Below are 115343 nucleotides of genomic sequence, written 5' to 3'. Positions count from 1 at the left end.
TTGTTTTAGGAGGCGATGAAACTCTGAGAGCAATGCAGGAAGAAGAGATGAGACGAGGAAGCAATCCTATATACAAACCTATACAAGAGCTGAACCTCTTAGGATAGAAGATATAGAAGATAAAGATTTAAATCTTCCATGAGTAAATATCTCAATGGAACCCCCCGTAGCTCAGCGGTAGAGCGCCCGGCTGTAGTGAGGGGGCTTGGACACCGGGTGGTCAGGGGTTCGAATCCCCTCGGGGGGATGATATTCCCCCTTATACTATTCTATATATTAAGGAAGTCATAGCGTATAACAGATGACTCTCTTAAAAGAAGAGAGAGAAGCTTCAGTTATAAAATTTATTTTTAGAATAATTTTATATCCTTAATTGAGGTGTTAAGATATGGATCCAAGGAATGTAGTCGTTGAAGAGATAGAGGTTCAACCTGTCGAAAATCATGTTGTTGAGCTTGTCGAGAGAAAAGGCTTAGGCCATCCAGATTATATAGCTGATGCAGCCTCAGAGATATCTAGTATAGCGCTTTCTAGATATTATAAGGAGAGATATGGAGTGATACTTCATCATAATCTTGATAAGACCCTCGTAGTCGGAGGTCAGGCTAATCCTAGATTTGGTGGTGGAGAAGTTATACAGCCCATATATATTCTAGTCTCGGGAAGAGCAACAGCACTGGTGTATAGGCAGGGTTCTTCAGAGCCTGAGAGAATTCCTATTGGTACGATAGTGGTTAGCGCTGTAAAAGATTGGATTAGAAGAAACTTCAGATTTTTAGATCCTGATAAGCATGTGATCGTAGATTATAAAATAGGCCAGGGGAGCAGAGATCTCAAAGGCTTATTCGAAGAGGGTTTGAATAAGATTCCTCTGGCTAATGATACAAGTTTTGGAGTAGGCTATGCTCCTATGAGCAGGCTTGAGAGAACTGTTCTAATGATCGAGAGATATCTAAACTCAAGAGATTTCAAAAGTAGATATCCTGAGGTGGGTGAGGATGTGAAGGTTATGGGGTTAAGAATCGGTGAGAAAGCTAAGATCACGATAGCCTGTTCAATGATCTCACATCTAGTACCTGATCTCAGTCACTATCTCTCAGTTAAAGAAGAGGTTAGAGAGAGAGTTCTAGATTATGTGGTTAAGAATGTAGATTTCAGCGATATAGAGATCTATATTAATACGGCAGATATTCCTGAGAGAGGTATTGTGTATCTTACAGTCACAGGAACATCTGCAGAGCATGGAGATGATGGGATGACTGGTAGAGGTAATAGAGCTAATGGTCTTATAACTCCTATGAGATTTATGAGTCTAGAAGCTACAGCAGGTAAGAATCCTGTATCTCATGTAGGTAAGATCTATAATGTTCTGGCTTTCCTAATCGCTGATAGGATACATAGAGAGGTTAAAGGGCTTAAAGAGGTTTATGTAGAACTTCTAAGTCAGATTGGCAGACCCATAGATCAGCCTCTCGCAGCCAATGTTAAGGTTATACCAGAGAAGAAAGGTTATATAACTATAGATATGAAAAGAGAAATAGAAAGTATAGTGGATCAAGAGCTCTCTACAATAACTAAGCTAACAGAGCTATTTATACAAGAGAAGCTACCTCTATTCTAGTATTCCTAGCTCATCATCTAATGAAGAGCTTAGGTTTTATATTCTCTTTCTCTGGCTCTCATAATCTTATACTCATCTAGTAATCTAGCTAGTTCGTCTTCAGATCTTATAATTCTACTAGGTAGCATCTTACGGACTCTCTCATATAATTCTAAGATTCTCTCGAAAGAATCTCTTCTAATTATAAGTTTATCGCCTATCCGTAGAATTACATCTTCTGCAGGTATGTTTACACATATCACGTGATACGTCTCATCTCCTAGAGATTGAGATTCGCACTTATGCGTGGATATGATTAATACCGAATTTTTCCCTGAAACTTCATAAACTTCTCTTATCAACTCGCTTGATATATCGAAATCTAGAAGACCTATTCTAATACTTCTATCCCTATATCTAATCAGAGGAAGTTCCTTGAAACTGTTTAACAGATCTCTAGGTTCTCTATAGATTTTTAAAGCTATATATGCTCCTTCTACTGCTTCTAGAATTAGATTCTTCAGTTTCGATATATCTCCTTTTAAACCTTCTATAACTTCCTCTAGATCTCTCACACTATTTAAACAGATCTTAAGTCTATCACTTAGCATAGAAACCTCTCTATCTCTCATCACGTCACTCCTAAGATCTCTTTTTATACTCTCAAGTTCTGACTGAAGACTTAGAGAGTATCTGTTGAGCTCAGAGATCTTTTCTTTTAATCTTTTATTCTCCATAAGAAGCTTCTGATACTCCTCCTCAAGCTTTTTAAGTCTCGCGCTTGTTGTCATGATCTCTTTTACAAAGTCTCTAACGATAAGTTCGCTTCTAGCATCCTCACTCTGAAGTATCTCTCTAAAGATCCCTTCAATAGCTGATGCTAAGTCTACTCCTCTTATCACCTCGCTCTTCACTTTTAGAGGATCTATTCTTATGTTTAGATCCTTTATAATCCTATCGATCTGTTGAAGTTTTGGAAGCATCTTTCTGTAGAAGAGCATTGCTGAGAACAACGCGTCTCTCTCATGAATCGTTGAAGGTTTATATCCTAGATCTTTTATAAGTTCTTCTTTCTCGGAATCACTAGGAATATACTCAGGCTCGTATAATCTGGCTCCAAATATAGATGCAATTCTTCTAACACTCTCAGGAGCAGGTCTTATATCGCTAGCTACAACTATAGGTGTTCCATGTTTTGTTATTCTTGGTATTATCTCTCCCAGATCTCCGCCTGCAACAGTGTATGTAGCCTGAATGACTCCATTAAGATCTACTATAGCTATTCCATAACTTATCCCGGGATCTATGCCTACTATAATAGGATTCTTTCGGGAAAAGGTTTCCTGAGGAATATTTAGAACAGTTCTAGATACAGGTCTTATAGTTACTCTAACATATCTACCTTTCATAGGTTTTACAATACCACTCAGCTTATCTATGGAGGTGTTAACTATGAAGACGGCTCTTTCAATGCCTCCACTAGATCTTCTTATAAGCATCTCATAACTGAATCCATTTCGATCTAGAGCATCTCTAATCTTTTTCGCGATTCTCAGAACATATGCTCGGGAGGCTCTCTTGAATCTATCCTCAGAACTCCCACCAGCTCTGCTAGATCTATTTCTAGAAACTGTTATTCTAACTTTCTCCTCCCAAACTTTAATCTTAAACCCTACGCCTAGCAAGCCTATTTTAGCGAGGATCCTAGCTGTCGAAAGAGAATCAGGTTTTCTTTTAGACTCGTACACTCCTAGTTTGCTCGCTACAGTTCTTAGATCCACATATCCTGATACAGGATCATATGTTGCTAATATGATCTCGCTGGATGGAGGCAGTAGTGATAGGATCCTGTTAAGACTCTTCTGATCATGAGCTAGTTCATATAAATTATCTAGAACGATATACCTGGGCTTATACTCATGAAGAATTCTAAGAACCTTAGGTAGACTTAGATCCTCACCTTCATAGAGGATTCTATCTCTTGACATTATCGATATAGAATAGTAAGCTCCTTCTCTAGAAAGTACACTGCCTCTGAACAGATCTAAACCTGCTACCACTAGTTCTTCAGAGGATTCTCTCTTCTCACTCAATAGAGTGAGACCTGCCGGTCACATATTCATAAGCCTTACTGAGAGTAATATCTTTAATCTCAAATCTATTCCTAAAGAACCTTATTATATAATCAAGGTCTCTCATTAAATATCTTTCATGTCCAGGATCTTCTACGCTGATCCACTGAGGCCAGTCAAATATACATATATCCTCATCAGATGTTTCAGGATTCCTCACCATAATATTATATGCGCTGAGATCCATGTGAACAACTCCTGCTACTGTATAGGCTCTTCTAATGTTATCCAGTATAGAATACAGGATCCTTCTAGGATCTCTGAGATTTCTAAGCTTATATAACTCTACTCCATCTATATACTCCATAACTAATGCGTTTAACTCTCTAGAATAAGGTTTAGGAACAGAAACTTTTATCTCTGAAAGTCTATTGAAAATATAGTATTCTCTTTCTGAAGATGCTATGCTTCTCAAAAGCCATTGAGAGCCTCCTAATTCATATGCATAAGATCTTTTTCTTTTGAAATGTCTGAAGCTTTTAAAGCCCACCCTATAGATCTTAATAGCTACATAATTATCATTAGAATTCTTACCAAGATACACAACACTCTCCTTACCAACTCCTATCACACCTCCTAGAGCACTTATCACGCCTCTGTTAGCTAATCTTCTTAGAGCAGAAATACTAAGCCCCGAGAATGTAAGCCTATACCGAGGTACTCCAGAAGGATCCCTCACGAGAAGTTTTAAATTTGTTAGTTTTTCCAGACCTTCTGAAATAACCTTTCGAGGTAGCTGTAGTTCTTCTATGAATATTTCTAGCGGTATATACTCATATCTGTCTATGTTTTTTATTGCTACATCTAGAATCCTAAATTCCCTATCGAGTAGCTGAGAATATATTCTCTGCAATGAATATATCATGATGCTACTTCATTGAAAGAACTTTCGTATCTCCATAATTGGTTGCTACATATAGGATTTGAGAACCTCTTATAAGAATCCTGCCGAATCTTGCTATAAGCCTTTCATTCTCATCAACTTGAAGTGCTTCTCTTAGAACTATATTCATCGTAGAATCTACAGAATCCATTAATCCTATCAGTTCAGTACCGTCTTTAAGTTTCACCATTACAGTCTTCGAAAGAGATACTCTCAGTACCTTCAAAGGACTTTCGGGCTTCTGCTGGTGTGAAGCCATTTCTCCACCAAATCTGATTTTAGAGAAGAAGGCTTAAAAAGATGCTTTGGTTAGATCCTTCCAGCTATTCTCGACCAAACTATTTCTGCAATATTATCAGTCTCCTCCTTTGTGAGTGGTCTGAATACTTTTAATCTCCTCACACTATCCTCCTCCGGGTATATTGCTGGATTATTGATAATGCTTTCAGGAAGATATTCTTTAGAGCTGGGTATAGGATTCGCATAGTTTATCGCAAGAGTATTCAGAGATGCTATCCAAGGATCTAAAGTTATGTTAATCCAGTCATACCCCAGATCCTTATTTCTCGCGTTAGAGGCTATAGTCCACATGTCAACCCACAGATCACTTCCTTCCTCAGGTATTCTATAGATGAGATTGTTGTTCTCAACAATAGCTTGCAAAGCGTCTCCATTCCATGCAACTCCGGCATACATGCTCTCTCTAGTAAGCTCTTGGATCAGCTGGTCTGTTGTTAGAAATACTATGTACCCAGTAATACTTTTTAGTGTTTGATAAACTTCTTCAAGAGATTCTCTCGTATAACTTTTAGGATCTGTGAAATCTCTGCCTAGGTATATCAACGTCACCATGGTAACCGTTATAGGATCGTCTATCATGAATATTCTTTTACTATATCTTTTTAGAAACTCTGCATCGAAAAGCTGATGAAGGCTTTCCACATCTACACCAAGGATCTTCTTGTTATAAACTATTCCAGTCGTACCCCACATATATGGAATTCCATAATCGCTTAGATCTATTTCCTCGGGATATTTGATCCTGAGTAATTCCATGATCCACGGATCTATATTTGTGATATTAGGTATTTTCCTGTGATCTAATTTTTCGAGAAGATTAGCTTTAAGAGCCTTATACATAACCTCAATACCTAGGTTGAATACATCATAGGAGTAGCCTCCCAAAGAGAGTCTGGCATACGCTTCTTCAGCATTGTTAAACTCATCATATACAACCTTCACACCTCTACCATTACGATATTCGATACCTATGAAGTATGGTATGACAATATCTTTGTTCAGATAAGCCTGCCAATTATATATTCTAAGCTCATACTCACTCCTAGAAGCTGGTGATGATATATATCCTGTAGCTGGGTAGATGCTTCCTACAAGATAACCAGTTAAGCCTCCTACAGCGAGGATAGATAAGCTTTTCAGTAGATCCCTTCTGCTTATCGGACTCATCATTTATCCTCGCATATTCATTTAAATAACAATTTTAAGTTTTTCAAAGATCTTCTCATCACACTTAAGTCATTCCTTTCATCGCGTTCTTAACAAAACTCCAGAACTACCATCACTCCTTCTTAATTCAGATCCCTCAGGTTAGTGCTACCATTAGTGGTAAATTGATAAGGAGATAAGTATGGAAGGCTGGTGATCTATCTACTGGAAAAGGATCAGGAGAAGATAGAACATCTACACGGGAACCTGTATTTTTAATTATAAGGAAAGATGTGAGCATTATTCGATTCAAACCGATATAAAGTCGAAGCATATGTAAAGGGTTGCGACTAATGCCTTTACTAATGTCTTTGATAAGAAGAAATATTATTAGGCATAGCTTGTATTTTAAATGTGAGGATATGAAGAACTGTCAGGTGTGGAGGTTCAATCTCGTATGATTAGATCTATAACCTTGTATAATAGGTATAAGAGATGAAATTCTATGAAGCCTGCTATTGTATTACCTAAAGATCCTTATCTTTATGCTCTATTAGTGGTTTTAGGAGTTCTTCTAGCAGTGTGGGGTCTTAAAATCGCGAGAATTGTTATATCTATAGTATTCGCAATACTCCTAGCCTATTTTGCATTTCTCTACTCTACAGAACTAACTGGTAGCATAGTGATCTCTCTGATCATATCTTTTCTAGGACTTTTATTAGGAGGACTGCTAGGATTTATCTTGACAAAAATCATAATTTCTCTAGTCGGAGGTTTCATGCTCTCAACCTTAGTTCTATCCTTTCTAGAGATAAACTCACTACTATTATTGATACTCTTAGTAGTAGTCTTCTCAGTATTAATATATCTGGTGTCAAACTATCTAATAGCTTTAGGTCTTTCAATCTTAGGCTTTCTAATGATATGGTATGGTCTTACAATGCTAGGACTTCCAAATATAGTAGGTTTTGTAATAAGCTTGATCACAGCTTTCGCAGGATTTATCTATCAGATCAGATCCTAATATATGATACTGCTAAACTATCTTTTCTTCGTAGAGACGATCTTGATAACATCACCATCTTCTAAGATATAGTCAGCTCCGATTCTATTCTTACTCCTGGCGTTAATAGCATAGAGAAATCCCTCCCCAAGATCCGTATGTATCATGTATGCTAAATCTCTCGCTGTAGCACCTCTTCTAACGAGTAACGCGTCTGGAAGTATGGCACCTGATGAGTCAGTGTATCTGTTAGGATCCTCGACAGGATATACGACAATCATGTTAAGCATGTTGAAAACAGCTGTATCTAATAATTTTTGAACTCCAGTACCTCCATAGATCTTCATAAAAGATCTTATCTTCTCCAAAGCTTTTAACTGAATAGCGGATATCCTCTTCATATCAGAGATCTCGAAATCCTCATCTCCTGGTATGTATCTTATCAAACCCTGTGAGGAAGCTTTTCTCAGTGCTAGCTCGTATTCTGCAGATACTGGTATTATAATTCTGTCTTTAAGTCTCTCCATGAGACTTTTAATTAGATCTCGCGCCTCAGGAATGTCGGCTTTGTTCGCAGCTATTATGGTAGGCTTCGAGATCTTTCTAAGAGTTGTTGTGAAGATCAGGAGATCTTCTTCAGTCCATGAGGAAAATTTCTTTCTCGCTAGATCAGTTTCTTCTAAGGCTTGAACCACATGGTTTAGTTTTATTGAAAGTCCTGAAAGTCTCTGCGCGAGTCTTGTGTGAGCGTCTGATGGCGAAAGATGATCTAAACCTCTTGAGAATTTATCCCAATCTCTTCTTATAATAGAATACATCCAGAGATCTATTTCTCTCTCTATATCTAACACATCATCATAAGGATCATAGGATCCGGGTTTTACAGGATTACCTTCACGATCAGTAGATCCTGCCGCATCTATAACATGTATTAGAAGATCTGCTTGTCTTAGATCGTCTAGAAACTTGTTTCCAAGGCCACGCCCTTCATGAGCGCCTCTGATCAAGCCTGCTACATCCATTAGTTTCACCGGAATAAATCTATTTCCATTCACACATATAGAATTTCTAGCGTCGCACCTAGGTAGATTTAAAGATACATGAGCGCAAACCTTTCTCACATATCCAATCCCTATGTTAGGCTCTATAGTGACAAAAGGTCTGTTCTCTATTTTTACAGGAATCATGGTCATTGCCGAGAATAACGTGGATTTACCGACGTTAGTCTTACCAATAATACCTATCAGAATACTTGATTGAGCAACCATTTTTCCTTCCTGATAGAATACTGTGGAAGATTAATAGTATTAAACTGGAGAGATTTCTCAATGGAAAAATGCTATGTGAAGAATCAGAAATCTGAAGAAACTCTCTATCATAGAAGCTGTTAGAGGATATAGCAGGACGCCTAGTAGTAAGAATAGTATGTATGGAGCTCCCCAAGAAACTATCAAAATCTCGTCACCGTTGATCAAGCCTTCATTGAGAAGTCTTCTGATCTCATTTTTCAGAGTATTAGGATCCTCATTAATGTCAAAGCTTGTTCTACAGATCCAGGTTATGTATCCATCTTCTCTTCTAACGGGATATAATAATGGAAAGAAGTATCCTGAGCTTATATAAGTGCTAGATCTCATAGGAAGTCCTGTAATTATTACCAGAAGCGACTTCGTTAAGGAGTTGCACTTCTCTAATATTAATCTAGAGAAAAAAATGTTTCTAATGATAAAAGGAGTCATTGAGACACCGTATATTATATTAGAGAGTAGAAGGATTACTAGAGAAGGTGGAAGAAGAGTCTCTCCATAGAAAGGCTTCGGCAGTAGCAGGGTTATAACGATCATAGCTATAAAATCGGCGAAACCTATTAGATTCATTAGAGATAGAGCTAGAACTATTATTGGCGAGATCAAACCTATCAAGAGATATGAGATCAGATCATTCTCAATTGGAAGTCTTAGCATTATAAGAATCAAACCTGCTACGCTTGGAAAAATCCATAGCCTAGGATCTACTTCTCTTCTTTTAACATCGCTATATGATGCTATTAAAAGAGTTATGACTGTAGCTAGATAACCGATCCACTTTATAGCATCTTGAGATATCATTCGATTCACTCTACAAGTCTATAACAATGTATCTTCACCTGGGATACTATACCTTCTCTATATAATGTATTCAGAAGTCTTTCAATCTCTTCTTGAGGTATGTTCTGCTGCTGAAGCCTATTTATGATTTCGTTTAATGGAGCACAGGTTTTACCCTCGATCTTTGTAATCTGTCTTATAACATCTTCTATTTCATGAATCTTCCTTCTCTTGCTCAAAGGTTTTCCAGTCATAATACTGTCTATATCGATCTCTTTAGTCTCTATATCAAGTCCAACATTACTCAAGACTAGAAGCATCATTCTAATAGCTTCAGAAGCATCCTCTACATCTACAACCTCTTTAAGAGCCATTCTAGCGTGAGCTTCTGCAAGTCTTATCAGAGATTCCATCTGTCTAGCGGTGATACTAATAGGAGTAGATCCCTTACTCTCAGCAGCAGCTCTTCTCATCTCTACAAAAAAGTCTACTAGCATTTTCCTAGCTTCATCGCTTAGTACAGGCTTCACATGAGTTCTGGCATAAGCTATGTACTTCTTAAGAAGTTGAGGATCTATAGAGGGTTTGATCTCATCATATCTAGAGTGTGCCTCTACAATGTATGATGCAAGTCTTCTGTCCTCCTCAGGACTTGGCTTATCTTTCAACACAAATATAAGATCGAATCTTGAGAGTATTGTGACAGGGAGATTTATATTATCCGTGATATGCCTATCATCTTCATACCTTCCATACTTTGGATTGCCAGCAGCTAGAACAGATGCTCTAGCATTTAATGTGGCATGGATGCCTGCCTTAGATATTGATACAGTCTGTTGTTCAAGAGCTTCATGTATGGCAACACGATCTTCTTCCCTCATCTTATCTATCTCATCTATACATACGACACCAAGATCTCCTAGAACTAAAGCTCCGGCTTCTAGATAGTATTCTCCGGTTGTTTTATCTCTCAAAACAGAAGCTGTAAGTCCTGCAGCTGTAGAACCTCTTCCTGTAGTGAATATCCCTCTAGGAGCTATCTTAGATGTGAATTGAAGCAGTTGAGATTTAGCAGTACCGGGGTCTCCTATTATGAGAACATGTATATCACCTCTTACTCTCGTACCATCTTCTCTATACTTAGGTACTCCTCCGAAGAGTAGCAGTGCTATGGCTTCCTTAATATCCCATAAACCATAGATCGTCGGTGCAATACTTGCTATAATTCTTCTCCTAATCATAGGGTCGCGAGCAAGTCTTCTGATCTCTTCTATATCTCTCTCTGTAAGCTCTACCTGTTCAATTCCTTTATGGCTTAATTCTATGTTGCTTGCATAAAGTTCTGCATCGTAGACAGATCTTATTGCTCTCTTTCTAGACACAGCTCTATCTCTAGCCAGTCTCAGAACTCCTGTTATAGAGACTCTATCACCAGGTCTGGCTATATCTACAAGATCTTCTTCTAAGACTATTGTAAGTTGTCTCGGCATATGGCCTGGAGGTATCTCCTCAGGCATCTCCGAAACCACGATCTTTTGGTAGTCTACATAGATATTCTCTTCTTCGATCATTTCAAAAGAGCCTTTCGAAGACTGACATAGAGGACATGTTCTGGGCATCTCAAAATACTCTCGATCAACTTCAACCTCAAACTTACCTCCACATTCCGAATGTACGAACACAGCTCTAGAGATTCTCTGCTTTGGAGGGGTCATTCTAACCACGATTCCATCGATCTGTATGAGTTTCTCTAGATGTTCGTTTCTTAAATCCCTAATTCTATAGGACTCTGGAAGCTGTCTGAATCTAGGCTTTAGAGATACTTCTACATTAAATTCAGACCTTACGTATGAATCCAATGCAGGTTGAAAGATCTCTTTGATAGCTCTTAGAGGTTCATTTCTCAAGAACTTTGCTAGATCCTCGTTGAAAGCGTAGATATCCATGAAGTCTATGGCTACAGATCTTCTTCCTCTTCTCAGAGCTTCTGAAACTCTCTCACGATATTTAAGATTTCCAGATTCATCGGAGAAGCTTTCTAATAACTCTAATACCGCCTCTCTAAATTTCTCTAAGGTTTCTCTTGACGCTAACTCTTGCGTTATCTCGCTAGACATTATCATCACCTATTACAAGTCTCTCTAGATCCTTGATCCACTGGTAAATACCTTTAAGGAAGTATCTATAGAAAGCTTTCTCTTCTAAACTCATTTTTCTCTCTAGATCCTCATCAATGTTTTCCGAGACTTGTATGAGATAGAGTATCTTTCTAAATCTAAGTCTTAGAATTCTTTGGACCACTTTCTTCACCTTCTCAAATTCCTGAAAAACCCTAGGATCCTTGCTCTCAAGTTTTTCTCTATAATCTCTAACTATCTTCTCGCTCTCAAGATACATATCATAGGAGATCTTGTAGAGCTCTATCTTAGACTCTTCAAATCTAGATTCTTCTTGATACCTTATCTTATTAAGATCCTCTAGACTTCTTAAACTTCTTTGGATCCTGGCGTAACCTATCTTCTCAAGACCTTCTGCAAGCCATCTGGGTAGCTCCACCTCAACTCCTTTTATAAGATCCACATCTGAAAAAACTGTTTTCCCAAGATCTTGTAGGATCATAACTCTCACAGGCTTATGCATCTCGATACTGCGAATAGCCTCTATATGGCTTTTTATAAACATTGAAATGCACTTCTCTAATTCAATATACTTCTACCTCAACTCTTAAAAATCTTCTCTCATGCTATGAGCAATCTAGTTTTCGCCAGAACCTAGAAGCTCTCCGATCAATCCTTTCACAGGTATGTTCTCTATTTCTAGTAATTTTAACATCTCACTAGGGTATCTAACGCTGAGATCTCTTAGAATATCTTTGAGAATCTCGTCAACATTGATCCCTCCCTCAGCCACTCTATCTAGCATAACCTCGAGATCTCTAGTAGCCTTCTCTGATAAAAGCTCTGGATGGATCTTCTGGAGAACCTCAGCTACTTTCATACCAAGTTTTGTAGGTATGAGATATCTCCTGATCCTACTCTCGATCACGTAACCATGTCTCAAGTTATTCCCGATAGCCTTAGTGTAGGTACTGGGTCTTCCAATATTTCTCTCTTTCATCATTCTAATTATATCTCCACCTCTGAGCAAAGGCGTAGGAGAACCTCTTTTAACCCATTTATTAGAAGCTTCTATAGAGGATCCTGGCTTCTGTAGCTCTTCTGGTATGATCTTATAGGGGTTATAAACTCTGAGAAAACCATCTCTATATACTTTGCACAGTCCTTCTGCATAGGTCTTATAACCTCCGACATCTATATATATCTTACAATACTCTACATCAGCCTCGATCATCTGGCTAGCTATAAATCTTCTGAATATAAGTTCGTAGAGTTTTTCATGAGACTCGCTAATACCTAGAGAGTGGAGATCTCCTGCTAGAGAAGATTCTCTGATCTCTTCAATGTTCATAGGATAAACAGGTCTTATAGCTTCATGAGCCTTCTCCTCACCCCAGCTTCTAGGATTGAAGAATTCTTTTCCATAGACTCTCGACACATACTCCCGAGCTACTTCGATTCCATTAGCCGATACATGAGTTGAATCAGTTCTATGATATGTTATAAGTCCTAACTCGAAGAGGTCCTGGGCTAGTCTCATAGTTTTCTCAGGTGTAAAGCCTAAGACAGAATCTGCTGAGGAAAGCATTTCATCGGTTGTGAAAGGTGGTGGAGGACTTAACACTCTTCTAATCTTCTCTACACTGTCTACTGTTAAAGAATCTGATTTTAATATGGTTTCAGCCTCACTTCTATCTTTTACAAATATTCTCAGCAGACCTATGGAGCTCCTATAACTAGTATCAATATAGATCCAATACCCAAGATTATTCTTATAATTGCTATAACTATCTATAATCCACTTAAGAACAGGTGTTTGAACTCTACCTACACCGAGCCATTTCATGTTGTATTTCTTCTGAAGAAATCCGCTGGCTATGAAGCCTATCCATCTATCATCAATTCTCCTAACAATCTGAGAACTTACGATCCTAGGATCTATTCTCCTCGGATTTTCAAAAGCTTTTAGAATAGCTTTTCTAGAGATCTCATGAAATTCTATTCTATATATCCTAGGATTGTAGGGTGCGATTAGATTTGATATATCGAAAGCTATCTTCTCGCCTTCTGCATCAGGATCTGTAGCTATATAGATGAGATCTACAGATTGAGCTAGTTTTCTCAGTATCTCTACGATGATCTCTTGAGATCTCATCTTCGAACTACCACATCGAGGACATCTGCTAACCTTATCAGCAGTCTGGTAACCGCAAGAGAGGCATCTCGTGATAAACCCGTAGACAGGTGTAAAACCTCCTTCGTAGAGGACTCCGTATAAACCCTCATCAGATACAAGATCTGTTACATGACCTAGTGAAGCTATCACGTCGACAACATAAATGTTGTTTCCTACTTTTATGCTGAACTCTCTAACCGTAACACCTTTATGGGATCTTCTGGAGCTAGAGCCAAAGAGTCTTGCTATAGTCTTAGCCTTGGTAGGAGACTCAACTATCATTAGAACTCTCTTAATAGTTATAGCCTCTGAAAGAGTATCTTCTCTGTGTGGCAGATCGCTTCTAGTATGATCCTGAAGCTTTTTAATTCTATCTAGATCAATGCTATCGAAAGATCTAAGATCGAAATCGTTATAAAGTTTTTTCATTTTTCTTAAGAATAAATCTAAGAGATCTCTATCCTCGTATAATACTAGTGAGAAGCCTAAAGTAAAGGTATTATTATAGATCCTCGAGCTTCTTCCTGATGCTTGTATATATGTCATTATATCAGGTATTAGAACTCTTCTCTCGGGTATCTTGATAATTCCTATTCTTGTGACTATCTTATCTAAGCTGGAGTTTCTCATTAGATTCATGCATAGATCTATATATTCAATCATTTTTTCATATAGCTCTCTCTTACTATCATTAACCTCATATTCTCCTGAAAGCATTTTACGAAGTATCCAGATCTCCGAACTTCTCATTTTACTCACAATCTTCATAAGATCTCTGTAAGCTGTCGCAGCCTCGCTGGATTTGTTTGATAGCTCTAGAAGTACTAAAGCGAGCTTCCTAGGATCCCTTAGAAAGCTGTCTAAACTTATGATGTGAGCGGGAGGTTCTAGAAATACTGTGTTTCTAACTATCTTAGGAGCATCTATACCTCTCACAGCTACACCGTAGAAGCTTGCGGTAGCAATTATGTAATCTAGATCTCCTTCTAGAAATCTTTTCATATCTCTACTTCCAGACATGGCCAGCCCTATTTTAAAACCTTTATCTCTAAGATCCTTATAAAGATCCTCGGCTTTCTTTCTGAAGATCTTTGAGACGTAAATAATTGTTCCACGACCTAGAGTTCTTAATATACTTTCAAGATCTTCTTCATCTCTAATCTCTTTATATGCATCTATGATCTCTCTAACATAATCTAGTATACCCCCTACCTCAAGTCCTAAAACCTCCTGAAGAACTCTGGTTTTCATACCACTTCTCCCAGTTGCTGTTGCTACGATCAGTTGTCCTACATCATTTGAAACATTATAGGATGAGATGTTTGCTCTTAAAACTTCTATCTCTTCCCTGATCTTCTCGTAGAGATCTTTTCTACCGCTGAATTTATAGAACAACAGATCTTCTTTTAACCTATTTATCTTGTAAGCATAATCAATAATCTCTCTAGAGTAGCCTAGTAATTCTAGAATTCTTTCTGCATTTCTAGAGGATCTAAGTATAGCATCTAGATCATCTGCTATGACTATGTCAAACTTAATCCTATTAACATCATTAAATCTACGAGAGAGGAATGCAGATGTTGTTATGAGAACACCACCTACTTTAGAAATGAGATCCAGATAATCTTGTAGAAGGTCTTCGGTGGAGGAGGTATATAGATATATAGGAGAATTGGAGCCCGCCCTCCTAGAAAACTTCTCTAATCGATCGAAGGTTTGCAAACTTAGATCTCTTGTAGGTGTTATGAAATAGATCTTCTTACCAAATCCCGCCATATAGAGAGAGTAGAGCTGTAGTAGAGTTGATTTACCTACACCGGTAGGTGCTACTAGGGCGAAACTCTCTCGATCAAGAAGTCTTCTAACCCACGATCTCTGTATAGGCCACAAGCTTCTTCCAAAGATCTTTTCGAAAAATCTTTCAAAGTCTTCTAACTCTTCATCACGATATCTCATGATAAGATAATCTCCAGGGTTTCTGAGAAGATCTGATAGAATCTTTCTCTTATATTCTATAGCATTCTCATCGTATGCGAGAAGTTCTTTGGGAAGGTTGGGGAGACAAGATCTGCATGGAAGTCCCTGAGAAAGTCTTAGAGAATCTATAGGACCGTGACATGCAGGGCAAGAGTCTCTATAGATCACGTGCATTTTAGAACCTGAGAAATAGCTCAGATAATATACATTGCTTAAAAAGAACGAGTAAGCCAGATCCTATACCTCCTATAAATATCTATTATAAGATCTCAAAGATCCAGAGCTATCAACAGGGATCTTTCACTGTATCCTAGGGTGATCGTTTCATGGTATTATAGCTTGTCGCAGCTTCCAGAGTTATCTCATGAAATCATGCCCATGCATAATGCTTTATCATATTCTTCTTTTTGCTTCCAGAGTCTATGACATGGATCTTCGTTTTCTCTGAGATCGAAAGATTTGCTTACCTGATAGATTGGAAGGATTTCGAAAGATCTGAGAATTATTTGTGTCGAAATGGTTTCAAGATTTTATAAGATCTATACAGTGAGATCTAGTAATTAAATATAATCGTACATAGATAAGCATTTTAAAGGAGATATCAATGGTTTTAAACATATCATGGAGAGAAGCTGTTGATACCGTAGAGATGAGAGCGCTTGAAATAAACTCGAGTGCATTAGGTGTCACAACACTTCTTCTAATGGAGAATGCTGGAAGATCTGTTGCAGAGGAGATCGGAAGAAGATTCAGGAGAGGTAGTAGGATTCTAGTGGTAGCCGGTAGAGGAGGCAAAGCAGGTGATGGATTTGTAGCTGCGAGACATTTGAAAGGATTAGGATATCAAGTTGATATAATGCTCACATCAGATCCTGAGAGTGTAAAGCATGAGGATGCCAGATACAATCTAGAGGTTCTCATAAGGAGTGGTTGGAAGATGCTTAGGTATGAAGGGTCTATACCTCAGGATTACGATGTCATAATCGACGCACTTCTCGGAACAGGTGTTAGAGGTCGTGTGACGGGTTCTATTGCGGAGATTATAAGGGGTATCAATTCAAGTAAATCATATAGAGTTTCTATAGATCTTCCCTCGGGTTTGGATCCTGATAGCGGAGAGGATCTAGGGATATGTGTTAGAGCAGATCTTACAATAACAATGCATGCTCCCAAGAAAGGGCTTTTGAAGAATAAAGAATGTGTAGGAGAGCTGGTGGTAGCAGATATAGGAATCCCTCCAGAAGCCTGGGAAGAGATAGGACCTGGAGATGTTGAGGCTAGGGTGAGGAAGAGAGAGAGGATATCTAAGAAAGGTGACTCGGGTAGAGTGCTTGTCATAGGAGGATCCTATAGATATGTTGGGGCACCATGGATCACAGCTATGGCTGCATGGGCTGCAGGAAGCGATCTTGTTTATCTAGCCTCTCCAGAAAGAGTTCTAGAAAGAGCTTTCTCGCCAGAGATCATTCCTGTAGAACTTAAGAGTGAAGAGATCAATTCTAATTCGATTGAGGTCTTAAGAGAACTCATTGGAAGAGTTGATTCAATAGCTATAGGACCTGGTATAGGGCTTTCGAAGAATACTAGAGAAGGTGTTAAAGAGATTCTAGAAGAAATCTCTAGAAAAGGAGTTAAGGTTGTGATAGATGCTGATGCTCTTAAAATTCTTTCGGAACTTGATATAAGATTTAATTGGAAGGCGATACTCACACCTCATCTCGGTGAAGCATCTATACTTCTTAATAGAAGTATTGGAAACGATCCTGATTCTAGAAGAGAGGCTGCCAAAGAGATCTCAAGCAAATATGAGGCAGTAGTTGTTCTGAAGGGGTTTGTAGATTATGTATGCGAATCTTCTAGATGTAGAAGTAGAAGTATTATTGGAAATCCTGATATGGCAAGAGGTGGTACAGGAGATGTTCTTACAGGAGTTATAGCATCTCTCATACCGAGAACACGAACAATTTTTGAAGCAGCATGTGCAGGGGTTATTATTAATGCAATGGCTGGAGAACTTGCATACATGAGAAAAGGGATCTCATCGCCTCAAAATCTCATCGAGATAATACCAGAGATAATGAAGGATCCTTTGAAAACATTTGTAGAGATCATCAATAGAAAAACCTCGAAAAAAGAATAAAGAACCTAATAATATCTATAGCATAGCCCATATTAATAACGATATTACATAGCATGTCATGAGAGAGACCGTAGAGTACGTGACTGTGGTCTTATATATCTCCCTTAAGCTGATCTTCCTATTCAGAGTTTTCTCAATCAATCTAAATGCCACATATAATGCTGGAGCTCCCGCAGCAGTATAATTACTTCCAAGAGTTCCAGAGAAGAGTAGCGCCCAGTTATAAGGCCATGGATCTGATAGAAGACCTCCTTCATATAAGTGCTTAAATGTTTTAAGCATAACCAGTATATATGCATCATGTTCTACGAATGCGACTAAAAATGCAGAGATCCAGTAAACGACTGTGAATCCTATATAGGTTGCCGATGTTAGAAGAGGTGCTATGATACTTCCTATGATATCTAGAACTCCTGTTTCTTCGAGTGAGCCTACTAATATGAATAATCCTATATAAAATAGTATAGCATTAAGATCGATACCTTCATCTATTATCTTCTCAAAAGATACTCTTCTAGTAACAACCAGATATAGTGAGGTGACAACCGACGTAAAAAGAGGGAAGACGCCTAGTCTAATTTCATATCCAGCAAGATCGCTAATAGGCTTTCTAAGAGCCATGAGAACTACGGTAGCTATGAATGCTAGAAGTGAGATAACCATGTAAACCTTATCATAAGATTCTTTTGAAAGGCTTCCAGCTACTGTCTTGGCTTCTATAATTGTTTTTAGATTCCTCTCAGATCTAAGTAAGACTCCTGAAGAGATGAAGAGAGTTAGTATAAATGATAGAAGTAGTATGGGAAAAGCCGCCGGCTTATTATTCATCCATATAAAATCTATGAATTCAGCACCGAATATTACGTGAAGAAGTTGTGGCGGAAGATCTCCTAGCAGAAGTGCTGTGCCCATGAAATTCGCTGAGAGAGCAACCATTATAGATGGTTTCACAGGATCTACTTCAACAGATCTGAGCATCTCAAGAGTTACGGGTACTAGAAGAAGTACTACTAGAACATTATCCACGAACATTGTTATAATCCCTGCGAGTATATTGACATATAATACGATCATAGGTACACTATGTGTCTTCTCAATGATTTTCATAGCTATATAGTTTATGAATCCTGAATCTCTTAGAAGAAAACTTAGAATCCACATACCAATAAGAATTGAGATTATATTCCAGTCCACGTATGATGAAAAAGCCTTATAGAGATCTAGTAATCCTAATATTAGAATCAAAGACATTCCTAGAAGTGCGGCATGAGATTCCTCCAGCCTCCTAGTTATGATTAATAGTATTGTGATTGCAAATACTAGAGATGACGCGATCTGCGTGGTCTCTATACACGACACCGGGTTTATACTTATTCCAAACTCTTATAAGCTCTAAGCTTCGGATCTTAGCCTTGAGCATCTATATATCTTCTTCTATAGAGTTCGAATGAGTGTATAACACATTTTCTAATGCCATCCCTAGGTACTAGTTCTCTGCATCTTTCGATACCTATGGGTATGTCTCTTTCTATAAGATCCTCTAGAGAGTATGTGTGATAAGAATGCATGTTAGAATCTATAAGACAGTAGGGTCCTGCGTATTTGAACAGTCTTGGATGAATTTTCATCAGTTCACTCCATAGAATCCATGCAACAAGTCTTATCTCTTTCTGAGCGTGAGTGCACATTCTAAGTCCTAGAAAATGAAGTATCTCTCTAGCATTCATAGTCACGATTATTTTAGTAGCGATTGCTTGTGGAAGCACATATCTAGCTTCCTCTCTACTCATTCCATTTCTTCTTAAAAACCAGTAGTTAGCAACAGATCTCGCATACTCCGAGGCTATTTTGAATCTTGTATCCTTACTCCAATCAGGATCTATAAAGAAGATCTCTGAAATTCTCTTATAGGATTCTTCATCTCCTCCGAGGATTTTCCCGGATAATTCTGTCCAATATCTCTCATCTTCAGGCTGTAAGAGTTTATCATTATATCTCTGGCTAAGCTGAGTATAGCTAGCTATTCTATGTCTCACAAGCTGATGCGAGCAAACTCTAGAGCATATAACCTCAAAGGTGTATGATACATGCTCCCAAGGGCTTAGATGACCTCTTCTAAAAGTCTCTCTAATCCACTCTTCAATCTCTTCATCGCTCATTCGCTCATCTATGTCTTGGAAATCTTTTGAAGATAAAGATCTCTTAGAAGCAACAGCTATTAATCGATCTGCTTCACGATCATATTCTACCAGGGATACACGAGGTATCATACTAATAAGATAATTTGTTCAACAAGACTAAAAAATAATGGGTTTGGATACACAGCGATCGATATATTAGATCAAGCTGGTAGTCCTGTCACGCCATATGTAGCTTTCCATTTCTCGAATTCTTCTCTAAGAGGACCCTCAAGAGGCTTGCTAAACTTGTACCAGCCATTCTTACTTTTAGCCTCAGCAGGAGCCTGAGATGCAGGCCATATACAATTAACAGGGCATATCTTAACACACTCGAAATCACTGTTGCATGTATCCCAGGCATATCTAGCTTTATTACTTTCATTCATCTCCATAGACTGTGTAGGACAGACAGCTACGCATGCTCCACAGCCTATGCAAATGTCTTGGTCTATAACGATTCTCTCTTTCAATAGAACCCCTCTATAAATCTTGCTACAAGGGTTTAAATATTCTTTGAACAGCTAATACAGAATAACTTAACTTTAAACCTCTACGATAAGATCTAAAGTTCTAGTATTCTTGGCTTTAAGAAAAGAACTCTTATCAGTGTAAAGACGAGTAATAATTGCTGGAGGCCGATCCCGGCTTGTAAAGGCTGCAAGTCCTTGCGGACCTTACAGCCTTTACAACGCGGCCGGCTTAACTTCCGGGTTCGATATGAGTCCGGGTGTTGCCCGGCCGCTATGACCGGGTCGGCCGTGATTATTGTGTATTGAAGGCTTTTAAGTTTTTCTCTTCGGGCGTCTTATCTCTCTAGTTTTTTTATCAGCTTTATTGCTCTGCTTAGATTTCCTGTGAGTCTCAGTGGTACTATAACGCCTGTTGTATTATTGAATCTTCTTATTCTTATGATGCCTAGGAGCACTAGGTCTATATCTCTTGAGATGATTCTTATCACACCGTATCGTGTCAAGGGGTCGTATCTAACTAGTTTTATAGATGAATTTATGAATCCTGAGACTCCTAGAAATCTTGTCAGAGAATCGTTGATCTCTTTAGAGAGAGTTTCAAAATCAGGTGATGAACCTATCGTGTAAAGTTTGAATACTAGATATCTCTTCCTAGCTTTTTTATCTGCTCCAAGTTTGTTCAATAGATCTCACCAGATCCTTATTCCATTTCTCAAGCAAGTGATACCATGAGTATGTGAGAACACCTCTTAATCCTACGAGGTATCTCTCGAGAATTCTAAAAGATCTCGGTGGGAAGACTTCTTCAGATACTCTGGATCCAGATGATAATATAACATCTATGCCATTTTTAATGGCATACCTCACACAAGGTTTTAGAATCCTAAGATATCTAGATATCTCGCTATCTTGCAAGATCACTCTAGCTAGAATCTCTAGAGAGGCTCTCCCACCTCTCATAATCTCTATCTGTTCTCTAGTGCAGTACTCTATGCTATCTTCATCAAGAATAATTGTAAATGGAAAGCTACTGATCTTACCAGCTCTTCTAGCGCTCTCTTTATCCGAAGGTTTAAAAGCTATTAGATTGTTTCTTCTAGGCCTCACTCTATCAATATCATCTATAATAGATCTTCTTATCACCATGAAATCTCTCAGATCATCTTTTTCACCAAGATCCTCAGGCAGTCCTATAATTCTCACACCGCTCTCCTTATAAAGTTCTAGAATGAATCGATCTAGCGTTTGAAGAAGGAGATCAGCATATAACATGATTCTAAACCTCTCTGAGACTTCTCAAAAACTCCTCAACTTTTTTAACATCTCTAGTTCCTGCCAGAGTAGCTACAAGACGTATTACATCATCATCAAAAGCAAGACTTATAATATTTCTAAAAGCATCCTGCTTAGAGATCCTAATATACAGCCTCCCATCTCTCGGATCATATCTCTCCTCTAGTGCGAGGATTAAGACTTCAAACTCGGCTTTGCTCAATCTTCTAATGATATGAGCAATGTATTCCTGAGCTTCTTTCTTCTCTAATCTTGCTCTATAGATCCTTATAGGATCCTTATAATACCCCTGTGTATCCTCATATGAAAGCTTGTTCTTAAGAAGATCTCTGATACCTTCCGGAGCTGTATTTAATATAGCTTGAACAACCTTATTATAATCCTCTGTAGCGTGAGCTATACATGAAATCTCTACACCTATTGTTGTGATAGCCGAATAATTCAAAAGCACTCCCATAAGAGAATTATTTTTATTCTCAGATATTATTCATTTAACTGATGATGACCGCTCGCCGAGTGATCTGTGATCTAATGAACCTCCGCTGATCTTTCTATAAAGCTCTTAGATACGGTAGTGAAGGTCTTTTACTTATAAGAGCGGGCATGCCTAGATCCACTCTAGGGTAGTCTCCCTGAAGTTTTTCTAGTAGCTCTATAAACTCTTCCAATTTATAGGATCTCTGAAAACCTGATTCTCTTTCTCTTACCGTTATTGTCTCTGTCTGAATCTCGCGATCTCCTATTATTACGGTGAAGTAAACCCATTCAAGTCCTGCATCTCTCATTTTTCTAGCAAGACTTTCATCTCTATCGTCTATATCAACTCTAAATCCTCTTCTAGAGATCTCCTCATAAACCTTTAAAGCATAGTTTATATGCCCCCTAGATACGGGGAGAATCCTTACTTGAATTGGAGAGACCCAGAATGGTAGTGTGGGAGTTTTATTCTCTTTCTCTCTCAAAGCTGCTGAGTCGAATAACGCGTATATATATCTCTCTACGCTACCTATTATGGCTGTGTGAATTATAATCGGATATCTTTCTCTACCTTCCTCATCTACATATCTTATATTAAATCTTCTGGCATTACCTACGTCAATCTGAAATGTAGCTATCTCTCGAGGTTTACCAGAACTGTCTATAATATTGTACTCTATATTAATAACCCAGTAGTATATATCATCAGGTACTACAACCACTAGAGCTGGTCTTCCATCTCTTCTTACGAGTTCTCTTATATATTCTCTCTCCTGATCTAGGAATCTTCTTGATACATTTATTATAGCTACGTAATCTCTTCCCAGTTTTCTTATCTCTTCAAATATCTTATCTCTTATAATGAGTGCCACCTTCTTAGCCTCCTCAAGATCTTTCGTTAGAACATGGAGGTCGGGCATGTAAAATCTTCTGAGTCTGAATCCTAGTATGAGTTCTCCTCTCTGCTCGAATCTATAGCTGTCAGCAACCTCAAACATTCCTAAGGGTAGATCCTTGTAACTTATGATCCAGTCTTTCAGAATTGCAAACTGCTGATGACATGCCGCATATCTCATAACCAGGGGAGTTTCTCCCTCCATAGAGACCTCGTAAAGCCTGTCTCCAAAGAGATCTGCATGCTCTCTAACAGCTCTTACATTAAGATCAAACATATTGGTACCCTTAACCCTGAAAACAGGTATTCCTAGAGACTTAACGACATTCCAGGAGTATTGGGAAACAGCTTCGAGGATTGTTGCTGCATGAGGTTCATACCTCATGTGGCCATGATCTGAGTAAGGCTCCCACTCAAATCCGAATTTCTCCATATATTCCGCAGCTCTAGGTCTTACTTTCTCAAGTTCTTTTTTGAAGACTTCTTTCTCTACTAGAGCTCTCAGGTCTGGATCCTTATACTCGTACTCGTAAGGATCATACAGATTTCCATCCAGATCCATGATATAGTAGCTTTTAGATATCTGAGGTCTAACCCTTTCTCCAGGCTTGATAGATCTAGAGAGCTCGGCAAGAGGATGACCTAGATTTTTCAAATTAAACTCCTTATACCATCCAAATGGAGCTCTACTAACCCTAACACCTTCGCTGGCAAGTTTCTCGCTTAATCGAGCTATAATTTGTATGGCAACATCTGAAGGAGCTAGATCTGATGATAAATGAGCATAGGGGTATATTAGAATGCTCTCAGCCTTGATATTCCTGAAATGATTTATAATTTCTGAAGCAGCTCTATCTATTAACAGAGGATCCTTGTCATCACCCTTCTCAACACTAGTAAAAACTACGAGAACATTTTTAAAACCACCCTCGAGAGGAATATCTTTCTCATAATTCTCAACAGCAGGTTCTCTAGCTTTATAACTGAATTCCGCAGCATGTATCAATAGTATTCTCATTATCCACCTTAACAACTATGCCTCATAGGCTTAAATATCTATTAACATGATACCAGACACCATTTTACATTATCTAACAAAGACCTGTGAATACTATATAATTCATCACGTATATTTACCTGATCAGGCATGTCTACAGCATCTCTTGTCATTGAAAGAGAAAGAGAGCTTCTCGTATTCTCCTCGAATTAAGTATTAAGATTCTCTATTCTATCTCTACACTCTCTATACGGAAGTATCCCCAACCGCTTAGATACCACTCTTTACGGCCTTTGATCTTTATTTTTCTATCTTTAAATAGAGGTGAGGCCACTACATAGCTTTCATACTCTCCTCCTTCTCCCACTGGTGAGAAGCTGTATTTTTGAGAAAGTTTGATCAGTTCTTCTACATCTTCTTCTCTACATATGAGTCTTCCAACCCATCTCTCATTAAAACCCATTGCTTGGGCAGCTACTATTATAAATTCTATTCTTTCTTTCAAAACCTCTTCTCTAAGAAGATTCTCTTGATTCATGCCCCATAAAGGTGAGTAATGATCTACTCCAAGTCTTTTCGCAAGAGAATCTAAGAACCTTTTCTGAAAACCGCTAGCAACAACTCCTGAAACTATGTATCTGGCTTTAGAATCCTTAACAGTCTTAGAGATTATCTCTGAAATCTCCTCTAGTTCATTCTCACCTGATATATGAAATATTCTCATAGGAAGCTTCATAAGATTGGCGTGAACATCTACCCATCTACTATTAATAGTATGGAGTAGAAGTAGATCTTCTCTCTCAGACCTTATATTGACAAGAGTAATATTATCAAGATCAAGATCTTGATTCTTTAAAGCTCTTAATAGAGCATAGTGGCTATCCTTACCTCCTGTATATAGAACTATAGCGGATCTCATGAATCTACACCGGATCTCATAATATTTATTAGATCTACAATTAGATTCCACATGCATGCTTCAGCTTCATTCATATCCTTCTCAGAACCTGTCACTATGCAGAAGCTTTCACATGTTCTCAGCACTTTAGATCCGAGATCTGTTCCTTTAATGCTGTAATCAGGTTCTCCTCTAGTATTGAGAAGCATAGGATCTCCTTCGATCACTCTTAATATTAATGCTCCAGAACATCCTCTTCTAATGATCTCATCTCTTAAAGCTATTACATTTCTAACATAATCTCTGAGTATCGTTTCTTCAGCAAATTTAGATATGCTATGTACGCAAATATACTTCCATGGAATTAGATCAGAACCTTCAGAACAGCTGCTAAATATAATTTCTCTCCAGAACTCTACAATAGCTCTTCCTCTATCCAACATGATTCCTCCAGCAACAGGATCTATTTCTATAAGTTTTAGAGATCTTAGTTTCCTCATTAGATTTCTGCTAGAACCTTCACCCAGCTTCAGATACTTTGATGCAAGGCTTCTACCTATAGCACCTTCTCTATCCAGAAGATCTAGTAATTTTAGAGCATGATAGTAGCTGAAACCAGATCTTTTGATATATCTTTCAAGCTCTGAGAAAACCCGGCGTAATTCTGAGAGCTCCTTCATACTCTCATGTGACATATCTTATTAAATTTATTATTAACAGCACTGTATCAGAAAAAGGTGTAGCCATTGGATAAAGTAGTTAAAATAGGAGTTTCAATACCTTCAGGCTTATACCAAGAGTTTATGAAGATCATAAAAGAAAGAGGTTTTAGAAATAGATCTGCAGGAGTTCAAGAAGCTATAAGAATCTTCGTATCACAATACAAAGAATCTTATGATAAGAATGCTAGCGCGATCGGTATTATAGCTATATATTATAATCATGAGATTCACGAGATAGATGAAAAACTCATTGATCTACAACATGAGTATCTTGATATAGTGATCTCAATGCAACATATACATGTATCTAAAAATTATTGTGTACAGATCATCGCAGTCAAGGGAGTTATAAAAAAGATTGAGGATCTTTTGAGAGATCTTAGCAGTCTAAGAATCTCATACTTAAAATATATTATACTGCCTCTTCTAGAAACCTGATCTAGTGCAGAAAGCAGCATCAGAGATCTGTTCGCAGAGTTCTCTTACGACGCCTCTGTTAATGCTTTCTATGGATAGTATCTGGTCGAGTGATAACATCTTAAGATCCTTAATACTTCTCACACCAGCTTTATAAAGAGCTCTAGCTCTAACTCTTCCTATACCTCTTAGTGTTACTAGTTCTAATAACTCTTCTCTCACACCAGCCTCAAGCCTTCTTGATATCACACTCATTCTTCTCATGTGTTCCGTCATTCTCTTTTCCTCGAAAACCTTTGAGAGAGCGTATGCTATCCATGTAGCTGTCTCAACTGCAACCCTTAGATCTCCTAGAGGTAGGCCGGTTTCACTCATAATCTTATCTTCATCTTCTTCTTCGATCCATCTCTGAAGAGCTTCAGCATAGAGATATCCTGTGATATACATTTCTTCATCAAGATCATCTGGTATCGGAGGAGCCTCTCCTCTCTCGATCTTCTCAGAGAGTCTTTCTAGAACTTCTTTTCTTTTGATTCTCCTACTAATGCTTCTCTGAAAATCTGGTGTTAAAGTGATCACATGGAGATAATATAGATCCTCTGGAGTTCTATCCTCAACTTCTGAGATCAGCTCTAGAGCTCTTATTGCTGTGAGAGGATCTATGTATAAGCTAGATATAAGCTCTCCAAGTCTTGAAACATGGATCCTATCTTCTTTTACTCTTACTACTCCAAAATCTTCTAAAGTTCTTAATATCCTCTTAAAAGTATTCCTCCAAAAATCTCTGACCTCTAGACCTCTTATGTTCTTATATGAATAGAAGGTTTTCATAAATACATCTATCAGACCTTCCATTGTTGAGGCGTATCTCGAGGCTAGTAGAGATAGAACATGAATCCTGAGAGATCTCTCGTTATTAAGCATTGAAACAACGTCTTCAGGTTCTGATCTTATGTATCTAACAGCTGTATCAGGATCTAGATCTGCTATAATAACCTCGCCATAAGGATCGTATTGAGGTCTTCCAGCTCTTCCACCCATTTGCTTGTACTCCATCACTGAAATAGGTTCGTAGAAACCTCTTTCATATCTTCGTGTAAATACTATAACTCTTCTAGCAGGTAGATTAACTCCAGCAGCTAGTGTTGGAGTTGCCACAATTATTTTCAGGACACCTTCTCTGAAGCCTTTTTCAATAACCTTCCTAGCCTCCGGCGAGAGTCCTGCGTGGTGGAAAGATACTCCTCTTACAAATAATTTTTTCAGCACTTCTCTTTCATATCTTGATGATACTTTTTGTTCTAATTCTTCTAAGACTATGCTGATATCCTTCCTAGAGATTCTTGTGCTCAGCAGTCCCATCTCGGAAGCTATTCTAGTGGCTAGAGATTCTGTTTCTCTTCTAGATTGTTTGAATATAAGTAGCTGATAGTTTTCTCTGAATGCTTTTGAAACTGAATGACTTACAAGATCTCCTAAAACATCTTCTTCTCTACCATCCACGAATATAATCTTATTCCTTCTCTTATCATAGTAGCCTTCTATTAATGGAACAGGTCTCCAGCTACACTTAACAACCTCAGCATCAATCCATCTTCCGATCTCATCGGGATTTCCTATGGTAGCGCTTAATCCTATGATCTGTTTATCTAGTCTCACGGCTCTCGCTATGATCATCTCAATAACAGGTCCTCTATCTCCATCTCCTATCTCATGGATCTCGTCTATAACGATGGTCTTCACATCTTTAAACCATGAAGGTCTGAGTCTCAATATTGAATCAAGCCTCTCATATGTTGTGACAAGTATATCATATCTCCTAAGCTCTTCGCCAGGACTATCATAATCGCCGGTGCTGATCCCTACACTAGCTCCTATCTCTCTGGCTAGATCTCTCAACTCTTCATACTTCTCTGAAGCCAGCGCTTTAAGAGGTGTAGTATAGATACTTTTAAAACCATTCATGAAGGAGTTCAATAACGATATATATGCTATAAGAGTCTTACCACTAGCCGTGGGTGTTGCTATGATCATATTCCTGCTGCTGAAAAGACCTCTCCTTATAGCTTCAGCCTGCGGAGGTGTTAAATGAGTATACCTACTTCTTATGATACTCCTAATCTTCTCGGGCATCTCAACATCTTCGATGGGAACAGGCTTCTCAGGACACGCTAGCAAGCTACTCTCCTTATACACCAATTGAATGCTATTAACAGTTTGAGGATTTAACCTTATCTCTTATACTAATGATTAGGTGGAAATAATAGTTGGCGAGATCCGGTCCGAGGTTCTTAGAGCTAGGGTCAGAGCTTCTGAAGAGGCTATCAGAATTATAGAGAGTGTGAAAGCAGATATCATAGGTGTGGGTAGTGGTTCGACTATTAAAGTATTTATAGGTATGCTGTCGAGAGAGTTTCTTAGAGAGAAGTGTTTTATCTCTACAAGCTATGACACGACTCTCGCTCTATCTAGTGCAGGTGCTAGATGTATTATAACTGATATGCCTCCGGAGGAGATCGATATAGCTGTTGACAGCGCTGATGAAATAGATCGTCTGGGAAACATGCTTAAAGGTGGTGGAGGAGCTTTATTTAGAGAGAAGATAACTCTTCTAAGTGCTATCAAAAGAATCATAATAGCTGACGAGATGAAGCTGGTAGACAAACTAGGTAGAAGAGGACTCATACCAGTAGAGATAGCACCCTACGCCTATAATTATGTTAGGAAAGCTCTCATGAGAATGTCTCTAGAACTCGTGCCAAGAACCTCTGAAGGAAAGCTTGGACCTCTTATAACTGATAATGGTAATATACTTGCCGATATAGTGATAAAAGGATCTATAGAAGATCCTGTGAGAGTAGATAGTATGATCAGAAGTATTGAGGGAGTTATCACAACCGGAATCTTCCCTTATGCCGACTATGAAATTGTAGTGGGAATGCTTTCTGGAGAGATCATGAGAATACCGAAGAAATAGAAAAGATCATATGTTGAAGAATATTTATCTTGACTTCAATATTCTTAGGAGCGGTATAGAAGAAGAGGGTGTTTAATAATGACTATTCTAAAAAGAATCCTTGACGCAACCTCTGAAATACTCATCGAGAGAGAGTATGAGATCTCTCTTATAGTGTCAACATTGCTATCATCAGGTCACGCACTTATGGAGGGAGTGCCAGGAATTGCTAAAACGCTTACTGCTAAGACTATTGCAAGATTATTCGATCTTAGTTTTAAAAGAATTCAGATGACCCCAGATCTTCTACCTGCAGATATTCTAGGCTCCTACGTATATAATCAGAGAACAGGAGAATTCATTCTAAGAAAGGGACCTATATTTGCTAACATAGTTCTTGTTGATGAGATTAATAGAGGTTCGCCTAGAACCCAGAGTGCTCTTCTAGAGGCTATGCAAGAAAGACAGGTGACGATAGAGGGTGAGACGATACCTCTTGAAGAACCTTTCATGATTATAGCAACTCAGAACCCCATAGAATTTGAAGGAGTCTTCCCACTTCCAGAAGCTCAGGTAGATCGTTTTCTGGTTAAGATCACTACGACATATCCTTCTACAGCTGGTTTTATAAAGATCATGAGCAAGATCGATGAAATTGAGGAGAGGGTGAGAGATATAAAGCCTGTGATAAGTAGAGAGGAATTACTATATCACATGAGGGAAGTTAGAAATGTTAGAGTTGATGAGAGTATATACAAGTATGTTGCAGATATAGTTGAAGCAACACGGAGACATCCCTCAGTGAGGTTAGGAGGATCTCCTAGAGCAGGTATTGCCCTGATCAAGATCGCAAGATCTCTAGCATATATAGATGGTAGAAACTATGTTATACCAGATGATATTAAAAAAGCTGCTAAACCTGTTATGTCTCATAGAATCATACTTAAGAGCGAGTATGAGGTTGAAGGGGTAACACCGGAGGCTATAATAGATCAGATCTTGTCTAAGACACCTGTGCCTAAGCCCTAGAAAACTTCCTTCTCTACAGAGAAATATAATAGGTCTTAGAAGATTAAATATAATAGTGGTTGGATGAAATCATTAGTATACTCTTATAAGCATGTTCAAGCTGTATACAAATATCTGCTTCTAGTAATACTCCTCATTTCTTTACACTCTATAAGATTTTCCCAAGCCCAAGATATATATGATGAGAGACATACAATAGGGTTTCCCAGCGATATCACGTCTTCCTCATATCTGAAGATCCTACCGACAAATTTGACTGAATTTCTAGATCAGTTAAAGGAACTTCAAAATCTCGCTGGAAGTTGTAGTAGCATTGAATGCATCAAAGAAAACTATCGGGGTAATCTAACTTCTATAATTAACAATCTTAAAAGAGCTGAAGTAGCTCCTGAGGATCTATATCCTGGTATAGAGCTTCTTATATCTAGCCAGAATGATAGTAATCTCTATTCATACATAGAGAATCTTGATCTGATCAATCTTCTCAAAATGCTCAATGAAACAGATCCAGATACTTTCATCAGACTTTTCGAGACGACATCCTCTACAATTAATAACATGTATTCTACCGGTAGGATTTCCTCGAGAGAGTATGTAGCGGCCTTAGAGATTTTAAAAAGATTATCCCAGGAGAAGGGTGCATACGAAGTATATAATGAAGTTAATAAGTTGGAGATGAAGATCTTCGCGGATTTCATAAATCAGAGTCTTGCTAAGATAATTTCAAATACTATAGGGTTTACCACGTATGGTGGTGGTGGAAGTTCGGTTAACTCTAGCAGGGAGGAAGTTCTGAGAACCTTACCATATATTCTATCAGATCTGCGTAATACACAGATAATAATACCAAGCCTTCCTTTAATACCTTTAAGCTGGCTGATACCGCTAATATTTCTAGCCTCTTTTGTTATTTTAATCCCGGTATTAGATTTTCTAGGCGTTAACCCACTGGCATTTCTAAAATCTAGATTCTCCAACTCCAGGTTTCCAGATCTAGATTCCCTCTCTAGAAAATCTCTCCCCGTAAGATTATACTGGATGGCTGTAGAGATACTTTCTAGAAAGATTCCTAAGCAGGATAGTGAGACACATAGAGAGTACCTAGAGAAATTTAAGAGAGATAACTACTATAAAGAGATTATAACTCCGCTTGAGAATCTAACAAAAGCATATGAGCTTTCCAGATATGCAGGATTATCAGAAGCCTCGCTCGAGGAGGAGGCCCGGAAGAGTTTTAATGAGTTGAAGAGATTTGAAAGAAGACTCTGATGTATTTAGAATAGCTCTCGCAATTTCTCTGAGAGTAGCTACACTTCTTCTCTCATACCCTATCATACTGAACTCTATAAGAGATCTCGAGACACTGTACACGCTTCTATCTACAGGAAAGATTTCTCTTAGCATCATCTACCTGGTAGGTATTGTGATAAGCTCTCTTATTATAATACCCATGGTTTTCATAATAGTTTTTCTAAGCCCTACTGCGGCGTCTATTATGATTCTTATGATGGTTATTTCTGAAAGGTATGATATGAATCAGATCTTAGTAGGAGTTGTAATTACCGTATCACTGTTAATGCACAGCACTCTAGCTCATACTTATAGAGCTGGAGAATTAAGATTTCTTCATATTCAGAGTAAAGGCTTGATGAGATTCTTAAGAATTCTATTAGCATCAGCTCTAATAATAGTATTCACGCTATTAATACCGGTCTCAGCATCAGCATATATCCTGAGCCTTATAAGTCTAGCAGCAGGTCTTCTCAGAGCATATAACATTTATGAAGCATCCTTGATCGAGTTTATAACCAGAAATCCTGTGGGTATAATGATATTAACCTTCGTATTTCTATCAGCTTTCTCTCTAATAGCTTGGGGGTTCTTCACTATATTATCACTATATATACTAAAGCCTTCGAAAAATCTTTTTAACGAGTTTTTCAGAGATGTATCAGATCTAGATTCTTATTTTAAGATACCTCTTAGCTCTCTAAGGGATTTCTTTGTATCTCTTCTTCTAGCACCATTTGTATACTCACTCATTCTAGGTGTTTTGAATAGATTCTCCGGATTCTATCCAGGAGGTGTCTGGGATTATCTTATGGCTTTTATCTCCTTCATACTCTCATGGATATTGATAAAGATCCTTTTTAACCTGATACTTTCACAAAGCACACCAAATATGAGAGGGTTGGGTCTTGGTGTCATCCTTATAGCTATTATATATATAGTTTCATACGTTGCCTGGGGATGGGATCCTTCTCAAGGTATTCTAAGACTGAAACCTCTCGACGAGTTTATATATTCTACAGTGTATAGATACTATTATCTTCTATACTACCTGATAGAGACATTAGGTGTGGTGATGGGGTTTGTCCCTTAGAAAGATTAGAGTCAGGGTCTCTGATACCACTAGATGGCTCGTGTATGTCTCGGTGGCATCAATACTCATGATCCTATCTATACTTCTTCTAATACTTTCAATAGGTTATATGCAGAGCGGCTTAGTTGCAACATCTCTCTTAACAGCTCTGATAGGTTTTACAATGATGTCAGGAGCTCTCTACATGTTCAAGATCTCTGCGTATGTGTATTCTCTTTCGAAATATAAAGAGGAGGCTTCTGAGAGGAGAGAGTGAGAGTAATGTATGCGAAGAAAAGAGATGGAATGAAACATATGCCTATGATCATGATGGGAACTCTTGCTGCTCTACTCTTTATAGGAGTTGTGGCAGTATTGGAGCAAGGCCCTCCTTCGGTAAGGATCTTTACAGGATCCTCTCCTCTAAACACAGGTCCTTTAGGAACCTCGGATTTCTACATGAAGATCAAAGAGATCTATCCTAGGACTCTTATAGTAACGAATTGGCTGGATCATATTAAGCTCTCTAACTGCGATAAAGCCGTTCTGGTGGTTATTTCGCCTGAGGAAGTATACAGTGATAAAGAGATTTACAATATAAAGGATCTGGCAAGTAAATGTGGTTCATTTAACATATTCATAGCTGATGAGACTGCTAATTCAAGCGCTCTTCTAAGAGCTTTCAATTCGAGTATAGAGATCACAGGATCTATTATTCTAGAAAAACCAGAACCAGGAGATCTTAGAGGATATAAAGTTAGCTTGGGGAATACGAGTGCAGTTGTATTTCCTGTAGAGAGTCTGATTTACCCGAAGGCTTTATTCGATCTAAAACTCTTAGAAGCTGGCGGGAATTCAAGTTATTATAAGTCTTACAATGTAACTCTTGATATAGCTTCATTCATAACATACAATAGAGAATCAGATCATAATATAACAGTAATAGGATACATACCCTCTGGTCTTATAGCTAGTAGTAGCATTATTTCTCCAGAGTATTATGTGGTTCAAGAGTATTCTACTTCAGGGAGAGAGTACTATAGTCTTCTTCGTATTATAAATTCAAGTAGTTCTCTAGCGCAGTATTCTCAATCTAAGACACAATTTGAAATTGAGAATATTTCGTCTCTACCTCTGATATATTTTGCTCCTGTAGGTGTCATAGAAGAGACTAGAGGATCTCGTATACTGGTTGTTAGCGATGGATCTATATTTCTCAATCAGGTTTTCAGGTCGGGTTACAGAGATCTCTATCTTAACTTATCTCTAGATCTCATTAGATATCTATGTGAAAACGATGAGAGATGTGTTATTCTTTTTGATTCTTCGAAGTATTTAGGGTTAGAACCTCTTGAGGCTATTAAAGACCCGAGTCTGGTAAGACTTGTACCCCTCTATCAGTTAATAGCGTTCTTCTTAGCAAGAATTCTCCATCCAGCAACTTGGCTACCTCCTGTCATTTCATGGTTTAACAATTTCATACTAGACCTCCTGAGAACGTTCTTTGTAAGACCTATGCTGATACTGCTACTGGTTTTGATCTTCTCAATCCCCTGGCTTAGAAGGGAAGAGATGTATAGGGATAAGCCTTTTAGAGAGGTAGATTATAAAGACATACTTCAGTTTAGCGAGCTCGTTGAGAGAATTAAGCGTGGCAGGCATAGGTTTGGCAGAGATGATTTTATTGAGCTCTATAATTTTATCAACAACCTAATGAAATCGTATGTAAACATGGATCTATTAGATCCAGTTCTTCCAAGTCATATCTCCAGCAGGTTCGGAATCGATCAGGAAAGAGTTAGAATGTATCAGGAGTTCATGAACAAATACTATAGGATAGCAACGAGAAAAGGTTTAGGAAGCTTTCTAAAGCCTTTTTGGTGGAGTAGGATTGTGAAGAAAGCCGCTCTAGAGAGTTATAAGTTGATCAAGGATATGGGAGAAGGTTTAGAGAAAAAGATCTCGGAGGTCTGAGATCATATACGTTGCTGGAGATATAATACTTTCTAAACCTACAATTAGATTCTCCATATATCTCTTCGCATCATTATCTATTCTAGTCTACGGCATTATAAGAACTGTGAGTAGCTTCATGCTTTTAGGTTCTGCAATGCTTCTAATATCTATCACTTTAAGAGGTTATCTAGAAGTCTCTATAGCAATGCTTACAAGGGCTAGAGTTTCGAGAGAGATTTTTGGAGAGATTGAAGGTGATGACATAAGGATCGTATATAGAATCGAAAATAGAAGTATGATTCCAATATTATTTCTAGAGCTTCAAATAGATCATTCTAAGTATATTAAGAGGAAAAGCATTGGTAGAGCTCTTGCAGTGGTTTTACCTAGAGATACGCTGATCTTTGAAGCGGTATTTGAGGGAAGAATTGGAAGACATAGGATCGGCCCTCTTAAGGCTGTTTTGAGAGATCCTCTAGGCTTATATAGATCCTCTGAAATCGTATTGGACAAAGCATTTTATTTAGAGATCTATCCCAGAATTCACAGAACCACTCTTAGAAGGATTTACAGCTATGCGAGAAACATAGGTTATATAAGAGCCAGGCAGAGTGGCGAAGGTGTTGAGATGAGATCTGTGAGAGAGTATAGACCTGGAGATGATATAAGAAGAATCGTATGGAAGAAGTATGCTAGATTTGGAAGACTTATAGTAAAAGAATTAGAAAGAGAGTCATCTCTGAAGGTAATCTATATATTATTATGCTCGCCAGAAATGTTCAAAGGAATATATAGGGCAACACCTTATGAGCATACAGCAAGAGTCATAGGAACTCTTTCTAGGTATCTAGCATACAGATCTGATCACCAAGCTATTATACTAGCACTACCTTACATGGTGTATAGTTCGGGAGGTTTTAGGAAGGGATTTAAAAGCTACATAGATATAGCTAAGATAATATCCAGCGTCGATTTTGAAGAGGTTCTAAATGAAGAGGCTGGCTCAGGTTATAAGACTTCTCTCGATATAATTACTAGAAGGATTGAGCTTCAGATATCTAAGATAGCTGGCAGAGAAAGAAGCCTGATATTGCTGTTTACAGATCCTTTAACCGCTGAGAGAGCTGAATTAACAAGATTATTAGATACCCTAAGAGCGGGTGGTCATAAGCTTCTTATTTTAATGCCAATCAGATCTTTATATGATATAAAGGCTTTAAAAAGTGAAGCAACACTTATATACAGAATAAAAATAGCTTCAGAATTAGAGAGAGAGAAGAATATTATGAAGATCATGAGATCTAAGGGTTTGAATCCTATCGCTATAACTCCAGATCAGATGATATATCATATAATAGAAAAGATCGAGTTGTACAGATACTAGATTCCTCAAGATCTGGAAAATCTTTTGAGATACAGGGATCATATTTCTTCGCGTTCTATCTTCCTAAAAGAATGTTTCGAAGCTTTATAATATGTTACATCTCCATACATGTCGACCACTGCAATCACAGGTATAAAACCTTTCTTCATAGAACTTTCAATCCAATCGAGTATTATAGATATTGGTATGAAGACATTCTCCTCGGTCACGTAGATCTGATATTTCTTTCCTTCTCTTTCTAATATAAGATCTCTATCTCCAAAACCTCTTCTAGCGATTCTACCTCTTTTATGTAGATCATATAATACTGTGAAGAGAAGCCACCATTCTCTCTTGCTGGAATAAATCATCACAAGATCTTTAAGTTCTAGAACTCTGTTACTCTCATCGAGCACTATAGCTCTCTCTTCTTGAAGAAGATATGCCACTTCAAGAGGTTCTATTGCTTCTCCTTCTCTGTATCTCTCAGATCCTTTTTCTACTACGAATACACCATTATTATATCTTATCTCTATTCTACTCATCCTGCCCATATATGTTATAAGCGGATAGTCTTATAAGATATCTCTACAAGTATTATCAGGTGTTCACATGCTCGATCTAGATATTAGAAGAGAGATTGTGAGTGTGATGAGAAGGATGTATATGAGAGCACTTATAACAAGTATGAGTGGTAATGTGAGCAGAAGAGCTAATGATAGGAGAAGATTCTGGATAACTCCGTCGGGTGCTGATAAATACCTTCTAGATCCTGAGGATCTCTCACTAGTAGATATAGAGAGCGGGGAGAGAGTAGCTGGTTTACAACCATCTTCAGAATATAGAATGCATCTAGAGATATATAGAAGTATAGATGATGCTGAAGCTATAGTGCATGCGCACCCTCCCTACATGATAGCACTAGCACACGCTCTTAAGGAGGAAACCCTGCGAAGGATTGTTGAGGAGTATTCTAGAGATCTTTATGAAGTAAAGTATTACATAGGAGGAAGAGTAGCTATTCTAGGAAGACTTGAGCCCGGAACTGAAGAGCTTGCCAGATCGGTGGCAGAAGCTCTATACAGAGAAAAAACTTCAATAGCGATCTTAAAAGATCATGGTGTCGTAGCTTTTGATAAAAACCTTTATAAAGCTCTTAATAAGGTAGAGGTGGTAGAGGATTTATCGAGAATTATTTTGCACTCGATTCTCGCAACATCAAGCTTAAATAAGATTTTATAATATTTAGAGGCGTATTTCTCCTCTAGCAAAAGCTTATTCTCTCCTAACTCCTCTAGCTTCTCTCTATCAAGTATTCAGATCGGGTTTTCTTCGAGTTTAAAAAGAAACCTAAGAGGTTAGAGAAAGAGTATACTTAATATAGCCAGACTACATATTATGATGGTGTGTATGGTGAGCGGAGGAGCATATAACGGTATTGGTAAGCGAATAAGATTGAATAGGATCCTCAAGAATGGTAGAGCTCTTATATTTGCCTTTGATCATGGCGTGGAGCATGGTCCTAGTGACTTTCCTGAGGATAGAGTTGATCCTCGTTCTGTTATTAGAATGGTAGTTGAAGGAGGTGTTGATGCTATAATGACTACTCTTGGTATAGCTTCCATGACCTACGAGATCTGGGGTGGGAGGATTCCTATTATAATAAAGCTTACCGGGAAGACTAGCTTAAGACCTGAGCCTCAGAGACTTCTTCAGAGTGTTTTTGGATTTGTAAGAGATGCCATCGCTATAGGTGCTGACGCTGTTGCTGCGACAGTGTACTGGGGTAGCGAGTACGAGGATCTGATGCTTGAAAGATGGTTCAGCATAAGACTCACCGCTGAAAGATATGGAGTTCCTGCTCTTCAGCTGGCTTATCCAAGAGGATCTGCGATTAAAAACCCGTATGATCCTGAGATTGTAAAATACGGTGTGAGAGCTGCCATAGAGAGTGGCGCGGATCTTATTAAGACTTATTACACAGGTTCTGAAGAGAGTTTTAGAGAAGTTGTTAGAATAGCTTCTGGAACACCGATTCTTATGAGTGGTGGGAGGACTAGAGATAATCCTGTAGACTTCCTTAGAGATGTAAAATCTGTGATGAATGCTGGAGCTAATGGTGCTGTAGTTGGAAGAAACATATTTCAGCATAAGAATCCTATTTCCATGGTTAGAGCTCTGAGAATGATAATACATGAGGGTAAGGAGGTAGAAGAAGTAGCAAGACTTGTTGAATAAAGATCTGAGAACGAGGTAGAATTGCGAGATGACTTCAGAGAAGATTTTTGATGTTGTCACGGTGGGGCATGCGCTAGTTGACATAAGAATCAGAGTTAATTCATTTCCACAACCAGATCAGGAGAGTACAGTGTTGGAACAGAGATGGAGTGCCGGAGGTTCTGCTGTGAATGTTGCTATCGGTGTTAAAAGGCTTGGTCTTAGGAGCAGTATCATAGCCAAGGTTGGTTTTGATAATTTTGGTAGGATCATAGTAGACGAACTTCTGAGAGAAGGTGTTGATACTAGAGGGCTTAGAGTTTCATGGGATAGAACGGGATTTACAATTGTAGCTATAAACTCATCAGGCGAGATAGTCATGTATGGATTTAAAGGAGCTGCGGAAGAGTTAGAACCCGAGGATCTCGATGAAGAAGTTATAAGTAGATCCAAATATATGCATATAGCGAGTCTGAGGATAGATACATCTCTTAAAGCTATGTCTCTAGCCAGGAAATATGATGTTAAAATCTCATGGGATCCTGGAAGAGTTCTCGCTAGAAGAGGTTTAGAAGAGCTTAGAAGAATCCTTGAGAATACTGATATAATCATGCTCACGAGCGCTGAGGCTTATTATATTACGGGTGAAAGAGATTATGAGAGAGCAGCCGAGATCCTAAGATCCATAGGACCTCAGATCGTGGTGATAAAACTAGGAGCTGAGGGTGTATATGCTGTATACAAAGATCTTAGAGAACGAGTGCCTGCGTTTAGAGTCGATAAAGTGGTAGACACCACGGGAGCTGGAGATGCTTTTGCATCAGGATTTCTAACAGCACTAATAAGAGGATTTGATCTGAAGAGAGCCTTATTATATGCAAATGCTACTGCGGCATTAAAAATAAGAAAACTGGGATCCTATGAGGTTCCCAGCCATAATGAGGTTCTAAACATATTGACTACAATATCTTCCTAGCTAAAGTCTTGTAAATATATAAACATTTAAAATCCGCGAATTTTATTCACTGAGAGATGATACACTACACAGCCATGGATCTATTCTCTCTCGAGCATTGTATTCAAATCGAAAAATTAGATCTCAGAAAACAATGTGAGAGAGTGCTAGAGTGTTAGGTAGAAGACCACGGGCCCGCCGGGATTTGAACCCGGGACCTCCGGCTCCGCAGGCCGACGCCCTATCCTGGCTGGGCTACGGGCCCTTCAATATCCTTAATATTTTTAGAAATATTTACTTTAGTGGTTGCATGCTTTGAAGCTTCTAAGACTTCCTCCTAGGATTAAAGTTTTGGAGGCTTTAGGAGCTATAGCTGATGAGAGAATTAAGGTTCTTGACGAATTTAATGCTGAGGTTATAAGCTCTGAAGGTGATCGTGTTTACAAGGTCTTTGCAGATCTCTCTAGAGGTATTGTTGATAGTAGCGATAATGGAACTACGTATAGAGGTTATGTAGGGTATCCTATAATATCGTTTTTAATGATTAAAGGTGTTCTACCATATGATGAGAGACTTGCTAAAGCTTTGAAGAATATAAAATGGAGAGAGCTTAATGAGAGATTTAAAAACTATTCAGCTGTTGAGGAGATCGTGTATCTAGAAGCTGAGAGGAGAGGAGTTGCAAGAAGAGATCTTGAAATATTTGTATCCCATGTCATGGATGTTCTTAAGAACCTGAAGCTCTATAGAAGAAGTTGAGACCCGATGATTAGTAAGAAGATCAGGGTAGTGCTAGTAGGAGTAGAAGGATCTATAAACTTAGGATTTGTAGCGAGGCTTTGTAAGAATTTTGGAGTTGAAGAGCTATACCTAGTCAAACCAGAGGCTTCCATAGGTGAAGAAGCACTTAGATATGCTGTAAAAGGTGCTGAGGTGCTAGCTAAGGCTGTTGTCGTAGATGATCTCAAGAAAGCATTCGAAGGAGTCGAACTAGTTGCATGTACATCTTCCATAGTACCCTTAGATAGAGATCTCTTAAGACAGCCGATAGAACTTAAAAGATTTGTAGAGCTGATCAAAGGATACGAATCTATAGCTCTGGTTTTCGGTAGAGAGAGCACAGGACTTACAAGAGAAGAATTAGCTGAATGCGATCTATATGTTCACATAGCAGCAGATAGAGAATATCCAGTTCTAAATCTTTCTCATGCTGTTGCAATAGCACTTTACGAGATACACTCAGCTTATGCTGGAGAATCAAGTATAAAGAATCTTGAAACTCCAAGCCCGGAAGATTTCAGGCTTGCTGAAAAATACTTATCAGAGATAACGGATCTGATCTTCAAAAATAGGATGAGGTCTGAAGAAGTTAAAACAACCTTGAGAAGAATCTTACGTAAATCAGATCTTACAAAAACCGAGATAAACATACTCATAAAGATCCTGAGCAAGATAAGTGCCCTGATAAAGAAAATACCTGGAGAGATCGGAGAGAAGTAACCGAATAAATGCGGCGGCCGGGATTCGAACCCGGGATCTCCGGCGTGGCAGGCCGGCGTCCTGGACCAGGCTAGACTACCGCCGCCCATTTAAGTTGTGTGTGAAGTCTAAAATATTTTTATCTCGTGTTTTCCAAATCTCTTATCTGATTCTCTAGCCTAGCTGATTTCAATTCTATAAATAACCGGTGTGAATGGATTGTAAGGTCTTCCAAGACCTCTGTAGAATTTGCTGAACATCTCGTATAGATGTAGTCGTAAGGTGTGTGCAAATGCTATCACTGCTTCAAGTGTCATTGCAATTAGATTTCCTACAGAATACATAGCCCAGGCTGCGATCTGATCTGATATGCTAGGGCTTTGGAAAAGCGATAGAGCTGGAACGTAAAATGATACTACTACTGCTATATGTGCTAGTGCGATACCCATGATCCTCATATAGCTCATTGTATTCCCTATAACCATTATAATAGTGTCAAAGACCTCGAGAAAACCTGAGCCTATTTTCTTCAGACCACTTTTCAGATCGTGTTTAATGCTCTCTACAATAGATTCTCCGAAGATAATCCATAGAAGAGATATATTGAGAACCCATTTCATGATCTCTATGATCTGAGGATGCTTATAGCTCTCTGAAACTCCTAGAACTCCTGTGAGTTGTCCAAGGCTCATATGGTAATAGAACCCTCCAACATCACCTAGATTATTAGAAATGAATGATGGGATCATTATACTTGTGAATATAAGCAGTCTGGGCAGGGCAAGAGCTAACACATAATCTGTCTCTCTATTGATCACGCCATTTAGAAACCCCAAGAGAGAGCTTACAAAGAGTGTTATAACAGCTATCCTAACCGATAGAAGGATGAAAGAATATAGAGCTTCGGTAAGACCTGCCTCAGGCTTGTATATAGGGAGATTCAGAGGAGGGCTTAAATGAAGCTCCTCGTAAAATCCTTCAATGTACTTGGACACGGGTGTTGCAGGACCGAAGAACTCTCCTGCCAAGAACCCTGTTATTATTGATGCAGTTCCCAGGTACACTAGAAGAAGTCCTAGATCTTCTAATCCATGTCTCTTAAAAAATCTTATAATGATGATCCCCGCAATTAATATGGCAAGACCATGCCCTATATCTGGAAACATGAGTCCGAATATTATAGGGAAAGTAATAGATGCCAAGAAAACTGGTATGATCTCGTTGTATGAAGGAGTTCCATATAGATCTGGTATCATTCTAAAGGGTTTTAGAAGATCAGGTATTCTATATGATGTAGGAGGCTCTTCCTCTAGTCTGTCAAGTCTGCTTATTTCGCGGAATTCTAGTAGAACTCTGTTCTCGCCTTCTCTTAAAACCTTATCCGATACTCTCTTCCTCATGCTATGAGGTACAAAGCCTTCTATTACTACATATGATGATGTGAAATATGAGTGAGCGAGAATTCTCAGCATATCTCTTAATATTACAAGCTCTTGATAAGTCTCTCTAAACAGAGAACCTATAGATGTAAACCTTCTCTTAGCTTCATCTTTGATACCATACATAAAATTCTTCATATTCTCAAACTCTCTATAAGCCTCTTCATAGGCTCTAGCGAGATTGCTCGGAAGACCTTCTTTTAATTCGAAAACTCTAGCTCTATGACTTCTGATGATCTCTCCTACAGCTCCCTCGCTTTCCGCTGGATATATGAGCAGACAAATCTCTTCTCTGGCGTCTCTAGAGAGAGAGCACATAAAAGCATGTGCTGGGATTCTTCTGTTTATCTCTTCTCTGAAGGTATCTAATCTTTCTACTCCTATTATAAGAATCTTCATTCTGAGAAAGACTCCTAAGATAAGTCTTGAGAGATCCACGTCTAGATCTCTCAGATTCTCTAGATAGCTTAAAAGATTCTGATACTCGGAGATCTTAGCTTCATACTCACGATATCTATCTAGCAACTCCCCAAACTCTCGATCTATGATCTTAAGCTTTTCTCTCACACTCTCGAGAGATCTACTCAAAGAATCCGGCCTAGGTTGCAATCTTTCATGAGGTTCTTTATCAACTCTCGCACCGATCATACCGAGATACTGGTCCATTCTCATTATAGCCTCTTCTATTAGAACAAGTTCTCTTCTAGATCTCTCAGCTAGAACTCCTCTCCCAGGCTTTGAAGTAACCTGAAAAACCCCGCTCTCAATAAGTGCTAGAGCTACCTCCTCCACATAGTCCGCTGGTGCTAGGATCTTTAGTTCACTCATTTTATCCGGCATGAACAACTATAAACGCCCTCAGAAGCTTTTCCTTAGGATTCTAATTGTGATAGCTATTAAACTTAAACACCTTTAGCAACTGTTTCAGGTTTCATACAGGTTTGTATTACCTGATGCTATTCTTCTGATATGATCGGTGTGTAGACTTTTCTTCCGTGGATGGGTGGGAGTCTTGGTGTACCGCATCTTATAATGCTGTATCTGGTTAAGCAGAATATATGAAAAACATTATCAACCTCTCTCCACAACTCTAGATGTGATGAGCTACCCGGTGAGGAATTGAAAACCATAGAAATGAGAAGACTCTCTCCAAGGATGACACTACTCAAGATATGAGGATTTAAGAATACCCCTAAACACCCCTAAGAGTGGTGCAATCCAAAGACCTATGCAAGGGAAAGAAATGAAGCAATGAAAACAACCAATATAAACCTATAAGAGCTGAACCCCTTCATGATATCTGATCTTGGGTTTTTACTTGGGAGAAAGTTGCTAGAGAATCTTCTGAAGATCTCTTCTGATGATATATGATATAAAACCTGAGATCACTAGAGATATTGATAGTATTATAGAGTTAACAGCATTAATCTCTGGAGATACCCCACCTCTACCCACCATAGACCATATAAGCACGGGAAGTGTTTTAAAACCAGGCCCACTCGTAAATAGAGTTTTAATAAGATCGTCGAAGGAGAGTGCGAACGTGAGTAGCATTGCTGAGAGTAGGGCTGGATATGTTAGAGGCAGTATAATTTTTAATAGGATCATCCTGTCACCAGCACCTAGTATTCTTGCTGAATCTATGATCTCTCTAGGGATCATCTCAATCCTAGATCTTATCACCATGAAAGCGTAGGCTATATTAAAGGTGAGATGACCTGCTAGAACTGTTATGAAGCCCATCTCAACTCCTAACCTTATATAGAGTAATGCTAGGGTGAAAGCTTCTATCACTTCTGGAATCACTATAGGAATGTATATGGAAGTCTCTATAAAGCTTCTAGGCCTTCTATGGATATACGCGTAGCCAACGATCATTCCAGTCATTGTAGATATTACTGCCGCTGAGAGCGCTAGTCTGATAGAATTCTCAGCAGCAGATATTACATCTCTATTACTGAGTGCTCTCATATACCATTCGAGAGTTGGATTACTTAGATCTATAGAAAATCTCTTGGAAGAGAAAGATCCTAGTATGCTCACTAGTATCGGAGTATAGATAAAAATAAGATAGAGAATTATAATAGATAAAGCTATATATCTCATCCCTATCTTCATATGGTAAAACCTCCTGCACCACCTCTTCTAACAATGAGCACTAAAAGAGCTAGTGTGAGTATTAAATAAAGCATTGAAAGTAGAGATGCGTCAGAAAGCCTGTGGAAAGAAAACGTGAGCTGATAGATCCACTGTCCTACCATATAGTTTGAAGCTCCCATAAGAATCTGAGGAACCACAACTTCTCCTACAACTCCTGCGAAGACTAGGAAGAACGCAGAAGTGATTCCCGGAGAACTTATTGGAAGTATAACTCTAAAAAGAGTGTACAGAGCACCTGCTCCGAGACTTCTAGAGGTTTCTATATGAGTTCTATCGATTCTCTCCATAGACAAGAATATTGGTATTATAGCCAGTGGAGAATAGTTGTAGATAAGACCTATATATAGAGATGTCTCTGTATAGAGTATTCTCGTTCCAGCTATACTCTCGAGAACCAGGATTAAGTATGCTAGGGCATATATCTTGAGAAGACTGCCAACCCAGTAAGGTGCTAAAATAAGTACTATAAACATATTTTTCTCAAGAGGTTTCGTGTAGAAGGAGAGTAAATATGATATGGGGATTGCTATAAGAAGACATAGGGCCGATGATATAAGAGCTATTAAAACAGATCTTACCAGTATGGGGAGAGAGTTCGCTATTATACCAGTATTTACACCGCCGCCCAGAAGTATCTCTCCTACAGATACTGCAAGCGGTATGTATAGAAAGATCAGCATGTAGAGAAATACTATGAGAAGCACTATACTAAGAGGATCCCTTAACACTTGCAGTAGTTTGTATCCTATGAAAGACTTCATATCATATTACTCTCTATGAAGAAGATCTTCTTGCAAGTTATTCGAATACAATTATTTTCTCCTCGTTAATATCTAGACATACCGTATCGCCAGGTTCCACATCTTCGCCTTCATGTCTTGCTATAATCTCTTTATCTCCTACTAAAATCTTTAGCATCGTAATTGATCCTAGGTAGGTCTTTTCTAATATCCTTCCCCTGATAACACCTCTTCCACCGGTATTCTCTTCATCGCATTTCCTAGCTATGATATTCTCAGGTCTTATAGCGATTGAAATCTTTCTATTCTCTCTATTCTCGTAGCCATCTATATTTTCTAAAGCTATATGGAGAGATGGTATATATATTTTATTATCAGAGATCAAACCCTCGAGGAGATTGTTATCTCCTATGAAAGATGCTACAAACAAGTTCTTAGGTTTCTCATAGATTTCTCTAGGTTTTCCCACCTGCTGGATCACACCCTTGTAGATGACAGCTATTCTATCTGCAAGAGACATAGCCTCCCACTGATCGTGGGTTATATAGAATAGAGTCTTTCCAAGCTCTCTATGAAGTCTTTTAAACTCGGAGATGGCTTTCTTCTTAAGCATATAATCTAAGAAGTTGAGAGGCTCATCTAGAAGAATAATCTCAGGATCCGGAGCTAGAGCTCTTGCCAGTGCAACTCTCTGTTGCTCGCCGCCACTCAATTGATGAGGCATTCTCCTCTCGTAGGTCGCAGGATCTAATCCTACTAGTTCGAGTAGCTCTCTAACTCTAGCTCTGATCCTTTCTTCAGACCATCTCCTAACTCTAAGACCAAAGGCTATATTCTCGTATACATTCATATGAGGAAACAAAGCTGGTCTTTGAAACAGCACACCCAGATTTCTCTTGTTAGGAGGCTTGCCGTTAATCTTCTCACCATTTAATACAATAAAACCTCTGGTAGGTTCCTCAAAGCCTGCTATGATCCTGAGTATAGTAGTCTTTCCAGAACCTGAAGGTCCTACCAAGACGAAGAATTCTCCTTTCTCGACGGATAGCCATATACCACTCAAAACAGGATTATTTCCATAATACTTCCATATATCCTCAAGAACTAGGTGCTCCCCCACCCCCCTTCATCCAATCTAAACACTTGTTTAAAGGCTTTATAAGTCAAAACCTCTATACTAGGTTTAGAGTGGTGGGGGTTTTAGAAGTGTAGCTATATTGTGTATAGCTTTCTTAAGAACTTGCTAGAGTTAGTAATCATAGGATATGGTGCTAAACATCAGCTATTCTAGGATCTATGAGGAGTTTAAGGATAGGGTCAAGGTGTCGGATGAGGTTAGAAAGATCTCTGAGAAGTATAGATTCCTACCCTATATGATTGCTAGGTATGTAGATATGCTTGGTGAGAGCGAGACTATAGAACTTCTCGAATCTTTTGATAAAAAAGATCTCTATAAACCTGCTATAGTGTGTAATCCTATGAGAATTGAATGTAGCGAGCTTGTTAATAGGCTTGTAGATCAGGGTTTCGGTCTTGAGAAGATCCTATGGTCTTCCTATGCTTATAGAGTTATAAGAAGTCCTAGATCTCCTACCCTAGGTTCAACACATGAGTTTATGAAAGGCTACTACTATATCTATAGAGACCCTGCATCGCTAATCCCACCTCTCTTGATAGAACCCAGAGAGGATGAGGATATACTTGATTGTTGTGCAGCTCCAGGAGGTAAGAGTATTTACATGATAATACTTAAGAAGGATCGAGGTTTGGTTATATCTAATGATATCTCCAGAGAACGTCTTAAAGCTCTGAGATTCAATCTAGACAGGCTTGGTCTTAGAAGCTATGTAATAACAAGATTCGATGCTAGAAAAACTCATGAGATATTCAGAGAAGAGCTTAAGAAGATTCTTGTAGACGCTCCTTGTAGCGCTGAGGGAGCTATAATGTTTGATCGTAGTAGGAGATATAGAACAGACTATGAAACTCTTGCCAAGCTTGTCTCAAGAGAGATAGAGATCCTATCCTCATCTATAGAAGCATTAGCACCGGGAGGTGTTATAGTTTACGCTACATGTTCTATAGCTCCCGAGGAAAACGAGTATGTTGTTTCCAAAATTCTCGAGCACTATGATAAACAGGTTGAAGTGGTATCTCCAGTTTTTAATATGTGGTCTAGAGGTTTGAGAGGTTTTCTAGGTCTGGAGTTTTCTCCAGAAGTTGAGAAATGTGTTAGAGTATGGCCTCATAGGCATTCTATGGAAGGATACTTTATATGTGTTCTCAGACGGAAGTAGATTATGATGAGAGTTATAAGGTCTTATAAAGAACTAAGATCATTAGATCTTTATATTAGAGAGGTATTCGAAGTAGCGTTAGAAGAGGTTCTCAAAAGACTAGACTCAGTAATATTGTGTTTTGAAGAGCCTTGTAAACGCATGTATCTTGTTGAAGAAAGACTGCTGGAGAGAATCTTTGGATTATATGATAGAGGTGTGGAGATTCAAGCCGCGGGAGTTCTCATAGGGTTGATATATGGAGAGTTGTTCATACCATCACCAAGATTTTTAGAACTTCTATATGGAACCCTAGACACTGTGAGAGGTGCCGTTATCGCTAGAGAAGAGGGTGTAAGGGTGTTTCTCTATGGCAGGGATCTGCTTTACGAGAGTGTTGTAGAAATCTTGAGGCCTTTTAGAAAAAAGCTTACGGTAGCGGTGATAGATAGATCAGATAATAGAGTTGTGGGTGTGGGGTTTGCTGCGGAAGACGCTGATGAGATCCTGAGATGGCCCAGAACGAGAGATTATATGAGAAGACCTGTGGTTTATAATATAATAGATTTAGGACTTTATCTAAGAGCTCAAGATGAGGATCTATACTAAGATAAGATTTATACTATACCCCAGAGTATAGGTTTATGGAGTTAGAATCATATGAGGTATATCATAGAAGCAGATATACTTCTAATGGGTAGAGAACTTGAGATTAAGAGAAATGTTTCGATATACGTTGAGGATGGTATTATAGGTAGTATAGGTTTGAAAGGCTTCTCAACATCTATGGATTCGAGAACTATTAGAATAGATCTCAGGGGTGGTATTATAATGCCCCCTCTAGTCAACTCGCACATTCATATGGCTGACATAGGTTTTGAAGAGGTTGGATGGGATCTCGATATAGACTCTCTTGTTGGAGAACCTTACGGTCTTAAATATATCATGCTCAGAAAATTCGAGAAAGAGGTTCCAGGATATATAGCTAGAGCTCTCAGACTTTCCAGAGATTCTGGTGTTATGATGTTGAATGACTTTAGAGAGATGGGATTGAAAGGTCTCAGACAGGGTGTGAAGGCTGGAGAAAGTTTTAATGATATGATCTATATTCCATCTTATATGCCAGATCCGGAGTCTAGAGATTCCTTGGAAAAAGAGATAAGAGAAGCACTTAGTATGACAAAATGGATTGGTATTTCTTCTCCTCACTACTATGATCATGAGTTATTAAAATTAATAGATTCCTATGCAAGAGAACATGATGCGTGGATTATATCTCACGTAGCTGAGACTAGAGATGTTAGAGAAGAAAGAGATTTCGAGAGATTAAGAGATTTGAGAAGGCTTAGGGCTGTGGTTCACGGGATTTATCTAAGCTTTGACGAGTTGTTAGAGCTAAGGGATCGAGGGGTGAGTCTTATAATATGTCCTAGAAGCAATATGTGGTTCGGATCTGGGGAGGTTAATAAGAATATGTTCGAGATAGAAGATCTTAGAATAGGTCTTGGAACAGATAATGCAGGATGGATTAAACCAGATCTATGGAGAGAGGCAGAGGTATTAGTAGATGTCATGAGATTAAAACACTTTGGTTTTGATCCTCGTGAGGTGCTCAAGTATGCTACGGTATATGGTGGAGAGATATTTGGGTTTAGAAACTATATTGAAGAAGGTCTAGAAGCTGCATTAATAGGCTTAAAATCGGAGTGGCTTAATCCGGATAGATCTGGAAACATATATCTCAGCATTATAAAGAGAGGAGGTATTGAGAGTATTAGAATCACACTATTTAGAAATTCTCTAAGAATCCTATGAATTTAGAGAGATCTACTCTTCAAGGAATTTCTTTCTAGTTCTATTCTCTCGAATCTTCTCAAAATCTTCAACAGCTTTTCTTAAACTTTTTTCAGCGCACTGAAGATCTAGAAGATCTAGGTAATATCTGATGAATTTAATAGCGCAAGATTTGCTATGAAATGTCAGTTGATTCTCACCTATTTTAAGGATCACACCCTGGCCTTCTGGAAAGACTCTTCCACATACTATGCAGGTGTGTCTTCTCTTCATTAGAATACCTCTCAAGAGATTATTAGATAGCAAAGCTTTATATCATAAAGAAAGAGGTCTACTAAGCTGTTAAAGAACCTTCTTTCTAAGGATTCTTTCTCTCACCATATCTAGTATTAGTCTAGCCCACTCACGCTTAAGCATGAAACCTTTTTTGATAATCCTACCGCTAGAATCTATTAGAACTCCTAAATCGGTATCAGCTCCAAAACCTGTGCCAGGAGCTCCGACTATGTTTGCCATTATAAAATCAAAGCTGTACTTATCCAGCTTCTTCAAGGCCTTCTCTATAAGCTCTTCTTCTGATGAGACTGTTTCTGCGGCAAAGCCCACGATAATGCTCTCGCTAGCTTCTTTTCTGACGAGAGATGCTATTTTTGGTGTTGCTTCAAGTGCCACCTCTATCTTGGCTATTTCACTGGGTATCTTCTTATCTTCTCTTCTAGAGAACCTATAATCAGCTGGTGCAGCTGATAGTATGATTGCATGTGGATTCTCTCTTCTAATATGCTTGAGAACAGCTTTTAGCATCTCATCTGCCGAAGTTACCTCCTCGCGAGAGATCCAAGGAGGAGATTGTATGGTAAGGGGGCCGTGGATCAGCATTACATCAGCACCTCTATAATGTGCTTCAGAAGCTACTGCAACACCCATCTTACCGGTGCTTGGATTAGATATAAACCTCACAGGATCCAGATGCTCTCTAGTAGGTCCGGCTGTTACTAGAATCTTCACATTCTTAAGATCCTCTCCTCTGAGAATCAGTGCTTCAGTCTTATCAGCAACCCATATAGGATCCGGATACTTAGCTCTCCCTTCTTCTATGATTGGTGGTAGAATCGATATACCAAGATCTCTACATATCTTCAGCGCATTAACTAGTGGAGGAGATCTGTACATGGGTTCGTGCATAGCTGGTACTAACAGAAGTTTCTTGCCAACTCCTAGTATGATCTGTGCTGCCAGAGTCACCGAGGTATCAGCTATTCCATAGGCTATCTTAGCTATAGTATTGGCGGTGGCTGGAGCAATAACCATACCTGAAGATATTCTGGCAAGCTCTACATGACCTATTTCTCCACCGAATTCAACATAGGCTTTATTGCCTGTAGCCCACTCCCACATCATAGGTGATATAAGTTTGGCAGCACTTCTGCTTACCACAGGATATACTTCGGCACCTCTTCTCATGAGTTCTCGAGCTAGATCGAGAGATCTGTAGAGTGACACACTTGCTGTGACACCTAGAATTATAGAATGTTCGAGTAGTGTTCTGGCAGATTTACCTATAATATCCTTGGAAGGATGTTCTAGGCTCAATACAGTCTTTCCTCAAGATAACTATTTGCTAATAGAGAATATTTATACCGGCCTCCTCTATCTTATCATATTTTAAGTATTACACTGTCTAGAATCATTTATAATCATGATATGATGAATAGATCTATGAAATCTTATAATACTGCTATAGAGTTATACTTTTTTGGGGCTGGTTAAATTCATACCATCATGGGATGCTATTAAAAATGGGTTTGTGACAGATGTGTATTTTAAGAGGACTATGAAGATTCTTAAGGCATATAATCTTGACAGAACATATGTTAGGGCAGAGATCCATGCTTATAGCCTTCCGAAAAACTATAGGTGGGCTGTTTTTGCAGGTTTGGAAGAGGCTTTATATCTTCTAGAGGGTAGGAATATAGATGTTTATGCAATGCCTGAGGGAACCATATTCGAGGAAACACTGCCTGTGATGATGATCGAGGGACCTGTAGGAGAGTTTCTAGAGCTAGAGACAGCACTCTTAGGGATTCTAAGACATGCTACATCAGTTGCAACTAAGGCTGCCAGGATTAGAAAGCTTGCTGGAGATAGAACAGTCCTATTCTTCGGATTAAGGTCGGCTCATCCGGCTATAGCTTTCACCTTAGATAGATCTGCTTTTATAGGCGGTTGTGATGCCGTGTCAGGTGCTTATAGCGAAGAGTTATTAGGAGTGAAGCCTATGGGTACAATGCCTCACGCGCTTATTCTGATATTCGAAGATCAGGTTAAGGCTTGGAAGGCTTTTGATGAGGTTGTAGAACCTGATGTGCCTAGGATTGCTCTGGTAGATACGTTCTATGATGAGAGAGTAGAGACTATGATGGCTGTAAACGCTCTAGGGAAGAAGCTTGCCGGTGTTAGACTTGATACTCCCAGCTCTAGAAGAGGTAACATGAGGAAAATAGTCGAAGAAGTTAGGTGGACATTAAATCTCATGGGAAGATCTGATGTCAAGATCTATGTGAGCGGCGGTATTGATGAAGAGGAGATTCTAAAACTAAGAGACGTAGTAGAAGGCTTCGGAGTGGGAACGTCGATAGCATTTCCGCCAAGTGTTGATCTCAGTATGGATATAGTTGAGATTAAGAAAGGAGATAAGTGGATTCCTATAACTAAGAGAGGTAAGATGCCAGGAGCTAAACAGGTGTATAGGTGTCTGAATCCTTTGAAGAATATCATGGTACCATGGGCTCAAGAGCCTCCTAAATGTCCGGATAATAAATCTCCTAAACCTCTTCTAGTAAAATACATGAGTAGTGGGAAGATCGAGATGAATCTTCCTAAGCCTATTGAAATAAGAAAATATGTTCTAGAGCAACTACAGTACTATGAGATCTAGAGAGGGAAGAAATAAAGAGTTTAGAGGTTTCAGATAGTTGAAAGGGATCAAGTTTCTAGGTTCTCACATAATGCTTAGAAAAGAGTATGCTAGCATGGTTATAAGTAATAAGAAGAAGAGTACAATTCGCCTAGGTTATATAGTTCCTAAGAAGAAGATAGTGATCATACACAGCGGCGGTGCTCCTATTGCTAAAGCTTACATTGAAGAGGTTATTCATAAGAGATTAAAGGATCTGAGTATTGAGGATGCTCAGAAAGAAGGATACAACAGTCTAGAGGAGCTTATAAGAGAATTGAAAAGGATCTATGGGAAAAGGCTTAGAAACGATAGTATCATAACTATTATAAGATTTAGAGTACTCGAGAGATTAGATTCTCTTGACATAGAAAAACCCTACCTAGGATTAAAACCCTCTGATATAGCAAGGATCTCACTTAAATATTTGGCGGAAGAGCTAAGTGAGGAGGATAAGAAGATCCTGAATCTTCTCATAGATCTGGGAAGTATAAGAGCCGTTGCACTCAAATTATATGGAGATATTGGAAAGAGATATCTTGTTAGAAGAGTTCTTAAGAAGAGTATTAGAATGCTTCTTGAGAAAGGAATCATAGGAAGGCAGAGTTTTTCTAAGTCTAGGCTGGAGGGGAAGAAGGAGGGTTAGATGATAGTTGAGAAGCTATTCATGATTATCTTGATTTGCATAGAGCTCTTTATCTATAAATTCTTCTAATTCCTCTCTGTTCATATATCCTTCATGTCTTGCTATAATCTTACCATCTCTGAATAAAGCTATGGTAGGCACTGCGTAGACACCATATATTATGCTAATTATAATGTTATCCTTCTTGGTCGTATTGATCTTTCCATACTTAACAGAGTTATTAGAAGATCTCTTAGATGCCACATATTCCTCGTATACAGGCATAAATCTCTTGCATACGGGGCAGTTTGGATTGTAGAAGACTATTACTGAGGAGCCTGACGATATAAACTTAGTAAAGCTCTCCATACCAGTGATCTCTATAATATTCTCTTCACCACTCTTAAGAATCCTATTATAGATCTCTGATACAATCTTATCGAGATAGCCTTTATACTCGTCATTATCATTCAATCACGCCACCTTTATAATGATATGTAGATGTAAGCTAAAAAATGTTCTTTTTAAATTTCTTAGATCAGTAGATAAGCCTCTCTACCTTTATTCAGAGCCGCATTATATCTTCGTTCAACATCATCCCAGTTAACTACATTCCACCAGTTATCCACATAGGATCCTCTATCATTCTTATATTGGAGATAGTATGCGTGTTCCCATACATCTATGACCAGGAGTGGTATTATCCCAGCTGTTTGAAGAAGATTATGCTTCTCGATCTGATAGATCCTTAACTCTTCGCTTAGTACATCATATCCTAGAACTCCCCACCCCACACCCTCAACGTTCTTAGCTGCTGTGGAGAATAAATCTTTAAACTTGTTAAATGATCCAAACACGTTATTTATAGCGTCAGCGATTCTACCGCCGGGAGTTCCTCCACCTTTTCCGGGGGGAGCCATGTTGGGCCAGAAGATCGTATGTAGAATGTGTCCTCCGTGGTTGAACGAGAGGTCTCTTAAGACTGCTCTTACATCTATCTGGGCTTCTCCTCTGAGATGTTTCTCGAGTTTTTCTAGGGCTGCATTGGCACCGTTTACATAGCCTTGATGATGCTTCTGATGATGTACTCTCATTATCTCTTCAATAATGTATGGTTCTAAGGCGTTGTAGTTATATGGAAGTTGAGGTAGTTCATATCTCTTCATATCTAGACACCTATCGACCTTAGATAATATCATTGTAAGCTTATAAGCTCTCACAGTATTAGTAGCTAAAGCTTTCTCTCTATACTATTCTAATGCTAGGAAGAAGTGGGATGAATGTATATTGGAGTAGCATTAGAGTTGTCCTTAAGATGCTATGTAAGGTAGGGTAGGATATGAATTTAAATGGAAGAAAAGATCTAATTATCTTAGAATATTATTTCGCTCCCCTGTTTATTAGCTGAAGTATCTTCGGATTATAATTTTGTAGAATAAGTCCGAGCAACTGTCTTGCAAAATATATTTTTAAACATTATAAAATATTATTGGAGGAATAGTTAGCATGAGTTCCGGGGAAGCTCAAGAGAGGCGTCTTAGTACAGGCTATGTGTGGGCTGCTACTTATGCTGATAAGATAAGGAGAACAGTATATGCTCAGCTTAAGGATCTTATTAGAGAGAATAAAGTCTTAAGAGAGCAGGTGCCTAGAGATATAGCTCAACTCAATAGTGCTTTGTACAAGCTCATTGTAGAGGATCTTAAAATGGGTAAAACCGATCTTGTTAGGATCAGAATCAACTATGTTATTAAAGATAACTCGATAGAATGGAAACCTGAGACTCTCACAGTAGAAGCATTTAGAAGAATACCTCAAGAAGAAGTTAACCAGCATGTTGATAGGCTTAGATCAGCATGGAAAGAAGCTCTAGCAGTTGGAGTAGCATATAGATTCGAAGAGCTAGGCAGGACGGAAGATGAAGATGTAGTGTATATGATAAAACTTGGTGAGAGTGAGGCGGGAGCTATCATGGCTACGGTACTTGATAATGAGATTTATGTGAAGAGGGGAGCTCTTATATATCCTAATCCTATAGTATTTGAGAAAGTTAGAGTTAAACTAGATGAAAAGAAGCCTGAGGAGGTCTTCAGCGAGATCATAAGATCTGCTGAGAGCATTAGAAGCGCATCGCCATCTTCTATTGTGAGATTTGTTTCAGAGAATGAGGCTTTGAACGTTATAAATACTTTGAGAGGAAGAGTTAAAGCAGCTCCTATATCAAGTCCTTTCATGGTTGAAGAAGGAGAAGAACAATCAGAAAGCTAGAGAATTTTAAAATAAGTTATTTTTTAGCCGTTATTGTTATCTTAAATTTGAGATGAGGAGGAATCCGGGAGCCGATTTATGAGGAAAGGCCTTGCATCGCTGATCTTCATAGTTCTATGGTTTTTGAAATGTTTTCCTTCTAATTAGAAGCTCTCTTGCTTTTTTATCGACTTCTTTATCTTTATACTCATAGGAGTAGTAGTTTATAAGCTGGTAAAATTCGGATCTGGGCATTAGAAGATCTAGATCCTCTCTCTGAGTACCTTTCTCAAGGATTTTTCTCAGTATTAGTTCTGAAGCTTTCATAGAAGCTCTGAATGTTGTGACGGGGAATAAGACTATCTTATATCCTAGATCTTTTAGTTCTTTAACTGAGAGAAGAGGAGATCTACCGAATTCAGTCATATTAGCCATTAAAGGTGCTTTAACTCTCTCTGCAAATATCTTGAACTCCTCTACTGATTCAAGAGCTTCTGGAAAAATTATGTCAGCACCAGCTTCCACGTATATGTTAGCTCTCTCAATAGCTTTTTCCAAGCCTTCAACAGATCTTGCATCGGTTCTAGCTATGATTAGAAAATCGCTGTTTCTCCTACTCTCTACAGCCATTATAATCTTTTTAACCATTTCATCTATTGGAACAACATCTTTTCCAGTTAGATGACCGCATTTCTTTGGAAGAACCTGATCTTCTATTTGAACCGCTGAAGCTCCTGCATCTTCAAGTTCTCTAACGGTTCTAGCCACATTTATAGCTTCTCCAAATCCTGTGTCTGCATCGACTATGAGAGGTATAGAGATCTTCTGAGATATATATCTTGTAAACATTGCTACTTCACTTAATGTTATAACACCAAGATCCGGCATACCCAGAAGACCTGTTAAAGCTGCTCCACTTAAGTATACAGCCTTGAAGCCTAGTCTTTCAGCTAGTATCGCTACTGAGGGCGCGTATACTCCTGGAACAGGTATCACATCCTCGGTTCTGATAAGATCTCTCAAACTCACCGATGGAGAAGGTCTCATACTTTATCTCCTTAATCATTAAAATAGGGATTCAACCTAATATCAGATTATGGTGTGTGGTTTGAAAGATGATGCATTATTTCTTATTAGAAGTATTAACAGTCTTTCAGATCTCAAAGAGGTGATCAGTATAAACATGGTTACACTACCCGAACATTATCCAGAGTATTTCTGGCAAGAGATAGCATCAGAGTGGAGAGATATATTCCTAGTAGCTGAGATCAATGGAAAGATTGTAGGATATATGATGAATAGAATTGAAATTGATGAGGGTTTCTTCAAGAGAGATTATGTGAGGAGGGGGCATGTGATAAGTATAGCAGTTCTTCCTGAGTACCGGAGAAGAGGTATAGGAAAGGCTCTAATGATAGAGGGTATGAGAAGAATGAAAGAACTTTATAAAGCTGAAGAAGTGATTTTAGAGGTTAGAGTAAGTAATACGCCCGCTATAGAACTCTATAGAAAGCTAGGCTTTAAAGTAGTAAGAATCATACCAAGATACTATAGAGATGGTGAGGACGCCTATCTTATGGCTCGAGAGCTTTAAATATATGAAGCTTCTCAGATTTCAGCATAAATCTTATTTCTCAGAGGATCTTCTAAGCCTAGAGATCTCTCAATCCTCTATTCTTGCAGAGCCTCTATAGCTGTTGAGGTATGCTCTCTAAAGAGTATATATCACCAGGAGACATGTCTTCTATGATGGGGCTTGTGTATATTATTTCCTCTCTATCATTGAAGAGAAGGATTCTCCCCTCACCATCTCTTCCGTCTGCTATGTCGTAAACCGGTATTAAGGCTATTCCTCCTTTTATAAAAGCTTCTCTAACGAATCCATTATATATCAGCTTTATTCTAGAATTCTTGGGAGGATTTGTTATTATTATCGAGCTGGCGGAGTATGTGAAGAGGTTTCTTGAGGGTATTATCTCATCCACCCCTCCCTCTCTTCTCCATCCAAGTTCTATTTTTCCGAACACGCCTGTGTTATAATACTCTAGCTCTATTCTATATACATCTCTCTCTAGCTTCATATCTCTAGAATAGATTCTATCTAGAGATCTATTTTCCCAGGCATCTACTATAAGTTCTCGATCTAGGTAAAGCCTTGCACCATCATCAGCTAGTAGAAAGAATCTATAGATACCTCTTCTTCTCACATCTAGAAAACCTTCCCATTTAACGATCATTCTCTCGAGATCTATTCCTGGAACTGGTTCTTTATCATAGAATATGAAGTTTATCTCAGGATCTATTCTCTCGTAGATGTAGCGATTCTTAATTCTCTTAATCTCTTGATCTATGCTTTCCTCTTCTGAGAATACAGAGTAGAACCCTCTTAAACCATTCATACGACCGCTTCGGATTCTTACCGGTAGAAAGGTTGACATCGAGACCTCCTATATCTAACGCTTCTCATTCTATGGCTAATAAATCTATTGAGGTTGAAACATGGTATTTTAATGATCAGCTGTGGAGGGTCATGAGAATTTAGAGAAAATATTAGCTTTATTAAGGTAACTTCAAAGGTGGCTTCCGTGTATGACCCTCGAGACCTGCTTCTACAAGGACTATCATATATGGAGAGACTGGGCGTTCATTTCGGGGATCTGAGATATCAAGAATACTCATATGAGACTGTAGTAGCTGAAGATGGTTCTATTAGAGAGTATTCTACTGTCTCTAGAAGAGGTATTGGAGTTAGAATTTTTTATAAAGGATCTATAGGATTCTCTTCTACGAACTCTTTAACTAAGGAGGATCTTTTTAAAAGTATTGATAGAGCTTATGCTATTGCTAGAAGTATTGAGAGCTCGAAGAAGTTTTCTCAGAGGAAGGTTTATAAAGATAGAGTCTCTTCACAGTATAAAGAGGATCCGTTCGAAGTACCTTTAGAGGAGAAGACTAAACTAGTTGTTGAGGCTAATAAAAACTCTATGATTCAAGGAATCAGGTCTGCTGTTTCAAGGCTCGGACTTCAGAGAGATAGAAGAATAATAGTATCACTTGATGGTGCAGAGGTCGAGGTTTTAAGCATTCTCTCAGGATTCTCACATATGAGTATAGCTCAGGAGAATGATGCTAGAGAGAGAGTTTATGATTCTATGTCCAGAGTTGCAGGCTGGGAGTTTATAGCTAGCATTGACTGGAGTGTTTTCACAAGAGAGCTAAGCGATCTCGCGGTTAAAGCTGTTAAAGCGCCAATGCCTAAGGCGGGAAGATTTAAAATTGTGTCAGATCCTGATCTGATAGGATTAATACTTCACGAAGCTTTTGGACATGCTTCAGAAGGAGACCTGGTGGCATCGGGAACTTCCATACTTAAGAATAGAATAGGAGAGAGAATAGCCTCCGAGAATGTCTCTATAGTAGATGACGGTCTTGTTGAGGGAGGTTTCTTCGTTCCATATGATGATGAAGGAAATAAAAAGACTTCTACAGTGATCGTTGAGGAGGGAATTCTAAGAAGATTTCTCACTCATATGATCTCAGCGTCAGAACTTGAAATGGAAGTCACAGGAAATGGAAGGGCTCAGGATTTTGAGAACATACCTATAGTGAGACAGACAAATCTCTACATGAAGCCTGGAGATCACTCGTTCGAAGAGTTGTTTGAAGATATTAAAGAAGGTTATTATCTTCTCGGCAGAGGAGCTGGCGGAGGTCAGGTTGATACAGGAGCTGGAACTTTCACCTTCTCTGTAGGACCGTCATATGAGATTAGAAATGGCGAGATTATAGGACTTGTAAGATCTACTATTATCTCAGGGTTCATACTGGAAACTTTAAAAGGTGTTGAAGCTATTGGTAGAGATCTTAAGATTAAGACATCAGTTTTCGGGGGGTGCGGGAAGGAGGGTCAATTAGTGCGTGTAGGACATGGAGGACCTCATGTTAGAATAGCATCAGTTCTTGTAGGAGGTGTATGAGATGGAGATAGATCTCATAAGAATACTGAGAAAATTAGAGAGTGCAGGTGCTTCGGAAGCAGAGGTTTCTATGTGGAGAAGTAGGAGGAAGAGGTTCTCTTTCTCAGAAGAACCTGGTGAGGCTACCGACATAGATAAAATATCTCTAAGCATGAGAGCTATCATAGGCAAAAGGATTGGAGTGATTGGTGTAGAGGATCTCTCGGAAGAAGGTGTTGAAAAAGCAATTGAGAAAGTCATATCTATCGCCAAAAACTCTCCAGAGGATCCTAATTGGAAAGGTTTGAATAAAGATTTCGGGAGAGGGAGCATCTCGGGTGTGGTATATAATAAGAATATTCTAGAGATCGAATTCGGAGAATTAGAAATGATGTACAAGGAGATTAAAGAAGGGATCAGCGAAGCTTGTAGAGAGGCTAGAGTTACTCGTGGTAGCATTAGCTTATCAATGATCGAGTATCAATACTTCAGCAGTTATCTCAACGATATTATGAAGAGAGTTGAAAGCAGCTTCGGCTTGTATGCTCTAGCTAGAGCTGATATAGAGCAAGGTACGGGAACATTCTCAGATTTTATTATAGGAAGAGATATTAGAAAGGATCTAGATCTTCAAGAGTTTGGAAAGAACATAGGTAGCAAGGCTAGAGAATTCACGAAAGCCAGAAAAACTGAGACGGGTAAGTATACTGTGGTACTAGATCAGGTGGTTAGTGGTGCTATTATATCTACAATGCTTTCTCCCGCTATTAGTTCTGAGAATGTTTTTAGAGGAAGATCTCCTCTAGCAAATAAATTAGGTAGTATGGTCTTTAATGAGAAGATCTCGATCGAAGATAATGGATTAGTAGGAGAGTATATAGGCGCTAGAGAGTTTGATGACGAAGGTGTTGCTGTTAGAATGATCAATGTGATTGAAAGAGGTTTACTGAGAAATTTCCTCTATGATTCATACTATGCGAATCTTATGAACACTAGATCTACAGGAAATGCATGGAGATCTCTATCTTCATCTCCAAGACCTTCTCACAATGTCCTGGTGCTAAGAGGAGGAGATATGAGTTTAGAGGATCTTATCAGAGAAGTTAGCAGAGGGATCTATGTTGTTAGAGTAATAGGTGAGTGGCTTTCTAATCCTGTTTCAGGCTTTGTACAGGCTACTATAACGCATGCATATGAAATAGCTAATGGAGAGATCAGAGGACCTCTCAGAGGAGGTACTATGACTACAAACTTCTATAAAGGCTTCGGAGAAGAATTTCTGCATTCTAGTAAGGAGCTGAGAATACTGGATAGAGTGGTAGCACCTCATATAGCTATGAGAGGAGTCACCATATCATAGAGATTTCTTCACAGGTTTTCGGGCATCTCTTTAATCCATAGAGGTCTACCTTCAGAGGTTTTTGGTGCAAGCCAGTCTATGAGTTCCATAGGTTTCTCTGTTTCTATAACAACTCTAACAGCTCCCAGGCTACTTTCTTTATCGCTTTCTACAAAGCTCACCTTATTAGCATATGCAGCTTGCTTATGTAGCATAAATTCTATTCTACTACCCTCTACTCCTCTCATCATGATACTTCTTGCAGTATCTAGAATTCTCTGCATCCACAGTCTTTCTCTAAATCTTTTCAGAGATGATACATGAGTTGAGTAAGCTATGATCCTAGGATATCTACCTTCCTCTACAAGCTCGTATTTTTCCAGATCAAATAGATTTCTAATAGCTCTTAGAACTTTCTCCTGATCCTCTGTATATCTCACTTCAACCTCAATCTGTAGCTTCATTATTCAGCGCCCCCTTATAATAATAAGTTATCAATACCTGTTTTAAGGTATTTTGATTCTCTTTTCAGAGCCTTTATATGCTATGATATTAATGCCAGCCTTTCTAGCCTCTCTCTTCAGTTCTCTATCTAATGTTATAAGAGAAGCTTTTAACCTGAGAGAAACTCTTATTAGATCATGATCTGCTTCTTCTCTCTCAAGATCCTCTGAGACATATAATATGATGCATTCTCTAAAGATCTTTTCTAAATACTCGAGTATGAGTTCTCTCCCACCGCTAGAGGTTCTAAGAAGCTCTCTTATGACGCTATCTGTAGTTACACAATCATATTTTTCATCAATATCTTCTTTAAGTCCATCAAGAATGCTATAGCCTTCATATATTAGAAGAAATATGCTTGTGTCGATGACAGCATATTTTCTGGTTATAATATCAACCTCTTTACATGTCCTTGAAAGACTGATTCTCATACTATCTTTCCATAGCCTGCGATCCTCCACCTGCCTGCGATCTGTCTACTTATGGCTACGCTAAAGTCTTTCAAAGCTATTACAGGTTTCTGAGATGTAAGTTCCATAATCTCATCGGATATTCTGTTAATGGTTGCAAATGTTGTGAGGGTTCCTATACTGATCAGGATTCTTTCTCTAGTCTTCAGAGGAGTCATCTTAAGCATTTCCTTAACACCTACAACTCTTTCGAGGAGAGAATATCTTATGGTAAATTCATACTCAGGTTCTGGGAGTTCTCCTGCTAAACTTACGAAACCTCCTACAAGCTTGTCAGCTTTGGTATAGAATGGATCGAGTTTCGTTCCAAATGCTGCAAGCCCTCCCGGTCTCGCTTCTGTAAACTCCTCATTTCCAAATCTTATAGATGCTATTCTAGTCTGAAGGGGTTTATAATAGGTTTTTCCACTACTCTCTCTAATCTCTATTCCAGGCTTGATTTCAATCTCATCGCCTACTCTGAAAACACCTCTCACTACAGAGCCTCCGATCACTCCTCCTACGAGTTTCTCGTAAGGTGTTCCAGGTCTGTTAACATCAAAACTTCTAGCGATAAGAAACAAAGGTTTAGCTCTCACATCTCTCTCGGGAGTGGGTATATATTTCTGTATATGCATTAGAAGTGCATCTATATTGATCTTGTGCAGAGCGCTTACAGGAATCACAGGAAGATCTCTGTAGCCCATCTCTTCTAAAAATCTTCTAATCTCTTCATAGTTTTTCAAAGCTCTCTCCTTAGAAACAGCGTCAACCTTATTCTGAACTACAACTATATTTCTCACACCTATGAGTTTTACAGCGATCAGATGTTCTCTGGTCTGAGGTTGAGGACACGGATCTGTAGCTGATATAACTAGAATAGCTCCGTCCATCAGAGCAGCACCGCTGAGAACTGTCGCCATGAGGATCTCATGACCAGGAGCATCTACGTATGATACTCTTCTAAGGATCTCTGGCTCGCTACCGTCAGGACATGATCTCTCGGTTGTATAGCTTTCAGGCTCCTGAAGATTCTTGCAGTATCCAATCACACCGTCAGCATATCCTAGCTTTATAGTCATTGCTCTTTTAAGCTCTTCAGAGTGTCTTGCGGTCCAGACCCCTGTGAGAGCCTGTACAAGTGTTGTCTTCCCATGATCTACATGTCCGATCATGCCGATATTTACTTCAGGCTGTTTGTTTAATTCTATCACCATAAACATACTTTTTGAACTATGTGAAAAAGCTTATCCTAGATCTAGATTAACCCGGTGTTTTTTGAACTGGATATAGATTAAAGAAGTTTCTAGGATCTGGATATATCTCAAAGTTTTTACCTTCGCATTTATCATAATCGTATCTGGATAGTAGTAGTATGGGAGGAAGCGGTGTCAAGCGTAAGATTTTTGTAAGCAGGAGGGATATAGAGAGATCTCTTAATGCTAGGCTTAGATTTCTAGCCAGATCTATTGCTAGGATCGGGTTAGATGCTAGAGATAAGAATTATAGAATTCTGCTAGTGCTTGCAGGAGGCGATGAAGTCAAGCAGGGAATCTCTACAGTATACATTCTATACAAATACTTTACAACACTATCCGGGAAGATAACAAGACCTAAGATACTTTACATGTTTAGAAGAGAATTTGATGATGAACTGGTCAAGGCGGTTCTAGTAAGAAAGATGCTAGAGAAGAGACTTAAAGACTCTCGAGTTGTAGTGGATACCTTCAAGAGATCTGATAGACACATGGGTAGGACTATGCAGGCTCTTGTAATGGATCTAAGTCATGGGTTGAAGCCTAATGACATCGGAAGACTTGTAGGAGTTGTTGAGGGAGGAGGATTAATTATATTCCTTACACCTTCTATAGAGGAATGGCCTTACGCTAGAAATGTTTTCTCAGAAACTCTCTCAACACCCAAATATCCTAATCCTAGAAATCTATTCGTGAAATGGTTTATAGAGACATTATATTCATCAGAAGGTATTATAATATATGATTTAGGAAGAGACGAGACTCTTCGCTTTGCAACTCCTGAGATCGAAAGGCTTTCTAGAAGAGAAGTTAAGATACCTGAGGAGCATTTATTTCCTAGTGAAATATATAAGCTTGCTCTTACAGAGGATCAGGTTAAGGTTATAAAAGCTTTAGAAGAGCTTGTTCCTAAGCCTAGGAAGAAGAAGATGATCGTCATTACAGCAGATAGAGGTCGTGGTAAGAGTGGTGCTATAGGAATAGCTCTTCCACCTCTTGTAGAAGAGTTGTTGAAAGTTAAGAACAGAGTTAGAGTAGGTGTCACAGCAATCTCTCCTACAAATATTGAGAGTCTTATGACTCTAGCTATGAGATCTCTTGAGGAGCTTAAGATCAGGTATAAGGCTATAGAGAGAGGTGGTAAGATTATTGAGTTAAGAGGTTCGAACTTTTCTATAGAGTATTGGGAGCCTTCGGTAATTCCTAGACTTGATCTTGATATTGTGGTTGTAGACGAGGCTTCAGGACTTCCTGTGAACATGCTACTAAAGATCTGGAAAAGCTTCAACAGAATTGTAATGGCTACAACAATTCACGGGTATGAAGGTGCTGGGAGAGGTTTCTCGCTGAGATTTTTGAAGAAGGTGAAAAATGATCCTGATACAGATCTTATTCATGTAGAGATGGAAGAGCCTATAAGATATTCTAAGAATGATCCTGTTGAAAAATGGGTTTTTAAAGCTTTATTGCTGGATGCAGAACCTGAACCTCTTACAGATGAAGATTTCGAACTGATCAAGAGAAAAGACTTCACATATCTAAAGCTTGAGCCTGAAGAGCTTTTTAAAGAGGCGAATATTAAGATGCTAAAGAACGTGTTCGGAATATATGTTGAAGCACATTACAGGAATGAACCTGATGATCTTGCCATGATAGCTGATGCTCCTCATCATAGGGTTAGGGCTTTAGCTCTACCTAATGGTAAGATCATTGCTTCAGCTCAGCTGGCTGAGGAAGGAGATCTTTCTGAAGAAACTATAGAAAAAATACTTAAAGAAGGATCAGTTCATGGTAATATAATACCAGATAGAATTCTAAAATACTATAGAGATAAAGAGTTTGCTAGAAAAACAGGTTATAGGATCGTTAGAATAGCAGTACATCCAGAAGCACAGGGTATGGGAATAGGATCTTATTTTCTGGAGAAGATATGTGAAGAAGCTAGAGAGAAAAACTTTCACTGGGTTGGCTCAGGCTTTGGAGCATCGGAGGAGTTGCTGAGATTCTGGATCAAGAACGGGTTTCTACCGATTCACATATCTCCTAGCAGGAATCCTGTCTCAGGAGAATACTCAGTTCTTGTTCTGAGGAGTATTAGCAGAGATCTTGATGAAAACTTGAGAGATTATAGAAGAAGATTTAGAAATAGACTTCTAGAGAGCTTATACGACGTCTACAGAGATATGGAAGCTGAGATAGCACTACTCCTCATAAGACCTCTGGAATGCGAGGATCTTCATGAAGACAAAGACTTAATGTTGAAATTAGATCCTGTTGATAGAGATAGGATAGAGTTATATATAAAGAGATTAATGACGTATGAGGTCGTTAGCGATCTTATAACAAGAATTGTCAGAGTATATTGGAGAAATCCATGTCCTAAAACTAGATTAAGAAAGGACTTTGAAAAGCTAACCATAGCAAAGGTGCTTCAAGGAAGAAGCTGGGATTCTGTGGCATCAGAGCTAAACATGAGCAAAGGTCATGCAATACAGATCATGAGAGATATAATAGAAGAGATACTCAGAAAAATATCGGAGTAGATAGCAAGAGTTTTGTGAAGAAATCCAGCTCCCACATAGGTTATGGCCGTATACATCCACTACTTATACAAATGGCTTAATATAGATACTGGAGAGAGAAAATATTACAAGCTAAAACCCTGCAAAACGGGGTATTGAAGAGCTACTCGATAAGAGATGGGAATCATCGAAACAGCCTCCTCGAGGTAGAAGAAGACTGTGTTGTATAGTCGAATTGCTAAAGACTGTATCATGATATTATTCAGCCAGCGACAAACAAGTTGTAGAGTTTTAAATAAGATCCGAAGAATATGAAGAGAATCAATACTTTCTGCTTTCGAATATCAAACTCCTATAAAGTAGAAATTACTAAAGCCGGGCAGTAGCCGGGCGGGGATTCGAACCCCGGTCACGGGGGCCAAATTCGGGGGTATGCCGACCTGCCCCGCATCCTTGACCGCTAGACGACCCGGCTCCACTAATTAATTATATCTATAGAGATTTTAAAGTTCTAGTTCTCTCATGCTTAGAGATGTCGTAGAGCATCTAGGTCTCGCAGGGATAGAGACTTCACATTAATTCTCAGGCACTCGAGACGTGGGATATGAGAGGTATCTCTGAACACTTCTGAGAGCGATGCTAGCCCGAGAGATTTGAGAAGAAGAGGTGATGAAATAATCTAGTAGAATCTATATAGTTAGACGTAAACCTATATAAAACCCAAAACAATTTCGCCAGGAGTTGGTGTTGGATAAAACTCTCCGATATTATTTCACGCTTCTAATCTCCATACACCAGATCTAAGGTACTCATCTACGCTATTAGCAGCTGATATTCCAGACGCTAGTGCTCTTCCTATGAAACTAGGTCCTATGACTACATCTCCGGCGGCGAATACTTTTTCTATGGATGTTCTATTCTTCTTATCAACCCATATTGTCCTATCTTTATTTAGTTTCAGTCTTGAAGGGTCTAGTATCGGAGGTGTTGGTATCTCTCCTATTGCTATTAAGGCTGAATCTATATCTATGGTATATTCAGAACCTTCTATGGGTATAGGTCTTGGTCTCCCGGTGTGATCTGGTTCTCCTAACCTCATTCTTATCAGTTCCACAGCTCTAACGCCTTCAGAATGATCTCCTATAAATCTTTTTGGTGTTGCCAGTTCAATCCATTTAACGCCTTCTTTTATGAGTCTTTCAATTTCTCTTCTATGAGCTGGAGCTTCGTTAATCGTTCTTCTATAGATCATATATACATCCTCAGATCCTAGTCTTAGCGAAACTTCTGCCGCGTCAACTGCTGTGAGACCAGCACCTATTACGGCAACTCTCCTTCCGAGAGGCGGGAGATCTTTATAGCTTATATATCCTAGTTCAGCTTTGCTGTACTCGAATAAATATGAGAGAGCTGGATAAACCCTTGGAAGATCTTCTCCAGGAACTTCTAGTCTTCTCTCCTCCCAGGTTCCTGTAGCTATTATTACTGCATCAAATCTCTCTAGGATCAGGTCGAAGCCTATCTTTCCAGGTTCTTCAACTCTTCCAGGAACAACCTTTGTGTTCGTATGGAAGATAACTCCTAATCTCTTAAGATCTTCAATACCTTCTCTTACATTCTTCTTAGGAACTCTGAAGCCTGGTATTCCGAAGAGTAGCAGACCTCCGGGTTCTGGTAGCAGATCAAATACATGAACCTCGTAACCCTTGCAAATAAGAACTCCGGATGCCCCTAAACCTGCCGGACCAGCTCCTATTATTGCCACACGTTTATTGACTCTCTCTGTAACTTTCTCACATCTCGAGAACTTCAATATATTATACCCATATAACTATTTCTAAGAGATATTAAAGGGTTTATGCTGATCTGATCTTTTTAAAAATAAACGATTCATCTAAAAATTATGATACATGAAATATCATGCTGTGGATATTTATAATACCTTAATGTGTTCAAGGGCTCTTCATGGTGTATGAGAGAATATCATCTTTCTAGAGATGGAGAGGTTAAGATGATACCAAGATCTCAAGATCTGAGGATTTTCTTAAATTTAAGGTAGGAGATAATTGAAGACTTGCAGATTAGGATCAGATGGTAGAATACTTTAAGTTAGCAGATAGATTATAAATGAGAAAGTGTTAGAGTAGAAGAGCTTGGATGTAGCAGATCCTGCTCAATTCATGTATCCTGAATCCATTCTCAATGCACTAGTCGGAACATCACATCTTCTCGGCTATGAAATGTCTGAGAGGATCTATTTAATATTCATAGATAAACCCGTGCTAGGGATCATACCATATAATGAGAGATATAAGGTTGTAGTACGATACCTTGATCAGAATGTACTCGGAAGCTGCTGACTTATAGGTGAGAAGATTCTAGGTAGAAAACCTTCTTTGATAGAGGCAGAGGTTAGAAGTGGGAAGGCTTACATATATGCTTTCGTACCATGTTCAGAGCACAGACACGAAGTGCTTTCAAGCTCTTCTTTAATGCTCTTTATAGCTTTATACTAGAAATATTCGAAGAGGATCATATTTTAAATCCTTCTCTACCTCTCAAAGGAACGAATACGCACGGTATATCTTCTTCAGCTGTGAACTCTTTCTCAGAAGTCTTTCTTATAATATAGAGTACTTGAACCCATCTATCTCCTATAGGAGCTATCATTACTCCTCCGACTTTAAGTTGGGAGAGGAGTTTTCCAGGGATCTTTGGAGATGCAGCAGTGACTATAATCCTGTCATATAGCTCTCTACCCTCAAATGTTCCAAGTCCTCCGTCTCCTACAATTATAGAAACCCTGTCATAATATCCTGATCTGATAAGGTTCTCTCTGGCAAATTCAGCTAGCTCGGGTATGAATTCTATACTTACAACATGGCCCTCACCCTTGGACTCGGGATCCACTAACTCGGCTATTATAGCGGCTTGATAACCTGAGCCTGTTCCTATCTCAAGCACAAGATCTCCTTCTCTAATATCAAGTTTCTCCGTCATTATAGCAACCATGTGTGGAGCTGATATAGTCTGCCCATAACCTATGGGAAGTGGGGTGTCTACATATGCATGTTCTCTATACTCGGGAGGTATGAAGAGTTCTCTTGATACTTTCTCAAATGCTTTTCTAACCTTCTCCGTTCTTATATAATTACTCTCAACGAGATTTTGTATCAAGCTCCTCTTCTGATCCTCGAGAGACATAGTGGCACCTGGAATTTATAGTATTTGATCATATTCTTATTCTGGGAAATACGGAGATTATATAGCACATCTTCTGATCTTCTTCGCATCTCCATTTCTCTGGGAGTGAGGTTTAGATAGCCAGTCTTCATATCTATAGATGACTTTCTCACTCTCGAAAGTTCTGGTCCTAATGCTGTCATCAATAAGAAAATAGCACGAAACCCTTATAAATCGTAGTATCATTATCATTCTCTGCTCTGAAAGGGTTGGGATCTAGTTTCTAGAATATATGACGATTAGCCTCAAGCCATCTAGCAAGATACTTCTCTCCTCTTCTTGCATTTCTAGATATTGTATCTGCAAGATATATAGGATATGGAGGCTTTGACTCTCTGAAGTCTCCTGAGAATGTTCTTCTAGCATAGTACTCGAGATCTTCTATAGAGACTTTATGCCCTATGGTCATGTAATATTTCTTGCGAGATCTTCTGCTTGAGAGAACTATACCTACTATTCTCCCGTCTATCACTATAACCTCTCTACCTCCAACACTGATTATCTCTCCACTGAGCATTTTCTCCGCAACACCTATACTAGGTAGATTCATTACCACGCCTATGTGACTGGCTATCCCAAATCTCCTTGGATGAGCTATACCATGTCCGTTGATCATGAGAATAGATCCTCTGACAAGCTCTTCATCTAGGTTTTTAAGAGTCTTGAAGATGAGTGGAGCTTCTCTGAAGGCAAGATAACCCGGTATATACGGTATCTTAACCTCGTCAACTGTGATAGAGTATTTAAGAACCTTAAGCTTTGTTATATCGACGATCACAGCAGCACAGTATCCTAATCCTCTCCTGATATCATATGAAATGTCTACACCTATAATAGTATTAGGTCTCACGCTCAACCTTTCTATCGCAACTTTCTTTGAGAGAACCTCTTGCGCATATGATGCCTTATGAAGATCTAGGTATAAACTCGTATATACCCCCTGAAATCATTTTAGAGGGTAGTATCTTTCATCGTACCCGCTCTCTCTTATTATAGCTACATCAACACCTTCTCCAGACATTGTATCTCTTCTAGAAGCTATTCTTACAGCTTCCACGGCAAGTTCTATTGCTTTCTCAAGATCAAGATCCTTTCTATAGCTACCCTCGAGAAGACCTATAGCTATTTGAGCTCCCGTCCCCACTGCTGCAAAATCATCTTCTATAAGAGATCCCAGGGGGTCCATAACATATATATGAGGTCCTTCAGAATCTACACCTCCTATGATCAGTTCTGTTAGGAAGGGCATGTACTTGTATGAGTAGAGTATTAGTGAGATCTGGCGTGCAGCACCTCTTACACTTATAGGCCTCTTAGAAGTGATCTCATAATATCTTATCTCGTTATTTATGATCCTAGATATGGTTTGCATATCAGCAAATAATCCAGCAGCCGCAATAGCAATTCTATCATGAATTCTGAATATCTTTTTAACACTCCTACTCATAACAAAACCACCATAAGAAAACTTCTTCTCAGCAGCCAATACAACTGTATCCTTCAATCTCATACCAATAGCAGTTGCTCCAGTACCCAGTTCGAAACCCAACTACTACACCCGTGATATCATTGTATTTGAAAAGATAAAAAGCGAGAAATAAGATCATTTCATTCTTAAAGGATCTGGGAGAATGAATATTGAAAGCTTCTATAATTAAGATACTCTCTATATAAATAGTAAAAAACAAAACATATTACATCGCCTCATATTCGCAAACCTCCCTTCAATGCTGGCTTCGTGAGAGAGATCGCATTTTTAAGAGCCTACGAAGAGTTTGAGCGCCGGGGGCGGGATTTGAACCCGCGCGGGGTTTCCCCCACTGGCTCTCAAGGCCAGCCCCTTAGACCGCTCGGGCACCCCGGCCCCTTGGAAAAAATAGCGTTCTAATTTAATAAGTTTTAATATGCTTGTTCAATAATAAAATGGATATAGACTGCTAGACTGGAATCATGTGTAAGAGTAGGGCATGTATATCTCTTTGCACGTATAATGACATTCAACAGCTTATGATGAGAAGTAATGGGTAATGGTGTGAATAGGTGTTTATCAGATCATCTCATAAAAACTTGCTTGGATGGCTGCTTTAGAATAGCTACGGAAGGTGTTGGCAGTCTTAATCGTTTATTCCTTCTGGAAGGTGAGAAATCTTAAGAGTTGAGGCTAGAGGTTTAAATCATGAACAGCATGTAAAGGCTGTTCTTATGAATATCCTGATTATATCTACTGCTTACATGGATCATTTCTCTGATGTATGAAAGGGTTATATAGGAAGAGTAGATTGTATTGTTCTGTAATTAAGTATCAACCTTATCTTCCTAATCTTGCTTATTATCCGCTGATAATAGCTATAGTGAAAGGAGACACCTCCATGGGAGGGATTTGTAGCAATAGAGAAACTCTCGAGGAGCTCTTGAAAATCACTCTAGAAAATATCGAGGTCCTTGAAAAAGCTATTAAAGAGATTGAAGAGGATCTCAAAAAAATCTATGATGCTCAAGAGAAGGCGAGAGCTTGCATCAAGAAGAATGCATAGATCTTTTGAAAAACTTCTCGAACTCAGATCTAGAGAAGCCTCATTAAGATTCAAACTCTCAAGACTATTCGAAGAAGCTAAAGTGGAAACTATAAGACTCAGCGGTATGGTAGCGTTCTGCAGAACCACAGATGATGCTTATGAGGATCTCCATAAAGTACTTTCTGAAATGCTAGCCAAATACCTAGGTTTTGAGAAGAGGTGATGAAATGATGAGAGATAAGAGTAATTTATGTAGTGGGATCCTTGGTGCTGTATATGTTGAAGGGCTTGATCAGAGTATCTGCCCTATATGCTATCTAGTCTCTACCGGAGAAGCTAAGTATGCTGAGAATCTTCTCTATGAGAACGTGCTAGATCCGGATGTTAGAGTTAGATTTCTAGAAAGCCTCGGGCTATGTACAAATCATGCATGGTTGTTGCTAGAAACAGCTGAAAGGATTCACGATAGATTAGGAGTATCAATACTATATCTTGATGCTCTAAAGAAACTTCGAGATTCTCTTGAAGAGATCATAGATAGTGGTGGCGATCCTTCATATAAATGTTTTATGTGCAAATACTCTAAAGATGCTGAAGATAGATATACAACCCTCTATAGAGAATGTTTAAATCCAGAAGACTATAGAAGATCTAAGGCTATTTTCTGTTTAAAGCATTTAAGATCGATCATAAGATATTGGGAGGAGTCTAAGGAAAAAACAGATCTTAGAGGTCCATAGAGAGAAACTGAAGGAAGTAGAGGAGAATCTAGATAGATATATATCTAAGCATAGCTATGAAAATAAAGAACCGATAACAAGAGAAGAAGCAGAAGCAGTAGAGCGAGCCATAGTACTGCTGAAAGGATTAAAAATATATACAGTAACAGCTGAGAGAAAACCTGGAGAAGAAAAAGAAATAATAGAAAATAAGAGAGTAAATAGCTTTGCAAGCATGTTTAAAAAGGTCCTAAGACCCTCCTCCGATAAATCTAGTAATGATCCTTGCAAGAACCAAAGCAGTAATGTTGATAATCTCTGACTTCCAACCTTCTCGAATCTAATAGAGTTAGATAGATCTCTTGAAAAGCTTACGTATTATTAGAATCTGCAAAAGAAGTTAAGGCCGAAGAATATACGCTACAGCCTCTCAATCAATTCTTTCTCTTAGTTAGAATAATAGAGAAGATTAAAGCTAGAGCAGTAATGCTAGAAGTTTTAACCTTTAGCTATAATGGAATCGGCGCTGTCAGTGCTACCAACAGTATCCAGCTAATGAATACTATGAAAACCTTTTTAGAGTATATCCTTTGGTCATAGCTCGCTCCCTGATGAGGATATGATCCTGTCAATATATACATTAGCAAGAGGAATACCGAGATTATTTGAAGCAGAGGATCTCTAGATATAATTGAAATAACTATGAATATAGATACCGTGATTAGTCCGATCATAGCATGAAGTTTTTGCGAAACCAAGCTTCTAAGAATCTGCCCTCCATCAAGCTGACCTACTGGAAGAAGATTCATAAAATGTATTAGTAGAAGATAGTATGCTGCAGTAGCTTCAGGACTTAGAATTATAACACCTTCTCTCCCTCCAAAGAGAAGTCTCTCTAATAGCATGAATGCTAGAGGTACTGATGTGATAGGAATGCTTCCTGGAGGAGGTGTTCCAACGGTGATCTCGGAGAGTGAGAGTCCGTATACTACGAATAATAGTGATGAAATAGTTCCGGCAAGAGGTCCTGCTAATGCTAACATAGAGAGCTCTTCTAGGGTTGGGGGTAGAGATCTGGCGAATATCACAGCACCGAATGTTCCTAAAGTGAAGCCTGGAATCCCTGGAATAAATACGGGTATAGTGCTCGGAATTCTATAGTATCTCGATATAGTGTAGTGACCTAGCTCATGAACTGCTAGAGGTATTAATATAGTGGCTGAGAGGAGAATGCTTCTAAAAATAATCTGAGGATACCCGAGTGACAGGCTTGAGACCCATATGTAGGATGTTATAAAGACTGTTGCAAGAGTGGTTAATAGAGCTATGATAAAGATCCTCATAGGACTTCTTCTGTTTTCGGCTTTGTAGATCTCTAAGAGATAAATTTTCTCATATTCTCTCAATAAAATATGAAAACCTTTTGGAGCAAGCTCTCTATATAATTCTCGTAGCTCTGATACTATATATCCTAGTCTATTCGGAATTATTTTAAGTCTAAGTATATTATTCGTTTTTGTAAGTTCTTCGACTACTAGAAAGTATTTTCTAACAACTTCTGCAGCATATTCTATGGAATGTGTTTCACCCATGATCAAAACCTTCTATCTGTATATCTAACTCTCTAAGGGAAAAAATATACTCGGTACCGTTTGGAAGTCTTCTCTTGATCACCACCGGAAGAATTTTTCTTCTAACCTCTTCAAGTGCGATAGAATATGCGTCTCTCTTACTCAGATTATCTATATTTACAAGAGGCGGTGCTCCCAAAGATAGTTGAAGGGCTCTCACAGCTATGATTCTGGCTAGCTCATATTTTGTAATTCTCTTAATCTCAGCTGTGACAATCCTTTTGCTCAATATAATCAGCCTGAAGATTTTAAATCGCTGTTCTAGATTAAAAATGATGTAGAGGGTTTAAAAATATTAGTCTAGTTCAGGAGTTTCAGGAGTCTTACCTTTCTCCTCTCCTTTCTTCTCCTTCTCCTCTTTCTTAGGAGCAGCACCTACTATATCGTCTATCTTTAGAATTGTTGTTGCAACCTCGATAGCTCCTTTTATGATCTGTTTCTTAACCAAGGATGGATCTATTATGCTGAGTCTTGACACGTCTTCAACGATCTTTCCAGCGTTAACATCGATTCCTGCAAATACATATCCTTCGGCATGATACTTTCTAAGCTGTAGAATTGTATCGAGAACATCCATGCCAGCTGTGTTCGCTAGTATGGAGGGTATCTCTTCTAGAGCATCAGCGACAGCCTGAATAGCTAGCTGCTCCTTACCACCTATGCTCTCTGCAAACTTTCTAAGTCTTAGAGCTATAGCTACTTCTGCAGCTCCCCCTCCTCCTACTACCATAGGCTCTCTCACTATATTTCTTATGGCATTAAGCGCGTCATTAATACTTCTCTCGGTTTCGTCAAGTATCATATCATTAGCTCCTCTGAGTAGTATTGTTGCAGCTTTTGGATTCTTAGCACCTTCTATAAATACCATCTTGTCATTTCCTACTCTTCTCTCTTCTACGAGTTCTGCATATCCTAAGTCTTTTTCTGTGAGATCTCTTATGCTGGTGACTATTCTTCCACCTGTTGCTCTTTCTAGCTTCTCCATATCGCTTCTCTTCACTCTTCTAACAGCCATTATACCTTTCTTAGCTAGGAAGTGTTGTGCTACGTCGTCAATACCTTTCTGACATATAACAACATTAGCACCAACAGAAGCAATCTTATCAACCATCTCTTTAAGCATCTTAGCTTCTTCATCTAGGAAAGCTTTGATCTGTTCTGGAGATGATATGTTGATCTTTGCAGAAATCTCAGGTTTCTCGATCTCTAGAGGTGCGTCCAGGAGTGCTATCTTTGCACCTACAACTCTTCTAGGCATTGCAGGATGAACAACCTCCTTGTCGAGAACGATTCCTTTTATAAGTCTGCTATCAGCTAGAGATCCTCCTTTCTTCTTCTCGATCTTGACATTATCTAGTACAACTTCATATCTATCTCCTCTCTTCTCAGTTGCTATAAGAGCTGCGTCTATTATTATATCCATAAGCTTGTCCATGACATCTGGTGTAGCAAGATATTTGCTCGCGAGGGTTGAGAGAAGAACTTTCTTCAGTTCTGCCTTAGCAATCTTCCTCCCCTCTTCACTCTCTAGATCTCTTATATCTATCTTGGTTCCTATCTCATCTATCGCTCTAAGAGCTTCGTTTAAAGCTTTCTTATAACCCTCTATAATGATCGTGGGATGAATATTCTGATCTAAGAGCTTCTCAGCTTTCTCAAGCAATGTACCAGCTAATATTATTACACTTGTAGTTCCGTCGCCAACCTCAGCATCTGTAGCTTTAGCAGCTTCAACTAGCAGCTTCGCCGCTGGATGCTGGATCTCCATTTCCTTAACAATAGTAGCTCCGTCGTTTGTTATGGTGACATCTCCAAAACTATCTATAAGCATTTTATCTAAACCCTTAGGTCCTAGGCTCGTCTTAAGAACCTCGGCAAGAGCTCTTGCAGCCAGAATATTACTTCTAAGAGCTTCTCTTCCAATAGTTCTCTGAGTTCCTTCTTTAAGGATTAACACAGGTATACCATAGCCTGCAGCCATATACTTTCACCGTAGATAATGGGATACGCTTCTATATAAGCTTTTCTCATAAAAAATTTGAGGAGTATTCAAGATAATAATGAAAAATAATCATAATGATTCTTCTAATATGAGAAGCAATGTTATGATCAATTTTGAATCTAAGAAGCATGACTTTGATCACGCAATATATTAAAGCTCTAGATAAAAATCAATATCTAGAGATTAAATGTATTGAGAGAGGTGATGTAGTAATAAAAATACTAATCATATGAAAACAATTCTAGTGATCAAGAAAGAAGAGAGGAAGTACCTTAGCGAAGCTATAGCTTTGCTAGACACGCTAGGGATCAAAGATCCAGAGATACATTATGTGAAGAAACCTAACCACAGATATTATCTTCAGGAAGATCTTGTCAAAGTTCTTTCAGATAACATGAGTGAGAAGCCTTCACTAATAGTAATATATGACAGGCTTAAACCCTGGCAATACTATAATCTAGCTAGAGGCCTGAAAGATACTGAGATATGGGATATAGTGACTTTGCTACTAAAGATCTTTGAGCAGAATGCCGGAACTCTGGAATCTAAACTTAAGATAGAGCTTCTCAGAATAAGACATCAGATTCCTTTCATAAAAGAGTATGTAAGATTCTCTAAGCTAGGTGAGCAGGCAGGTTTTATGGGCGCTGGAGCATATGGTTATGAAGCTTTGCTCAACTCTCTCAGAAGAAAAGCTTCCAAGATCTCTAGGAAATTAGATGAGATCAAGTATAAAAGAGAGCTTCAGACAATTAGTAGAACTAAGCTGGGTATTCCTACAGTAGCTATAGTAGGCTATACATCTGTTGGTAAGACTACATTGTACAACAAGCTCACAGGTGATAATAAGCTTACAGGTTCTGCACTATTTAAGACACTTGCTCCTAAGAGTGGTTTGGTTAACACCATGTGTGGCAAGATTATAGTTATAGATACAATTGGTTTCATACGTAAAATGCCTGAGGAGATAGTAGATTTATTTCATGCTGTGATCTCAGAGTTAAAGTACTCGGATCAAATAGTGTTGCTTGCAGATCTTACAGACTCTGTAGAAGACTTCATCGAGAAATTACTCACCTCAGTAGATATACTTAAAAAAGTAGGAGTAGTAGACAAACCTTTACTAGTTCTTCTGAATAAAAGAGACCTGGTCTCAGAAGATATCGCTAAGGAGTACGAAAAACTAGCCCTGAATATACTAGCTGATGAGAAGGTGTATAGCGTGAGAGATATATTATCAGGATCTGTTCTCCTAGGAGATGTAATAGAAGAACTTCTGAGATCTATTTGTAAGAACATAGATCTCTCTAGAAGGATCTAAAATTCTAGAGTGATTTTATGAGACCTAGAATAATAATCTTCGATATGGACGGTGTTGTTACCAAGATAAGAAATTCATGGGAGTATCTGCGAGAGTATTTCACGCCAGGATCAGATCGAAGTCATACCAGCATTCTCTTAAGAAAATACTTAGAAGGAGAGATTAGCTATAGCAGATGGATTGCCGAAGAGATCAGGATTCTTATAAGCAGGGCGAAGAGAAGAATTCACAAAGAAGATGTTGTAGAAGCTTATAGAAGAGTAGGTATATATAGCGAGATAAGAGATCTAATGAGAATCGCTAGAGAGAACAATGTAGAGAACTTCGCAATAGTTAGTGGAGGGGTTTCAATTCTAGCAAGAAGAGCTGGGGAGATCCTAGGAATAAGAGAGGTGTATGCAAATCATCTCGTATTTGACGAGAGAGGATATCTAATTCCAGGAGGAATACCACTAGTAGAACCTTTGGGAAAAGACAGAGTTATAAAGAGAATACTTAGCAGATTAGGACTTGATGAAAGCGAATCTATATTCATAGGAGATAGCATATGGGATCTCCCAGGCTTCAGAGTAGTAGGATATCCTATAGCTCTTAATTGTACTACTTGCCCAAGCGAAGATAAAGAAGGTTATATATCAAATATTATTAAAGTAGAGAATCATGAAGAACTGCTTAGAGTATTATATAAGCTTTTTAGAAAATCTCCTTAGAAATTTATATAAATAATTATGCTTATATCACTTATGAATAACAGCCGTCTAGGTGGAATGTCTTGAAAACCCTTGACATAGATATAGCCATAACAACTGATAGAAGTATGATGACAGATCATCACGGTAAAGAGTTTATAGGTTTTATGGCTACAGGTCCTGCAATGTTCCTTCCCGAGTTCATGTGGATGTACATATGCTGTCCTAAACCTAAAGTAGACGAGTTTGGCAGGCCTAAGGTAGCTCCTTACGGACTTAGAAAGGTTGAGGCGAAGCTTATAGATCTTGGTTATAAGGCTGCTGTCATAGATCCTGACTATATAGATAGGTATCTTGAGAAGATAAAGATTCTTATGATAGGACATCACGACTACTTCGCGTATGGGCCGCCTAGTTCTGAGTGGTGGCTTATAACAAAGAAAACTCCTGTGAACAGAAGAAGTTTCATAAGATTCATTACGAGAGAATCTATTAGAAAAGCTAAGAAGAAGGGTTTGAAGATAATAGCTGGAGGACCTGCTTCATGGCAGTGGCTGTGGGAGTCCGAGTTATGGGATGAAGTAGGAGTAGATATGGTTATTGAGGGAGAGGTTGAGAGAGTGCTTCCAGAGATCATTAGAAAGATCTTTGATAATGAGGAGATACCTAGATACTATTACGTTGGTTCGAATGAAGCTCCATCTATCGAAGATATATCAGAGATCAAAGCTCCTAGCGTTAATGGACTTGTAGAGATTATGAGAGGATGTCCTAGAGGCTGTAGTTTCTGTTCTGTGACTCTAAGATCTCTAAGATACTATCCTCTAGAGAAGATAGAGAAAGAGATTCTAGTGAATGTACGAAATGGTATCACATCAGGTATTCTTCATAGTGATGATGTTCTGCTTTACGGTGCTAAGGGTATTATACCATCTCCAGAACCTCTTATAAAGCTCCACGAGCTAGCTTTGAAACACTATAAAAGTATCGCGTGGAGCCACGCATCTTTAGCAGCTATAGTAGTTGCTCAGAGAGAGTATAAGCTGATAACAAAACTAACTGAGATGATCTATTCAAAAACCGAGCAAGATTATCTAGGTGTTGAGGTAGGATTAGAAACAGGATCTGTTAGACTAGCCAAAATTATAATGCCTGCTAAGGCAGCTCCCTACAGACCTGAGCAGTATCCTGAGATTGCTGAAGAAGCATTTTCTATAATGCATGATCATAATATCATTCCGGCCGCTACATTTATTCTAGGACTTCCTGGAGAGGTTGAAGAAGATGTTATAGCTACTATAGAGCTTATCAAGAGGCTAAGGCCTTATCGAAGTCTTATTGTTCCCATGATATTTGTTCCAATGGGTGCTCTTCGGAAGGATAAGGATTCAGGAATTCAAGGTGTGAAACTTACTAGAGCACATTTAGAGGCTCTATGGGCTTCTCTAGAGCATAGCATGTACTGGGCTGAGGATATTATGAATAGATTCTATATCAAGGGCGCTAAACAATTCATGTTAAGAGGTCTTCTAAAAATCTTTCTAAGTTTTGCGAGAAGTAAAGCTTATTCTATAAAGAACTCTCTAGATAAATTTGAGAATATAGTGCTCTCTATATCGAGAGAGGATCTAGATAGGAAAAAATAGTATGAGGATCAGGATAGATCTCATAGGAAAGATCTATGCACTACTCTCCATGGAGAGAATCGAACAAGCTTTAATAGAGGCAAAGGTGTTCGCAGAGAGAAATAAATTACGAGAGATATATACAGAGCCTGGCTTTATAATCTTTGAGGGAGAAGCGGTTGAGAATTTAATAGAATTGGATAGATTAGCTCTTATAAAGGATCTAGGAGAAATTCTATTTGCTATAGAGGATATTAGAGATCTCGATGAATTCTACAGATCCTTAAGACTACTCAGTGAGAGAAAGCCTTTGCAGGGAGATATATATATTAGATCTCTTAGAGAGAAAAAGTTAAAACCTGATCCATTAAAAGTGAAGGAGATACTGGGAGGAGGCTCTATCGATGTAGATGGAGAGAAAAGATCTAGAGAGAAGATCAGTATTATAATTGGAGATCTAATGATTGTAGGAAGGAGTATATATAGGAGAAAAATTTCATTATGGAAATCTCCAGAGAGAAATGGCTCAGCAACTATGAAGGTTATTGACACAAGATTCATGGGCGGGCTCATACCTTCAAAAGCGATGTTGGTATACGATCCATTTGCAGGAGGAGGTTACCTCATATATGAAGCTTGTAGGAGTAATTTCAGGATCATGGCTTCCGATATTAATCTCGAGAAGATTCTTATGTGTAGAACTCTACTGGAGAGTAATTCATGTGAGGATTATGATCTATTTATCGCGGATGCTTTTAGAATTCCTATAAGGGAAAATGCTGTTGACGTTATACTATCAGATCTTCCTTATGGCAGAAGATCTAAATTCATAGGAGGAAGCACTTTAACAGCATTAGAATCCTTATTCAGAGAACTTTTTAGAATACTTAGATCTGGAGGAGCTTTTATCACAGCTATCAGCCATGATCAATGGGTTGTATTCAGAGAATCTCTAGACCTGAAAAAGATCAGATATTTATCGCTGCAACTTGTGCACGGATCTCTTCACAGAGTATATGTATATTTAGAGAAGAAAGAAAACATATGACAACCCATTCTAACATAACTGTATCTTTCTAATGCTTCTTCCAATTGATATTCTTATATGGAATCTTTAGATGTTCTACTACTCTCAGGAACAACTCTTTGTATTTGGGATCTCCCTCCACGAATCTAAATTTAAGCTTTATGTATTTCATCTTAAGGAGGATTCTCCCACTATTGTCATAAATATAAATATAACCTTTCACCTCTTTCCTTAGATTCATAATCAGATCTACTTGAGCAGCAAAACATTCTTCATCTATAAATGTTTTTACAATATATGCCTCTCCAATCGAGTAGAGTGGTTTGATACTTATCTTTTCTCCATCTGCCTGTTTTATCTCTTTATCGCATATTTTTAGAGCTATCCTTCTTCTCCTATGAAGACCTCTTCTGCTCGAGGACCTCTCTTCATAGAGGTTAAGATATCTTCTGCTACTCATGATATGGTCACTGAATCTCTTTCTTCTCGTATTTCTTTGATCCCTTCTAATACTATTATGCACTCTGAATTCTGTCCTCTGAAGAATCTGAGAGTGATATCAGATCCTATAGATATTTGTTTTAGTGATTCGATCTTCTTTTCAAATACAATTCTGCCACTCCCGATCTCATAGGTCATAATTCTTACTCTCGTTTTTTTATCATTACGGGTATCTTCGATGTATAAGAGAGCTATCGTTTTACCTAAAGATGGTCACCATATTATTTTATCATTATCAAGATATTAGGTAAATAGTTTTCTCACATAATTCTCAAGATCCTTAGATGCTTTACAGTATGGGCATTCCTCTAGTTTTTTATTATAAGCTCTTCCACATGTTTCGCATATTCTGTTTTCTACATAGCCTAGTCGTATATCGTATATCAACTTAAGATCCGGGTATAAAGCCTTGTAAGGACATAGATCTATACAGTGGAGACATTCTATGCATCTAGAATAACTAATTGCGATAACACCTGATCTCTCATTCACAGATATAGCATTAGTAGGACATATATCTTCACAGATTCTACATAGGTTGCATTTATCCTCTATAATCTCCGGTCCTTTCACCCTGATCTCGAGATTTCTTCTCCTAGCAACTTCCGAAGCCTCGAGCCTGATTCTCGGTGTAAATTTTCTCAGTCTCTTATTGTCCATACCTCTGGAACCACCATATAATTCTGCTAATGGTATTCCATGTAGTTGAATGGCTATCTCCGCAAGATCTATTGCCAGAACTTTGAACTCTTCTCTAACAGGATAAAAAGTCTCTTCAGCTCCTCTTAATACAACTAGTTTCTTCTCAAGATCTTCTCTATTACTAACTATCTCAAGAAGTCTATCTATAATATCAACACCTTTTCCTCTCCAAGGACATTCATCGCATCTGGCATCGATATAGATCTTATCATATGAATCTAGCATTAGAAGATAGTGTTCGACTTTCAGAGCGTTTATACACAGCCTTAAACTATGAAACACATCTTCTTCGGTCTTAAGATTTTCTCTACATGATATAACTATGGCTCCAGGTCTCTTCTTTTCTACAGTTTTTTCAATAAGCTCATCAACGCCTAAGTCAAATACGGAGACGGGGCATGCCGAAACACAGCTACCACATGCAACACATCTTGTTTCATCGATCTCTATACCTCTGCTTTCACCAACCTTTAAGGCATTAAATTTACATGCAGCGATACACTCTCTGCATTTAGAATGCTTATTCCAATTCCTTAAACATCTAGATAGGTCGATTCTTAGAAGCAAATGCGAACACCCGATCTCTTGGATAAGAGTAGGATCTCAGATGATTCTAATATCTTACAGCACACCATATATAGATATCTTCGATAAAATATATTCTATTATGAGAGCAACAGATAAAACTATGTATTTAAATTTGAGGGGTTTGAGATATAACGAAAGATATTGTTAGAAGATAGATCCTGATAAAATATCTTGAGATCATCTTATTATCTCGACTTCTATGTATACATTCTGAGGAACTCTTATCCTCATTATTTGCCTCATAACTCTCTCGTCAGCTGCTACATCTATTAATCTCTTGTGTATTCTCATTTCCCATTTCTCATAAACCTTGGTACCTTCTCCATGAGGTAGTCTTAGGGTTGGTACTACCAGTCTTTTTGTGGGAAGAGGTATAGGGCCTCTAACTTCTACACCAGATTTCTTCGAGATCTCTACTATCTGTCTTGCGACGTAATCTACATTTTCATGATTTAAACCCCACAGCCTTATTCTTACTTTCATTATTCACACCATTAAATGCTGTTATGCCGGAAAATCAAGGATTCTAGATCTTGGCTGCTACTACATCAATTACCTGGCCAACACCTATGGTTTTACCCATATCTCTCATAGCAAATCTTCCTAACTGTGGTATGTCTTGATACCTCTCTATAACCATAGGCTTTATCGGTTTGAACTTTACAATCGCAATATCTCCAGGCTTGAGTAATTGTGGATTCTTCTCAAGAACCTGACCTGTCTTAGGATCTAATTTAGCTTCTATCTCTACAATTCTACAGGCTATGGACGCTGTGTGGGCGTGGATCACAGGAGTATATCCTACTGTTATTGCTGACGGATGCCACATAAGGAATATTCTAGCTCTGAACTCCTCAACAACCGTTGGCGGATTGCTCTCATGTCCTACCACATCACCTCTTTTAACATCCTGCCTGGCTATACCTCTGACGTTGAAGCCTATATTGTCTCCCGGTAAAGCCTGCTGCATAGGTGTATGATGCATTTCAATGCTTCTCACATCACCACCCTTCTTTACAGGCATTATAATAACCTTATCACCCACTTTAAGAACTCCTGTCTCTACACGACCTATGAGTACAGTGCCTACACCGGAAACTGTTATAGCTTCTGTCAGAGGTATTCTAAGAGGCTTGTCAATGGGTTTAGGAGGTATTTTGAATGTGTTGAGAGCATCAACTAGTGTAGGTCCTTTATACCACTTCATATTAGCACTAGGAGTCACTATATTATCTCCTAGCCATGCTGACACGGGTACGAAAGGTATCTCATCCACCTTATATCCCAGGGTTTTCATAAACTTTTTCAACTGATCTACTATCTCTTTATATCTCTGTTCACTGAATGGAGGTTCTGTAAGATCCATCTTATTAATGGCTACAACAATCTGATCTACACCTAGAGTCTTTGCAAGAGTTAGATGCTCTCGTGTCTGTCCCTCAGGACTCATACCGGCTTCGAACTCGCCTTTCTTTGCTGAAACCACCAATACGGCTACATCAGCCTGACTTGTTCCTGTGATCATGTTCTTAACAAAGTCTCTATGACCTGGAGCATCTATGATTGTGAAGTAATATTTATCTGTCTCGAATTTAACAAAACTCAGTGCTATGGTTACTCCACGTTCTCTCTCCTCCTTCATTTTATCTAGCAACCATGCGAATTTCTCAGTTTCTTTTCCAGCTTTTCTAGCTTGTTCTTCAACTTCTTTCTGTTGCTTCTCATCTATTTGCTTTAGTAGTACTAGCATATGTCCTACAAGAGTGCTCTTACCATGATCTACATGTCCTATTATTACCATATTGAGATGAGGTTTCTCAGGCATCTTACACTCCCAAAGATAAGTGTATGAGATAGCTTATAAACCTGATATTGCAGAATGAATGCTCCACTCATTAAGAGAGATTAGGTAGCACCTGTATACACTCTCTGAACATTCTTAGCTAATATAGATGCAGGCAGTAAGAATATTTAAATAAAGAAAGAATATTTAAAAAAAGATTTTTTATCTAGAGTTTCGCAAATAAGATAAGAACTGTCTTACTTGGCAGGCCCTAATATTCTAGCGATTCTCTTACCAGTGTAAGGGCTTACAGCAAAGGCTATTCTAACCTTTCTTCCTCCTTTTGTCTCCTTAACAACTACTTCATACTTGTCTGTCTCGAAAGGCTTCTTAGCAACTATATCGAAGAACTTTACCTTCTCAGTCATTTTCTACCACTCTCTCCAAATACTATCCCTGTTAAGGAGGTATATAAATCTTACGTAAGATCAAGCAGATCATGTAATAACACTAATATATCTATATATTAGGAATAGATGACTATAAAGTTCACCTTAAAAAGCTTTAAAATAATAGGTATTACCAGAGAATACACTGGGGGTGCTCTCCGATTCATATTCTCTTAATAGATGTATAAAAAGTTTTTAATATACATTTCACATATTAAATAGATATTTCGAGAGAATATTTTTCACAAATCCCTCCAGAATCAGTATTGTCCTCTCGGATGACTTAGCGAAGAAATTATCATTAAGAAAAAGATTTTAGTAGGAGCTTGAGTATGATAAAAATTATTGTATGCGTAGAGTTGTGTAGAATTCTAGAAAAGGATCTCTTAGATCAAGAGGATCGAGAGTTTACAAAGTTTAATTCTAATATAGGTTTGAACAAGCTGTTTTCACCCTTTTCATCCCTCCCGTATAGATCTTGGGATCGAATTAGCACTCGGAGGTGTTCAGATATGCTTCTTACATCTCGCATCCTGTATGCATGAGGAACAGGTTTATTTGCATATATCATGAGGTTCAGTTCTTATATAGAATTTATTAGATTACTTCATAGCTTAATATATTTTCTCCTGCAATTCACCTGGGTTTTCATTAGGCTTAGAAGATGTTCTGAAGACTCTTTGAGACCTCATATCTTAGGTATCTCGAGGAAAACCTTTATCTGGAGTAGCATAAATTTTTTCCAGCTTCTCATTGGGATCAGTGTCATGTATATCCTGTGTAGGGTAAGGCACATGCTAAGCATTTCTATTCGAGATATGAACATAATGTAGAACTCGAAACATCCATACGAGGACATCTCTATCTTTTGCAAATCTATGTCTAGGGAATCTAAGCATTCTACTGCTACTATTCTCAAGCCTGTTTTTGTATTAAGTAAGTGATCAACATTTTCTTAGATTGGCATATCTTTCGCTCTCGAGATCTAGATAGATCTATACGAAGCCTAATGGGTTAATAGGGTTTTTATTGATATTATCATATTACCATCTATATTATCTCAAGAGTTAAAGGTCTCGGATCTTCTAAATCTATATTTTCAATTCTTTTATTCCTAAATATCCGCAACTTCTCTATACGATCCATACGTTTCATTCTTCTCTCTTCAGCTCTAACCCATTCTTTGTACTCCTCTGGTGTGAGAGGTAGATATGGTGATAATGGTTCTGGTTTTCCCTCGGATCCTATCTTTACAAATGTCGAATACGCCTCAACAAGCTTTTCCTCCTTATCTTCTGCGAGTCTGCTCACCACGGTTTTAATCTCCATAGAGCTTTTCCAAGTTCTAGTGAGAGAGGATCTTAATTTTATCACGTCTCCCAATTTAATAGCTTTCTTAAATATTATCTGATCTACGGAGGCTGTGACAACAGCTTCACCAGCGTATCTTGACGCGAGTATACCTGATATTTCATCTATATACTGAAGAAGATTCCCTGCGTACATTATATCTCCCGACATTACATCTTCGGGTGAAACTCTTCTAATACTAGTGAGAGAGTATTTAGGCTCATACTCGGGTTCTCCAGATAGAAGATCTTCTTTCTCTATCAGCTTATCTACATCTTCTCTCCACTTACTAAATCTAGCAAAGAGATCTTTCTCCCAATCGTTCTCGCTGTAGACTCTAAAACCTGCGTCAACAGGTTTATTCTCATGATCTAGGGCAACATAAATAGCTTTTGCGGCTGAAGATATGTAGTATTCCCCGCTTATATTCCTGGATAGAACTTCTATAAGAACTTCCATAGAAGTTCTTCTAACTCTCACGATCCAGGATCTGTATATAAGTACATCTCCTATCCTAACAGGATTTATAAAGAAGAGGTTATCTATGAATCCAAGTACTGTATTTCTTCTGGATAGCCTCATGGTATTAAGTGTTCCTATCTCGACGATCCAATCCATCATATATCCCCCGAAGAGAACACCTAGAGGATTAGCGTGTCTAGGCATTACCAGATGATAGGTTTTCATATAGGTGTCAGAGATTCTAAGTATTCTAGGCTGTTTAGAAGGTTCTTCTGCTGTCAACTACTCCACCCCTGTGTAATTTTTTAGACTACTTATTTCTTCAATAGGATGAATACTCGCTTCAAGGTTTTATATCTTTTCATGTTATGAGAAGATCTTCTTATTCCGATCTTAATCCTCTATAAGACACCTATTAAAGGATTAGCATGAGTATCAGAGTGTTTGTTGTAGTATTCTATGAGAATTCGCGATCTACTCTATCTCGAGCTTAGAGCTATCCTCTCAATTTCTTCTTTTCTTGATATGGCAAAGCTCTTGGGATCATTTGATGCTGCCGCAATAATTTCATCTGCGAGACACTCCTCAATGGTTTTAGGAGATCTAAATGCGCAAAGTCTAGATCCTTCTGCTATATGTCTTAAGGCTAGATCTATTCTTCTAAGCGGTGCCACATCCACTGCCACATGATATATTATGCCTCCATACATAATCCTTGTAGTCTCTTCTCTAGGAGCTGCATTCTCTATAGCTCTTATTAGAACTTGTATAGGATTTTCACCTGTCTTCAGATGTATCAGGTCGAATGCTTTCATAACTATATTATAGGTCATATTCTTCTTACCAGTATTCCTAGCCTTTCTCATTAGATTGTTCACCAACCTCTCAACTATGGGAACTTCAGCTTTTCCAAATCTCCTGTGCTCATGCCTTCCACCTGTATGAGGTACGTAAACAGGCTTGAGACATAAATACTTCTTAAGACTAGGGTCTCTCACATCTATGCCTACTACAGACCATTTGCCAAAGATCTTTATATCTTCTATGGAGGGCAGGCTTTCTATTAGGATCTCTTCCACGTTACTCAACGCAGACACTCAAATTTATTCCTCTACTGAAGCTAATAAGCTGTCTATCATGCTCTATTTTATATTTAGCTTAAATAAGGATATGTTATTATGGAGTCCGAGAGTGTCTGAAGAAGAAGTGGAAGAGAGGGATCTTATAAGGATCATTGATGTAGAAACTTTTATAACTCCACCACCATATCAGGTTCCCGTGCTCCAGTGCGAGCTTGAGGATGGACGGGTTTTTACCCTGTATCAGATCCCTGTAGAAGTTATGCTGGGTATTATGAGGTTAAAAGGCTTAGATGAGATATATAATGATCGAGAGACTCTATTTGAGATTATGAGCTTGTTTAAGGATGAGATGAAAGAAGTGCGTGAGAGGATAGACAAGGTCGTGATCGATCAATTAGATACAACTACTAACCTATACACAGCGAGAGTAGTTATAAAAGGTGATGGATATAAGATCGTTAAGAGAATGGTTCCAAGTCATGCAATATACATAGCATATCTGCTAGGAGTGCCTGCCTATGTTAAGGCAAGTCTTGTATCAGGTGAGGAAGAATCTGAAAAGAGTGAAGATGCGTAGGGAGTTGAAATATAAATCGAAATAAATCTGAATCTATCTTACAGGTTTTTGCTTCTTACCTTTAACAAGAGCATCAAGAGATACTCCATTGACCATTATAACCTTATACTTCACACCAGGAAGATCTCCCATAGACTTTCCTCTAGTTCCTCCAATGCCTGCTATTATAACTTCATCATGTTCTGAAATAAAGTTTATAGTACCATCTCCTGGTACGAATGCTGTAACAGTCTTACCATTTTTAACAAGCTGAACTCTCACACATTTCCTGAGAGCCGAGTTCGGCTGTCTAGATTCTATACCCACTTTCTCAAGCACGATCCCTCTAGCCATGGGAGCTCCTTCCAGAGGATCGTATCTTTCTTTGAGTTTAAGCATCCTAACTCTGAAATCTCTCTGCATCCATCTAAACTTAAGCCTCTTCTCTCTTAGTTTCCTTGCAGCGTACAAACCCTTAGGAGCTTTACTTCCCGGCATCTTCCTCATCCTCCTCATATTCTTTGAAAGCTTAAAACTATACTACTATAACATTGTCTATATCATAATATCTTTTAAGAATCAATCTCGCTCTATGTATATTCCTACCACCTCTGCCTATCGCAAGACCTTTATCCTCGGGGTGGACATTCACATATAATATGTTTCTACCACCTTGCTGAACCTTCCTTATAGAAGCTATCCTGGCTGGCATGAAGATGTTTTTCACAAACTGTTCGAAATCTTCAGAGTACTCTACAACTTCTACATTCTTTCCTAGAAGCTTTCTAGCCATTTTTATATTAGAACCCCCTTTTCCGACAGCTAGTCCTCCTTCTCCTTCTTTTACTATAAAAACAATGGTATTGTTATCATTATCAATGATGCAATCTCTCACCGTTGTACCGGTAAGATCCTGGAATAAGGACATATATCGCATTTCTTCTATTGTTAGCTTTATCTCAGGCAATGCATCACCTCGTTCATGCTCCGCTATTTGAAAGTTCTTTAACTCTATCTATAGGTACCACCCCTGTATCTACAACTCCTATAGTGCTTACTGGGAAAGGTTTTCCTATGAGAGATCCTAGTTCTACAGAACCTCCTTCGAACACTATCAGAGGGGTCTCGCTAAGTCTAGCTATGTAGGTTATCTCAGAGAACATATTCTCAGGAATGTGTCTTGCTATTATAACTGCTCTTAATTTTCCTAGTCTAAGCATCTTTAAAGTTCTTCTAAAGCCTATGACGATATTTCCAGTTCTCACTATCTCTTTAACAGTTTCTTCAACACCAGCCTGCCGCAATGACATTGTGGCTATCCTCTATCCTCACTAATTTTTCCTAGTCTCATAAAAAGCTTAACCCTCCCAGTTCCTAGGAGCATATGTTGTCCTACAATAACATTCTCAGCAACTCCTCTCAGCTTATCCTCCTCACCTCTCGCTGCAGCATCTAGAAGATGTCTTACAGTGATTTCAAATGATGCTCTAGCGAAGATACTTTCTTTCTCGCCAGTCACACCATGTCTTCCTATCTGTCTAACTGTTCCCGTGTACGTCATTATATCCGCGACCAGTATCAGATGTCTTATGTCAACATCTAGTCCTTGTTCTCTCAATACGTTGGCCATCTCGCGAATAAGAGCTGCTCTTGCTGCTTCGATTCCTAAGACCTCTTCTATTTCTTTAATGTTGTTGGTATAGGTTCTATAAGGATCTATTTCTTTTAACTTGAGAACTGCTGCTAGATTAGAGCCGTGTGTTATTATCATATATTCTTCTCCGACCTTTCTTACTATTGCTCTCTTGATATCTTTTATACCCTTAACCTTTGTCCTGAGAATCTTATTCTTAAGTTTCTCAAGTTTAAATAGATCGGCTTCTTCTACAGATATTTCTAGAGTATATGGATCTTCCTCTGAGGTACTTACGCTACCATATTTTCTCAACACCGAAGCCACCTGTTCTACTGTCACGCCTTTATCTTCTAAGAACTCAGGATCTAGTCTGAGAATTATAGATCCTCTGTAAGGATCTGTAGATATTTCCGCAGCAATGTTATCTATTGTAGTTAATTCTATCTTTCTAGCGATCTCGAGAGCCTTCTCTCTATCATAGCGATACTTTTCATTCAAGTATATATACATCATAGGAGTTGAAGGGGTTTTCTTAGCGTCAACAAGCTCTATAAACCTAGGAAGTCCTAAGGTTACGTTAAGCTCTCTAACACCAGCGTAATGGAATGTTCTAAGAGTCATCTGAGTGCCAGGTTCTCCAATGCTCTGAGCTGTGACAGTTCCAACAGGTTCTCCAGGTTCTATCAGACTTGTGGTATACTGTTCTAACGCTAGATCTATGATCTTCTGAATTTCTTCAGGTTTTATATCATCTACTAATGAGATCTTCTCTACAAGTTCTCTGACGATTTTTGGTGGTAGAAATGAGGCTTTCTTCTCTATGAGTTCTTCTACGAGTCTTCTGATCTCCTCTCTAGAGAGTTTTCTAGATGCTACCTCCTCCATCCTATCACCCTCTCTATAACTCTATCAACATCAACAGCTTTCTCATGTATCCCTTTCATAGGATCTATCCCATCCTCACCATATAATATCTGAACCAGGTTGCCTTCTACATTTCTCACCGTTCCGTCATATTCAACATATAAATCTTGTAGAGCGTTTATCAATCTTCTCTGCATATAACCACTCTGAGAAGTTCTCACAGCAGTATCTACAAGCCCTTCTCTACCTCCTGCGGCGTGGAAGAACATCTCAGTAGGTGTAAGCCCCTGTGCGAAGCTGTTCTTAACAAAGCCTCTGGGTAGAGCTCCAAGATCTCCCTGTTTGAAGTGTGAAGTATATCTCCCTCTATAGCCTCTGCTTATTCTAGCACCTCTTATAGATTGTTGCCCTAGTGTGGCAGCCATCTGAGTTATATTAAGTGTAGAACCTCTCGCACCTGTTCTAGCCATCGCGAATACGTTGTTGAAGAGGTTCATATGTCTCAGAGCTATTTCACCGCTATTCTCTCTAGCTAATCTTAGAATATCCTCCATGATCTTGATCTCAAGCGTCTCTTCAAGACTTCTTCCAGGTTCTGGTTCTAGCTTTCCTTCCTGATACTGTCTTATTAGATCATACACCTTATCAAATGCTTCATTAAGTGTTTTCTCGATTTCCTCTCTAGCCTCATGAGGTATATCTATGTCATCATAGGTCATTGTAAATCCTCTCATCTCTAGTACTCTAATAAAGATTCTGAAGACTTGATCTATGAATTTTCTCCCAGCTTCATTACCATATTCTCTAACAAGGAAATGAAATAGAGATTCAGGTTCTTGAGATCCTATAGCTTTCTTATCGAGAACACCGAATAAAAGTTTACCTTCTCTAACTAATATGTAAGAATCCCAGAAACACTCGTAATCATTGCAAGCTAGCTTGCCTCCAGAGATCTTTGCAGGAGCTCGGTAGTTGAAATCATTAGGCAGGAACATGCTTATGATCTGCTTTCCAGTCCATAGTTTTCTAGGAGACAGTATAGCAGGCTCTGGAAGAGGACCTATATAGCCTGATGCTGATAATAGTGCTATTACTTCTTCTCTCTCAAACACGCTGGCTTTACTAGATAGAATGTATGCTCCGCTAATATAATCTTGTATTCCTCCAATTATAGGACCTCCGTATCTTGGAGATAAGATGTTCTCCTGAACAAGCATTAAGATCCTGGCCTCAGCTCTGGCCTCCTCATTCTGAGGTACGTGAAGGTTCATTTCATCTCCATCGAAGTCAGCATTATATGGAGGACATACGGAGAGATGAAGTCTGAAAGTTCTTCCAGGAAGTATTCTAGCTATGTGACCCATTATACTCATTCTATGAAGACTGGGCTGTCTATTAAACAAAACTATGTCACCATTATCAAGATGTCTTTCGACGATCCATCCAGGTCCTAGATCCTGTGCAATAGAATTTCTATCTCTAACAAACCTCAGATCCAGTCTTCTTCCATCAGGTGTTATAACATAGTTTGCTCCAGGCCATACGTATGGTCCGTTTAGGACGTATTTTCTTAGCTTCTCAATATTCCATGGGGTGACTCTCTCGGGTACTGTAAGGATCTTAGCTACATCTATGGGCACTCCTACTTCATTTATACTTAGATAGGGGTCTGGACTGATCACAGTTCTAGATGAGAAGTCGACTCTCTTCCCAGAAAGATTGCCTCTAAACCTGCCCTCCTTACCCTTAAGTCTCTGTGCAATTCCTTTAAGAGGTCTTCCATATCTCTGCTTAGCTACAGGAACTCCTGGCGTCTCACTATCAAAGTACGTTGTAATATGATACTGTAGCAGCTCCCATGTATCTTCAACTATTATGTTCGGCGCTCCTGTCTCAAGAGCTTCTCTAAGCTTGTCATTAGCTCTTACTATGTCAGCGAGCTTATGAGTGAGATCATCTTCAGCTCTAGCACCTGTCTCGAGAATTATTGATGGTCTTACAACTAGAGGTGGTATTGGGAAGACTGTTATAACCATCCACTCAGGCCTAGCCTCCTTAGGATCGTATCCCATCACCTCGAGATCTCTATCCGGTATCCTTTCAAGTCTCTGCCTAACATCTATAGGAGTGAGTCTTATATTTCCTTCTTCGCTTTCTTCATAGAACGAGGTAGGTCTCTCAAGCCTGATTCTATACTGCTTGCTACCGCAGTACGGGCATTGTGAGACTTTAGCAGCCTCTCTTCTAAGAGTATTAGCAAGTCTCTTAGCTAGCAAGGGCCATCTGTTTTTCATCTTACTATAGATCCTATAGATCTCTTCTAGAGCCTTCTCAGGATCTCCTCCGAATCTCTCGACATATTCGGAAGGAATCTTAAATCTTCCACAATTTCTACATGTAGCTCTCAAGATCTCGTATATATGTCTTACAAAACCCACATGAATAACAGGTCTGGCTAGCTCTAATCTTCCAAAATGCCCGGGGCAGTCTCTCATTGTATTACCGCATATCTCGCATCTCTGTCCAGGCTCTATAACTCCAAGTCTTGGATCCATTATAGAGTTTCTTATAGGTACTCCGTCGTCGTCAAACAGATCTTTTGATATTATTTGAACAGTAGACATCTTCCTAATCTCTTCGGGAGATAGTATACCGAATTTTATTTTTTCGATCATATACTCGCTCAAAATTTATCACCTCTCTCTATACACTTCCGTCTTCTTTTTAACAATAATTCTAGGCATGATCATCATTGACATAAGTTCTTGCAGAAGAAGTTTGAAAGCGTATGAGACCTCTACAGGATAGACATTGGCTTGATCCTTGTGGATCGGACATATACCTCTCTTCTTATTCCTATCATACCAGCCTATATGTCCACACTGCTCGCAAACCCATATGGTAGTTCTGTCACTACTCTCCATAAGCCTTTCCCTAAGCAGTGACGAAGCCCCGTAAGCTATTAGAACATCTCTCTCCATCTCGCCAAATCTAAGACCTCCCTCTCTCGCTCTACCTTCTGTAGGCTGTCTGGTTAGTATCTGTACCTGACCTCTAGCTCTCGCATGAATCTTATCAGCAACCATGTGGTGCAGCCTCTGATAATATACAATACCTATGAAAATAGGATTTCCTATAAGCTCTCCGGTTCTCCCATCATACATAGGTTCCGTACCATCAGCAGGGTAGCCTAGTAGGAGTAATTGTTTCTTCAGATCATCGATCTTTTCTCCGAGGAATGGAGTTCCATCTACAAAACTACCTCTCAAAGCTGCAACCTTGCCTGCGATACTTTCTATCAGCTGGCCTACAGTCATTCTAGACGGCAGAGCATGTGGATTTATAATCAGATCAGGTACTATACCCTGATAGGTGTAAGGCATATCGAAATGAGGGAATAGCATGCCTATAACACCTTTCTGGCCATGTCTTGATGCGAATTTATCTCCTATCTCAGGCACTCTGTAATCTCTCACCCTCACCTTGATAAGTCTATGTCCTTCTAGACTTGTAGTGATCACCACATGATCAACAACACCTTTCTCGCCATAGCGCAGGCTTACGGAGGTATCCTTTCTCTTAGCGGAGATTGCTGTGAATTCCTTCATCTCCTCCATGAATCTAGAGGGAGAAGTTTTTCCTATCAGAACATCGCCTCCTCTCATAGGAGCTTCTACAGGTGCTATCGCATCTGCCTCAAGGAACCTGTAATACTGCTTACCTTTAAATCCGTGGGAGCTTGGATCGGGTATTTCAATTCTATCCTCCTCACCTCCTGGATATCTTCTCTCTTCGGTGACATAAGTTCTAAAGAAAGTCGATCTCGCCATACCTCTTTCAATACTCGACCTACTCATTATAACAGCATCTTCCATGTTGTATCCTGAGAAACTCATTACCGCGACAACCATGTTATGTCCTGCAGGTCTTTCATTATAACCTATAAGCTCTAGAGCTCTGGTCTGCACAAGAGGTTTTTCAGGATAGTGAAGAAGATGACCTCTTGAATCTGTTCTGAGAAGATAGTTAGCCATATATATGCCTACAGCCTGTTTAACCATAGCTGATTGATAGGTGTTTCTAGGACTCTGATTATGCTCTGCATAAGGTATTGTAGAGGCGGCCACACCTAGAATAGATGGAGGGAATATTTCGAGATGTGTGTGTTCTTTGGTCACATCCTCAGGATTTAAGGCTACATATGCGTTCTCCTCTTCTTCTGCATCAAGTAGCTCTATCACACCTAATCTGAGAAGATCTGTGAATCTAAGTTCTTTCCTAGCTAGCTTTTCTACATGCTCTTTGGTTAGAAGGATCCTGCCGTTTTCAACGACTATTAAAGGTCTCATAATTCTTCCACGATCTGTATTTATATAAACCTCATCTATGTAATCCGTCTTCAGATGAGATACGCCTACCTCGTAGTGTAGCTTTCCACTTCTTCTAAGAGATCTCATATATCTAACAAACTTCTCTCCATCTCTTACAAATCCTATAAGCCTTCCGTTGAGAAACACCTTCGAATACTTCAGAAGATCTTGAACATCCTCACCTCGTCTAGCCTTCAGATACACTTCTTGAAGCGGTACAAGCTTGAGGTCTTCATCTGAGATCCTATATATAAACTCTAGAACCTCGTTCTCGTCAACACCTACAGATATATAGCTTGTTAGAGCCAGGTTCTTAACCAGACCACAGTTAGGTCCCTCGGGTGTTTCGAATGGACAGAATCTACCCCATTGAGTTCCATGAAGATCTCTGGCTTCGAAGTGAGGCTGGCTTCTGCTTAGCGGAGATACAACTCTTCTCAAATGACTTAGCATGGAGATCCAATTCGTTCTATCTAGTATCTGACTTACTCCGGTTCTACCTCCAACCCAGTTTCCAGTGGCCATTGCATGTCTGATTCTCTCTGTTATTATATCGGATCTAACTAGTATTAATATGTTTCTATCTGAAACCTTTTTAGATCTCGTCTTAGCCTTGATAAGTTGCTCTCTGAAGTTCTTCAGAAAAGCTTTATAGGCAGCCCTAAACTGGACTGCGAGAAGATCTCCTGCAAGTCTAATTCTCTTATTAGCATAGTGATCCTTATCATCAAACCCTCTCCTACCTATGACAGCTTCTAAAAGCTTGCAAGCCATCTGTCCTAGGAATAGAGCTTTATCGATTCTCTTATCTCTACTTGTTCCTATATGTGGAAGCAGGTATTTATCTATGATTTCTTCGGCTCTCTGTATTCTCACATCTTTAGGCTGTCCAGTAGCGATTCTATTTCCTATAAATAGTAGTGCCTCCTCCGTGGTTCTAATCTCTGAAACCTGTATGAGTGAAGGTAGCAATTCCTTCTGTATCTCGGGGTCTAGCGATACTGCTAGAGTTATATCTCTATCGCTCTCAATACCTAAAGCTCTCATGAGAACTACAAGAGGTATCTTTCCAGGTATGGAGGGTGTTGATATGTGTAGAGATCCGTCTTTATGTCTGTCTAGTATTAGAGGAACTTTAATACTACTTGTCGCGGACACGATCTTAGCAGTATGGGTAGCACTGATACCCTCCTTGACTTTATCAATTATAACTCTATTTGGAGCCATATCCTCTTGAGCTACTATAACTCTATCACTACCATTTATAATGAAATAACCTCCTGGATCCTTAGGATCCTCCCCTAATTTTCTTAACTCGTTAGGATCTTGAATCTTTGATATAGGATCTAGAATACTCCTGATCATCACAGGGATCTCTCCGATCTCAACCGTGACAGGTTGACCTTTCATACCATCTTCAACTTGTACTAGAGTGACCCTTACAGGGGCTGCATAGGTTATATTCCTATACCTACAGAGCATTGGTGTGAAATCCTGATCCTTTAGAACAGCTCCGCTGATATCCTTAGCAGAAGGTGCTCCGATCTCTACATCTGTTATGACTACATAGTAGTTGGGTATTGGAGTGGTTATAACACCATCACTTAAAATAATCTCTCTAAGTCTATTAGAAACAAAATCATTATAGCTATCTAGATGCTGTCTGATCAAGCCCTTCTCTTCTATAAAAGATTTTATAATAATCCATCTATCATCAGGACTAGGTATGTAGATCTGGTATTTCCTCTGTCTAGGATTTATAGGGATTCACCCCGCTATAACGTATCTGTAAACAACTATTTCTCCTGCGGTAGGACTCTTCCTGATAATTCTTACGATATCACCAGGCTTACCTCCTATAGCTCTGACAGCAGGATCACTTGCCCTAATCCATGGAAGCTGCTCGGGTTTCACCCCAAGCTCTTTAAGTATTTTGACAGCCTCTTCCACGGGTACTAGCTCGTGGATAGGTACTAGCTCGTGTTTAAATAGATCAAACTCCAACTTCTTAGAAGATCTAGAAGATTGATGCTCAGACATATATGATCCTCCGTGACACTCAAAAATATATACTCATTCTAGAGCTTATAAAAACATGTTTAACCAGGAAGTCTTCTCACAACAGCTTGGATCTCACAGCAGAGCATATCATCCAGTATCATTATTCCGCGAAGGTTATTAAGTAGATCTCTGGCGTTTCACATCTATATTTTTTAATGCTGTATGTAGCCTGCAAATATGTTTGATATAAGGTTTGTAAACATATCTTTACTATCTAGTGAAACGGTTTCGAGTTTTATATAGGTTTATATTGTTTGATTTTTATTCTTCTCCCATGGTTAGTGTGTATACCTGTCTCCACTCAGCTTTTCTTTTTCTATACCTCTTCCTAGTAGGCGGAGAACTTAGTCTTTTCTCCTAATATTTTATAGCGAAAAGAGATCAACCGATATAAACCTATATCAGAGCTGAATCCCAGGCATCTTCTGTGTGCTATTTTTCTTTTCTCTCTCTTTCTCTCTCTGCAATTAAAGTGTTTAAGGCGTTGTAAAGCCTTTCATAAACCTGTCTAGCCTCATTAATCTCCTGGTTAAGAGAGTCTAGCGCTTTCTTTAGGTCGCTTTCTTTCTCTTCAAGTATCTTGAAAGCTCTTTCAAGAGGTAGCTCCGTTAAGTACTCGCCTCCTATATGTGTGAGCACTACATCTCTTGAAGAGACTAGGCCTTTAACATATACATGTCCTCTTCTATCTACGCTTATCAAGATCTCATTAGAGCTGTAGTTTTTAAGGCCTTCTAAAGCTTCTCTGGCTATTCTAATTTCCTCTAATTCTTGAAGTATTACACCAAGATTCTGTTGGAGAACTCTTAGATACTCTTCAACTCTTCCTAATTCAGCTACTAAAGCTTCAATTCTCTGATCTCTTGTAGAGTTTTTTTCATCTGACAATTTCAAATCCCTCTGCTTCTGAGAGTTCTCTTATGAACTTGTTTCTGACTTCATTCAATGAGATCTCTTTGATGTCAAGGATCTTTATGTTCTTTCTCTTGATCTTATGCCTGCTACCAAGCAGAGAATATGCTATCTCCTCAGCATGCTGTGGTTTTAAAGCTCTTACCTCTATCTCAAATTTCCTCCACTCAGGATACTTATCGTGTGCGAACAAAGCTAAACCTCTCACTCTATAGATCTTTACTTCACTCACTTCTTCTAACCCCTAATACCTAAAGCTTTCGAGATTCTTAAGATTTCCGGTCCGGTCGTATTAGATCCTACGAGGGCTCCTTTATCATTAGCTATAAGACCTGATCTTACAAATGGAATACCAAAGTTAATAGTTGCATTATAAAATGGCACTCTGAAGATCTCTTCTAAGATCTTCAACTCTTTTTCAGAGATATCAGGATGAGCTATGCCACCTCTGTTTGTGACCACGATTATAGAACCTACTGTAGGTATGCCTGCTAGAGCTCCTCTCTCTACTACTTCAACCTCTAGCACGTCTTTAACGATTTTAATAACCTCGCTATCAGCTTCTCTGTATACTAGTGCTCCGAAGGAGTTTGCTGCAATTAGATTCCCTATAGCGTTCGCATTGATTCTGAGAATCTCTATGTTTCCATCGAAATTCTCTTTTAAAATCCTTAACTCCTCTTCTTTAACCGTCTTAGGTAGGAGGAGGCCTTTCTCGTTCCCGCTAATCATAACACCTATCAGAGACAGATCTGATATCTTAGTCTCAACAATCTTCTCGACTTTGAGAACTTCTGCAATATACCTTTTAAGATCGGGATCCGGGTTCGGAGGTATTATGGCTAATCTGTTGTTTGCATACACATAAACTCCTATATTAGGATTCCTATAGTATGAAGCTCTCTCAATATGAAAAACCTCTGAAGATATACTCATCTTCTAACCCTTAACAACTTCAGAAGCTAGTGTAGCCTTATATACTCCCTCATCTATCTTGAAAACCTTGACAATAACCCTTCTAGGAGGTTTCTCGATTTTTCTAGAGTATATAAACTCGCTAATGCTTTCATCAAGCAGAACTTTTTTAGCATTAAAATGTCTCTCTATGAACTCTCTAATAAGTCTGACAGCTCTCTTACCTCTGTTTCTTCTACTTCCACCCCAGTAAACTCTTTTGAGAGGGATCACATATATAGCCTCGTTCTTCTCTTTCAACTTGATCTCTCACCTAGACATCATCTAATTTGCTTCTTCTCCAATTTCTCCTCCTAGGTCTATAAAGTATTTTTCTAAGAGTTCTGGCTACAACCCAAACAGGTATCGGAGAATTGCTCTTCTCTCTCTTAGCAAGTCTGAGCTTTCTAGCAAGAGCTTTCGCACGAGCCATCTAAAAACACCTACTTCTCTTTTATGGTAATCCTAATATCTCTTCTCGTCCTCTCAGATATCTGAGATAGGATCTCTTTCAAATCTTCATCTGATATAGGTACTTTAATTCTCCCACTCTGAGCAAGAGCTATAAGTTGATTCTCTAGGGCTGATACTAGCTCAGGCTTGACAAGCCTTATATTAGAAAGCCTTTCTCTAGCTTCTGGTGTAAGAATTCTTCTCAGAAGCTCCTGCTTTATAGCTTCTTCTCTAAGTCTTTTCTCTTTTTCAGCTCTTTCAAGTTCTCCTCTTCTATAGATCTCTTCGATCTTTCTTCTTTTCAACATTTCAAGCTCTTCATCATAAACCTCTGTATCTTCATAGCTCATGAGAGGTGACACCCCCTAAATATAATATTATCTCATGAGATACTTATTAAGCTCAGGCTTCTGGGAAGCTAGCTCGACGAAGATCTTGTATGCTATCTCATCAATATAAGATCTTCCTCTACTACTTAATACCCTACCCTTCCCAGGGATTTTCCTTACCAATCCTGCTTTCTCTAGCTGCCTTAGAATATGTCTTATAACAGAACCACTACCTCTCCTGAAGTGAGGCGGTGCACTACCTCTCCTCTTAAGACCTCCATAGATCACTCTAAAACCTTCTATTCCTATAGGTCTTCCGGATATGTATAGTTTTCTAAGGATTGATGCAGCCCTTATATACCACCAATCAGGTTCTTGAGGCGGTTTCTCTTTAAATACTCCGGTTTTCACGAAAATAGCCCAGTAAGGAGGTGTTATTATCTCTCCGAAATCTTTTTTCAGCTTCTCAGCTAGCGATCTTATGAGAATATCTGCAGGAACTTCTCTTGCAGTTACCATCTGAATACCTAAGGTAGATTTGAATATTCCATCTTATAAGCTTTGAGATATGCTCTGACGTCTCTCGAAATATCTCGGTATCTATCAGAGTATTTTAGGAGATCACACCAGTCACTCTTGCAAGATTCTCTGCAGCCTTCCAAGAGAGACCATCTCTACCTAGTATAGTATATCTATCAGGTCTTATCTTATGAGCTATAGTTAGAGCCTCGATAACTTTCTCATCGGAGACTCCTAGCTCTCTAGCTGTCGTAGGTGCACCTATTCTTTCTAAAAATCTTTTTATCTTACGCCAGTTCCTATTATGAAGATATGACATCATGATAGTACCCACGGCAACCTGCTCCCCGTGAAGAGCGGGATATCCTGCTATCTTATCCAGTGCGTGGCTGAATAAATGTTCTGAACCGCTTGCTGGTCTTGTCGAACCCGCTATACACATCGCAACACCACTACTGATAAGACCCTCCATAACCACTCTAAAACCCTCCTTACTACCATACACTATCTTCTCCCAAGATGATATGACATGTCTCGCACTATGAATCGCTAGTGAGGCAGCGTACTCTGCGTAATACTCTCCTAGAAGATTGTGAGCAAGTCTCCAATCTAGAACCGCTGTAAATTTTCCTATAAGATCTCCTACACCAGCTAGGAGGAATCTCCTAGGAGCTTTCGATATGAGCTCTATATCAGCTAGTATCATGAGAGGAGTGGTTGCTTTAATAGATACTACTACTTGAAGACCTCTTAAAGATGCGAAAGGAGATGTGATACCATCGTGAGAAGGGCTTGTTGGAATTGATATGAATGGTAGGCCGAGCTTCCAGGCTAGATATTTGGCTGTATCTATAGCCTTCCCTCCTCCAACTCCTAGGACTCCTTTTGCTTCTAATTTATCTCTCGAGATCTCCTCCATCAGGCTGTTCACAGAATCTATGCTAGCCTCTCGAGAAATATACTCGTAGGTCTCGTAGCCTGCTTCTTCAAGTATCTCAGATATTTCTCTACCCATAGAAACAGTTGAGCTAGATCCTGTGATTATGATGAGTTCTCCTGAAACTCCAAGCTCTATGAGGTGTTTAGGAAGATCTTTTCTTACACCATCACCTATAATAACTCTCTTAGGAAGATCTATCTGATGAAAAGAGGAGCTATTCAAATACAACACCTACGTATGTCATCAGTGTAATATAAGCTTAATTAAGGCTAAAAACTTAAAAATATATGAAGAGTGGATGAGATGAGTAGCATGTTCTCTAGTAGATATCCCGTAGATCAGGATTATATTGAGAAGGTATTGAAGGGGACTACAACAATAGGATTAGTAGGAAGAGATTATGTAGTGTTAGCAGCAGATAAAAGAGCCTCGGCAGGAACTTATGTAGCTCATAGAAATGTTAGAAAGATTGAGATCATCAATGAGAGAAGCGCTCTAACAATATCAGGATTAGTAGCAGATGCTCAGATACTAGCTCACTATCTTAGAACCGAGGATAATCTATATTACCTAAGAACGGGAAAGAGAATGAGTATTAAGGCTATGGCCAGCCTCCTCTCTCTACTCCTCAACGAGAGTAAGTACTTCCCCTACATAGTACAACTACTACTCGGAGGAATCGATGAAAGACCCAGACTTTTCCAGATAAACATATTCGGGGATCTCACGGAAGAGAAATATGTAGCAACAGGTAGTGGAAGTCCTATCGCGATCGGCGTTCTAGAAAACGGATACTCAGAAGACCTAGAATTAGACAAAGCTGTAGAACTAGCGAGAGAAGCTGTAACCTCAGCTATCAAAAGAGATGTATTCACAGGAGAAGGAGTTGATGTAGTAGCTATAACAAGATCTGGTGTTAAAGACTTTTATTTCCCCATAAGATAAATAATCTCCTGAAACAATATACTTTCAATTAGACACTCTTAAAACAAGTTTTATCTGAGGTAGTAGGAGATGAGAGATAAGATACTAGAGAACATGAGAAAGGTGATCGCAAGCAACATCCCTGGAGAAGCTGGCCTGAGAAGAATAGAGTTCGAAGGACCTTACATCGTAGTGTATGTTAGAAATCCTGAATTTATAACAGCAGATTCTAGCTTCATAAAGAATATTGCGAAGACTATTAGAAAAAGAATTGTGATCAAGGTAGATGAGAGTGCAAGAAAAGATCCTAAGGAGGCTAAGAAAATAATTCTAAGCATGCTGGATCCTGAGGCTGGGGTGACGGAGAAGGATATAGTATTCGATGATGTTTTAGGAGAAGTAGTGATCAAGGCAGTGAAACCAGGACTTGTGATAGGAGATGAGGGGAAGACTCTCAAACAAATACTAGTTGAAACAGGTTGGAGACCTAAGGTTGTGAGAAAAATTTCTCAGGAATCCCGACTTCTAGAAGGAATTATAAACTACATGCTTCAGCAGAGTGATTACAGAATAAAAGTACTTAGATCTGTTGGCGAAAACATTCACAGAGGCTCTGTTCTAGGTAGCAAATATGTTAGAATAACGGCATTAGGAGGATTTAAAGAGGTAGGCAGATCTTCTATACTGGTTGAGACTGCTGAAAGTAAAGTTCTACTGGATTTCGGTCTTAATCCAGGTGTTTCAAAACTTCCTCATTCTTATCCTAGAATTGATGCCATAGATCTTAGTCCAGAAGATATTGATGCGATTATAATAAGTCATGCTCATATAGATCATTGCGGGCTTGTTCCTTTATTATTCAAATTCGGGTATAGAGGACCTGTTTACACCACAGAAGCTACTAGAGATCTAATGACTTTGCTTCAGCTAGATCTGCTAGACCTATCTAGAAGAGAAGGTAGAACTCTTCCATATACTCATAGAGAGGTTCAGCAGATGATCCTTCACACCATACCTCTCAAATACGGTGAGACTACAGATATAACACCAGATATAAAGCTTACATTCTATAACGCAGGGCACATACTAGGATCTGCTATGGTTCATCTTCACATAGGCAATGGATTCTATAATATACTCTACACAGGAGACATGAAGTATCAGAAGACAAGACTCCTAGACAAGGCTGACGATCAGTTTCCCAGAGTAGATGCTATAATACTTGAGAGCACATATGGAACAACAGTTCTACCGCCTAGAAATGAGGCTGAGAATAGACTTATCGAGATTATAAGAAGAACTGTAGAGAGAAATGGAAAAGTCCTCATACCAACTCTAAGCGTTGGAAGAGCTCAAGAGATAATGCTAGTTCTTAGGGAGGCATTCATGAAAAAACTCATACCAGAGACCACGGTGTATATAGAGGGAATGATTGATGAGGTGACAGCCATATATATGGCGTATCCAGAGCTTCTAGCTAGAGAAACATTCCAACTCTTTAAATCAGGTGAAAACCCGTTCACATACGAGACTTTCAAGAGAGTTGATGATAGAAATGCCAGAAATGATATAATAGAATCCAAGGAGCCTTCAATAATAATGGCTACGAGTGGCATGATGACAGGAGGTCCTGTAGTAGAATACTTCAGATATCTAGCCTCAGATCCTAGAAACTCTCTTATATTCGTAAACTACCAAGTTCAAGGAACACTAGGTAGGAAGATAAGAGATGGAGCTAAAGAGATAACGCTTTACACCGAGGATGGAAGAGTTGAAGTGATTAAGGTGGCTATGGAAGTATACAGTGTAGAAGGATTCTCAGGTCATAGTGATAGAGATCAGCTTATATCGTTTCTAGCCAATATGGAGCCTAAGCCTAGGAAGATAATATTAAATCACGGCGAGGCATCGGTAATAACAGAATTTGCAGAAGCTCTTAACAAAGATAAAGAGTTGAGAAAGATTCTTAGAAGCTATGAGGTTGTGGTTCCTGAGGTTTTGGATACTCTTACGCTGAGAAGCTCCTGAGATTCTTATTCTAAAGGATTTAATCTCTGAAGATAAAATATGGATGAAGATGGTTCTGATGAGAGAGAAAGAGCGTAGAAATTTAGATCTTAGGGTAAAGGATCTCATAATAGATCGAACAGAGATCCTTGATAAGATCATATACGGAGGACTTGTAGAAGATTTCATAGACTGGCTAAAGAGAAGAGGGATCGAGCTTAACGAGATAAAGCTAGAAGATGTTGATTATAGGAGTTTAATTGAGTACGCTATTGAGAAACATCTTGTAGACCTGAGGACAGGATTAGATCCGAGTCCTGAGAGAAGTAAGAATAAGAAGTCTCAAGAAGATTTCTAGTATATACCAGGATCATGCATTGATAGTAGGATTCTAAGATTTTATTCTCTGATCCACGTGGTTTCCTCTCCTCTATCAAGTAGCCTTACACCTCTTCTCATAAGCTCTTCCCTGATCCAATCAGCTTCTTCATAAAGTTTCTTCTTTCTAAGCCTTCTTCTGATCTCTACTACTAATCTAATCATATCCTCCAGATCTTCTGATCTCAGGCTAGATCTCTCTATAGGAAGTATTCCTAGTATTCTATCCATTCTTTCAAGTGTTTTAAGTGCTTTAAGAGCTAGGCTGCTACTATTACTTGTAATAATCTCGCTATTGATTAGTGTAATAAGTCTATTAACCTGGGCTAGAGCCTCTGGAGTGTTAAGATCGTTATCTAGAGCACTTTCAAAATCAATCTGTATAGAATCTATCTCTCTCCATATACTTAGTTCTTTTTCTTTCAGCTTGTGTTCAATAGGATTCTCTGATATGATTCTGAGGAGAAGTTCATATGAAGTTCTGATCTTCTTATAAAGTCTCGAGGCTTGTTCTAGTGCTTCTTCCTTATAATCTAAAGGCTTTCTATAGTGAGCTGAAAAGATCCAGAGTCTGATAACTTGAGGAGACCACTTAGCTATGGCATCTTTGAGGAGCACTATATTTCCAAGACTTTTACTCATTTTCTCGCCGGATATGGTTAGATAGCCTATGTGAACCCAGTATCTAACCCACCCAGATCTACCGAAGTAGCTCTCGCTCTGAGCTCTCTCATTTTCATGATGGGGAAATATAAGATCCTGACCTCCTCCATGAATATCAATCTCAGATCCCAGATACTTAGAGCTCATAACACTACACTCAATATGCCAACCTGGTCTGCCTCTCCCCCACGGGGAATTCCAGTAAGGTTCTCCAGGTTTAGCTGCTTTCCATAGGGCGAAATCGTATGGATTCTTTTTCTCTCTCACAAACTCTTCTTCCTGACGCCATTCTTCTTGAAATCTTCTTCCACTAAGTCTCCCGTAGTCGCTATATGTCGTCACATCGAAGTATACAGACCCGCTAGGAGCTACATATGCATGACCCTTATCTATGAGTCCTTGGATGAAACTTATTATATCCTCTATATGCTCTGTAACTCTAGGATGAAGATCAATGCTTATACCTAGTTGCTTCATTAGATCCATGTACTCCTTACTATAGTAATCGACGATCTCTTTCCAATCTTTTTTCTCTTCCTGAGATCTTTTTATGATCTTATCATCTATGTCAGTTATATTCTGAACATGGATGACATTATAACCTTTAGACATTATATGTCTCTTAAGAAAATCAAATGCTACATAAGATCTAGCATGACCTAGATGAGTATGATCGTAGGGTGTAGGTCCGCAGAAATATGCTTTTACAATACCTTCTGAAGAACTTTTAAACTCCTCAATGCTCTTACTAAGAGTATTGTAGATCCTTAACACAAATGGACTTTCACCAACTATGATAGATTAAAAACCAATATAAGCATTCATTTAAAAGATAAGACCTAGATCTTATTCGAGGAGTTTATAGAGTGAGAGCTTGAGCCTTAGAATCCTTATAAAACTCCTATATCTCTCAGCTTAGCCTCTATGATCTTTTTGGCTTCATCGAGATCTGGTTTTAAAGTTGCTGTGTTAAATGGTATCTTAGAGAGAACGAGTACAACTCTTCCATCATCAAGTTCTACAAATAGTTGTGGAAGCCATGCGAATCCGAAATCATCTTTCTCGCCATGCTCGTTAGCGTACACATAATCTTCCTCGATGATCTTCAGTTCAACACCTAGTCTTTCTGAAAGCCATTTAGCTAGCTCGCTGAACTCTTTATTTTGAGGATGATGAGATGCATTGTCTAGAACAACTCTTTTTACACCTGCTATCTTAAACACCCTAGTAGGAGTAATAGTTCAAATCTTATATATAGTAGATCTCTATGAGCACCGATCTACACGTCTTCTTGCTCGAGATCTGCATATGATTCGAATCTAAGAATATACCTCCAATTAACATTTAGAATCATCTGAGAGTAAATGTTATGAATATCATCTATAATGTCTATTCTTTCCAAAAGATTTGAGAATACGGGAGGTTTCGTATTTTCTAGAGTTTCATAGATCTCTTTGTAAGCGTTGAGAGGATTTATATATTCCACCACTTCAGCATTAAAACTTCTAGCTCTATCTTTATAGCTATTCACATAAGCATAGATCAGGTTTAGAAGCTGTATTCCTGCATCAATATCTTTCACATTGCCCAAGGATCTTTCTTCGTATAAGATCCCTTGAGAAGTTGAGACTCTGAGAATGTATTTTCCATTCTCGGCTAAAAGCAGATGCTCAATAACTATATAAAGAGGAGGTTCTCTATCACTTATCCCGAAATCTTTTACTCTTAATGAATAGTTAAATCTCCAGATATTATGTCCGCTAAGATCTAGCTCTTTCCCGAACCAGAGAATCCTCATCTTGTCGAAGATTTCTTGAGGCATTAGCTACCTATCTCTACTAGGTTCTTGCACACCTCTTTAAGTTTCGAGATCAAACCCTCTAGATCTTCTTCTTTAACTACGTAGGTGTAGAGGTATCTCCTAGTTCTAGCCTTGATCTTAGAAGATCTTTTTTCTCCACCTCTGACAACCCTGCATTCTATAGCTCTAGAGGCTATCTCTATAAATTTATTTAGATCCTTCACTTCTATAGGCAATATCAGGTTCACCATCAAAACTAATCTGAGAATGCTTAAAAACATTAGATGAAACTATTCTATGGGTCTCAGAAGGTTCAACTTATGAAAAACAGTGATAAAGCTGTTATAGTGAGGAATCTAGTGAAGAGATTCGGTTCTTTCGAAGCTTTGAAAGGTATTTCTTTTAGCGTTGAGAAAGGCGAGGTTTACGGACTTATAGGACCTAATGGTGCTGGCAAGACTACTACTTTTAGAATTCTATCTACTCTGATACTTCCCACATATGGTGAAGCCTATGTAGAAGGTTTTGATGTGGTTAGAGATGCTGAAAATGTAAGAAAGATCATTAGTTATCTTCCAGAGGAAGCTGGTTCTTATAAGAATATTAAAGGTATAGAGTATCTAGATATGATTTCAAGGATCTATTATAGAGGTAAAGAGGCAGATGAAGTTCTAGAAGAGGGAATTAAAATATCAGGGCTTTCCGAGAGAGATCTCAGAAGACCTATGAAAGAGTATTCGAAAGGTATGAAGAGAAGAATACAAGTTGCAAGAGCACTCATGATCAGACCTAGAGTAGCTATACTCGATGAACCTACCGTAGGATTAGATCCGATTCAGAAGAAAGAGATTCGAGATACTATAAGAAGATACTCAAAAGAGAAAGGTATAACAGTGCTCTTCTCAACACATGAAATGAAAGAAGCTGAAGAACTATGTGATCGCGTGGCTATAATAGATGAAGGACTCATACTAAGCGAAGGATATATAAAAGATCTTCTTAGCATAACCGGTAGTAGGGATCTAGACGAGGCCTTTATAAAACTTGTTAGAGAAAGGAGGGCTATCTGATGAGTCTCAAGGTACTGATTAAGAAAGATTTCTACGATATGATACGAGATCCTAGAATATGGATCCCAATGATCCTAGGTATAGCATTAATGCCACTACTAGGATTATTTATAAGCTTGACAGCTTTTCAAAGTACTATATCTTCTTCACTTAGCGAGCTTAAGATCTCTATATATCTATATAACTACACTGATACACCCATAGAAAAAGAGTTCATACTTCTCCTTAAAACATTGGCTCCTAATATGAGAATCACACCTGAGATATACTATCTCAACTCTATCGAGCTTCCTAAGACAGCTGATAATCCAATAGTTGTCATAAATATGAGCTCGATACCTGGGATTCTTAGTAGTAGTAAATTATCTCTGTATATTCTAGCACCTTATAGAGGTAGTCTTGCATACCAGATGAGCATCTCGACAATCCTCCCACGAATAGAAGAGCTTATAAATACTATATCTACATCTCTATACGCTAAATATAAAAATATAACAGATCTAGAGCTTGAGTTTATCAAGAACCCTGCTTCCTACAGCCTAATGTACTATGAGCCTGAAAAGAAGATTCTATTTCCATTCTCATTAGCGGAAAGCTTTATAATTCTACCTCTTATAATTCTAGTACTAATTATGATGATAGTAATATCTACTCTAAGTTATTCAGCGATCTCAACAGCTGTAGAGAATGAGGAGAAAACGATGGAGATACTGCTTACAATGCCTTTGAAGAGAGAGTTAATTATATTATCCAAGTCTGTGGCTGGGATGTTTGTGGGAATATTAGGATCTGTGGGATTTGGAGTCGGATATTATATATACATTCAAATGTTCACTCTATCAATACCTTCATCTATGAATGCTACTTCTCTTAATACTATGATCTCTGTATTTCCCGGTGCGGCTGGTGTACTTGGAGAGATCTTTCCCGGATACGCTCTCTATCAGACATCTCCACCGTTGTCGCCTATTGTCATAGGTATCCTTATCTTCTATATAGCTCTATCAGGGTTCTTCTACTCTCTCCTCGGAGTTTTCATAGGTGCTGTGAGCAGTGATGTTCGTATATCTCAATCTCTCTCAAGTTTTCCCACTATTCCTCTGGTACTGATCTTCATAGGATCTCTCTTCATAGATCTCTATGGTCTTCCAGATCTCTACAAGTTCATACTGCTATCTAATCCCGTGACAGGACCTCTAGTTCTATCTAGTTTAATAGAACATCCGAGGTTCGTGGAGTATTCGATAATAGGATCTATTATGATTGTTATTGAGAACATAGCAATTCTACTTCTTATATCAAGATTATTCCTCTTCGAATCTTTAGAAAGATATAGAAGAAAACTACCTAGCCTGCTAAAGAGAAGAATTACTCCTCGCTAGATTCCTTCTCTTCACTCTCTTCGCTGGAAAGCTCTAGGAATATCTCGTAGAACTCTTCCTTTTCTTGCTCTATCTCTTCTAGAGATCTAAGAATCTTAGAAGAAGATTCGCTTATCTTCGATGTTTTAATCCTACTCTCACTCGAAGGCTTTACAGTGGTAGAGTAGCTTTGTATAGCATCTTGTGTTGCGTGAACCTCAAATCCACACTTACTACATTTTAAAATCATCTTATCTTTAGAGTGTACAGGGATCATTATACCTCCACATTTAGGACAGAACATCATCTGCTCTCAAACCCACGACTTATTATTATAGGCTTATCCGGTTTATAAGTCATTGTAGGTAGTAGAACTTCTTTTAGAATGAGTTCTACATATAAGATGTGAAACCTCTTCTTCTAATAGGAGATCACTAGAGATAGATGACTCCTGAATTTTTATTATACTAGAATAATAGAGTTCTTATTAGGTGTCTTGTAGTGAGTAGAAAAGTTCACTATCTAGATTTAGAAGGTATGGCTCTTAACGGTCTTATAAGAAAAAGTATTATGCAAGACTGTAGTGATAGTAAGGTTAGAAAATCTAAGATAATAGTAGAGACAGTATCTGGCGAGAGTATTGAGACAGATTGCATAGAATATGAAAGACTTGTTAGAGTGTGGATCGTTATAAAACATTATGAAAAGTGGAATAAGAATCTAGTTGAAAAAGTATCAGAGGAAATACTGAAGAGAGAAGAGATAGATACCTAACTCAGGATATGAATCAAGAAAATTAATATAGCTAGAACATATATAATAACATTAGCCAGGTCACCTCCATGAGCGAGAGCGAACAAGATGAATATATTGAAGAGATCGGAGAAGAGGAGGAAGAGGAGGAATACGAAGATATTGAAGAGGAAGGTCATTTCACGTTAGATCAGATCAATATAATGATCCAGGCTACAGAACTATGGGATCAGCTGATCCAAGGTTCTAAAAGCTTAGAAGAGGTATCACAGTATCTCGGAACTAGAAGGAGAACTGCGAGAAGGAAAACCAAAGGTGGTGAAAAAACTGAAAAAGCTGAGACAGAAGAAACTGCTAAAAGAAAGATTTTAAAGAAAACTAAGAAATGAACGCTACTCTAATATTCTCACGAATCATAAAACGCTCCATGAGAGCCAGAGTACCTAGAGAGATCGAGCTGGTGGATGCAGGCTCTAGATAGTGTGAGAATAATGAACCTGATGGAAAATCTACATCCTCTAGTAAGAGAAGCCATTGATAAGATCCTGAGGTTTAAAAGTCTTACTAAGGTCCAGGAAGAGGTTATAAGATATCTGATGAAGACATCAGATAATGTTAAGGAGAGTAGCAGTCTAAAACATCTTCTTGTGATAGCTCCGGTAGGAACTGGTAAAACATATGCTGTGCTACTACCAATACTTTCAAAGATCCTCTATAGGAGGAGTAGCAGTGCTACTAGTGGAATAAAGATTCTCTATATAACTCCTTTAAGAGCTTTAAATAGAGATCTGTTTGAGAGATTGATTGAATTATTCAAGTTCTTAGGTCTAGAGATCAGAGTATGGCATGGAGATACATCTTATAGTGAGAGAAAAAGAATCAGAGAGAAACCTCCTATAATGCTGATCACAACACCAGAAAGCCTTCAGAATATCTTAGCATCAAGAGCTCTCATAGAAGCGTTCAGAGATCTTGAGTATGTAATAGTAGACGAAATACATGAACTTATTGATAGTGAGAGAGGTTGTGAACTCAGTGTAGCTCTAGAAAGACTGTGGGAGATTTCAGGACCTCATATGAGAATAGGAGTATCAGGATCTGTTGGAAGCCCTGATCTGGTTGCCAGATTTCTGGCAGGAGTGAACAGAGCCTATGATATAATCGATGTATCATCTGGAAAAGAGTATCTTGTAAATATAGTGATACCGAATCTCATAGATCGCAGATCGCATTATAGTGATGAAAGCGATATAAGAATCGAAATGCTCGAGAGATTGCTTGAGAGATTGAAGAAACCTGTTCTAATCTTCACAAACACAAGAGATCAAGCTGAGTACATAGGTAGTGCTTTGAGACTTAAAGGTTTGAACATGCTAGTACACCACGGATCTCTTTCGAAAGATGAGAGGGTTGAAGCAGAAAAAAGTCTTAGAGAAGGTCTTATAGATGGAGTCATAGCAACATCAAGTTTAGAGCTGGGTATAGATATAGGAGTTCTAGAGAATGTGATTCAGATCTCTTCGGCTAGACAGGTGACTAAGCTTATTCAGAGAATCGGGAGAAGCGGTCATAGAGAGCAGATCCCATCTAGAGGCTTTGTAATACCTATGCTAAACTTATTTGATATTGCTGAAAGCAGTGTATTAGCTAGAAGAGCCTCAGATCTGAGGATTAATAGAAGAAATCTTGAGAGTGCTAGAGTGAGAGTTAACCCTCTAGATGTGCTAGCGCATCAAATAGTAGGGATCTCAATGAGCGGAGAAGCTTCTATAGAAAATATTAAAAGAATTGTGAGAAGAAGCTACTGTTTTAAAGATATAAAAGATTCAGAGATAGAAGAAGTTATAAGCTTTCTGAAAGAGCTGAAGATGCTCACTTACGATGGAAAGAATATAAAGCCTACTCGGAAAGGTGAGATCTATTATTATTCTACTACGATGATCACTGATACTAAGAAATACTATGTGATAGACATGATATCTAGAAAGATCATAGGAGCTCTAGATGAAGAGTTTGTAGTTAGAGAAGTAGAGGAAGATGCAACTATAGCTCTGGGAGGAAGATTTTGGGTTGTTAGAGGAGTTTCTGAAGATAAGATCTACGTGGAGGAGGCTAGGGAGTCTAATATTAAGATACCTAGATGGATTGGGCAGCAGATACCTGTGGAGTATCGTGTTGCGCGAGAGGTTTGTAGCATGATTAATCTATCTCTATCTGATCCTAGGAAGGCTTCGGAGATATGGTCTAGAGATGCTGTTGAAATTATATCTAGAATCGCCTTGGAACATGTGAATTCAGGATCTCCTCTACCCAGAGAAGATCTTATACTGGTTGAGAAATGGTTTGATCCTGGATCCGGCTTTACATATCTATTCTTATATACATGTCTTGGAAGTAGAGGTAATAGAGCTCTTCTATATCTTTTACAAGCTTCCCTAAGAGAACTTGCAATCAGATCGTTTTCCGGTATAACTCCATACTCTATAGTTCTATTATTCCAATCTGATATAGATCCGATCTTGATCGAGAGAATAATCAGAAATGAAGCGTTGAGACATGCCGATACAGACCATATAGAAAGTAGAATTGTCAGAAGTATTGAAGAATCTAATGAAATTAAATGGTATATAGTTTCTGTGGCCAGAAAACTCGGAGTTATAAGTAGAGAGATCTCGCTGAGAGAAGCTAGAAGATTTGCTGAATCCTATAGAAATACGATTCTATGGAAAGAAGCCGTTAGAGAAGCTCTGCATGAGCTCATAGATCTAGATGTTCTAAGAGATTTTCTTAGGAGGGTTAACATGGGGAAGGTTACATTCTCTCATGTCACAAGATCTAGTCTAAGTATTATGGCTAAAGCGTCTCTGGAAATTCTATCAGGATACGAAGTGGTTAGAAGAGGCGAGTCACTACCTCCAGAAATGCTTGCTGAAATTGTAAGAAGAAGACTTGATGAGAAGAATGTAGAATTAATATGTCTCTCATGCGGGTATTCATACTCTAAAAAACTTAGAGATATACAGGATCCTGTTAGATGTGAGAGATGTGGTGCGGTTCTCGTCGGGTTGAACAAGTATGAGAGTGAGAAAGCTAAAACTCTCGTGAGAAGAGTTCTAACGAGACCTTACATAATTAAGAGATCTGATTCTCTTACAAGTGATGAGAAAGAGTTAATAGAGTTTCTTAGAGAATCTGCTGACATGATAGCATCTAACGGTAAGAAAGCTCTCTACGCTCTTATGGGAGTAGGGATCGGGATAGATACTGCGAAAAAGATTCTATGGAATAGCAGAACAGATCAAGAGCTTTTCATCAATATCCTAGAAGCTGAGAAGAAGTATCTTAGAACTAGAGAGTTTTGGAATGATAGATAGCTCATGCTCTAGGAGCTACCCAGTATACAGCGCTCGCCCCTCCTTCCAGAGGTATATATATTTTCATGGGTTTCGAAGGGCCGAATGATAATGTTATAAGAGACTCCTTAGGAAGACCTTTAACAATAGTTTTCAAGAGATCTATAGCATACTTGGATACAACAGCATCAGACTTGCTACTAATAGACAAAAGACCTCTACCTTCTTCGAGCACGGCTTCGTATCTCATGAGCTCTCCAGAACTTCTGATCCTGAGCTTTGATTTGTGAACGTTGAACTCAGCTTCGTCAGATGCGACAGCCACATCTCTTATGATACTAGAAAGTAGATCACTTGAGATCTGTATTTCTGTCTCTAGCTCAAGATCAAGTTCTCCAGGAGGTTCTTCACCTTCTTCTCTCAAATGAACTAGTTGGACTTTTTCAATACCTGTCTTCGGATTAATGATTCTCATAGTAAGATCTCTATCACCTTCTCTATACTCTATATGAACTTTCTCTCTCTTACTTAACCTCTTTATAGCCATCTTTAGATCCTCTTTCTCTAGAAAAAGCTTAACTTCTCTATCTAGATTAAACTCCTCGAAAGCGAGTGTAGGCGCTACCAGTTTGATCATTATCATCTTATCAGGGGATATACCTAGAATCTTCAATCCATCGCTCTCCACATTTAGCGGTATGACCTCTAGAGATGATATAACCATTCCAAATATCTTTCTTACGAAAGAACCATCTGAGTGTAATATGCTGAACATATCTTCAACCATGATAAACCTATAGTATTTAAATTTAAAAATATGAGTACCGAGTTCTCTATGAAGGATAATCCTAAGGGAATTTCTTATCTATCTCTAGAAACTTTTCTCATGCTCTGTGAAACATGCACAACTCTCTCTATGAAAGTATATAGCGTTAGAATGATCATTATATAAGCGCCTATGATCATAAGCTCCCTAGAGAAGATGCCTAGAATAGAGATCAAGGCCAGATAAATTATCCTCTCCCCCCTCTCCATAAGCCCTACACCCTCTATTTTCACACCAAGACTTTCAGCTCTAGCTCTTGTATAGCTTATCATCAGGCTGAGCACTATTAATATGATCACAATATTAAGATCAAGACCTAGAAATGATAGAGAGTAGATATAGATAGCATCAGAAATCCTATCACATGTAGAATCTAGAAACGCTCCAAAACCTGATACCCTACCACTAACTCTTGCAACCTCTCCATCCAGCACATCGAAAAATGATGATAGAAGTAATCCTATTAGAAAGCCTGGGAAGGAATACTTCATAGATAGTATGGGTGTTAGTAGAGATATAGAGAATCCTGAGAGAGTAAGTATGTTGGGGTTAATCTCATACTTAGCTATAGCGAGTGCTATAGGTGTTATAAATCTCTTGAAATATGTTCTAAACCTATTTAGCATTATAAACCCCTCTAGCTATTCTTCTAATCCATAAAAGATCACGAGGAGAGTTCTTCGGAGGCGAGATCTTTGATAACATCTCTAAGCCTCCTATATGCTCTTCTATATAGATCACTACCTACGCTGAGGATCTCTCCTCCATCTATAATAATTTCTTTACCTATGATAACACTCTCTATTCTGGGCATATCCCATAGAATCATTCTAAGAAGAATATTCTTGTCATGGTAAAACGGAGAGGCAGGAGGTTGAGATAGATCGTACATAACTAGATCGCTGTAAAGACCTTTCTCTATGAAACCTGTGGGGAGTCCGTATACTCCTGCTACATCTCTAGTCAATCTATTAAACAGATCTACAAGGCTTAATCTTGTTCTATCAATTTGATAGATCATGTTATCTGTCACGATTCTGCTTCTATTAGCACCTGTGCCTATAAACTTTCTCCCACTGATCACTTCATCAATGCTAACATTAGGATCTGTTGATATGCTCATTAAATTTCTGCAGAGATCTGGTGGGGGGTCTACGACTATCACTTTCGAATCATCTTGAATCTTATCGCATAAACTCCAATGAATCAAAACCGTGTTGTTGGGCATGAATTCTCTGATAACTTCTAAAAGCTCTAATCTGCTAGTATAAAAAGCTACTCTCAAAAGATCCTCTTTATACCTCTCATACTTTCTCATCCTCAGCACATGATCAGCGGTCTCCTCTTTACTATATCTATCTATATTGACAACAGCTATCATTCTCACACCAAGTAGATCCGCTATTTTAACTGCGAGATCTATTTTCGGAATCTCTGTGACAACAGTAGTCACTCCCCTCATAACTCTTGAGATAACTCCTATCACTGTAAGATAATACACGTCTGTATCACTTAGAACAGATAGAAGATCTTTGTTCTCAGAGATTTTTTTAATCTTCGAGAGAGCTATCAGGCTGCTGAGAGGTGATAGATATGATATAGAGTATCCATCGATCATGCCTGGTATTATCATTCTATTCTCACCATTAATCAAGATATCCGGGTACTTGTACTCGCTAGGACTTTCACCTTCGCCTACATCACTTATGATCCCATCCTTCACATAGATAAAACCTTTCTCAGCATACTTCATACCTCCTCTATTATCTGGTAATAGCATTGATACATTCTCGATAAGAATTCTAATCTCAACTCACCACTAATCCTTAGAATTATAGGGGTATTTATTAGGATCCAGATATTATGAGAGGAAACGAAGACTGGTAGATATCAAAAGATAACCATCAGTCTTCTCTCAAGAGCTTCACAGCTGATTATAAGCTTTATCTTTATATAGAATCATAGTTATAGCTTTCTATTGAAATACCCGCTGAAAAGAGATAAGAAGAAGATAGAATATCTCCACTAAAAATAAGGTACACATAACAATCAAGAAGAATAACATAAAGCAATATAAACCAAAACAGTTGCGATAGGCTTTCAGAATGATCTGGAGCTTTCATATCTTAGGTATCGGAGTAGCAGGATTTACAGATGAATGATATTATCCACCTCTGCAGAGCAGGGTCTAGAATATGTGAATAAAATCTTCCTCGGATTAGTATTCCTAACATCTCTCAAGTGCTTCATCATAACTTATGGGGCTGTTTTCTTTTTGATGTTTACTTGTGTTGTTCACATGCTTTGTTGCTGTTCATGTTATTTTCGTTCTGGAGTGTTTGAATGGTATGAGATGTGCTGATGCTTGTGTCTGTCTACACCGGCGGCATTAAACGGTAGAACAACTGCTACATAGCTCATATAGGGGAATCC

General features: G+C 38.7%; 111 protein-coding genes, 5 tRNA genes, 1 rRNA gene and 1 pseudogene. 43 read left to right on the top strand and 75 right to left on the bottom strand.

Annotated elements, in window-relative coordinates; translation table 11 throughout:
• Positions 1 to 160 precede the first annotated feature (160 nt).
• A tRNA-Tyr gene (locus QXS89_03265) sits at positions 161 to 247 on the top strand.
• Between the two features lie 141 nt (positions 248 to 388).
• Positions 389 to 1621, top strand: coding sequence for a methionine adenosyltransferase (locus QXS89_03260; GenBank protein MEM3831196.1), 1233 nt, complete (start codon positions 389 to 391; stop codon positions 1619 to 1621).
• A 29-nt stretch (positions 1622 to 1650) separates the two neighbouring features.
• Here the strand turns inward: QXS89_03260 and QXS89_03255 are convergent, their stop codons facing one another.
• The 4 genes from QXS89_03255 to QXS89_03240 are packed head-to-tail and all read right to left on the bottom strand — an operon-like array spanning position 1651 to position 6085.
• A complete protein-coding gene (locus tag QXS89_03255) occupies positions 1651 to 3693 on the bottom strand; it encodes a DUF460 domain-containing protein (protein ID MEM3831195.1) in 2043 nt (680 codons plus the stop codon).
• Positions 3686 to 4597 carry an RIO1 family regulatory kinase/ATPase gene (locus QXS89_03250; protein ID MEM3831194.1) on the bottom strand — a complete coding sequence of 304 codons (912 nt, stop codon included), beginning with the start codon at positions 4595 to 4597 and terminating at the stop codon, positions 3686 to 3688. The genes QXS89_03255 and QXS89_03250 overlap by 8 nt, the downstream gene beginning before the upstream one ends.
• Positions 4598 to 4601: 4 nt before the next feature.
• The gene (locus QXS89_03245; protein ID MEM3831193.1) at positions 4602 to 4874 is read right to left on the bottom strand and encodes an LSM domain-containing protein; all 273 of its coding nucleotides are present in this window, start codon (positions 4872 to 4874) and stop codon (positions 4602 to 4604) included.
• Between the two features lie 50 nt (positions 4875 to 4924).
• Positions 4925 to 6085: an extracellular solute-binding protein gene (locus QXS89_03240; GenBank protein MEM3831192.1), complete on the bottom strand. Its 1161-nt coding sequence runs from the start codon at positions 6083 to 6085 to the stop codon at positions 4925 to 4927.
• Between the two features lie 481 nt (positions 6086 to 6566).
• On the opposite strand from QXS89_03240, the gene QXS89_03235 reads away from it, so the two are divergent.
• Complete coding sequence (locus tag QXS89_03235) at positions 6567 to 7085, top strand: hypothetical protein (GenBank protein ID MEM3831191.1); 519 nt, start codon at positions 6567 to 6569, stop codon at positions 7083 to 7085.
• Positions 7086 to 7102: 17 nt separating this feature from the next.
• Here QXS89_03235 and QXS89_03230 read toward each other — a convergent pair whose 3' ends face one another.
• The 5 genes from QXS89_03230 to rgy form a co-directional block, all read right to left on the bottom strand.
• On the bottom strand, positions 7103 to 8332 hold the full coding sequence (locus QXS89_03230) for a redox-regulated ATPase YchF (GenBank protein MEM3831190.1): 1230 nt from the start codon (positions 8330 to 8332) through the stop codon (positions 7103 to 7105).
• A 57-nt stretch (positions 8333 to 8389) separates the two neighbouring features.
• Positions 8390 to 9172 (bottom strand): A24 family peptidase, encoded by a 783-nt coding sequence (locus QXS89_03225; protein ID MEM3831189.1) that lies wholly within the window; start codon positions 9170 to 9172, stop codon positions 8390 to 8392.
• Positions 9173 to 9177: 5 nt separating this feature from the next.
• Positions 9178 to 11268 (bottom strand): minichromosome maintenance protein MCM, encoded by a 2091-nt coding sequence (locus QXS89_03220; protein ID MEM3831188.1) that lies wholly within the window; start codon positions 11266 to 11268, stop codon positions 9178 to 9180.
• Positions 11261 to 11833, bottom strand: coding sequence for a hypothetical protein (locus QXS89_03215; protein ID MEM3831187.1), 573 nt, complete (start codon positions 11831 to 11833; stop codon positions 11261 to 11263). The genes QXS89_03220 and QXS89_03215 overlap by 8 nt, the downstream gene beginning before the upstream one ends.
• A gap of 72 nt (positions 11834 to 11905) precedes the next feature.
• Positions 11906 to 15595: a reverse gyrase gene (gene rgy, locus QXS89_03210; protein MEM3831186.1), complete on the bottom strand. Its 3690-nt coding sequence runs from the start codon at positions 15593 to 15595 to the stop codon at positions 11906 to 11908.
• A 430-nt stretch (positions 15596 to 16025) separates the two neighbouring features.
• Between rgy and QXS89_03205 the strand changes: the two genes are divergently transcribed.
• Positions 16026 to 17561 (top strand): NAD(P)H-hydrate dehydratase, encoded by a 1536-nt coding sequence (locus QXS89_03205; GenBank protein ID MEM3831185.1) that lies wholly within the window; start codon positions 16026 to 16028, stop codon positions 17559 to 17561.
• Between the two features lie 15 nt (positions 17562 to 17576).
• Here QXS89_03205 and QXS89_03200 read toward each other — a convergent pair whose 3' ends face one another.
• The 10 genes from QXS89_03200 to QXS89_03155 all read right to left on the bottom strand — a co-directional run bounded on the left by QXS89_03200 (position 17577) and on the right by QXS89_03155 (position 25451).
• The gene (locus QXS89_03200; GenBank protein MEM3831184.1) at positions 17577 to 18920 is read right to left on the bottom strand and encodes an SLC13 family permease; all 1344 of its coding nucleotides are present in this window, start codon (positions 18918 to 18920) and stop codon (positions 17577 to 17579) included.
• Positions 18921 to 18967: 47 nt separating this feature from the next.
• The gene (gene thyX, locus QXS89_03195; protein MEM3831183.1) at positions 18968 to 19831 is read right to left on the bottom strand and encodes an FAD-dependent thymidylate synthase; all 864 of its coding nucleotides are present in this window, start codon (positions 19829 to 19831) and stop codon (positions 18968 to 18970) included.
• A 71-nt stretch (positions 19832 to 19902) separates the two neighbouring features.
• On the bottom strand, positions 19903 to 20211 hold the full coding sequence (locus tag QXS89_03190; protein MEM3831182.1) for a 4Fe-4S binding protein: 309 nt from the start codon (positions 20209 to 20211) through the stop codon (positions 19903 to 19905).
• Between the two features lie 166 nt (positions 20212 to 20377).
• Positions 20378 to 20496, bottom strand: a 5S ribosomal RNA gene (gene rrf, locus QXS89_03185).
• A 50-nt stretch (positions 20497 to 20546) separates the two neighbouring features.
• Positions 20547 to 20894 carry an Rpp14/Pop5 family protein gene (locus QXS89_03180; protein ID MEM3831181.1) on the bottom strand — a complete coding sequence of 116 codons (348 nt, stop codon included), beginning with the start codon at positions 20892 to 20894 and terminating at the stop codon, positions 20547 to 20549.
• Complete coding sequence (locus QXS89_03175; protein MEM3831180.1) at positions 20872 to 21483, bottom strand: hypothetical protein; 612 nt, start codon at positions 21481 to 21483, stop codon at positions 20872 to 20874. Before QXS89_03175 ends, QXS89_03180 begins: the two co-directional genes overlap by 23 nt.
• Positions 21484 to 21487: 4 nt before the next feature.
• The gene (locus QXS89_03170) at positions 21488 to 21949 is read right to left on the bottom strand and encodes an RNA-binding domain-containing protein (protein ID MEM3831179.1); all 462 of its coding nucleotides are present in this window, start codon (positions 21947 to 21949) and stop codon (positions 21488 to 21490) included.
• A 106-nt stretch (positions 21950 to 22055) separates the two neighbouring features.
• The gene (locus QXS89_03165; GenBank protein MEM3831178.1) at positions 22056 to 23894 is read right to left on the bottom strand and encodes a threonine--tRNA ligase; all 1839 of its coding nucleotides are present in this window, start codon (positions 23892 to 23894) and stop codon (positions 22056 to 22058) included.
• A gap of 205 nt (positions 23895 to 24099) precedes the next feature.
• On the bottom strand, positions 24100 to 24792 hold the full coding sequence (locus QXS89_03160) for a diphthine--ammonia ligase (GenBank protein ID MEM3831177.1): 693 nt from the start codon (positions 24790 to 24792) through the stop codon (positions 24100 to 24102).
• Positions 24789 to 25451: a hypothetical protein gene (locus QXS89_03155; GenBank protein MEM3831176.1), complete on the bottom strand. Its 663-nt coding sequence runs from the start codon at positions 25449 to 25451 to the stop codon at positions 24789 to 24791. The genes QXS89_03160 and QXS89_03155 overlap by 4 nt, the downstream gene beginning before the upstream one ends.
• A gap of 66 nt (positions 25452 to 25517) precedes the next feature.
• Here QXS89_03155 and QXS89_03150 point away from each other — a divergent pair, with 66 nt between their 5' ends.
• Positions 25518 to 25931, top strand: coding sequence for a CopG family ribbon-helix-helix protein (locus tag QXS89_03150; GenBank protein MEM3831175.1), 414 nt, complete (start codon positions 25518 to 25520; stop codon positions 25929 to 25931).
• On the opposite strand, the gene QXS89_03145 is transcribed toward QXS89_03150, so the two are convergent.
• Complete coding sequence (locus QXS89_03145; GenBank protein MEM3831174.1) at positions 25920 to 28088, bottom strand: DEAD/DEAH box helicase; 2169 nt, start codon at positions 28086 to 28088, stop codon at positions 25920 to 25922. The genes QXS89_03150 and QXS89_03145 overlap by 12 nt on opposite strands.
• 76 nt (positions 28089 to 28164) lie before the next feature.
• Here QXS89_03145 and rpiA point away from each other — a divergent pair, with 76 nt between their 5' ends.
• The 7 genes from rpiA to QXS89_03110 all read left to right on the top strand — a co-directional run bounded on the left by rpiA (position 28165) and on the right by QXS89_03110 (position 35597).
• Complete coding sequence (rpiA, locus tag QXS89_03140; GenBank protein MEM3831173.1) at positions 28165 to 28887, top strand: ribose 5-phosphate isomerase A; 723 nt, start codon at positions 28165 to 28167, stop codon at positions 28885 to 28887.
• 78 nt (positions 28888 to 28965) lie between these two features.
• Positions 28966 to 29895 (top strand): MoxR family ATPase, encoded by a 930-nt coding sequence (locus tag QXS89_03135; protein MEM3831172.1) that lies wholly within the window; start codon positions 28966 to 28968, stop codon positions 29893 to 29895.
• 63 nt (positions 29896 to 29958) lie between these two features.
• Positions 29959 to 31164, top strand: a complete 1206-nt coding sequence (locus QXS89_03130) for a DUF4129 domain-containing protein (protein MEM3831171.1) — start codon at positions 29959 to 29961, stop codon at positions 31162 to 31164.
• On the top strand, positions 31148 to 32278 hold the full coding sequence (locus tag QXS89_03125) for a hypothetical protein (GenBank protein ID MEM3831170.1): 1131 nt from the start codon (positions 31148 to 31150) through the stop codon (positions 32276 to 32278). The genes QXS89_03130 and QXS89_03125 overlap by 17 nt, the downstream gene beginning before the upstream one ends.
• Positions 32268 to 32534, top strand: coding sequence for a hypothetical protein (locus tag QXS89_03120; protein ID MEM3831169.1), 267 nt, complete (start codon positions 32268 to 32270; stop codon positions 32532 to 32534). Before QXS89_03125 ends, QXS89_03120 begins: the two co-directional genes overlap by 11 nt.
• A 5-nt stretch (positions 32535 to 32539) precedes the next feature.
• Positions 32540 to 34231 carry a hypothetical protein gene (locus QXS89_03115; GenBank protein MEM3831168.1) on the top strand — a complete coding sequence of 564 codons (1692 nt, stop codon included), beginning with the start codon at positions 32540 to 32542 and terminating at the stop codon, positions 34229 to 34231.
• A gap of 118 nt (positions 34232 to 34349) precedes the next feature.
• Complete coding sequence (locus tag QXS89_03110) at positions 34350 to 35597, top strand: DUF58 domain-containing protein (protein ID MEM3831167.1); 1248 nt, start codon at positions 34350 to 34352, stop codon at positions 35595 to 35597.
• A 38-nt stretch (positions 35598 to 35635) separates the two neighbouring features.
• Here QXS89_03110 and QXS89_03105 read toward each other — a convergent pair whose 3' ends face one another.
• Positions 35636 to 36121: a hypothetical protein gene (locus tag QXS89_03105; GenBank protein ID MEM3831166.1), complete on the bottom strand. Its 486-nt coding sequence runs from the start codon at positions 36119 to 36121 to the stop codon at positions 35636 to 35638.
• A 67-nt stretch (positions 36122 to 36188) separates the two neighbouring features.
• On the opposite strand from QXS89_03105, the gene QXS89_03100 reads away from it, so the two are divergent.
• The 3 genes from QXS89_03100 (at position 36189) to QXS89_03090 (ending at position 38769) form a co-directional block, all read left to right on the top strand.
• Complete coding sequence (locus tag QXS89_03100) at positions 36189 to 36818, top strand: class II aldolase/adducin family protein (protein MEM3831165.1); 630 nt, start codon at positions 36189 to 36191, stop codon at positions 36816 to 36818.
• A 168-nt stretch (positions 36819 to 36986) separates the two neighbouring features.
• Positions 36987 to 37814 carry a class I fructose-bisphosphate aldolase gene (gene fba / locus QXS89_03095; GenBank protein MEM3831164.1) on the top strand — a complete coding sequence of 276 codons (828 nt, stop codon included), beginning with the start codon at positions 36987 to 36989 and terminating at the stop codon, positions 37812 to 37814.
• Between the two features lie 28 nt (positions 37815 to 37842).
• Positions 37843 to 38769 (top strand): carbohydrate kinase family protein, encoded by a 927-nt coding sequence (locus tag QXS89_03090; protein ID MEM3831163.1) that lies wholly within the window; start codon positions 37843 to 37845, stop codon positions 38767 to 38769.
• A 169-nt stretch (positions 38770 to 38938) separates the two neighbouring features.
• Here QXS89_03090 and QXS89_03085 read toward each other — a convergent pair.
• Positions 38939 to 39013, bottom strand: a tRNA-Arg gene (locus QXS89_03085).
• 50 nt (positions 39014 to 39063) lie between these two features.
• Between QXS89_03085 and QXS89_03080 the strand changes: the two genes are divergently transcribed.
• Positions 39064 to 39507 carry a hypothetical protein gene (locus tag QXS89_03080; GenBank protein ID MEM3831162.1) on the top strand — a complete coding sequence of 148 codons (444 nt, stop codon included), beginning with the start codon at positions 39064 to 39066 and terminating at the stop codon, positions 39505 to 39507.
• Positions 39508 to 39513: 6 nt separating this feature from the next.
• Positions 39514 to 40248, top strand: coding sequence for a TrmJ/YjtD family RNA methyltransferase (locus tag QXS89_03075; GenBank protein ID MEM3831161.1), 735 nt, complete (start codon positions 39514 to 39516; stop codon positions 40246 to 40248).
• A gap of 9 nt (positions 40249 to 40257) precedes the next feature.
• Here QXS89_03075 and QXS89_03070 read toward each other — a convergent pair.
• The 5 genes from QXS89_03070 to QXS89_03050 all read right to left on the bottom strand — a co-directional run bounded on the left by QXS89_03070 (position 40258) and on the right by QXS89_03050 (position 45686).
• Positions 40258 to 40333, bottom strand: a tRNA-Gly gene (locus tag QXS89_03070).
• Between the two features lie 73 nt (positions 40334 to 40406).
• A complete protein-coding gene (locus tag QXS89_03065) occupies positions 40407 to 42494 on the bottom strand; it encodes a V-type ATPase 116kDa subunit family protein (protein ID MEM3831160.1) in 2088 nt (695 codons plus the stop codon).
• A 504-nt stretch (positions 42495 to 42998) separates the two neighbouring features.
• A complete protein-coding gene (locus QXS89_03060) occupies positions 42999 to 43784 on the bottom strand; it encodes an ABC transporter permease (protein ID MEM3831159.1) in 786 nt (261 codons plus the stop codon).
• On the bottom strand, positions 43781 to 44587 hold the full coding sequence (locus tag QXS89_03055; GenBank protein MEM3831158.1) for a hypothetical protein: 807 nt from the start codon (positions 44585 to 44587) through the stop codon (positions 43781 to 43783). Before QXS89_03055 ends, QXS89_03060 begins: the two co-directional genes overlap by 4 nt.
• Positions 44588 to 44624: 37 nt before the next feature.
• Complete coding sequence (locus QXS89_03050) at positions 44625 to 45686, bottom strand: ABC transporter ATP-binding protein (GenBank protein MEM3831157.1); 1062 nt, start codon at positions 45684 to 45686, stop codon at positions 44625 to 44627.
• 145 nt (positions 45687 to 45831) lie between these two features.
• Here QXS89_03050 and QXS89_03045 point away from each other — a divergent pair, with 145 nt between their 5' ends.
• From QXS89_03045 to QXS89_03035, 3 genes are read left to right on the top strand one after another with little or no spacing between them, the layout of a single operon-like run.
• Complete coding sequence (locus QXS89_03045; protein ID MEM3831156.1) at positions 45832 to 46863, top strand: RsmB/NOP family class I SAM-dependent RNA methyltransferase; 1032 nt, start codon at positions 45832 to 45834, stop codon at positions 46861 to 46863.
• 3 nt (positions 46864 to 46866) lie between these two features.
• Complete coding sequence (locus QXS89_03040) at positions 46867 to 47451, top strand: hypothetical protein (GenBank protein ID MEM3831155.1); 585 nt, start codon at positions 46867 to 46869, stop codon at positions 47449 to 47451.
• A gap of 51 nt (positions 47452 to 47502) precedes the next feature.
• Positions 47503 to 48657, top strand: a complete 1155-nt coding sequence (locus tag QXS89_03035) for an amidohydrolase family protein (protein ID MEM3831154.1) — start codon at positions 47503 to 47505, stop codon at positions 48655 to 48657.
• A gap of 12 nt (positions 48658 to 48669) precedes the next feature.
• On the opposite strand, the gene QXS89_03030 is transcribed toward QXS89_03035, so the two are convergent.
• Positions 48670 to 48909, bottom strand: a complete 240-nt coding sequence (locus QXS89_03030; GenBank protein ID MEM3831153.1) for a hypothetical protein — start codon at positions 48907 to 48909, stop codon at positions 48670 to 48672.
• 69 nt (positions 48910 to 48978) lie between these two features.
• A complete protein-coding gene (coaBC, locus tag QXS89_03025) occupies positions 48979 to 50229 on the bottom strand; it encodes a bifunctional phosphopantothenoylcysteine decarboxylase/phosphopantothenate--cysteine ligase CoaBC (GenBank protein MEM3831152.1) in 1251 nt (416 codons plus the stop codon).
• Positions 50230 to 50398: 169 nt separating this feature from the next.
• On the opposite strand from coaBC, the gene QXS89_03020 reads away from it, so the two are divergent.
• On the top strand, positions 50399 to 51574 hold the full coding sequence (locus tag QXS89_03020; GenBank protein ID MEM3831151.1) for a nicotinate phosphoribosyltransferase: 1176 nt from the start codon (positions 50399 to 50401) through the stop codon (positions 51572 to 51574).
• Between the two features lie 37 nt (positions 51575 to 51611).
• On the top strand, positions 51612 to 52238 hold the full coding sequence (locus tag QXS89_03015; GenBank protein ID MEM3831150.1) for an ASCH domain-containing protein: 627 nt from the start codon (positions 51612 to 51614) through the stop codon (positions 52236 to 52238).
• A 15-nt stretch (positions 52239 to 52253) separates the two neighbouring features.
• On the opposite strand, the gene QXS89_03010 is transcribed toward QXS89_03015, so the two are convergent.
• Both QXS89_03010 and QXS89_03005 read right to left on the bottom strand, forming a co-directional pair.
• The gene (locus QXS89_03010; GenBank protein ID MEM3831149.1) at positions 52254 to 52691 is read right to left on the bottom strand and encodes a thioredoxin family protein; all 438 of its coding nucleotides are present in this window, start codon (positions 52689 to 52691) and stop codon (positions 52254 to 52256) included.
• A gap of 59 nt (positions 52692 to 52750) precedes the next feature.
• Positions 52751 to 53383, bottom strand: a complete 633-nt coding sequence (locus QXS89_03005; protein ID MEM3831148.1) for a superoxide dismutase — start codon at positions 53381 to 53383, stop codon at positions 52751 to 52753.
• 340 nt (positions 53384 to 53723) lie between these two features.
• Between QXS89_03005 and QXS89_03000 the strand changes: the two genes are divergently transcribed.
• Entirely contained in the window at positions 53724 to 54485 is a 762-nt protein-coding gene (locus tag QXS89_03000) for a DUF2258 domain-containing protein (GenBank protein ID MEM3831147.1), read from the top strand.
• A 114-nt stretch (positions 54486 to 54599) separates the two neighbouring features.
• Here QXS89_03000 and prpB read toward each other — a convergent pair whose 3' ends face one another.
• Positions 54600 to 55487, bottom strand: a complete 888-nt coding sequence (prpB, locus tag QXS89_02995) for a methylisocitrate lyase (protein ID MEM3831146.1) — start codon at positions 55485 to 55487, stop codon at positions 54600 to 54602.
• A gap of 76 nt (positions 55488 to 55563) precedes the next feature.
• Between prpB and rimI the strand changes: the two genes are divergently transcribed.
• Positions 55564 to 56058 (top strand): ribosomal protein S18-alanine N-acetyltransferase, encoded by a 495-nt coding sequence (rimI, locus tag QXS89_02990; protein ID MEM3831145.1) that lies wholly within the window; start codon positions 55564 to 55566, stop codon positions 56056 to 56058.
• A gap of 94 nt (positions 56059 to 56152) precedes the next feature.
• Here rimI and QXS89_02985 read toward each other — a convergent pair whose 3' ends face one another.
• Entirely contained in the window at positions 56153 to 56863 is a 711-nt protein-coding gene (locus QXS89_02985; protein ID MEM3831144.1) for a PA14 domain-containing protein, read from the bottom strand.
• Between the two features lie 186 nt (positions 56864 to 57049).
• Between QXS89_02985 and QXS89_02980 the strand changes: the two genes are divergently transcribed.
• Together QXS89_02980 and QXS89_02975 are read left to right on the top strand one after the other, a co-directional pair.
• Positions 57050 to 58441: a TldD/PmbA family protein gene (locus QXS89_02980; GenBank protein MEM3831143.1), complete on the top strand. Its 1392-nt coding sequence runs from the start codon at positions 57050 to 57052 to the stop codon at positions 58439 to 58441.
• Position 58442: 1 nt separating this feature from the next.
• Positions 58443 to 59780: a TldD/PmbA family protein gene (locus QXS89_02975; protein MEM3831142.1), complete on the top strand. Its 1338-nt coding sequence runs from the start codon at positions 58443 to 58445 to the stop codon at positions 59778 to 59780.
• 8 nt (positions 59781 to 59788) lie between these two features.
• Here QXS89_02975 and QXS89_02970 read toward each other — a convergent pair whose 3' ends face one another.
• The 3 genes from QXS89_02970 to QXS89_02960 are packed head-to-tail and all read right to left on the bottom strand — an operon-like array spanning position 59789 to position 61929.
• Complete coding sequence (locus tag QXS89_02970) at positions 59789 to 60223, bottom strand: RNA-binding domain-containing protein (protein MEM3831141.1); 435 nt, start codon at positions 60221 to 60223, stop codon at positions 59789 to 59791.
• A 42-nt stretch (positions 60224 to 60265) separates the two neighbouring features.
• The gene (locus tag QXS89_02965) at positions 60266 to 60694 is read right to left on the bottom strand and encodes a hypothetical protein (GenBank protein MEM3831140.1); all 429 of its coding nucleotides are present in this window, start codon (positions 60692 to 60694) and stop codon (positions 60266 to 60268) included.
• Entirely contained in the window at positions 60691 to 61929 is a 1239-nt protein-coding gene (locus QXS89_02960; protein ID MEM3831139.1) for a translation initiation factor IF-2 subunit gamma, read from the bottom strand. The genes QXS89_02965 and QXS89_02960 overlap by 4 nt, the downstream gene beginning before the upstream one ends.
• A 158-nt stretch (positions 61930 to 62087) precedes the next feature.
• On the opposite strand from QXS89_02960, the gene QXS89_02955 reads away from it, so the two are divergent.
• Positions 62088 to 64511, top strand: coding sequence for a GNAT family N-acetyltransferase (locus QXS89_02955; protein ID MEM3831138.1), 2424 nt, complete (start codon positions 62088 to 62090; stop codon positions 64509 to 64511).
• Between the two features lie 362 nt (positions 64512 to 64873).
• Here the strand turns inward: QXS89_02955 and QXS89_02950 are convergent.
• Both QXS89_02950 and QXS89_02945 read right to left on the bottom strand, forming a co-directional pair.
• Positions 64874 to 64965, bottom strand: a tRNA-Gln gene (locus QXS89_02950).
• Positions 64966 to 65262: 297 nt separating this feature from the next.
• Positions 65263 to 66303, bottom strand: a complete 1041-nt coding sequence (locus tag QXS89_02945; protein MEM3831137.1) for an FAD-dependent oxidoreductase — start codon at positions 66301 to 66303, stop codon at positions 65263 to 65265.
• A gap of 340 nt (positions 66304 to 66643) precedes the next feature.
• Here QXS89_02945 and QXS89_02940 point away from each other — a divergent pair, with 340 nt between their 5' ends.
• Positions 66644 to 66850 carry a hypothetical protein gene (locus tag QXS89_02940; GenBank protein ID MEM3831136.1) on the top strand — a complete coding sequence of 69 codons (207 nt, stop codon included), beginning with the start codon at positions 66644 to 66646 and terminating at the stop codon, positions 66848 to 66850.
• A gap of 172 nt (positions 66851 to 67022) precedes the next feature.
• Here the strand turns inward: QXS89_02940 and QXS89_02935 are convergent, their stop codons facing one another.
• The 4 genes and pseudogenes from QXS89_02935 to QXS89_02920 all read right to left on the bottom strand — a co-directional run bounded on the left by QXS89_02935 (position 67023) and on the right by QXS89_02920 (position 69597).
• The gene (locus QXS89_02935) at positions 67023 to 67694 is read right to left on the bottom strand and encodes a protein-L-isoaspartate(D-aspartate) O-methyltransferase (GenBank protein ID MEM3831135.1); all 672 of its coding nucleotides are present in this window, start codon (positions 67692 to 67694) and stop codon (positions 67023 to 67025) included.
• 262 nt (positions 67695 to 67956) lie between these two features.
• Positions 67957 to 68604 (bottom strand): annotated as a pseudogene (locus tag QXS89_02930) (endonuclease V).
• A gap of 75 nt (positions 68605 to 68679) precedes the next feature.
• The gene (psmB, locus tag QXS89_02925) at positions 68680 to 69282 is read right to left on the bottom strand and encodes an archaeal proteasome endopeptidase complex subunit beta (GenBank protein MEM3831134.1); all 603 of its coding nucleotides are present in this window, start codon (positions 69280 to 69282) and stop codon (positions 68680 to 68682) included.
• Between the two features lie 231 nt (positions 69283 to 69513).
• A tRNA-Ser gene (locus QXS89_02920) sits at positions 69514 to 69597 on the bottom strand.
• A gap of 599 nt (positions 69598 to 70196) precedes the next feature.
• Here QXS89_02920 and QXS89_02915 point away from each other — a divergent pair.
• Both QXS89_02915 and QXS89_02910 read left to right on the top strand, forming a co-directional pair.
• Complete coding sequence (locus QXS89_02915; protein MEM3831133.1) at positions 70197 to 70472, top strand: hypothetical protein; 276 nt, start codon at positions 70197 to 70199, stop codon at positions 70470 to 70472.
• A 4-nt stretch (positions 70473 to 70476) separates the two neighbouring features.
• Entirely contained in the window at positions 70477 to 70989 is a 513-nt protein-coding gene (locus QXS89_02910) for a DUF6062 family protein (protein ID MEM3831132.1), read from the top strand.
• A 488-nt stretch (positions 70990 to 71477) separates the two neighbouring features.
• Here QXS89_02910 and QXS89_02905 read toward each other — a convergent pair whose 3' ends face one another.
• The 3 genes from QXS89_02905 to thsA all read right to left on the bottom strand — a co-directional run bounded on the left by QXS89_02905 (position 71478) and on the right by thsA (position 74580).
• A complete protein-coding gene (locus QXS89_02905; GenBank protein MEM3831131.1) occupies positions 71478 to 72560 on the bottom strand; it encodes a site-2 protease family protein in 1083 nt (360 codons plus the stop codon).
• Positions 72553 to 72828: a DNA-directed RNA polymerase subunit K gene (locus tag QXS89_02900; protein ID MEM3831130.1), complete on the bottom strand. Its 276-nt coding sequence runs from the start codon at positions 72826 to 72828 to the stop codon at positions 72553 to 72555. Before QXS89_02900 ends, QXS89_02905 begins: the two co-directional genes overlap by 8 nt.
• A gap of 66 nt (positions 72829 to 72894) precedes the next feature.
• Complete coding sequence (gene thsA, locus QXS89_02895; protein MEM3831129.1) at positions 72895 to 74580, bottom strand: thermosome subunit alpha; 1686 nt, start codon at positions 74578 to 74580, stop codon at positions 72895 to 72897.
• Positions 74581 to 74830: 250 nt separating this feature from the next.
• Here thsA and QXS89_02890 point away from each other — a divergent pair, with 250 nt between their 5' ends.
• The 4 genes from QXS89_02890 to QXS89_02875 all read left to right on the top strand — a co-directional run bounded on the left by QXS89_02890 (position 74831) and on the right by QXS89_02875 (position 79284).
• A complete protein-coding gene (locus QXS89_02890) occupies positions 74831 to 75922 on the top strand; it encodes a GTPase (GenBank protein ID MEM3831128.1) in 1092 nt (363 codons plus the stop codon).
• A 17-nt stretch (positions 75923 to 75939) separates the two neighbouring features.
• A complete protein-coding gene (locus tag QXS89_02885) occupies positions 75940 to 76632 on the top strand; it encodes an HAD-IB family phosphatase (protein ID MEM3831127.1) in 693 nt (230 codons plus the stop codon).
• A 110-nt stretch (positions 76633 to 76742) separates the two neighbouring features.
• Entirely contained in the window at positions 76743 to 78257 is a 1515-nt protein-coding gene (locus tag QXS89_02880) for a radical SAM protein (protein MEM3831126.1), read from the top strand.
• Between the two features lies 1 nt (position 78258).
• The gene (locus QXS89_02875; protein ID MEM3831125.1) at positions 78259 to 79284 is read left to right on the top strand and encodes a methyltransferase domain-containing protein; all 1026 of its coding nucleotides are present in this window, start codon (positions 78259 to 78261) and stop codon (positions 79282 to 79284) included.
• 28 nt (positions 79285 to 79312) lie between these two features.
• On the opposite strand, the gene QXS89_02870 is transcribed toward QXS89_02875, so the two are convergent.
• From QXS89_02870 to QXS89_02840, 7 genes are all read right to left on the bottom strand, one after another.
• On the bottom strand, positions 79313 to 79723 hold the full coding sequence (locus QXS89_02870) for a hypothetical protein (GenBank protein ID MEM3831124.1): 411 nt from the start codon (positions 79721 to 79723) through the stop codon (positions 79313 to 79315).
• A gap of 284 nt (positions 79724 to 80007) precedes the next feature.
• The gene (locus QXS89_02865) at positions 80008 to 81033 is read right to left on the bottom strand and encodes a 4Fe-4S binding protein (protein ID MEM3831123.1); all 1026 of its coding nucleotides are present in this window, start codon (positions 81031 to 81033) and stop codon (positions 80008 to 80010) included.
• Between the two features lie 198 nt (positions 81034 to 81231).
• The gene (gene rpsJ, locus QXS89_02860) at positions 81232 to 81537 is read right to left on the bottom strand and encodes a 30S ribosomal protein S10 (GenBank protein ID MEM3831122.1); all 306 of its coding nucleotides are present in this window, start codon (positions 81535 to 81537) and stop codon (positions 81232 to 81234) included.
• 43 nt (positions 81538 to 81580) lie between these two features.
• On the bottom strand, positions 81581 to 82879 hold the full coding sequence (tuf, locus tag QXS89_02855) for a translation elongation factor EF-1 subunit alpha (GenBank protein ID MEM3831121.1): 1299 nt from the start codon (positions 82877 to 82879) through the stop codon (positions 81581 to 81583).
• Positions 82880 to 83094: 215 nt separating this feature from the next.
• On the bottom strand, positions 83095 to 83265 hold the full coding sequence (locus QXS89_02850; GenBank protein MEM3831120.1) for a hypothetical protein: 171 nt from the start codon (positions 83263 to 83265) through the stop codon (positions 83095 to 83097).
• A gap of 1071 nt (positions 83266 to 84336) precedes the next feature.
• Positions 84337 to 85380, bottom strand: coding sequence for a hotdog domain-containing protein (locus QXS89_02845; GenBank protein MEM3831119.1), 1044 nt, complete (start codon positions 85378 to 85380; stop codon positions 84337 to 84339).
• A 197-nt stretch (positions 85381 to 85577) separates the two neighbouring features.
• Entirely contained in the window at positions 85578 to 86162 is a 585-nt protein-coding gene (locus QXS89_02840; protein MEM3831118.1) for a 30S ribosomal protein S7, read from the bottom strand.
• A gap of 127 nt (positions 86163 to 86289) precedes the next feature.
• Here QXS89_02840 and QXS89_02835 point away from each other — a divergent pair, with 127 nt between their 5' ends.
• A complete protein-coding gene (locus tag QXS89_02835; protein ID MEM3831117.1) occupies positions 86290 to 86757 on the top strand; it encodes a bifunctional nuclease family protein in 468 nt (155 codons plus the stop codon).
• 33 nt (positions 86758 to 86790) lie between these two features.
• Here the strand turns inward: QXS89_02835 and QXS89_02830 are convergent, their stop codons facing one another.
• The 15 genes from QXS89_02830 to QXS89_02760 all read right to left on the bottom strand — a co-directional run bounded on the left by QXS89_02830 (position 86791) and on the right by QXS89_02760 (position 99996).
• Positions 86791 to 87234: a 30S ribosomal protein S12 gene (locus QXS89_02830; protein ID MEM3831116.1), complete on the bottom strand. Its 444-nt coding sequence runs from the start codon at positions 87232 to 87234 to the stop codon at positions 86791 to 86793.
• Between the two features lie 37 nt (positions 87235 to 87271).
• Entirely contained in the window at positions 87272 to 87703 is a 432-nt protein-coding gene (locus QXS89_02825) for a NusA-like transcription termination signal-binding factor (protein ID MEM3831115.1), read from the bottom strand.
• Between the two features lie 13 nt (positions 87704 to 87716).
• Positions 87717 to 88046 (bottom strand): 50S ribosomal protein L30e, encoded by a 330-nt coding sequence (locus QXS89_02820; protein ID MEM3831114.1) that lies wholly within the window; start codon positions 88044 to 88046, stop codon positions 87717 to 87719.
• Between the two features lie 5 nt (positions 88047 to 88051).
• A complete protein-coding gene (gene rpoA2 / locus QXS89_02815; protein ID MEM3831113.1) occupies positions 88052 to 89257 on the bottom strand; it encodes a DNA-directed RNA polymerase subunit A'' in 1206 nt (401 codons plus the stop codon).
• Positions 89245 to 91923 carry a DNA-directed RNA polymerase subunit A' gene (gene rpoA1 / locus QXS89_02810; GenBank protein MEM3831112.1) on the bottom strand — a complete coding sequence of 893 codons (2679 nt, stop codon included), beginning with the start codon at positions 91921 to 91923 and terminating at the stop codon, positions 89245 to 89247. The genes rpoA2 and rpoA1 overlap by 13 nt, the downstream gene beginning before the upstream one ends.
• 6 nt (positions 91924 to 91929) lie before the next feature.
• Positions 91930 to 95334, bottom strand: coding sequence for a DNA-directed RNA polymerase subunit B (locus QXS89_02805; GenBank protein ID MEM3831111.1), 3405 nt, complete (start codon positions 95332 to 95334; stop codon positions 91930 to 91932).
• Between the two features lie 39 nt (positions 95335 to 95373).
• On the bottom strand, positions 95374 to 95646 hold the full coding sequence (locus QXS89_02800; protein MEM3831110.1) for a DNA-directed RNA polymerase subunit H: 273 nt from the start codon (positions 95644 to 95646) through the stop codon (positions 95374 to 95376).
• 453 nt (positions 95647 to 96099) lie between these two features.
• A complete protein-coding gene (gene pfdA, locus QXS89_02795; GenBank protein ID MEM3831109.1) occupies positions 96100 to 96555 on the bottom strand; it encodes a prefoldin subunit alpha in 456 nt (151 codons plus the stop codon).
• Positions 96545 to 96811: a 50S ribosomal protein L18Ae gene (gene rpl18a / locus QXS89_02790; GenBank protein ID MEM3831108.1), complete on the bottom strand. Its 267-nt coding sequence runs from the start codon at positions 96809 to 96811 to the stop codon at positions 96545 to 96547. The genes pfdA and rpl18a overlap by 11 nt, the downstream gene beginning before the upstream one ends.
• 5 nt (positions 96812 to 96816) lie before the next feature.
• On the bottom strand, positions 96817 to 97515 hold the full coding sequence (locus tag QXS89_02785) for a translation initiation factor IF-6 (protein MEM3831107.1): 699 nt from the start codon (positions 97513 to 97515) through the stop codon (positions 96817 to 96819).
• A 3-nt stretch (positions 97516 to 97518) separates the two neighbouring features.
• Complete coding sequence (locus tag QXS89_02780; GenBank protein MEM3831106.1) at positions 97519 to 97794, bottom strand: 50S ribosomal protein L31e; 276 nt, start codon at positions 97792 to 97794, stop codon at positions 97519 to 97521.
• Between the two features lie 13 nt (positions 97795 to 97807).
• Positions 97808 to 97966 carry a 50S ribosomal protein L39e gene (locus tag QXS89_02775; GenBank protein ID MEM3831105.1) on the bottom strand — a complete coding sequence of 53 codons (159 nt, stop codon included), beginning with the start codon at positions 97964 to 97966 and terminating at the stop codon, positions 97808 to 97810.
• A gap of 10 nt (positions 97967 to 97976) precedes the next feature.
• Positions 97977 to 98336 (bottom strand): DNA-binding protein, encoded by a 360-nt coding sequence (locus tag QXS89_02770; GenBank protein ID MEM3831104.1) that lies wholly within the window; start codon positions 98334 to 98336, stop codon positions 97977 to 97979.
• Between the two features lie 27 nt (positions 98337 to 98363).
• A complete protein-coding gene (locus tag QXS89_02765) occupies positions 98364 to 98834 on the bottom strand; it encodes a 30S ribosomal protein S19e (protein ID MEM3831103.1) in 471 nt (156 codons plus the stop codon).
• A 94-nt stretch (positions 98835 to 98928) separates the two neighbouring features.
• Positions 98929 to 99996 carry an NAD(P)-dependent glycerol-1-phosphate dehydrogenase gene (locus QXS89_02760; protein MEM3831102.1) on the bottom strand — a complete coding sequence of 356 codons (1068 nt, stop codon included), beginning with the start codon at positions 99994 to 99996 and terminating at the stop codon, positions 98929 to 98931.
• 90 nt (positions 99997 to 100086) lie between these two features.
• Here QXS89_02760 and psmB (QXS89_02755) point away from each other — a divergent pair, with 90 nt between their 5' ends.
• From psmB (QXS89_02755) to QXS89_02745, 3 genes are all read left to right on the top strand, one after another.
• Positions 100087 to 100719 (top strand): archaeal proteasome endopeptidase complex subunit beta, encoded by a 633-nt coding sequence (psmB, locus tag QXS89_02755; protein MEM3831101.1) that lies wholly within the window; start codon positions 100087 to 100089, stop codon positions 100717 to 100719.
• A 69-nt stretch (positions 100720 to 100788) separates the two neighbouring features.
• Positions 100789 to 102726 (top strand): beta-CASP ribonuclease aCPSF1, encoded by a 1938-nt coding sequence (locus tag QXS89_02750; protein ID MEM3831100.1) that lies wholly within the window; start codon positions 100789 to 100791, stop codon positions 102724 to 102726.
• Between the two features lie 58 nt (positions 102727 to 102784).
• Positions 102785 to 103063 carry a hypothetical protein gene (locus QXS89_02745; protein ID MEM3831099.1) on the top strand — a complete coding sequence of 93 codons (279 nt, stop codon included), beginning with the start codon at positions 102785 to 102787 and terminating at the stop codon, positions 103061 to 103063.
• Between the two features lie 41 nt (positions 103064 to 103104).
• Here QXS89_02745 and cysS read toward each other — a convergent pair whose 3' ends face one another.
• The 4 genes from cysS to QXS89_02725 all read right to left on the bottom strand — a co-directional run bounded on the left by cysS (position 103105) and on the right by QXS89_02725 (position 105783).
• Positions 103105 to 104520: a cysteine--tRNA ligase gene (gene cysS, locus QXS89_02740; protein MEM3831098.1), complete on the bottom strand. Its 1416-nt coding sequence runs from the start codon at positions 104518 to 104520 to the stop codon at positions 103105 to 103107.
• 116 nt (positions 104521 to 104636) lie between these two features.
• Positions 104637 to 104969, bottom strand: a complete 333-nt coding sequence (locus QXS89_02735) for a hypothetical protein (GenBank protein MEM3831097.1) — start codon at positions 104967 to 104969, stop codon at positions 104637 to 104639.
• Between the two features lie 56 nt (positions 104970 to 105025).
• Complete coding sequence (locus QXS89_02730; protein ID MEM3831096.1) at positions 105026 to 105568, bottom strand: hypothetical protein; 543 nt, start codon at positions 105566 to 105568, stop codon at positions 105026 to 105028.
• Entirely contained in the window at positions 105568 to 105783 is a 216-nt protein-coding gene (locus QXS89_02725; GenBank protein ID MEM3831095.1) for a hypothetical protein, read from the bottom strand. The genes QXS89_02730 and QXS89_02725 overlap by 1 nt, the downstream gene beginning before the upstream one ends.
• An 84-nt stretch (positions 105784 to 105867) precedes the next feature.
• Here QXS89_02725 and QXS89_02720 point away from each other — a divergent pair, with 84 nt between their 5' ends.
• On the top strand, positions 105868 to 106617 hold the full coding sequence (locus tag QXS89_02720; protein ID MEM3831094.1) for an ABC transporter ATP-binding protein: 750 nt from the start codon (positions 105868 to 105870) through the stop codon (positions 106615 to 106617).
• Positions 106617 to 107999 (top strand): ABC transporter permease, encoded by a 1383-nt coding sequence (locus tag QXS89_02715; GenBank protein MEM3831093.1) that lies wholly within the window; start codon positions 106617 to 106619, stop codon positions 107997 to 107999. The genes QXS89_02720 and QXS89_02715 overlap by 1 nt, the downstream gene beginning before the upstream one ends.
• Here the strand turns inward: QXS89_02715 and QXS89_02710 are convergent.
• Positions 107986 to 108285: a DNA-directed RNA polymerase subunit M gene (locus QXS89_02710; GenBank protein MEM3831092.1), complete on the bottom strand. Its 300-nt coding sequence runs from the start codon at positions 108283 to 108285 to the stop codon at positions 107986 to 107988. The genes QXS89_02715 and QXS89_02710 overlap by 14 nt on opposite strands.
• Positions 108286 to 108479: 194 nt before the next feature.
• Between QXS89_02710 and QXS89_02705 the strand changes: the two genes are divergently transcribed.
• The 3 genes from QXS89_02705 to QXS89_02695 all read left to right on the top strand — a co-directional run bounded on the left by QXS89_02705 (position 108480) and on the right by QXS89_02695 (position 112105).
• Positions 108480 to 108752, top strand: coding sequence for a hypothetical protein (locus tag QXS89_02705; GenBank protein ID MEM3831091.1), 273 nt, complete (start codon positions 108480 to 108482; stop codon positions 108750 to 108752).
• Between the two features lie 68 nt (positions 108753 to 108820).
• Entirely contained in the window at positions 108821 to 109120 is a 300-nt protein-coding gene (locus tag QXS89_02700) for an RNA polymerase subunit Rpo13 (protein MEM3831090.1), read from the top strand.
• 102 nt (positions 109121 to 109222) lie between these two features.
• Positions 109223 to 112105 carry a DEAD/DEAH box helicase gene (locus QXS89_02695; protein ID MEM3831089.1) on the top strand — a complete coding sequence of 961 codons (2883 nt, stop codon included), beginning with the start codon at positions 109223 to 109225 and terminating at the stop codon, positions 112103 to 112105.
• Position 112106: 1 nt separating this feature from the next.
• On the opposite strand, the gene QXS89_02690 is transcribed toward QXS89_02695, so the two are convergent.
• From QXS89_02690 to QXS89_02680, 3 genes are all read right to left on the bottom strand, one after another.
• Complete coding sequence (locus tag QXS89_02690) at positions 112107 to 112871, bottom strand: hypothetical protein (protein ID MEM3831088.1); 765 nt, start codon at positions 112869 to 112871, stop codon at positions 112107 to 112109.
• A 74-nt stretch (positions 112872 to 112945) separates the two neighbouring features.
• Positions 112946 to 113536 (bottom strand): archaetidylinositol phosphate synthase, encoded by a 591-nt coding sequence (pgsA, locus tag QXS89_02685; GenBank protein ID MEM3831087.1) that lies wholly within the window; start codon positions 113534 to 113536, stop codon positions 112946 to 112948.
• A gap of 38 nt (positions 113537 to 113574) precedes the next feature.
• Positions 113575 to 114690, bottom strand: coding sequence for a hypothetical protein (locus QXS89_02680; protein MEM3831086.1), 1116 nt, complete (start codon positions 114688 to 114690; stop codon positions 113575 to 113577).
• Positions 114691 to 115343: the final 653 nt, after the last annotated feature.

This window comes from Sulfolobales archaeon (genome assembly GCA_038881635.1).
Lineage (GTDB): Archaea > Thermoproteota > Thermoprotei_A > Sulfolobales > AG1 > WYEN01.
The sequence above is the reverse complement of the archived record's forward strand: the minus strand, read 5'-3'. Positions and strand labels throughout refer to the sequence as shown.

Excerpts from the sequence above, each read along its gene's own strand:
- QXS89_03060 (MEM3831159.1), bottom strand. The coding sequence starts at position 43,784 with ATGAAGATAGGGATGAGATATATAGCTTTATCTATTATAATTCTCTAT.
- QXS89_03075 (MEM3831161.1), top strand. The coding sequence starts at position 39,514 with ATGATTAGTAAGAAGATCAGGGTAGTGCTAGTAGGAGTAGAAGGATCT.
- QXS89_03165 (MEM3831178.1), bottom strand. The coding sequence starts at position 23,894 with ATGAGAATACTATTGATACATGCTGCGGAATTCAGTTATAAAGCTAGA.
- rpoA2 (MEM3831113.1), bottom strand. The coding sequence starts at position 89,257 with ATGGAGGAGGTAGCATCTAGAAAACTCTCTAGAGAGGAGATCAGAAGA.
- QXS89_02775 (MEM3831105.1), bottom strand. The coding sequence starts at position 97,966 with ATGGCTCGTGCGAAAGCTCTTGCTAGAAAGCTCAGACTTGCTAAGAGA.
- QXS89_02715 (MEM3831093.1), top strand. The coding sequence starts at position 106,617 with ATGAGTCTCAAGGTACTGATTAAGAAAGATTTCTACGATATGATACGA.
- QXS89_02695 (MEM3831089.1), top strand. The coding sequence starts at position 109,223 with ATGAACCTGATGGAAAATCTACATCCTCTAGTAAGAGAAGCCATTGAT.
- QXS89_02690 (MEM3831088.1), bottom strand. The coding sequence starts at position 112,871 with ATGGTTGAAGATATGTTCAGCATATTACACTCAGATGGTTCTTTCGTA.
- QXS89_02750 (MEM3831100.1), top strand. The coding sequence starts at position 100,789 with ATGAGAGATAAGATACTAGAGAACATGAGAAAGGTGATCGCAAGCAAC.
- QXS89_03105 (MEM3831166.1), bottom strand. The coding sequence starts at position 36,121 with ATGAGTAGAATAGAGATAAGATATAATAATGGTGTATTCGTAGTAGAA.
- thyX (MEM3831183.1), bottom strand. The coding sequence starts at position 19,831 with ATGATACCTCGTGTATCCCTGGTAGAATATGATCGTGAAGCAGATCGA.
- QXS89_03205 (MEM3831185.1), top strand. The coding sequence starts at position 16,026 with ATGGTTTTAAACATATCATGGAGAGAAGCTGTTGATACCGTAGAGATG.
- QXS89_03260 (MEM3831196.1), top strand. The coding sequence starts at position 389 with ATGGATCCAAGGAATGTAGTCGTTGAAGAGATAGAGGTTCAACCTGTC.
- QXS89_02875 (MEM3831125.1), top strand. The coding sequence starts at position 78,259 with ATGAGGATCAGGATAGATCTCATAGGAAAGATCTATGCACTACTCTCC.
- QXS89_03005 (MEM3831148.1), bottom strand. The coding sequence starts at position 53,383 with ATGAAGAGATATGAACTACCTCAACTTCCATATAACTACAACGCCTTA.
- pgsA (MEM3831087.1), bottom strand. The coding sequence starts at position 113,536 with ATGCTAAATAGGTTTAGAACATATTTCAAGAGATTTATAACACCTATA.
- QXS89_02880 (MEM3831126.1), top strand. The coding sequence starts at position 76,743 with ATGACAGATCATCACGGTAAAGAGTTTATAGGTTTTATGGCTACAGGT.
- QXS89_02730 (MEM3831096.1), bottom strand. The coding sequence starts at position 105,568 with ATGCCTCAAGAAATCTTCGACAAGATGAGGATTCTCTGGTTCGGGAAA.
- QXS89_03055 (MEM3831158.1), bottom strand. The coding sequence starts at position 44,587 with ATGAAGTCTTTCATAGGATACAAACTACTGCAAGTGTTAAGGGATCCT.
- QXS89_02970 (MEM3831141.1), bottom strand. The coding sequence starts at position 60,223 with ATGAAGCTACAGATTGAGGTTGAAGTGAGATATACAGAGGATCAGGAG.
- QXS89_02890 (MEM3831128.1), top strand. The coding sequence starts at position 74,831 with ATGAAAACAATTCTAGTGATCAAGAAAGAAGAGAGGAAGTACCTTAGC.
- QXS89_02850 (MEM3831120.1), bottom strand. The coding sequence starts at position 83,265 with ATGACTGAGAAGGTAAAGTTCTTCGATATAGTTGCTAAGAAGCCTTTC.
- QXS89_03225 (MEM3831189.1), bottom strand. The coding sequence starts at position 9,172 with ATGATATCTCAAGATGCTATAAAGTGGATCGGTTATCTAGCTACAGTC.
- QXS89_02700 (MEM3831090.1), top strand. The coding sequence starts at position 108,821 with ATGAGCGAGAGCGAACAAGATGAATATATTGAAGAGATCGGAGAAGAG.
- QXS89_02975 (MEM3831142.1), top strand. The coding sequence starts at position 58,443 with ATGGAGATAGATCTCATAAGAATACTGAGAAAATTAGAGAGTGCAGGT.
- QXS89_03155 (MEM3831176.1), bottom strand. The coding sequence starts at position 25,451 with ATGAAGGAGCTCTCAGAATTACGCCGGGTTTTCTCAGAGCTTGAAAGA.
- QXS89_03035 (MEM3831154.1), top strand. The coding sequence starts at position 47,503 with ATGAGGTATATCATAGAAGCAGATATACTTCTAATGGGTAGAGAACTT.
- QXS89_03030 (MEM3831153.1), bottom strand. The coding sequence starts at position 48,909 with ATGAAGAGAAGACACACCTGCATAGTATGTGGAAGAGTCTTTCCAGAA.
- QXS89_02960 (MEM3831139.1), bottom strand. The coding sequence starts at position 61,929 with ATGGTGATAGAATTAAACAAACAGCCTGAAGTAAATATCGGCATGATC.
- QXS89_02905 (MEM3831131.1), bottom strand. The coding sequence starts at position 72,560 with ATGGGTGAAACACATTCCATAGAATATGCTGCAGAAGTTGTTAGAAAA.
- QXS89_02720 (MEM3831094.1), top strand. The coding sequence starts at position 105,868 with ATGAAAAACAGTGATAAAGCTGTTATAGTGAGGAATCTAGTGAAGAGA.
- QXS89_03240 (MEM3831192.1), bottom strand. The coding sequence starts at position 6,085 with ATGATGAGTCCGATAAGCAGAAGGGATCTACTGAAAAGCTTATCTATC.
- QXS89_03110 (MEM3831167.1), top strand. The coding sequence starts at position 34,350 with ATGCTTTTAGGTTCTGCAATGCTTCTAATATCTATCACTTTAAGAGGT.
- QXS89_03245 (MEM3831193.1), bottom strand. The coding sequence starts at position 4,874 with ATGGCTTCACACCAGCAGAAGCCCGAAAGTCCTTTGAAGGTACTGAGA.
- QXS89_02985 (MEM3831144.1), bottom strand. The coding sequence starts at position 56,863 with ATGAATGGTTTAAGAGGGTTCTACTCTGTATTCTCAGAAGAGGAAAGC.
- QXS89_03135 (MEM3831172.1), top strand. The coding sequence starts at position 28,966 with ATGACTATTCTAAAAAGAATCCTTGACGCAACCTCTGAAATACTCATC.
- rpsJ (MEM3831122.1), bottom strand. The coding sequence starts at position 81,537 with ATGAAAGTAAGAATAAGGCTGTGGGGTTTAAATCATGAAAATGTAGAT.
- QXS89_03250 (MEM3831194.1), bottom strand. The coding sequence starts at position 4,597 with ATGATATATTCATTGCAGAGAATATATTCTCAGCTACTCGATAGGGAA.
- QXS89_03090 (MEM3831163.1), top strand. The coding sequence starts at position 37,843 with ATGACTTCAGAGAAGATTTTTGATGTTGTCACGGTGGGGCATGCGCTA.
- thsA (MEM3831129.1), bottom strand. The coding sequence starts at position 74,580 with ATGGCTGCAGGCTATGGTATACCTGTGTTAATCCTTAAAGAAGGAACT.
- QXS89_03215 (MEM3831187.1), bottom strand. The coding sequence starts at position 11,833 with ATGTTTATAAAAAGCCATATAGAGGCTATTCGCAGTATCGAGATGCAT.
- fba (MEM3831164.1), top strand. The coding sequence starts at position 36,987 with ATGGTGAGCGGAGGAGCATATAACGGTATTGGTAAGCGAATAAGATTG.
- QXS89_03000 (MEM3831147.1), top strand. The coding sequence starts at position 53,724 with ATGAGTTCCGGGGAAGCTCAAGAGAGGCGTCTTAGTACAGGCTATGTG.
- QXS89_03160 (MEM3831177.1), bottom strand. The coding sequence starts at position 24,792 with ATGAGATCCGCTATAGTTCTATATACAGGAGGTAAGGATAGCCACTAT.
- QXS89_02965 (MEM3831140.1), bottom strand. The coding sequence starts at position 60,694 with ATGAGAATCAGTCTTTCAAGGACATGTAAAGAGGTTGATATTATAACC.
- QXS89_02765 (MEM3831103.1), bottom strand. The coding sequence starts at position 98,834 with ATGGTAACTGCAAGAGAAGTTCCTGCAGATATTCTCATAAGATCGCTA.
- QXS89_02955 (MEM3831138.1), top strand. The coding sequence starts at position 62,088 with ATGGGAGGAAGCGGTGTCAAGCGTAAGATTTTTGTAAGCAGGAGGGAT.
- QXS89_03100 (MEM3831165.1), top strand. The coding sequence starts at position 36,189 with ATGCTCGATCTAGATATTAGAAGAGAGATTGTGAGTGTGATGAGAAGG.
- QXS89_03065 (MEM3831160.1), bottom strand. The coding sequence starts at position 42,494 with ATGAGTGAACTAAAGATCCTAGCACCAGCGGACTATGTGGAGGAGGTA.
- QXS89_02800 (MEM3831110.1), bottom strand. The coding sequence starts at position 95,646 with ATGTCTGAGCATCAATCTTCTAGATCTTCTAAGAAGTTGGAGTTTGAT.
- QXS89_02745 (MEM3831099.1), top strand. The coding sequence starts at position 102,785 with ATGAGAGAGAAAGAGCGTAGAAATTTAGATCTTAGGGTAAAGGATCTC.
- QXS89_03040 (MEM3831155.1), top strand. The coding sequence starts at position 46,867 with ATGATGAGAGTTATAAGGTCTTATAAAGAACTAAGATCATTAGATCTT.
- QXS89_02830 (MEM3831116.1), bottom strand. The coding sequence starts at position 87,234 with ATGCCGGGAAGTAAAGCTCCTAAGGGTTTGTACGCTGCAAGGAAACTA.
- QXS89_02885 (MEM3831127.1), top strand. The coding sequence starts at position 75,940 with ATGAGACCTAGAATAATAATCTTCGATATGGACGGTGTTGTTACCAAG.
- QXS89_02770 (MEM3831104.1), bottom strand. The coding sequence starts at position 98,336 with ATGAGCTATGAAGATACAGAGGTTTATGATGAAGAGCTTGAAATGTTG.
- QXS89_02935 (MEM3831135.1), bottom strand. The coding sequence starts at position 67,694 with ATGTCTCTCGAGGATCAGAAGAGGAGCTTGATACAAAATCTCGTTGAG.
- QXS89_03220 (MEM3831188.1), bottom strand. The coding sequence starts at position 11,268 with ATGTCTAGCGAGATAACGCAAGAGTTAGCGTCAAGAGAAACCTTAGAG.
- QXS89_02870 (MEM3831124.1), bottom strand. The coding sequence starts at position 79,723 with ATGAGTAGCAGAAGATATCTTAACCTCTATGAAGAGAGGTCCTCGAGC.
- QXS89_02680 (MEM3831086.1), bottom strand. The coding sequence starts at position 114,690 with ATGCTATTACCAGATAATAGAGGAGGTATGAAGTATGCTGAGAAAGGT.
- psmB (MEM3831101.1), top strand. The coding sequence starts at position 100,087 with ATGTTCTCTAGTAGATATCCCGTAGATCAGGATTATATTGAGAAGGTA.
- QXS89_02785 (MEM3831107.1), bottom strand. The coding sequence starts at position 97,515 with ATGAGTATATCTTCAGAGGTTTTTCATATTGAGAGAGCTTCATACTAT.
- QXS89_02910 (MEM3831132.1), top strand. The coding sequence starts at position 70,477 with ATGATGAGAGATAAGAGTAATTTATGTAGTGGGATCCTTGGTGCTGTA.
- QXS89_02710 (MEM3831092.1), bottom strand. The coding sequence starts at position 108,285 with ATGATGTTCTGTCCTAAATGTGGAGGTATAATGATCCCTGTACACTCT.
- rgy (MEM3831186.1), bottom strand. The coding sequence starts at position 15,595 with ATGCACGTGATCTATAGAGACTCTTGCCCTGCATGTCACGGTCCTATA.
- QXS89_03230 (MEM3831190.1), bottom strand. The coding sequence starts at position 8,332 with ATGGTTGCTCAATCAAGTATTCTGATAGGTATTATTGGTAAGACTAAC.
- QXS89_03175 (MEM3831180.1), bottom strand. The coding sequence starts at position 21,483 with ATGTTATATGCTGATCTCCTTCTTCAAACGCTAGATCGATTCATTCTA.
- QXS89_03130 (MEM3831171.1), top strand. The coding sequence starts at position 29,959 with ATGAAATCATTAGTATACTCTTATAAGCATGTTCAAGCTGTATACAAA.
- QXS89_02820 (MEM3831114.1), bottom strand. The coding sequence starts at position 88,046 with ATGTCATTGCGGCAGGCTGGTGTTGAAGAAACTGTTAAAGAGATAGTG.
- QXS89_03045 (MEM3831156.1), top strand. The coding sequence starts at position 45,832 with ATGGTGCTAAACATCAGCTATTCTAGGATCTATGAGGAGTTTAAGGAT.
- QXS89_03235 (MEM3831191.1), top strand. The coding sequence starts at position 6,567 with ATGAAGCCTGCTATTGTATTACCTAAAGATCCTTATCTTTATGCTCTA.
- QXS89_03115 (MEM3831168.1), top strand. The coding sequence starts at position 32,540 with ATGTATGCGAAGAAAAGAGATGGAATGAAACATATGCCTATGATCATG.
- tuf (MEM3831121.1), bottom strand. The coding sequence starts at position 82,879 with ATGCCTGAGAAACCTCATCTCAATATGGTAATAATAGGACATGTAGAT.